The sequence below is a fragment of the Dyadobacter fermentans DSM 18053 genome (genome assembly GCF_000023125.1).
In the GTDB taxonomy this organism is placed as follows: domain Bacteria; phylum Bacteroidota; class Bacteroidia; order Cytophagales; family Spirosomataceae; genus Dyadobacter; species Dyadobacter fermentans.
Window position 1 is genome coordinate 2,422,206 of the sequence record NC_013037.1, and the last position, 115,343, is coordinate 2,537,548.

The following is a 115,343-nucleotide window of genomic DNA, read 5'->3' on the forward strand; positions in this document are numbered from 1 at the left end:
TATTGATATGCTGTTTAATGCGATCAAGGCATTGCCTTAGTTCGAAAGCGGCATTTTAGAGCAGGACTGAAACCTCTTCCTCCACATCCCGGCTGGCAGCGCGGTGACGGACCACGACATTGCCCGCTTGCAGGATGACCAGACCGCCGAAGGCGCAAAAGGCCATCATGCCCACCATCGGCATGGCGGTATTGTTGTGCAGAAAGCTGACTATGGCAGAAATCACCGCTCCTGCACCCATACGCCAACTGCCCATCAGCGCGGACGCGCTGCCGGTATGCTTGCGGAATGGCGCGAGAGAAAGCGCCGAGGCATTCGGGCCTGTGAGTCCCTGTCCGGTGAGGAACACGAACATCGTCCCGATGAGGGAATAGAGGCCAAACCAATTGTTATAAACGCCCAGAATGAGGACGACGCCTACCACACTTTGGTAGATCAGCGTGAAGCGGATGATTTGTTCACTGCTGTATTTTTTAAGCAAAAAGTGGTTCAGCTGCGTCGAACCGATCATGGCAACGGCCAGGAAAGCGAAAATCCAGCCATACTGCTGCTCGGAAACCTTGTAGATGTTCATAAAAACATCGGATGAACCCGAAATGTAGGCGAATGGGGCAGCCGTTGCCAAGCCGCCCGCCAGGGTATAAATGAGGAATTGCGGCTGCGAGATCACGGTAAGATACCCGCCCAAAACCGCCTCGGGCCGGAGCGAAACCGAACTATCGGCATCACGACCGGTGGGTAAAAAGAAATAAATGGCAAGGATAATCAGACTTACGATACCGGCCAGGATCACAAAAATCCAGTACCAGGCGATAGAAGCGGTAACATAGCCGCCGATTGTGGGGGCGATCATCGGCGAAACGGCGATCACCAGCGTAATAAGGGAAAACACCTCGGCGCGCTTATCGGCCGGAAAAAGGTCGCTCACGAGCGCCTGCGAAGCTACGAGTCCAACACACCCGCCCATGGCCTGGAAGAACCGCATGGCGATCAGCGCATCGACGGACGAAGTCATCGCACATCCGAACGAGGCAATCACGTAAAGGGCCAGTCCCACATAGAGCGGCTTCTTCCTGCCGAAGCGATCCAGCAGTGGCCCGTACAGCACTTGTCCGATACAAATACCAATGAGATAGCTTGTTAGCGAAAGTTGTACTTTGTCGATAGTGGTTTGAAGATCCGACGCGATCCTCGGGAAGCCCGGAAGATACATGTCGATCGAGAAAGGGCTGACGGTCGCCAGCGATCCGAGGATCAGGATAATAAAGAAATATTGCTTACGGCTCATGGACTTACGTTCACTCATAAGCTTTTAACGGCTCCCCCCGCCCTTTAAGTTCCTGCATACCGATAAGTACAAAACTTTCATCAATCTGCAATAAAAGGCGTTGGCTAGGGAGTGTGTAGGGAATTGGTGTTTTGGATATAATTAAGATTGGATTGTTGCTATTTACATCCACACTCCTGCACCCATTAAAAACAACAAAGCCCGGCATAAAGCCAGGCTTCGTCACATTGATGGCAGATAACCGCCTATTCTCCTTTTCGTTCCAACCGCACTACCGGGGCTGCGTCGTTTGCATCGTCTTGGGCCGGGGTGTTGGCGACGGTTACGACCTGAACTTTGTCATTGGCTTTGGTGGCGCTCGTTTCGTGGGTACCTACACCGATGTGCGGCGCGATCACGAGCGAGACGATCGACATGAGCTTGATGAGGATGTTCATCGAAGGGCCCGAAGTGTCTTTGAATGGATCACCGACCGTGTCACCGGTTACCGCAGCTTTGTGCGGCTCGGATTTCTTATAGTAGGTTTCGCCATTGATGAGCACGCCCTTTTCAAACGATTTTTTAGCATTATCCCAGGCGCCGCCGGCGTTGTTTTGGAATATTCCCATCAACACACCCGAAACCGTCACGCCTGCGAGCGTACCGCCAAGTACTTCCGGGCCAAACAGGAAGCCTACCAGCACGGGCACGATCAGCGCGATCAAGCCGGGTGCGACCATTTCCTTGATGGACGCCTGGGTAGAAATGGCGACGCATTTATCGTACTCGGGCTTGGTGCGGCCTTCCATAATGCCGGGCAATTCGCGAAACTGGCGGCGCACTTCTTCCACCATTTTCATGGCAGCGCGACCCACCGCCGCAATGGCGAGGGACGAAAATATGAACGGTATCATCGCACCGACAAACAGCCCTGAAAGTACATTCGCTTTGTAAATATCAATGGAATTAATGCCTGCTACGCCGCAGAATGCCGCGAAAAGCGCCAGTGACGTCAAAGCCGCGGAAGCGATCGCAAAGCCTTTTCCGGTTGCCGCGGTGGTGTTTCCAACGGCATCGAGGATATCGGTACGGCCGCGTACTTCTTCCGGCAAATGCGCCATTTCGGCGATACCACCCGCGTTGTCGGCGATCGGGCCGAAGGCGTCGATAGCAAGCTGCATGGCTGTGGTGGCCATCATCCCGGCTGCGGCGATCGCTACGCCGTACAAACCGGCCATTTCATAGCTGAGGAAAATACCCGCCGCCAACACAAGCGTCGGGATTACGGTCGATTCCATACCTACCGAAAGCCCTCCGATGATGTTCGTTGCGTGGCCGGTAGATGATTGATTTACAATTGATTGCACCGGACGCTTACCCATTGCTGTATAAAACTCGGTGACCATAGACATGATCGCACCGACAACAGATCCCAGCAGGATCGCCCAGTATACATCCATGGCCGTGAAATCGACCCCGCGGATATTGAGGTTACCTTCCGGCAACATCCACAATGTAAGCGGGTAACTTACCACCAGGACCAGGATGATCGACCCCCAGTTACCGCGGTTCAATGCACCCTGGACATCTCCCTGATCATTGCTTACACGCACGAGAAGCATTCCGAGAATGGAAGAAATCAATCCCACACCGGCAATAACCATCGGGAGCAATATCGGCGCGATGCCTCCGAAATTATCAGTTCCATCGGCGATAATCTCGCGGCCAAGCACCATCGTGGCCAGAATGGTGGCTACGTACGAACCGAAAAGGTCGGCGCCCATACCGGCTACGTCGCCCACGTTATCGCCCACGTTATCGGCGATGGTGGCGGGGTTGCGCGGATCGTCTTCGGGGATACCGGCCTCCACTTTACCAACGAGGTCGGCGCCGACGTCGGCGGCTTTGGTATAAATCCCCCCTCCTACACGCGCAAAAAGCGCGATCGACTCGGCTCCGAGCGAGAAGCCCGCGAGGACTTCCAGCACCCGCTCCATGGGAAGGCCGTTCACATCGGTGCTATCGCCTACAAACGTAGAATACAGGATAATGAACAAACCGCCCAATCCCAGCACTGCAAGGCTCGCCACGCCGATACCCATCACCGAGCCGCCGGTAAACGACACTTCGAGCGCTTTGGTAAGGCTTGTACGCGCCGCCTGCGTTGTGCGGACGTTCGATTTGGTGGCGATATTCATGCCGATATAACCCGCGAAAGCGGAGATAAACGCCCCTACCAGGAACGATATGCCGATAAATGCGCTGGAATTTTCAACCAGTGTGCCGGAATAACCCAGTAACACACTCACAATCAAACCAAAAACAATGAGTACACGCCATTCGGCTTTCAGAAAGGCCAGGGCACCGTCCGCAATGGCGTCCGCTATGATTTTCATTTCGGGAGTTCCTGCATCCTGCCGGACAACCCAGCCTCTTTTGAAGAACATAACCAGCAAGCCAACAAGGCCTAACGCCGGCACTAAATAGGTAATGATACTCATGTTCTGATCAATGATTTGGTTAAATGGTTATAATTCTCGTAAATATAGAGAAAGGCACCTCATTACAAAATCACGAAACCCTTATTTTTGATCAATTCGTATAGATTTTATAAAAATTCGGGGAGATTTTAAACCAAACTAAAATCAGAAAAGAGTTAACAAACTGGCTCTCAAGGACTAATGCCGCAGCCGCTCCGCCGCACAAGGAAGGCGATTTAATAGAATAATAAAATGAATTATTTGGGAGATTCAATGAATAGAGCCACCAAAAACGGCAGACTCACCGCTTCGGGCGAAGCAGTGTCAGCAGCATCAAGCTAACGACAAACCCTGCCGCGCCCACCGCTGCAGCAAGGAGTGTGCCACCTAAAAAATATTGTACAAAGTTGACATGAATGGATTCCAACGTGAGGTTTTCAAAGGAGGTGATCTCCGCCCCGTTGCGGTAAAACAGCCCGCCGAACTTGTAGCTGGCGTAAATGATGAAAGGAATGGCGGGCGGGATGCTGATGTGCGCCGCCGTCAGGAAAAGCACCTTGTTCATCCTGAAAACGATCGACATCGGGATACCGACCATCAACTGGAAGCCCCAGATCGGCACGATGCCCATAAAAAAGCCGAAACCAACCGACCGCGCTTTGCTGAGATTACTCTCACCAGGCTTTACCGCTTCTTCACGAATGATCTTCCAGAGGCCTTTTTTTCGAATATACCGAAACAGCCGCCTCGGAAGGTAATAAACCAGCGTGAGCGTCACGAGCCAGGTGTTGAGGATGCTGATGCGTGTGAAATCCCGGAACGGCCGGAAGTGCGTCACACGCTCATTTTTGTCGTAAATCACCTGGATGTTGATCGGTACGATGGGCACGTCTTTCCAGGCCATTTTCACGATAACTTCGATTTCCGTCTCGAATTTCGTCGTGAAAAGCGACATTCTTTTCAAAGGGCCGAGCGGGTAAAGCCGGAAGCCCGTTTGGGTATCTGGCAAGGTAAGCCCGGTTTCGAATTTGAACCAGAAATTGGAGAATTTGTTGCCGAAAGAGCTTTTTCCCGGCACGCCTTCCTGCTCCATATTCCGCGATCCCATGAGCAATGCACCCGGATTTTGAATGGCGGCGTCGATGAAAAGCGGAATGTCCGACGGCAAATGCTGCCCGTCAGAGTCAATGGTAATGGCGTTCTCAAAACCCAAGCGAATGGCCTCGGCGAATGCTTTTCGCAGCGAAAAACCCTTGCCTTTATTCACTGCATTGTCCAGGACACGGATTCGTGCGCCATATCCGGCCAGAATGGAAGCGGTATCGTCCGTGGACCCGTCGTTCACCACAATCACCTCCTGCCCGCTCGCGTAGCGCAGCACGCCGTCGATCACCCTCCGCAATGTGTTGCGGTTATTGTAGGTAGGAATGATCACGCAGCATTGAATGTCCGGGAGGGTCATTTGGGTTCTCGAATGTTGTATTTAAATGAGTGAAAGGAAACTGGCCCGGGCTTTGAAATAGGTTTTTTCTCCCTGTCTGCCGGTCGCGGCCACGTCCAGCAGTTCTTCGCCCTTAATTTGAAGCTGTATCGTCAGCTCCGGCGTTTCGGCGGGATTGAGCACTTCCAGAAACTTGCAAGTACTCATTTCTTTCAATGCAAATGGCTTTTCCAATGCTTTGGAGAGGACCGCTTTTACCATTTCGAGCTGCACGACGCCCGGCAGCACGGGCGCGCCCGGAAAATGGCCGTGAAATACAGGATGCGCGGCATCGATCAGCAATGTTCCAATGATCTGGTTTGGAGCCTGTTCCAGGTTTGTAATCGTGTAAAGATCGGTCAAAGGCATCGTCAAAGGTCTTTAAACAGGTTTTCGGAAATGGGCTGATTGAACTTTTCCTGCTGGAATTTCATCACGCTCTTGTCGCCGCCTTTCTCGAAAAACGCGAGCTCCTTTAACCGAAGCGAACTTTTGGAAAAATTCATCGCAATTTTGGAATAAATGTTCTTCAAACGGCGGTTCACGGGCGTGAGCACGATCTGGTACTGGTCTCCATCTTCCAGCACAGCCGACGAAAAACCCTTATTTTGCTGAAAATCACCATTCACGAGCCCGATCATCAGCTCCTTGATCTGCGCCGCCATGCGACCGGCCTGGCCTACGTTTTTTTCCTTGTTTCCCTCCTGCACGCGCAACTTATCGCCGTTGATGAGGATAATGTATTTCGAAGGCGTCCGCTGCTCCCAGCGCATTTTGTTCTTTTGCTGGTAATAGAACAGCCCCGACGATTTTTCCGGCTCTTTCAGCACGGCCAATTGTTTCTCTTCGGTGAACGATGCCTGAATGGACGTCGTTGCCTGCGACGTTTTCCGCAACTCGGCCAGCACCTTCTCCGGATGAGCCACCGGCTTAAACGACTGAGCCTGCGCACAATGCGCCGCCATCAAAACGGCTATTATGCCAAATATGCTAATGCTTTTCATATGGTTCTTTCCCGATCAGCCGGGGAAGCGGTTCTATTTTAATGCCCATTTCGCGACAATGCCCGATGATGTCCGGCAGCGTATCCGCCGTAAGCGGCAGGTGATCATGCAACAGAACGATGTCTTTGGCCTTTAATTTTGAAATAATCTTCCGGATGAGCTGATACTTGTTTTTGGCACGCGTATCCATGCTCCTGAGCGACCAGCCGATGGATTGCATTTGCAGATCCTTCAAAACAGCCGCATACCGCGGGTTGGTTACACCGAACGGCGGCCTGAAAAACAGCGGTACATGTCCCGTGATGTCGCGGATGGCGTCGTTGCAGCGCTGAATGTCCGTCTGGAGCTTCTGTGTCGAAAACAGGGCTATGAGGTAATGATGGCTGTACGAATGGTTGGCAATCGTGTGCCCTTCCTCCACGATCCGCCGGAGCAGCTCGGGATGGCTCACGGCCTTCCTGCCGATCACGAAGAATGTGGCTTTGAGATTGTTTTCGAGCAATGTATCGAGAATGCGCGGCGTCGAATCGGGGTCGGGGCCGTCGTCGAAGGTGAGCGAAATGGCCCTTATTTTTCCCCGGTTAATGGATTTCAGAAAGTAATTCGCCTGAATTTGTGCTGAGCCATAGGCAGTAACACTCACAAAAAGCAATGCGATCGCCGCCAGCACTATCCACAGGTAATCGGTTTCCCAAAAAATGATGGAACTGAGCGCCGCCGCGGTAATGCAGAAGATTATGAGAAGGTTATGCTTCAACGGCTTTCAGCAGGATTAGTCCCAAATTGCTTTTTCTTAATGTATTACAAATAAACACATTTCTCACCTCACTATTCGCGCTAAGCATATCCACTGCATAATGCAATGCAAATGCCGAGGCCGTAGGATAAATGCCCGCTAGCGCCAGGTAATTGGCATGCCGCGATGCGCTCGCCACAGGCACGCCCGTATGAAGTACCAGATCAATGTCGCTGATCTGCAACCCGTTCCGGTCCAGAAATGCATCGATTTCCTCCTGCCCGTATTCCGCTCCGCCGCTGGTGTAAACATCCGCCAGTTCCGCAGCGGCATTACCCGCATTTTCCTGGGAAAGTATAAAAAACGACGCGCCGGAAGTGAGCGGAATGGACTTTTCGATCGTTAGTGAGGCATCGTCTCCGGCTTCCTGCCGGACATCCAGCCAGGCATCCAGCCGGAGTTCCAGGCGCTCCGTTATTTCATCCAGAATATCAATATGCTCATCCGCAGCGCCCACGAGCACATTACGGTCGCCTTCGCGCAGGAGCATGGAGGCGTCGAGCAATGCGTGCTCGAACGACAGCGTGTTCTGCGTGTGCGTCATGTTGTAGCCGTGGTTGCCGAGGCTCAGCGAAATTTGCCCCGCCATGGTGTTGTGTGTCGATTGGATGAACGAAGTCGGCGGGAGCAACCCTTCGACAGTCAGAGAAGTGTTCAGGAATTTTTCGGTGTCCTGCAAACAGCCCAGCCCCGTCCCTACCACGATCGCGTCCGGCTGTTCGATGCCCGCCTGGGCCACGCAATCCTTCGCACACGCCACCGACATCCGCAGGATCTTGCTCATCCGGCGCAGCAATCCGGCGTCGATATAAGCCTTATAATCGGGGCTGATCAATGCGGAAGATGCCTCAACGGGCTGCAATGCTGCGGAAAAGCCTGCATTGCCAAACGTAGGCTGATTCGAGATCGTGGACGCCGCCGATATGTACAATGCCGGTTTACTCATATTTCGTCAAAACCAATGATGAATTATTCCCTCCAAAACCAAATGAATTGGAAAGTACCGCATTCACTTGCACGCCTGTTTCCAGCTGCGTCACGGGCACCAGGCCCGTTTCGGCAATGGCCGTTTGGTAATTGAGGTTCGGGAAAAGCAGGTTATGGCGGATCGCCAGCACCGAAAACACCGCCTCAATGGCCCCGGCAGCCGCCAGCGTGTGGCCGGTAAATGCCTTCGTGGAGCTGAATGGCGGAATGCGGTCGCCGAAAACGTTTTGTAACGCTACCGACTCGGAATGGTCATTATTCTTCGTGCCCGTCCCATGCGCATTCACGTACGACACATCGCTTAACCCGATTCCCGCGCGGCGGATGGCATTTTCGATGGCCAGCGTAGCGCCTTTGCCATCGGGCGACGAGGCGGTTTGGTGGTATGCGTCGGCGGCATTCGCCCAGCCGCTTACGTTGCAGATAGGCTGATTACCAGTCAGTTCAAGGCTTTTCTCTCCTTCCAGCAGCAAAAACGCCGCTCCTTCTCCGAGGTTCAGTCCGGCGCGCGATTCGTCGAAGGGCCGGCACCATTGGTCGTCGTAGATCATCAGCGAGCGGAAACCGTCGATGGTGAAGCCGCTCAATGCGTCGGAACCACCTACGAGCACACGGTCGAGCGTGCCTTGCAGGATCAGCCGTGCGCCGAGCATGATGGCATTTACACCTGAGGAACAGGCGGTTGAAAGTGTATTAATGTATCCCGAAATGCCCAGCTCTTTGGCAATGCGCTCCGTCGTGCTCCCGCTGTCGTGTGTGGTGAGCAGCCGGTAGTCGGGCATGTTTTGCGATAAATAATCTTTGTAAAAAACCTCACTGCGGTCCATTCCGCCCACGGATGTAGCCGAAATGATGCCGGTGCGGATCACGCCGGAGCGTTTGTTATCGCCCCACGCCTCGCGGGCGGCCTGCAAGCCGAGCAATGAGGTCCGCGAAACGTATTCGGTCCCCACGCCTAATGCGGCACGCAGCTCGTCGTTGGAAGCTTTCACTTCGCCCGCCAGCGGTGCCCTGGTACCCTGCAAATATTGCAGCGGACCGATGCCCGTCCTGCCCTCGCGCAATGCACTCAGGTTTTCCTCCACCGACATGCCAATGGCCGACACAACGCCGATCCCGGTAATGCTAACGCCCATTCGGTGAGGTGATTAAGCGGCTTTTCTTTTAAGGATATACTCCGCCATTGTGTTAATGGACTTAAACGCCTCCTTGCCCTCTTCGGGGTTGGTAAGCTGGATGCCGTGGTATTTTTCGAGCAGCACGATCAGTTCGAGCGCGTCGATCGAATCCAGTCCGAGGCCCTGGTCGTTGAACAGCAGTGCGTCGTCGGCGATGTCGGCCACCGTCAGATCTTCCAGGTTGAGCTGTTCGATAATCTGTTTTTTAAGATCTTCTTTTAAACTATCCATATTGCTGATTAATTGTGCGTCTGTTAATATGCCGCAACCGCGCCGGTTTGCGACAGGTGAAGGAGGTTTTCACTGTTAAATTCCGTTCCACTGGTTCGCTCTTCCACCATAAAAAGGAAAACATCTGTGCCGGCCGCCGTCACTTCCAGCCATCCGCCCAGTAGCGCGCGGCTGCCCGAAGCGCGCAATATCCGGCTGTAATCCAGGTAAAAACCGGGAGCGAATTTAGGCAAAACGGCAAACATATTTTCGCCATACCATTTGTTGAGAATGGCGATTTCGCCCAGCACGATATTGGGCAATGTATATACGAAAAGGGACGGGCTCGGCGATCCGCCCTGCTCATAAGAATGCAAAAAACGACGGTCGGTTTCCGCACTCGACGATGCATTGGCGAACACAAGGGCAATCTCATCGTCGGCGTAAGCTTCTGTAATGCCGGGATTGGCCCGCTTGATGAGCTCCGAAGCCAGGTAACCGGCCTGCGAAAGCACATCCATTTTATAAAATTTGGGGTAGGCCAATTCCTGCTGCTTGTAAATCTGCTTGAACCAGCTGTCCTCCGACGCGGCATCGCGCCGGGCGATCACCTCGCCGTTCACCAGGACTTCGTCGGCCCGCAGGTTGCAATATGCTGTGATTACTCTCATAAGTTCCTGATCATCAACGAAGCATTGCCCCCACCGAACCCCGAAGCGGTTTTGAGGATCGTCCGCAGCGTTCGCGGTTCGTTTTCCTGAATGATATTCAAAGGCATGGACGTGCCCGCATCGCGGTAACCCAAACTTTTGATCAGCATGCCATTCCGCATCATCTGCATGCAAACGGCCGTTTCGATCACGCCTGCGGCGCCGAGCGTATGGCCGAAATAGCCTTTCAAACTATTCAGCGGCTTGTCCTGCAAGGAAAGCCGGTTGAATGCAATGGATTCCATTTCATCATTAAAAACCGTCCCCGTGCCATGTGCACAGATGAAATCGATGTCATTTGCGTCGGTTCCGTGTTTCTGCATCGTCCGCGCCACGCTGCGCACCAGGCCCTCGCCTGTGCGCGACGGTCCGGAGATATGGTTGGCGTCGTTTGCACTTGTGCCTGTGAGCAGCTGCAACGGGGTGTTTTTGAAAACCGATTGCGTAGCCGAAACCAGCGCAGCCCCACACCCTTCTCCGAGTGTAATGCCGTTTCGCGCGGCGTCAAACGGCGCGCAAGGCTTGTCGCTTACGGCAAACAGGGATTGAAAACCGTACAGCACAAAGTCCGAAGCCACATCGCAACCCATCACGATAACATGCTCATATTGACCGCCTTCAATCATATTCCCAGCCACATTCAGCGTGAGCACGCCCGAAATGCAGGCATTGGAAATCACCATCGGCAAATGCGCAAGACCGAACCGCTGCATTACCGCCGTGCAGGTGTCGCCAAACTGGTCTGAAAGATGGTCATCCAGCGCGCCCTTGGTGGAGCTGATCAGCACGATCGTGCGCTCGGAAGTGAGAATGGATGCGTCAATGCGTTGTTCGAGCGCCGCTAATGCCTTGATAACCAGCTGCTGGAAACGCAATGGCCCATTCAGGCCGGTTATTTTGGACAAATGAATGTCTTCCCCGTTAAAACCCGCCGAAGTCACGAGCGCAATCCCGCTTCGGTTTTCGTTCAGCGCCTGCCAGTTAGCCTCCGCGCTGTCGCCCAGCGGGCTCACGATGACCTCCGCACCAATGTAAATCATAGGTCGTACTGCGCTTTCCATTCCTTATAAAATTCCGGCGAGATCAGTTCCAGCTCGCGCGAATCGCGGTCGAGGAATACCTGCATTGTTTTGCCCGTAGCGCAAAGCTGGCCGGTGGTAACGTTAATCACCTGATATTCAAACTGGATCTTGGCCGATTTGGTCGGAATGTATTTTGTAATCACTTTAATAACCTGTCCGTAATAAACAGGCGCCTTATGGTCGATCTCCGACTTCACGATGGGCGTCACGAAACCTTTGGCGTGAATATCGAGGTATTCCAACCCGTACTTCTTTCCAAAAGCTTCTCTTCCGTCCTCGAAAAATTTCAGATAGTTGCCGTGCCACACCACTCCCATGGCATCGGTTTCGCTGAATCGGATATCAATATCTATTTCAGAAGAAATCATGAACTCTGTTATTTGGGGTTATTCGCTTACTACGATTTTCAACTCACAACCCAGCAATATACGCCCATCGAGCGAACTTTCGCCTTTTACAAGGTAAATATTTCCCAATTGGTGCAGGGGAGTGACAACCGTGCGGATCGTACCACCAACCGGAGGCAACTCAGTCACAAGCACTTTGCTTACCGCCCCGATAAAGCCGATTTTCGGCTCGCTGCCAGCCTTCCGGTCGAGGTAGCCGAACGACGCGGCGCAGGTTTGCGCGATGTGTTCGATCAGCCCCGTTTCCTGAAAAATGCCGTCCCGCACCAGCACATTGTCGCTTGTAACCGTAAAATCCGACTCAAACCGCTCCCGCGTGGCGCTGATAAGGTTATCGACCATCACAAATGGCGGACGATGCGGAATAAAATCGGTGATAGCGTCTTTCGCGACGATCATTATTGAAAGAAATTGAAATAGTTAAACCATTGTTCCGGGAATGCCCTCACCTTTCGTTCCAGCTCTTCCACATACAATTTCGCAATTTCCTCGGGCTTCATTTTGGCCTCGATCGGCTTGGTGGCGCTCAAATGATAGCTGTATTTCCCGTCCTTCGCAGCAAAAACAAAGGTCACCGGCGCATTGAATTTGGATGCGATCACAAACGGGCCGTACGGAAACCTGGCCTTGCGCCCCAGGAAATCCATTTCGATGTATTTGGCGCCTTCGAGGTAGCGGTCGGCGTGAATGGCCACAAACTCGTTGTTCACCAGCGCATTGCGAATTGAAATAACATGTGAAAGATCGTCCTTGATCGCGATCACCTTGAACCGCGAGCCGCCGGTGGACAGATCCATGTATTTTTTGATGTTTTCGACTTCGGCGTCGAGCATCACGATGTTGATCGTAGGCGTGATGCGGCCTTTGAGCAGATTACCGGCCGTTTCCCAGTTGCCTACGTGGGCGCTCAGCAAAATTCCGCCCCTGCCGGCATCGCGGATGTCGATCAGATATTGCTCATTTTCAAACACATGAGAAAATTCCCGGTCCTTGCCCAGCAGGAACGCCGCCCGGTCCACGAGTGTTTGCCCGAAAATATAGAAATTCCGGCGGGCCATTTTGCGGGCTTCCGGGCCGGTGATGTGAAGGGTGTTCTGGTAAAAATCGAGCAAAGCCTTTTTGGGCTTTGCCGCGAAAAGATAATAATAGTAAGTAACCACGCGCAGGAGCCCATATGCAAATCCGAGCCCCAAACTATTGATAAAAAACAGGAAAATCTTGTAACCCGTTAACGATCCCTTGGTCTTACCGTCCCAACGGCTCATTCTTACAATGCGAGTTTCTTACGGACAAGTTGATAGAAATCCCCGAACGTCACGATTTCCTTGAAATCCTCGCCGGTGAGTTTGATATTGAGATTTTCATCGATAAGCACAACCAGGTCGACGTAGTCGAGACTGTCCAGATCCAAGGTGTCTTTCAGACTGTTTTCAGGAAGAATCAAATCCCGGTCCACCTCAAATTCTTCAGATAGGAAATCTCTGGTCTCTTCAATTACTTCTTCCCAACTCATTTTAACGTCGTTAGCATACATAGCTGCAAAATTAGTTTATTCTTGCCGATAGTTTAAAAATATTCCCAAATTTTCAAATTAATGACCTGCTCCACACAATAAAATCCACTGGAAATCATTGCGGTTGACGGATGGAATATTGAAGGTTGACAAAAATACAAAATTTCGCTTCCGGGCGAACCGCCGTTCACGAAGTAATGGTGGTGTTCCGGCTTCCCGGCGGTCAGATTTTCCGCACGATCAGCGTTGAATTCGTTCCGCCGAAGCCAAACGAATTGGAGAGGAATACATTGATGTTCTGCTCCTTAGTCTCAGGAATTATGTTGATTTTCGCAGAATCCTCGTCGGGGTTTTCGAAGTTGATATTCGGGGCGATGAACGAGTTCTGCATCATCAGCAGCGAGTAGACGATCTCGCTCGCGCCGGCCATCCAGCATTCGTGGCCGGTCATGGATTTGGTGGAGCTCACCGGCACGTCCCCCCCGAAGACTTCGAATATGGCCCTCGCCTCGCTGCCGTCACCCACCGGAGTAGATGTGGCGTGGGCATTAATGTAGTCGATTTCGCCGGTAGAAATGCCCGCCTGTTTCAATGCCATTTGCAGTGAACGCGTCTGGCCGTCGATGCTCGGGTTGGAGATATGGTCACCATTGGACGAGAATCCGTAGCCGATCAGCTCGCCGAGAATGGGTGCGCCGCGTTTAACGGCCGCTTCGTACGATTCGAGGATGACGGTGGCCGCGCCGCCGCTCGGGATCAGACCGTCGCGGTCGCGGTCGAATGGGCGCGATGCTTTTTCAGGCTCCGACTCGCGGACGGAGAATGTGCCGAGGCCATCGAAACTAGCCATCGCCGCCGAATTGATCTCCTGCGCGCCCCCGCACACCACGCGCTCCTGCAAGCCCTGGCTGATCATCAGGTAGCCCATTCCGATCGAATGCGAACCCGACGCACAAGCCGCGCTCAATGTGAAATTGATGCCTTTCAATTTAAAAATCGTCGAAAGGTTCATGTTCACGGTGCTGTTCATGTTCTGGAAAATAGCCCCGGAGCCAATCAGCGTCGTGTCGTGCTTTTCGCGCACCTTGTCCACGGCCTCCACCACCGACGCCGCCGTGCTGTCGTTTCCGTAAATAATGCCCGTCTCGGTTTGTTCCAGAAAGTCGATATCGAGGCCCGACTGCGCCAACGCCTCGTGCGTGGCCATGTAGGCGTACACGGCGGGCTGGTGCATTCCCACGCGCTGGCGGCGCGAGAGGTAATTTTTCAGATCGGGCTCCTGCACCATGCCGGTGAGTGCCGAGCGGAAGCCGAAATCCTTACGCACCTGATCGAACACGATACCACTTTTACCGGCATACAATGACTGCGTCACCTCGTCCAGGTTTTTGCCCAAACAAGAATAAATGCCGATACCCGTGATAACAACCCTCTGGCTCATCGATTATGCGTAAATTCCTCCGTTGATATTAATAACCTCGCCCGTAATGTAAGCGGCCTTATCGGAAACGAGGAAGCTCACCAGGTGCGCCACCTCTTCCGCTTTGCCAAAACGGTTCATCGGTATCATTTGTTTCAATTCGTCCTCGTTAAGATCTTTGGTCATATCGCTCGTGATGAAGCCCGGCGCCACGGCATTCACCGTTATTTTGCGCTTGGCAACCTCCTGCGCTAGCGATTTCGTAGCGGCGATAATGGCCCCTTTGGCGGCCGAATAATTCACCTGTCCGGCCACGCCTTTCATACCCGACACCGACGCTATGTTCACAATCCGTCCGGAACGCTTGCGCAGCATTTGCTGGATCGCATTCTGGGTAACGTTATACAAGCCCTTGGCGGAGATGTTCAGCACGTCGTCCCAATCCTTTTCAGGCATCCACATAAACAGCCCGTCGCGGGTAATGCCGGCATTATTCACCAAAACACCGATAAACTTGTCTTCGTTCTGCTCGCGCCAGCCATTCAAAGCCTCATCCACTTCCGCTTTATGCTGCACATTGAAATGCAGGAGCTCGCCGTCGCCGCCATTGGCCCGGATCTCTGCCAGCGTTTCCTCCGCTGCCGCCTGGTTGGACGAGTAATTGACCAATATGTATAAACCATGATCCTTGGCCAGCTGAACCGCAATGGCCCTGCCGAGTCCCCTGGATGCACCGGTTACCAATGCGCAATTCATAAGTGAAATGGGGTTTCTTTAATATATTCAAAAACAGCCGCGATGCTCTCGGACTGCGGCACGTCGTCGGTAACGAACTGGGCGCGCTGGCGAATCTGCCCGTACACCGACTTCGCATTCGGCGAAAGCTTTTCCTTTTCTTCCGGATGTAGCAGGTCTATCGCCTGGCAAATCGCCATGATGTGGATCGACATTACCTGAAACGCATTTTCAAGCACCTGCTTGGCGATCACCGCCGAGTTGGTACCCATGCTCACAATATCCTGGTTGTCGTTGTTATTGGGAATGCTATGAATGTAAACCGATGTCGATAATGCCTGGCTTTCGGCCGTGGTGGACGTGGCTGTAAACTGAACGCCCTGGAAACCGAAGTTCAGCCCCCATGTTCCTGCGTTGAGGAACGGCGGGAATTTACCATTCAATTTACTGTTCATCAGGAAGTTGAGCTGGCGTTCCATGAGCATGGTGAGTTTGGTCAGAACCAGTTTCACCTTGTCCATTTCCAGTGAGATATAGTCGCCGTGGAAGTTGCCGCCGTGGAAAACGTTATCATCTTCCGGCCGCACGATCGGGTTGTCGTTGGTTGAATTCAACTCATTTTCAACCACTTCCTGCGCATATTGGATTGTATCGAGCACCGGGCCGAGGATTTGCGGCACGCAGCGGATCGAGTAGTATTCCTGTATTTTTCTTTCAAATTCGGTCTTCTGCATGGCCGTATCGTCGCGGAAGAGCTCCTCCCGGCTGCGGATGAGGCCGCTGCCGGCTACAAAGTCACGCATGAGCTGCGCCACCGTTTGCTGGCCTTTGTGGTGTTTCACGGCATTGAGCTGCTTCGAAAACGAATCGTCGAATGACTCGATGGCCTCGTTGATCATCGACGACGCAGTAATGGCCCATTGCACGAGCCGTTTGGCGTAAATGAGGTTAATCGCCGCCATACCCGTCATGCAAGACGTGCCATTGATCAACCCGAGGCCGTCGCGGAGCTCCATTTTGAGCGGCTTAATGCCCTTTTCGGCCAACACCTCCGCGGTTTTGCGGCGCGCACCGTTTTCATACACATGCCCTTCGCCGATCAGGTTCAGGCCAAGGTGCGATAGCTGTACGAGGTCGCCGCTGGCGCCTACGCTGCCGTGCTCGAAGATTTCGGGAATTACACCATGATTTAAAAACGCCACCAACTGCTTGATCACGGCTGTGCTCACGCCCGAGTTGGCCTGCAAAAAAGAGTTCAGGCGCGCGAGCATCACGGCACGGGCGTAAATCTCGTTCAGTGGCTTCCCTACCCCGCTCGAATGGCTGCGGATCAGGTTGTATTGCAGGTTGTTGAGCTGGTCGGTTTCGATGCGGTATTGCGCCATGGGCCCAAAACCGGTATTGATACCGTATATGATTTTGTCTTTCGAGAAATTCGTTAAAAAAGCGAATGATTGGGATACTTGATGGAGGGCGTCTTCGGCTAAGATAAATTCCTTCTTTTCAAAAGCATACTGCTCGATCTGAGCTAATGAAATACGATTCATTTAGTGCTGGCGTAATTAAATATGGTGTAAAATAAATCTTTTTTCAGCGTTTTGGCAAACACGAACCGGTAAGCGGCAACAGGCACGGAAGTTGCCGGAGTGATACAATTCATTAATTTTGCCGGACATTCACGTTACGCTGTCAATGCTAGGAGATTTACTATTAAGGCTAAACAAATTCCTTTCCAATCACAAAGCCGCGTTTTTCCTTAGTCTGCTCGCCATTGTCGGTATCCTCCTGGCCGGGATTGCGCGGCTAAAAGTAACCGAAAGTATTTTCGCGACGCTACCGAAGGGTAAAAGCTTCGAAGAGTTCAATCGGTTGGTGGAAAGTAAAAACATTATCAACCAAATCGTTTTCTCCCTCGAAATCCCCGCCGAGACGGACACCGATGCCGCGCGAGAGATCGCCGAAAACTTCACCGACTCGCTGGGCCGCTACACCAACGGCTATGTACGCAACATCCAGGCCGAGCGCCCGAATGTGCAGGAAGATGTCTATCAATATGTATACAGCCACTTTCCGCTGCTCATCGAGCCTTCTTATTACACCCATATTCAATCCCGCATCGTCCCCGACTCGATCCGCGCGTCGGTGGCTTCCACCTATAACCAGCTCCTCACCCCCGGCGGCTCGTTTCTGAAACAATTTGTACTCAACGACCCGCTCGGCGTGACCGGCCGGTATTTCAAAGAACTGAACGCCGCCAACAACACCGGCGCCATGGTAATGGACGACGGCATCATGTTCACCGCCGACCGCAAGAGCGTCCTCATTTTCGCCTCCACCAGCTTCGATTCCGGCAGTTCCGAAAAAAACGTGGAGCTTTTCGAGCTCATGGAGGCATTCAAAACCAAATGGAACCGCCAGCACCGGTATAACAAGTTCTCTTATTTCGGCACATTCGAAATTGCGGCGCGGAATGCCATTCAGGTGAAGCAGGATTCGTATTTTACGTCGTTTCTGGCATTGGCGGGCATTCTGGCGCTGCTCATCGCCTATTACCGGAAGCTGCTCATACCTATTTACATTACATTGCCGGGCGTTTTCGGGGCGTTGTTCGCGCTGGGCATTGTGGGTTATGTCCGGCCGGAGATCTCGGGCATCTCGCTGGCCACCGGCGCGGTGATCTTCGGCATTCTGCTCGATTACGCATTCCACTTTTTCACACACCTCAGGCACACGCATTCCATTCCCGTTGCAATTAAGGAAGTAAGCGGACCGCTGCTCACCGGCAGTTTCACCACGGTGATGGCGTTCAGCGCGTTGCATTTCGCCAATTCCACCGTGTTACAGGACTTTGGCCTGTTCTCCTCGCTCGCATTGTTCGGTGCGGCGCTGTTTACGCTCACCGCATTGCCGGTCATCCTCTCCTCCACGCGTTTCGACATTCAAAAGATTCCCGGCGAACAGAGCTGGTTCCGCATTCCCACAATTCCCGACCAATGGCGCGGCGCCACATTGGCGGGCATTGCCGTGCTGACGGGCATATTCCTTTACTTTTCAGGCGGCACCGAGTTCGACGCCGGTTTCGAAAACCTCAGCATTCAGGACCCGGAACTGAGCGGCCGCGAGGAAGCACTTACGGGCATCAATCCCCGGAAACAAAAGCGCATTTACGTATTCGCATCCAACCCGCGCCGGGCCGTGGCGGAGCAGGTCAATCACGATGCATATCGAAAACTGACGGCATTACACAGCGAGGGCCGCATTGTCAGCTTCGTGTCATCCGGCTCCCTGCTGATCCCGCAGGACCTCAAACGCGAGCGGATGCGGCGCTGGCAGGATTTCTGGACGCCGGGCCGCACCGATTCCACATTCCGCGTGCTCAACCAGTCGGCGGCGCAGCACGGCTTCAACGCCTACGCATTCAATGATTTCAAAGGTTGGATTGCCGGCAGGAGCACTTCCAACATCTCGCTCGATACACTTTTTACGGAACTGGGCGTCGATAACCTGATCGATGTGAAAGCGTCGGGCACGACGTTCATTTCGACTGTGGTCGTGAATCAGGAAAAACTGAACGACGTCAAAAAGGAACTGAGGGCCATTCCGGGCGTCGAACTCTTCGATCGCGGTGAGCTGGCGGGCGAGCTGCTCACGATGGTCAAGGATGATTTCAACTACTTATTATTCATTTCGGCGGCCATTGTATTCTTTACATTACTGATCGTGTACGGCCGCATCGAGCTCACGCTGCTGTCGTTCCTGCCGATGGTGATCAGCTGGATCTGGATTTTGGGCATAGCGGCCATTCTCGGCATCAAATTCAACTTTGTGAATGTGATCGTGACGACCTTCATTTTCGGGTTGGGCGACGATTTCAGCATTTTTGTTACCGACGGGTTATTGAGTAAATACAAGTCCGGCAAAGACACATTGCGCTCCTACCAGGCCGCCATTGCATTATCGGCGACCACCACATTGATCGGCACCGGCGTGCTCATCTTCGCCGAACATCCGGCCATTCACTCGATTTCGCTCATCAGCGTGCTCGGGATTGTATGTATCCTGTTCATTTCGTTTGTTTTCCAGCCGGTATTCTTCGATTTTTTTGTCCAGAAACGCATTGCCCAAAAGAAAGCGCCGGTGACGATGCTGCCTTTCCTGATCAGCATTTCGAGCTTCAATTACTTCCTCTCGGGCTGTCTGTTCCTGCATTCCAAGCTCGTCACGATTTTGCTGCTCCCGATGACGCGGAAAAAGAAGCGGGCGGCGATCAACAACTCGCTTTCTTTTTACGCCAAAACCGTGATTTATTCGGGCCCGCATGTGAAAAAGAACTTTTCGGGGCTCGAAAACCTGGATATGAACCGGCCGGTGATTTTCATCGCCAACCACACGTCTTTCCTGGACATCCTGCTGGCGATCATGCTGCACCCCAAAATCGTGCTGATGGTAAAAGGCTGGGTGTATAAATCGCCGTTCTTTGGCCCTATTATCCGTTTTGCCGGCTATGTGTACAGCGAGGACGGCCCTGAGGAGAATATCGAAAAGGTGAAAGCCCTGGTGGCCGACGGCTACTCGGTGCTCATTTTCCCGGAGGGCACGCGCTCGGAGGACGGCAACATTGCGCGGTTCCACAAAGGCGCATTTTACCTCGCCGAGCAGCTCGGCCTAGACATTCAGCCGATATTGCTCCACGGCGCGCACGACGTACTGCCCAAAAATGACTTCCTCATTCGCCCGGGCGCGCTCAACGTGCGCGTACTGCCGCGTATCAGCTATGCGGACGAGTGCTGGGGCCCCACGCTGCGCGACAAAACGAAGGCCATTGCCGCATTCTATAAGCAGGAGTTTGCCGCATTTAAAAACGAAATGGAGGACACGGCCTATTTGAAACATAAAATCTTCACCAATTACGTGTTCAAAGGGCCAGTGCTGGAATGGTATTTCAAAGTAAAATGGCGGCTTGAAAGCAAGAACTTTACCTACTATAATGAGCTGATCGGCGACAGGAAGCGCATTCTGGACGTCGGTTGCGGGTACGGCTACCTGTCGTTTTTCCTACATTACAAAAACGAGGAGCGCGTGATCACGGGCATCGACTACGACGAGGAAAAAATCGAAATCGCCGAAAACAGCTATAACAAAACGGCCAACCTGCGGTTTGTTTACCAGGACATTATGGCGGCAGACCTCGGTTCGCAGGACGTCCTGTTTTTAAATGATGTGCTGCATTATTTATCCAGGGAAAAACAAGTTATTTTGCTCGAACGTTGTGCCGCAGCCTTGGCGCCGGGCGGGATCCTGTTTATCCGCGACGGCATCACCGACCTGACCACGAAACATCAGAACACACAAAAGACCGAAGCATTGTCGACAGGCCTGTTTGCATTCAACCGGAAGACCGACGAATTCCACTTCTTCGCATCGCAGGACATCCGCGATTACGCGACGAGGCACGGCTTTGGTTACGAAATGCAGGAGCATTCCAGCAATACTTCCAATGTGCTTTTCGTGTTGCGCAAACCCGCGTTCCCTCCTACCTCGCCGATTACTAACTAGGATTTTTTCATTCACCATATAAATGCAAACTTCCGCTGTGCAAAAGGAATATGATTTTGTGATTGTTGGGAGCGGACTGGGCGGTCTGGCTTGTGCCAACATCCTGGCAAAGGAAGGTTATAGTGTGGTGGTACTCGAAAAAAACCATCAGATCGGCGGACATTTGCAGGTTTACAGCCGCGACAAGACGATTTACGACACCGGCGTACATTATGTAGGCGGCCTCGACGAGGGCGAGAATCTCTACCAGTTTTTCAAATATTTCGGCATTCTCGATAAACTGAAACTCAAACGGCTCGACGACGACCGGTTCGATGTGATCCGCTTCGAGGACGGCTCCGAATATGCCTACGCGCAGGGAATGGAGCATTTTGAGCAAAAACTGATCTCCTATTTCCCCGATGAAGCAGCCGCTATCCGGGCCTACTGCCAAAAAGTGACGGATACCTGTGCGAAATTCCCGCTTTACAACCTGGAAACGGCAGGCGACAACTACCTGAACGACGAGAGCATCCTCACCCTGAACGCCTACGATTACATTGCATCCCTCACCGACAACATCCGTTTGCGGAATGTGCTCGCGGGAAACAACTTATTGTATGCGGGTGTGAAGGAGAAAACGCCGTTTTACGTGCACGCGCTCATTCTCAAAAGCTACCTCAACGGTGCCTACAAATTCGTGGACGGCGGCTCGCAGATCGCGATCCAGCTCAGCCGTGCGGTAAGGCAGCACGGCGGGGAGATTTACAAGCATAAAAAGGTAACCGGCGCGCATTACAACGAAAAGGGGCACATTACCGAAGTGGTGTGCGAGAATGGCGAGACTTTCCGCGGAAGGGAATTTATCTCCAATATCCACCCGTCGGTCACGATCGACGTTTTCGGCCCGGAACGGTTCCTGAGTGTGTACCGCGCCAGAGTGCAGGCGCTGGAAAACAGTGTTTCGACCTTCCTGGTGCATATTTCCTTCAAAGACAACACCTTCGAATACCTGAATTACAACATTTACCAGCACCATATCGACAACGTTTGGGAAGGTGTATCGTACGACCAGGCTACCTGGCCGCAGACCTATTTCATTTGCACGCCTTCGATCTCCAAGAAAGGCGAATACGCCGATTCGATGTCGATCATGTGTTACATGGATGCATCGGAAACGGCAGCCTGGGCCGATACATTCAGTACGGTGGCCGAGCCCGGGGCGCGGGATGCGGCTTACGCGCAGTTCAAAAAAGATAAGGAAGCGCTGGTGCTGGCCCGGATTGAGACGGTATTTCCCGGCATTTCGGCGAAAATCAAATCGGTGCACAGCGCATCGCCGCTGACCTTCCGGGATTACATCGGTAACGGAAACGGCACGATGTACGGCATCGTCAAAGATTCGACATCGCCCATGAAAACGCGGATCAACACGCGCACCAAAATCCCGAACCTGCACCTGACGGGCCAGAATATTTCCCTGCACGGGATATTAGGGGTGACCGTCAGCGCTTTTGTCACGTGCTTCTCATTTTTAGATAAAGAAAAACTCATTCAAAAAGTAAAAAACGCCTGATTATGCAAACTGTCGATGTGCTGGTTATCGGAGCCGGCCCTGCCGGAACTGTCGCTGCTTCTTACCTGAAAAAGCAGGGCTACGACGTCACGATCCTGGAAAAAGAAAAATTCCCGCGTTTCCAGATCGGTGAAAGCCTTTTGCCGTGTTGTATGGAACATTTAACGGAAGCCGGGCTGCGGGAGGCCATCGAGCCATTGAATTTTCAGAAAAAAACAGGTGCGGCATTCATGCGTGGCGAGAAGCGGTGCGAGTTCTTTTTTGAAGATCAGTTTACCAAAGGCTGGACATGGACCTGGCAGGTGAAGCGCGCCGACTTTGACAGCAAACTGGCGGAAGCAACGCGTGAAAAAGGCGTGGATGTGAATTTTGAATGCGAAGTGACCGCGGTGGAATGTGGCCCGGAGAAACAGATTGTGGATTACAAGGATGCCGAAGGCAATGCGCATCGCATTGAAGCGAAATTTATCATCGATTCGAGCGGTTATGGCCGCGTTCTGCCCCGGCTTTTCAACCTGAGCAAAGCTTCCGCATTCACGCCGCGCGGGGCGGTTTTCTCGCATTTGGAAGACAAAAACCGTTCGGAAGAGGCCAGCAACAACATTTTTGTGCATTCGTTCGACAATAACAAATCGTGGATCTGGGCAATCCCATTCTCCGACGGCTCCACGTCCGTGGGTATTGTGGGCGACAGGGAAAAGATCGAAGCGCTGGCCGAAAACAATGGCGAACAATACAAGGAGTTCATCCGCAATTTCGCCGACCTGAACGGCCGGTTCAAAGAGTCTGATTTCAAATTCGAGCCGCGGGCGATCCTCGGGTATTCAATCGGCGTAACGCAAATGTCGGGCGAAGGTTTCGTGCTTTCGGGCAACAGCACCGAGTTTCTCGACCCTATTTTCTCATCGGGCGTGACATTCGCCACGGCCTCGGGCCTGCTTTCCGCCAAAATGACCCACAAGCATTTACAAGGTGAAGCGGTGAATTGGAAAAAGGATTACGAAGAAGTAATCCAGCAGGGTATTAATGTGTTTAGAAGCTACGTTACCGGCTGGTATTCAGGCGACTTTCAGACCATAGTTTTTGCCAAACACATCGACGAGGACATTAAGCGGCAAATCTGCTCGGTATTAGCTGGCTACGTTTGGGATCAGAGCAACCCGTTCGTCAAAAAGCACGACACCATCCTGCCCACACTCGCGAAGGTGATCAAAATGAAGGAAAAGGCGGAGGAAACCGACCTGAGCTAGTCAGGCGCCCAGTAATATAAACCCGTGCTGCGAAGCTTTGTAATGATTGTAAATCAGGATATGCTTCGGAGTACGGGTATTTTTTTGCGCCCACACGCACACCTCCGGCACACGCTTGCCTGCAATCGCCTGCGCGCCCATCCAGGTCGCAAATGCGGAGGCGGTGGGGTAATCGCCGACCATATTTTTATAAGTATAGCAGTTACTACCTTCGAACAGCGTGTTTTGGAGGTTGAAATACCAATGGTCGCTGCGGTTATCGCCGCTGATTCCCAGGATGATCGCATCTACATCCGCCGGCATCAGATGGTTTCGCTGCAAAAAAGCGGTTGCAGCAGGCGCAAGCTCGTTTTCAGCCAGGTTATTACCTTGAAAAACATCCAGGATTTGTGCCTGCGCACCATCCGTCCGTTCCGCAGCGACAACGAACATTGCTGCGCCCTCACCGTTCGCCGAGCCGGGCGAATCGAGCGTGAACAGGTTTTCGGATGTAAAATTGCCGGTTTTGAATGAGCCTGCCAGCAGGTCTATATTATGGTTATAATCCGAAATCTCTTCAATACTTCCTACCAGGAACGACTTGCCGCGCTTTTCCTCCAACAATAGCATCGTATCCAGCAATGCAGCTTCGAATGCCAGGCCCTTGTGAACGTGCGTGGTGTTGTAGCCGGTCGTTTTGCTCATGAGCGCGAGGTTACCTGCCACCGCATTGGGCGTGCTTTGCACAAAGTTGGTCGGCGTGAGCGTGCCCTCGTTGTAGTCGACGATCTGATTGAGGAATTTCAGGCAATCTTCCAGGCCGCCGTTTGCGGTACCGAGGATAATGCCCTCAATGTCGGCATGCTGGATCAATGGAAGCCCTGCTCCCACGCCCATACGCACCGCCTTGCCCATTCTGCGGAGCAATCCGGCGGGAATGAGCTGACCGTAAGCGGGCTCGACGGCAATGTACCTGTCGCCCTCATGCACCTTGATGTCGCCTTCGAAAAAAGCATCGTCAAAAGTACGCTGGGGCGATATGCAGGCTGAATCGGTAATATACATTCGTGAAAATAACTCCTCGGTGGTTGTGATTATCGGGCGTCGGCCATGAACTGCCCGATTTCGCTGGCGTACGCGTCGGCATACCTTGTCTTTTCCGCTTCGGTCCAACCCAGTTCGTGCGCCATCAGATCAGCAACAACGGGCAGGGAGTTTAAGGTTTCGTCCCAGTCGGTAATTTCGAGGCGGATGCGGCGGGCGAGGAAGTCGCGGGGGGTCACCACCATCTCATTCCGGACGGTAAATACCACCTCCGCACGAATATAGGGATAAGCCGGGCTGAGTCTTTCGGCGAGCTGCGCATCCTCCTGCACAAGCGACGCCACCTGGTGCGCACGCGAGCCGTATTTCGACACCAGGTGCCGGGCAATGTCCGCGGCCAGTCCAAATTGCGCATTCAGGTCCTGCCAGCTGCCCGCGCCATAGTTTTCACCGCCGGCCAGAATGTAGTCGGCTGTCTTGCATTCACGGCTTTGGCCCAGCACTTTATCGGCCTCGTCGAGGGTATCTTTTGCCATGAGGCGGTAGGTTGTCCATTTGCCGCCCAGCAAACTGATAAGCCCCGATTGTTCATCGATTTCCACCTCATGGTCACGCACGAGGCTCTTGGTCGATTTCGTCGGATCGGTCGCCAGCAGCGGCCGCAATCCGCCGAAGCCCGCCCTGATCTGCGCCGGGTCGATGGGTTTGGCCAGGTAAGGATTCAATGTAGCGGCGAGGTATTCGCGTTCCTTGTGGTTGAGCGTCGGCTCGCGGGCAATCTCATCGCATTCGGTATCAGTGGTGCCGATCATCGTCGCACCTTCGAACGGTATCGCAAACACGACGCGGCCGTCCGAGGTTTTCGGGATCAGCATCGCGTATTCGCTGTTTAATGTACTGTAGGGCAATGATAAATGGACGCCTTTGCTGGGCCGCAGGCGCTCACTCAACGCGGCATTGGCCATCAGCCTGACGTGGTCTGAAAACGGGCCGGTGCAGTTGATCACCAGTTTCGCGCGGATGGTCAGCGCGTCGCCGTTGAGTGCGTCCGTCGCGTTCACGGCATTGAGTTTACCGTTTTCGTCTTTACCAAAACCGGTGACCTGCACATAATTCGCTACCGCAGCACCATTCTCCGAGGCCGATTGTGCCAATGCGAGGCAGTAGCGGGCATCATCCAGCTGTCCGTCATAGTAAAGCACACCGCTGTGCAGCTTTTGGCGGTCGAGCGTCGGAATTTTTTCCAGTACTTCTTTCTTATTGAGCCACTTGCTTTTCGGGAGTGTGTCGTTGGTAGCGAACGTGTCGTACAGCGACAGTCCTATTTTAAAATACAAACCTTCGAACCACGAACTGACGGGCGTCATCAATGCGAGCGGCCGGGCGAGGTGCGGCGCATTTTTCAACACAATGTGCCGTTCTTCCAATCCGTGCCGAACCTGTTTGAGCTGTGCGAAATCGAGTTTCTTGAATGCCTGTTCGAGGTAGCGGACGCCCCCGTGAATGAGCTTGGTGGAGCGGGAGGAAGTTTCCGAAGCAAAGTCCTTTTTGTCGATCAACGCCACCTTATATCCCCTCAGAACCGCATCCAGGGCACACCCGGCCCCGCTGGCACCTGCTCCGATGATGACGATATCGAACATTTCATTTTGTAACCTGGCAAGTGATGTGGTGCGGTTCATTGGTACTTAAAGCAGATTCAGCGTAGTGGGACCAGGTGCAAAAGTACAAAGTTGCAATCGTAAAAACCCATATTATCAAATCAATATGCGCTGGCTATTTTGGTACAACAATTGCATCTTACCAGCAAGAAAGTTAACATTACCGTTACCTTTTTTGTACCAAGTCAAATCTGTTCATTAATCAAAACCAGAAAAACATGGGCTTAATTTCTTTTATCAAAGGTGTCGGAGAAAAAGTTTTCGGCAAGGATACCCCTGCGGCTGCCCCCACCCCGGAAGCGGAACCATTGCGCGCCAGCGCGCTGCTCGCGCACGTGAAGTCACTCGGGCTTGCTTATAACAACCTCACCGTAAGAACATCGGGCGACACCGTTACCCTCGACGGCGAGGTGGCCAAACAGGAAGACGCCGAAAAAATAGCATTGGCCGTCGGCAATGTGGAAGGCGTGGAAGTGGTGGACAACCGCCTGAAAGTAGCCACTCCCGAACCGGAAGCAACCTATCACACCGTTGTGAAAGGCGACACACTTTCCAAAATCGCCCAGACCGTCTACGGCGACATGATGAAATACCCCATCATTTTCGAGGCAAACAAACCCATGCTGAAAGACCCCGACCTGATTTATCCGGGGCAGGTGTTGCGGATTCCGGGGTTGAAATAGCTGTAAGCTATAAGCTATAAGCTGTATGCTGTATGCTGTATGCTGTAAGCTGTATGCTGTAAGCTGTATGCTGTAAGCTGTAAGCTGTATGCTGTAAGCAACGGGGTGTAACTGGGTACGTACAATGAGCATATAGCTTAAAGCTTATAGCCTAAAGCGTTTCCCATAAGCACAAAAAAAGGCAACCCGAAAGGTTGCCTTTTTTTGTGTTTATGGGAAACGACTAGTCTTCCGCTGCAACTACATTCAGGGTAACTTTGTGTTTCACTTCTTTGTGAAGGTCGATCAACGCGGAGTAAGTACCGATTGATTTTACGTCGTCCACAGTGATTTTCTTGCGGTCGATATCGAAGCCTTTTGCTTTCAGGCTGTCAGCCACTTGCGTGTTGGTTACACGTCCGAAGATACGACCGCTTTCACCTACCACAGTTTTGATATCGATAGTCAGGTCGCCGATCGCCGTTGCGATATCTTCTGCGTCCTTTTTCAGCTTTTCAGCTTTGTGCGCTGCCTGACGCACGTTTTCAGCAACGATTTTGCGGTTAGACTCGTTGGCGAGCAACGCAAAACCTTGCGGGATGAGGTAGTTACGACCGTAACCTGCTTTCACAGTCACGATATCGTTCTTGTAACCTACCCCAGCAATATCCGTTAAAAGTATGATTTCCATTATGATAGCTCTTTACTGTATTATTTCAATTGGTCAGCAACAAACGGCAACAGGGCCAGGTGACGCGCTCTTTTGATGGCCTGTGATACTTTGCGCTGATATTTCAGGCTGGTACCGGTAAGGCGGCGCGGAAGGATTTTACCTTGCTCGTTTACAAGTTTCAGGAGGAAATCCGGGTTCTTGTAATCGATGTATTTGATGCCTGCTTTTTTGAAACGGCAGTATTTTTTGCGGTTAATGTTTTTTTCAACCGGCTCGTTTACGAGTGACATAGCTTATGCGTTTTCGGTTTTTGACTCAGTTGCTTCTTCTTTCTTCTTGCCTACCAGACCCTTACGTTTTTTCTCGTTGTAAGCAATTGAATGCTTATCCAGGGCGATAGTCATAAAACGCAAAACGCGCTCGTCACGACGGAATTCGGTTTCCAAAACATCCACCACGTTTCCTTCGTTCGCAGTATATTCTACTACGTGATAGAAACCTGAGTTTTTCTTTTGGATGGGGTAGGCCAGCTTACGCAATCCCCAGTTTTCTTCATGTACAATCTGCGCACCGTTTGAGGTGATGATTGTCGTGAATTTTTCAACGGCGTCCTTTGCCTGGGCCTCAGACAAAATGGGAGTTAGAATGAACACCGTTTCATATTGCTTAGACATACGGTAATTGGTTATTGTATGATAAATTAAAAACCTCATTCTGACACAATGATCAAAATGAGGGTGCAAAAATAGGGCTTGAAATTTAAAATTCCAAGCCCTTTTATCTCTTAACCGAAACTTGCCGCAGGTTATTTCACCGTGAAATCACCTTCACCGATCTTGAAACCCTCGGCATACAGCTCGATCGAGTACTTGCCGTCTTTCATCGGAATGCCGCCGCGGCCGTAGAAAATATCCACCGACTGGCCTGTATTGGTGAAACTTACCGTTTGCTTCGAACTGTAAATCAGCTCTTTGCCATTGTAAACAAATGATCCCGAGCCCGTGGCCATATCCGACAGCACCGCACCGTCCGGATCGAGTATACGCAGGTAAATATCCTTCTCGTTCTGTTTCGCCACCGCGTTTTCGCCGAGCTTGAAGTTCACGCGCAGCTTGTCAATGCGTTTCGCGCGGTACTTGCCGCCTTCGCGTTCCTTGCCTTTGGATGAAACCGCGTTTACATTCACACTTTCAGCACGCAGCGCCGAGGCCAGCGTCACTTTCTCCGCAAGCTCCCTGTTTTGCACCGAATAGGTCGTTACCGAATCCGCCAGCAATTGTTTCTCCGATTCCAGGCCGGTCACTTTCTGGCTCAGCTCCTCGTTTTTCGAAGTAGCAATGCCCAGTTCTTGCCGCAAACGTGCGATTTCGCCGTCTTTTTCCGACAGCACCAATTCGTAATTCTTGATCTTCTGGTTGTAATTGGCCGCCGAATAAGTGTTTGCGTTTCTCAGCTCCTTTTTATCCTTTTCAAGTTGCGCTTTCAACGCCACCAGCGAGTCCACGCTGCCGCCCAGCTTCTGGATTTCGGCGATTTTGATGTCTAATTCTGTGGAGATGGAATCCAGTTTCGTTTTGATGGACAGAACCTCTTCGGTCTTGGCTGTAATGATCTCGTCCTTGGCGAGGTTTTCCTGCTTTTCGTGGTATATAAAGTAAACAAGCACCAAATTAAGCAACAGCAAAACGGCCAATGCGGCCCATAGTAGCGTTTTTCTGTCTTGCTTTTGTTCCTGGTTGTAGTCCATACAGAAGGTAAAATTTTGAATTTAGTTGGTAAAAGAAGTATGTTTTTTTCAATTTTGAAATACGCCAACCGCGATTTATAGCGTTCGGTCAATAAATTCTTGGATTAACCTCCTAATTATCAATTTTTTAGTCTCATCGCATGCCGTCCATAGCCGACAATCTGGCCCAGATCGAACAAGCATTACGTAAGGAAACACGTCTCGTAGCGGTTACAAAAACCAAGCCAACCACATTGCTGATGGAGGCCTACGAGGCCGGGGCGAGGCTTTTCGGGGAAAACAAGGTGCAGGAGATGGTGGCTAAATACGAGGAACTGCCCAAGGACATCGAGTGGCACATGATTGGGCATTTGCAGACCAACAAGGTCAAATACATGGCGCCGTTTGTAAGCCTGGTGCATTCGGTGGATAGTTTCAAACTGCTTAAAGAAATCAATAAGGAAGCGCGCAAGAACGACCGCATTATCGACTGCCTTCTGCAAATCTATATTGCCCGCGAGGAAACCAAATTCGGCCTTTCGGAAGACGAAGCCCTTGCGCTCATCACCTCCCCGGAGCTTGCCACGCTGGCAAATGTTCGCATCGCAGGGCTGATGGGCATGGCTTCCAATACCGACGACCAGGAAGCAGTGAGAAGTGAGTTCCGCGGGCTGAAAAGCACTTTCGAAGCGTTCAAAAACCATGAAAACGCACAGGTAACGATGCGCGAACTTTCCATGGGGATGAGCGGCGACTACCTCATCGCGATGGAAGAAGGCAGCACGCTGGTACGCGTGGGAAGCGCCATTTTCGGCTCACGATAGCACTGTACGCGCATTGTCGGCACTCTTTTCGAGCACCGATCGCACTTGTTCCTGCACAAATTCGAACGGGAGCTGCGCACACGGCAAGCCCGCCTTGCGCACCAGCAACGCATTCTCCTGCCGGCCATATTTGCCCGAATACGGATTGTAATTCAGGAAGTTATTGAGCGCTCCCATCAATATAATGCCGAATGTGCCGGTGGCATTGCCCAAATGCGAAGGCCCGCTGTCCAGCCCGATGAAAAACGACGCCCGGCGGATCACTTCTGCCGTTTCGAGGATACTCAGCTGGCCGCACAAGTTGCGGTATGCGGGTGTTTTTACATTTAAATTACTCTCCAAACCGATTTCAACGAGCTGGTAATCATACTTTTCCGCCAACCAATGCACCAGCTGGTTCCAGCGATCGGCCGGCCAGTCTTTGGGCTCGTAATTCGAGCGGCAATGCATGACAATGTATTTTCCGGGTAAATCAAGGCCGTCGACTTTCGCTTGATGCGACGGCTGCAAATACAATCGCGGCTGATCGTCGGCCGGAAACGCCGTTTTCGGGGGAATCAGCCCGCCTGTCTGCGCGAAAACTTCCAGCAGATTCCCATAATCGAAGTAGTTGAACACATTAATATCCCGCTCTAACGCAACGGGATTTTCGGTAAAAACCTGGCATTTGGGACAATGATTGTTGTTCCTGAATTGCAGTTCAAACACCTTATCGAACACTTTGCCTTCCAGCAGAACCCGCCGTTCGGTAACGCAAATCTCCCTGAAAACCTCATCCACATTCGGGTTATGGCTCACCAGCTCGGCAAAGCCGGGTTTCGCGAACCATACGATATGCGCATCGGGATGCTGCTGGCGCACATAACGCGAGATCGGCTCGGCGGCCACGATATCCCCGAAATGCTCCGTACGAATGATCGCGATCAGCTCCTGCCCCTTTTTCAGTCCACGTTTTACGCCCTGGAAATGCGCCCTGGCCTGGCGGCCTTTTAAATGCGCCGTGGCAATGTGTGTGTATTTATGGTAGCGGTGCGTCCACAGCTGAATGAAGCGTTCTATCGTCATTGGTCGAGTTTTTCCACGATGAGCGGCATTCCGAAATGCCTTTCCAAAGCGCGCAAGTTAATAAAATTGACATAAAGAGTTGGTCGCGCCTGCGGCCGGGACTAACTTTACCACGGCGATTTGCCCTGATTCTACTGAACGGCAGGGCACGCTCTTTACAATTTAATCCATACTTAACACAGGTTCACGATATGAAATTCATGATACAGGCCGGCGGTATCCTGGGCGCCCTCGCCGTTTCGCTCGGCGCATTCGGTGCACACGCATTAAAAGGAATGCTGGAAGCTTCGGGCCGCACCGAAACATTTGAAACGGCTGTAAAATACCAGTTCTACCACGCCCTCGCGATGGTACTCGTAGGCATCCTCATGCAGCGCGCCGGCGAAGACGCGGTACGCATGCTCGGCTGGGCAGGCAACGCATTCGCCATCGGTGTAATCATTTTTTCGGGATCCCTATACGCGATCTGCTTCACCGGCATTACCAAATTCGGCGCGACGGCACCGATCGGTGGAGTGGCATTGATAGTTGGCTGGGTGTTGCTGATTTTGGCGGCGGGGAAATTTTAATGAGTGAATGTGTGAATGGGGAAATTTTGAATGATTGAATGATTGAATGATTGAATGATGAATTTTGAATTTTGAATTTTGAATTTTGAATGAGTGAACAATAATTGACGGCGTCGCCGGAGAGATGATTGAATGAGGAGGAAACGGAAATGAATAGCCATAGCGCGCGAAATGATTGAGTGAATAGCACGAGATGAAGCTGAGCTTCTGGCGAATAGGCCGTTGGCCGTAGAAGGATTTTTGATCCTTAGAAAATCGCGTAGCGATGTAATATTGGTAGAAACCAAAGCGTAAGACGTTCTCAAAATCCCGTCAGGGATGCAACAGCAAAGCATTGGCGCGGTTGTTACATGCCCAAGGGCATTTTAGGGCTTTTCGTATGATACTTTCGCTACCATATTACATGCCTGACGGCATTTAGGCTCACCCGATTCTTCTTTGATATTCACTCATCATCGCTTCGGTGCCCCCGGTCACTCATTCCCCGTTCCACGGCGACACATTCACTCATTCACTCATTCACTCATTCAATCATTCAATCATTCAATCATTCAAAATTACCCCCGCGACAGCGTGAACGGCCTTTGCGCGTCGATTTTTAGGAAAATGAACAGGAGTACTGAAAATGACCATAGCGATGAGCCTCCGTAGCTGAAAAACGGTAACGGGATGCCGATCACGGGCATGAGACCGATGGTCATGCCGACATTGACCAGGAAGTGGAAGAAAATTATCCCCGCCACACAGTAGCCGTACACGCGGGCGAAGCGGCTGCGCTGTCGCTCGGCGAGCACTACCAGGCGGGATATCAATGCTACAAAAAGGAAAACTACCACGGCGGTTCCGATGAAGCCGTGCTCCTCTCCTACCGTACAAAATATAAAGTCGGTGCTTTGCTCGGGTACAAAATCGAATTTGGTTTGGGTTCCCTGTAAAAAGCCCTTGCCGGCCACGCCGCCGGAACCGATCGCGATCTTGGACTGGATTACGTTCCAGCCGATGCCCCGCGGGTCGGAATCGGGGTCGAGAAGGACCATAATCCGGCCGCGCTGGTGTTTTTGAAGTACATTATTCATAAAGAAATCCACCCCGAACACGATCCCGATCATCCCGACTGCAATGATAATCGTGGCCCAAAGCCCGCCGCGGCGACGCGTCATGACCGGCATGAGCCATATCACCAGCCCCGCGATCACGATGATTGCCCCGGCGATATACCATTTTACAAAAAGCAATGTGATAATCAGCAATGCAGCGCCGATCATGCCGATGGCCGGAATAATGCCGGGCATTCCCTCGCGGTAAAGGACGATCGCAAAGGAGGCAAATACAAGCATAGAACCCGTTTCATTCGACAGAAGGATCAGAAATGCAGGCAGCGCGATGATCCCCATGATCGGGTAGTAATCTTTCAGTTTACGCGTCAGACTGATCGCCGGGTCGCTCAGGTATTTGGAAATAGCCAGGCTTATGGCCAGTTTCGAAAATTCGGCCGGTTGAAGCGAAAAACTGCCCAGTTTGATCCACGAACGCGATCCGTTGATATTAGACCCCGCAAAAAGCACGACCACCAGCAGGAATATCACGACGGCATAAATCACAAACGAGAACGTTTCATAAAATTTATAGTCGATCACCAGGATACAGATGATCAGCAATGCGGCCGTTCCGATCCACATCAACTGCTTTCCTGCATTATTCGAAAGATCGAACATGCTCGTGTGCGCCTCCGGATTGTACACCGCCGCGTAGATGTTCAGCCAGCCAATGGCCAGACAAGCGATGTAAATCAACACCACCATCCAGTCGACGTTCTTGGTAATCGGCTTGCTTTCAGCCATTTCAATATCTGTATTTAATGATTTCGATTAAAGTGCCTTGCGCTGGGTGTCTTTGGGGAGCGCCACTGTTACGGGCTTCCTCATCGCTCCGGGGTTAGCAGGGTGCGGTGTTCCCGGCAGTCGGTTTGAAGGATCGTTCGGGTCGCCCGATTTCGGCTTCACCGTCTCGGTTTTTTTCTTGGATGCGTCCTCGGGCTTCTTCTGCGTCGGCAGCACCACCTTGCTCATCAGGTCGAGCTTCATCATCCGCTCTTCCAGCGCCTTGTTGGTCACCTTGCGCGAGAGGTATTTTTCGATGATAAGGTTGGCAATGGGCGCCGCCGCCGAGCCACCCGCACCGGCATTCTCTACGAACACGGCAATGGCGATTTTGGGATCGTCCACCGGCGCGAATGCGATAAAGATCGAGTGGTCGTCCCCCCGCTTGTTTTGCGAAGTACCCGTTTTACCCGCGATCGAAATGCCTTCCACGCGTGAGCGCCGGGCCGTACCCGCCTCCACCGCCCCGATCATCCCTTCGATCACCGGCTCGAAATTGTGCGGTTCCACGCCCGTTTCATGCCTTTCGAGGAATTCGGGCTTCACGGCTTTCTTATCGCCGATACCGTGGATCACGTGCGGCGTGTAATAATACCCGCGGTTGGCGATGATGGCCGCCACATTCGCCATTTTCAGCGGTGTGATCAGCAACTCGCCCTCGCCGATGCTGAGCGAGTAAATGTTGGAGAATTTCCAGCGGTATTCGCCGTAAAAACGGTCGTAGTACTTCTTATTGGGCAAATTCCCCTTGTATTCACTCGGCAAATCGATCCCGAGCCGCTGCCCGATCCCGAATTTGGCGATATCGTCGTGCCAGGCATCGAGCCCCACAGCGGAGGCTTTGAAGGTGTTTTTGATATTGTTTTTGTAAATCAACCGCCGGAATACATTGTAAAAATAAGGGTTGCATGAATGCGCCACACCGAGCGCCACTGTACTCGTGGCGGGGTGATTGTGACATCCCACAGGGCAATTGGCATGCGTAAAACCGCTTCCGGGCGTGATCACACCTTCCTGTAAGCCAATAAGCGCCTGGATCAGTTTAAATGTCGAACCCGGACGGTAGCTAGCCATAACCGGCCGGTTAAACAGCGGTTTATATGGATTGCGCGCCAATGCCGCGAAGTTTTTCGAAAAATAGCGGCTGGCGAGAATGTTCGGGTCGTATGTGGGCGCCGAAACCATCGAGATAATCTGCCCCGTCGCAGGCTCGATCGCCACCACGCTGCCTACCTTGTTGACCATCAGGCTATCTGCATATTGCTGCACTTCCAGGTCAAGCCCGGTGTGCAGGTTTTCGCCGGCCACGGCCATCGTGTCCAGTTCGCCGTTTTTCCAGGGGCCCTTGTACACCCCGTTCACATTCTGCATCACGAACTTGGTGCCGCGTTTTCCCCGCAGCTCATTCTCGTAAATGCGCTCGACACCGCTCTGACCAATGTAGTCTCCCTGCCGGTAATAAGGCTCCTCCTGTTTTTCGAGCTGCCCTTTCGTGATCTCGCTCACGTAGCCGAGCGTGTTCGCGAGCGTAGGTGCCGTGTAAGTGCGCAGGGAGCTTTTGGCAAATTCGAAGCCCGAATAATCGACCATAATGTCCTGGATGGACGCGAAATCTTCCTTCGAAAGCTGCCTCAAAAACAGCGACGGCTTCACCCGGCTGTAAGCGCTCGCGGCGGTCATCAAACTGTCGAAATCGCGACGCTGAATGCCCAGCACCTGACAAAAACGCAGCGTATCGTCCACGCGCACCTTATAGGGCGTCACGAGAAGGTCATAAACGGGGGTATTATATACGATGAGCTTTCCGTAGCGGTCGTAGATCTGACCGCGGAATGGGATTTCGGTAACACGCTTGATGGAATTGCTCGACGACTCGATGGAATAACTTTCATCCAGCACCTGGAGATAGAAAAGTCGCAGCAAGTATATTATCCCAACTAAAGCAAAAAAACCAATGATAACAAATCGACGACTTTCGAGCATTCTGCACTAAAAATTCCGGTTCTCAATTTTCACACGAAGTTCGCAATAGCAAAAGATTAATCAAAGGAGGTTTTGGGTTAATCAATAATAAAATCTTCATTTTTAGGACATTTCGCGCAACTTATTCACCCTTAGCCACAACCATCACAATGTCCTCCTTGTCGATCAGCACGAGGCCGTCCGGCAGGCCTTTCGGTTTCCGCACGAATTTCTTCGGCGTCACGATCACCGGGCACAGCGAGTCGTTCTTCCGCTTCGAGTAAAACGCCGCCAGTTCCGCAGCACGCTCGATCACCGGCACCGGGAATTTGCGGCCGGGCTGGTTCTTCACGACGATATGCGAGCCCGTTACGTCCTTGGCGTGCAGCCACAGGTCTTCCTTATGCGCCTGTTTCGTCAGCAGGTCACTGTTTTTCGCATTACGCCCGATCAGGATTGTGTAGCCCATAAAATCCACGCGCTTGAAAAGTTCATCGATCGCCGGACCGGCATTCCCTTGTTCCAGCTTGTGCGTTTTGATGTAAGCCCGCAAATCGCGCAGCATTTCAATGCTTTCAGTGTGCGTCAAATGCTCCTGCAACCGCTTTCGGTCGGCTTCGCGTGCTGTTAGACTGTCGTTCAGCCGGTCGATTTCGATCTTTTCGTTTTTGGCCTTCCGGTAATAACCCTCCGCATTCTTTTGCGCTGAGAGGTCTTTTTTCAGCTTGATAGTAATGGGCTGGTCGCGGTAGAAGTCGTAGAGTTCCGCTTTCTCTGCCCGCTCGGGTATCAGGTGCAGGTTGGCCATGATGATATTGGCCAGCTCGTCGTTTTTCGTCGCATTTTCCAGGTCTACCAGTTTTTGAAAGGTATTTTCCAGATAATTATCGGTCTGCTGAATGCGCTTGCGCAGCAGCCGCACGATATCCGCCTTCTCTTTATCGAGCCCACTCAGCCGGATGTAGGCCAGGTAAAATGCATTCAACGCCTCAATGGGATCGTGCAGCACCTGCACCACCTCGCCGGTTTCAAACAATGTCAGCGCAGGAATATTTTCTATTTTGGTAATGTAAAAAACACCGGATTCAAATTCCTGCAAAGCGGCCTGCACAATCGCCCAGCGCCGCGCAAGATCTTCCTCTCCCGCCAGCTGTTCGGAAAGGTATTTGTTGGCCACCTTTCCAAATGTTGGGAAAAGCGCTTCAAAACGCCCATTATTAGTCAAAAATGCCTCCCACGACTGATCGATGTCCCGGTTCAGCGAAGCCACCGTAAGGCTGCGGTCGGTGGAAAGTTTGTTGTTAAAAAGCTGCGTCACCGCGCCCTCCGCATTCAGCGCGATGAAATTGGAGCGGTTTCCGAATAGTTTAAAAATCAAATCCCTCCCACTCCCGAAATGCACCTGAATAGCCCGCTCGTTTTTGCAAACTCTCACAAAATCCACCGCATCACCCTCAAAATCATTGAACAGGTTTACGCTATTCCGCCGCGCCCGGTCGAAGCGTTCGGGGAAACTGAGGCAGGAGAAACTGTTGGTAAGCGTGGCTTTGATGAAGAAGGGTTTTAGCAAATGCGGCCCTTCCTGCTGCTCCGGCTCGTCGCGCTCCATTTCCGCATTTTTTTCGGCAAAAACGATGATCAACTCATCCTTTTGCTGGCTGAATGCTTCTACAAAGATCTTCCCGGCAATTTCAGCATGCAGCCGCGGGGCGAGTTGTTTGATGAAATGGTAATTCTGATGCACTTTTAATTGGATTGTATTCGGGCAAATGTAGGGAGGAATGGAGGAAGGAGGAAATTTGTGCGCCATTTGCTCATCTAAGACTACTATTGGAGAGCTTTTTGCAAAATCGAGAACAAAGAATTGCGAAAAGGTTGTTAAGTTGTATCACATTATTGAGCTATAAAATGGAACAGGCGACCAAACTCAACTCCATGCAATTGTTTATGATCAGATTATTTGAGAAACAATTGAATGCCAGGCAGGAAGAGGAAATCAAAAAACTGCTTACAGATTACTTTGCCAAGCAGATAGACGACGAAATGGATCAGATTTGGGAAGAAAAGGGACTGTCACAGGAACATCTGAACGAGGCACTGGAACAGCACAAGCGCACACATTACTAGAATATGAATGATACTAGTCATTGACACCAATTGTTTGCTAGTCAGTATCCCAAAACGCTCAGAGACGCGCTGGCTGTTCGACGCGCTGCGAGAAGGCCAATTTCAATTCGCCATTACAACCGAAATTCTGAGAGAATACGAAGAGGTGATTGGCGAATTTTACTCCTCCAACATCGCTACTAATATCGTGGAGTTGCTAACCACCGCTCGTAATGGCATTCTTGTTACGCCACATTATCGTTGGAATCTCATCCCGGATCAGGACGACAACAAATTTGTAGACTGTGCTATCAGCTGCCAGGCCGATTACATTATTACGCATGACAGGCATTTCAATATCCTCGCCGATATCCCTTTTCCCAAAGTCGCGGTTTTGAAAATGGTTGCGCTTAAAGCCATTCTTGGTATTTGATTATTGCGCACAAACGGCCGGTCACGTTATATAATGCGTGACCGGCCGGAGGCCTGCGAATAGTGAGTCCGAAACGGGAGCTTCGAACAAATGCCAAACAAGAGAAGCTTCCCTGATGGCGGGAAGCTTCTTCTGCAATACTACTACACTTAAAAACACTAGTGCACGGACGAAGCGTCGACTTTCGTTTTGCCGCTCCGCGTCCATAACACAAAGGGAACACAAATCAAGAACATCACGCCCAGGTAGAGGAACACATCCATGTATGACATTACCTGCGCTTGCTTGGATACCGTATAATCCAATATTTTGTAGCCGCTGTTCAGCGCGACATCCGGCGTCATGCCTTTCGCCATAAAGCTGTGCTGCAAGCCTTCCACCCGTTGCTGCACAATGGGGTTATTCACGTCCAGCTTACTCACCAGGTCGTTGCGGTGGGCCATGTTCTGGCGGGCAATGAATGTCGTGATTACCGCCACCCCGAACGAGCCGCCGAGCTGCCGCATCATCCCGGTGAATGCGGCTCCTTCACCGATTTCACGGCCTTTGAGGGTCGATAAGGCCAGAGTGGTAATGGGCACGAAAAGCAGTCCCAAACCGATTCCGCGGACGATCAGCATGTTGAAAAACGCGTCTTTGCCGGTGTCGGGCGTCAGGATCAGGTAGCCCCAGTAGCTGTAAATGAAGAAGAATATCATTCCGATCGCCACGAGATATTGCTGTTTTACCCCGCGTTGCAGTAGCTGTCCCACGATCGGCATCATCATCGCCGTCACAATCGCCGCGGGTACCATGAGCATCCCCGACTGCGTGGCCGTCCAGCCCAGCGTCGCCTGGGTGTACAGCGGGATCACGAATGTGGAGCCGTACAAGCCGAAGCCGAGAATGAAAGAGAGTATCGTTCCTACCCGCAGGTTACCGTTGGCAAGCACGCGGAGGTTCACGATCGGGTTTTTATAAGTCCATTCGCGCCAGATGAAGAAGAAAAATGAGAACACACTGGTTACCGTAAGGATCGTGATGATTTCGTCGTTGAACCAGTCTTCCTCCTGCCCTTTTTCAAGCACATATTGCAATGATCCTACGGCGACGGCCAGGAAGATAATGCCCCACCAGTCGATTTCATTGGCTGCTTTTTTGGCAGAGAATTTAGGGCTTCTTACAAATTCCAGGGTCAGCATAGCCGCGATGATACCCAGCGGGATATTGATATAAAAAATGTAAGGCCAGCTGTAATTATCAACAATATAGCCACCCAGCGGCGGGCCCAGCGTGGGGCCTACGATCACGCCCAAACCGTAAATGGCCTGCGCGATACCGCGTTTTTCCGGCGGGTAACTCTCCGTAATCAGCGTTTGGGCAGTTACGAGCAATGCGCCACCACCGAAACCTTGTATCAGCCTGAAAAACACCAGCTCCCAGATATTATCGGCATTACCGCAAAGAAATGAGGCCACTGTAAAGATGATGATGGAAGCGGCGAAATAATTGCGGCGGCCGAACTGCTGCGATAGCCAGCTCGTCATCGGCACGATGATCACGTTACCGATCGCGTAGGCGGTTATCACCCAGCTCACTTCCGACAACGTACCGCCCAGGTTTCCCCGCATGTCGTTGAGCGCCACGTTCACGATGGTGGTATCCACGATTTCCAGCAGCGCACACAATACAGCCGTGATGGTAATAATTACCCGGCGGTAGCCGTATTCGACCAGTGATTCCTGTAATTCCATTAGTTATTTGGTTTTTAGAATCGAAAATTCAGTACCGAACCTTAGTTCAGTTCCACATCGACGAACACGTTCATCCCTGGGCGCAGCTGCGCGATCTTTTCGTCGTCAGCCTTGGTAAATTCAATGCGGACCGGGAGGCGTTGTACCACTTTCACGAAGTTACCGCTCGCGTTATCCGGCGGCAGCAGCGCGAAACGTGCACCCGTGGCTGGCGAGAATGATGCTACCTGCGCTTCAAATTCGTGTTCAGGATAAGCGTCCACGTGGATTTTCACGTGCTGGCCGATTTTCATTTTCGTCAGTTGCGTTTCCTTGAAGTTTGCCGTTACCCAGGGCTTGTGGGTAGAAATAATGCTGAAAAGCGATTGTCCGGCTTGCAGGAACTGGCCCAGCTGCGCATTCACTTTCGATACGCGGCCGTCTGTCGGTGCGGTGATCACGGTGTACGACAGGTTCAGCTCCGCGTTCGCGATTTCGGCCTGGCGCGCCTTGATGTTCGCATTCGCCACGGCGGTTTGCACCGAGGTCGCTTTGGTTTGACGACCGGCTGCTTTCGCCTGACGTTCGGCGGCACCTTTTTGTGCTACCAAAACCGCCAATGCGCGTTCGGCTTTTTGTTTGGTCGCTTGCGCCTGTTCAAATTCCTGCTGCGTGATCGAATGGTCTTTGATCAGGTTTTCGTACCGTGCGAAATCCTGATTGGCCCGCCAAAGGTTCACTTTTGCCTCTTCGATCTGCGCGGCTACCACGGCAATGTTCGCTTCGTAGGTAATGCCGCTGGCTGCCGATGCATTGGTGGTTTCGTTTGCCACCGTCAGGCTGCCCTGCGATCCCAGCAATCCTGCTTTGGCCTGTTCCAGTTTAATGATCTGGTCGCGGTTATCGAGGACGATCAACGTATCGCCTTTTTTCACGGTTTGGTTATCCTTTACACGAATTTCGGTCACGTAGCCCGAAATCCGTGGTATTACCGGACTGATGTCCGAGTCGATCTGCGCGTCGTCGGTCTCTTCGTGGTGCAGGCCGTGGTTGTATTTAGTAAATCCCCAGGTGCCGCCGCCAATAATGAGCACGGCCAGGATAATGAGGAAGCGGTTGTTTTTCTTTTTCGGTGCTTCTTCGGTGGTGTTGTTAGTTTCCATTGTCAATGTTGAATGAGTGACCGGGTCGCCGGTGCGATGATTTAATGACTGAATGATTGACCGGGTCGCCGGTGCGATGACTGAATGCCTTAATTAATAACCCCAGCCGTCTGTTCGAGCTTCTTATATGCTACCACGGCATCGGCCTTGGCGGCTTCGTAGTCGATGCGGGATTGTACCTGGGCCACGTCGGCGTCGAGCAGTTCGGTGGTGGTTACCAGGCTGTTGTCGTATTTATTTTTGGTAATGCGGTAGTTTTCATCCGCCTGCTCCACAGCTTTGGCGTACACGTCGATCTTCCTTTTGCTCAATACATAGTTGTAATAAGCGGTATTGACTTCCAGGTGGATCTTGTCCAGAATGATCTGCTCGTTGGTTTTCAGCTGATAGGCTTTCGTGCGTGCCTCGGCGATTTTGGAATGCGATTTCCAGAGCGATGCCACATCATATCTGAATCCGATACCCGCATTCACCGCATTTGGGACGGTAACTACGCCCGGGATATTCAGGGCGACATATCCGGCTGATAGCGCCACGCTCGGGTAAAGGTCCGCTTTGGCCACTTTGATATCGCTGTCGGCGGCTTTCTGGCGAATGCCGTTGGCGGCAAAATCCTTGCGATGCGAAAGGGCCGTTTGCTCCCATTCGGCCGCATTGCCTTCTGCTTTTAGGGTGGTAAAACTTGCAGAGTCGGCTTCGATAACCGTTTCTTCGGGAAGCCCCAGCAGCAGATTCATATTGATGGTGGTGATTTTCAGGTCGTTTTGCGCATTAAGTAATGCCAGCTCTACATTCGACTCCTGCAATTTGGCCTTCATCAGGTCGTTGCGGGCTAGCATTCCATTCTTTTCGCGGTTGGTAAACTCCTGTACGCGCTCCCGCTCGCTGACGAGGTTCTCCGTGACGAGGTCAACGGCTTTCTGCGCTTTGTAGAGGTTGCCATAAGCTGCAACGGTGTTCTGGATCACGGCTTCGCGGTTCGCATCGGCATCGAGCTTCACCGCCTGCTCCACATATTTCGCCGATTCGAGGCCGTATTTGAAACGAAAGCCCGAAAAGAGCGGCAATGAGGCGCTCGCCATGCCGTACATCGCCTGGTGGACGTTCGGCAAACCGCCCGAATTGCCCGTGCTGTCGTTGCCTTCCCGGCTGATTTTCAGGTTTACATTCGGTGAATTTACCCGCAGGTAAGAACCCGAAACGCTCAAACTCGGCAACTGGTTTTCCTTGATCTGACGGATGCCCAACCCGGCCAGATCGACGTTACTTTGGCTCAATTTCAATTGTTTGCTGTTTTGGAGGCTCATCGAAATGGCCTCTTCCAGTCTGATCGTGCGTGCGCTCTGGGCGTACGAATGACCCGTCACGGCAAACCAGACAATCCCGGTTGCCAGACAAACCATTCTGCTAATTCTGGACGTGGTGTTCATTGGTTATTGTTGATTTGAATAAGTTCTTAAGGTGTTGGCTCAGCTCAGTCCGCAAATGCTGGTGAAACGCTTCGTCGGAAAGCTGTTCGAGGCCATTGATGATCCTGTAAAAATCCTGGGTGGCAATGGCGTAATTAACGGTGCCGTAAAGCGTGGTGGTGACCAGGCTTACATTGATATCCTTCCGGAAATCGCCGGCGTCCTGTCCTTCGCGGATCATCCGCGCGATCAGTTCCACATTCCGCATTTTCAGTCCGCGGATGTACTCCGAAATAACCGGCGTGCGCTCCGACGACAGCTGCTCGCGCATCATAATGTTATGAAAGCACTGATTGCCCATCAGCCGGTCGATCACACTGTCGATGAAGACATTGAATTTTTGCAGCGCGGAAAGCTCGCTGGCCATCATCAGGGTTTCGAGGCGGTTGCTGGATTCGGTCATGCGAAACTGGAAAAGCGCTTCGATCAGCTTCTCCTTCGAACCGAAATAGTAGGATATCATCGAGACATTCACATCCGCTTCCTGGGCGATATCCCGCACCGAGGTACCGGCGAAACCTTTCTGTGAGAACAGCCGCTCCGCCACTTCTATGATCTGTATTTGTTTCGCGTTATATTCCATTTGAGAGCTCATCAACAGGGCTTTTTTAGTCATTGTTGCTGATGGCGATACAAAGGTAACCGTCCCTAAAACAAAAATCAAACGATCGTTTGATTTAATTAAACAAACGTTTGATTAGTAAAACCAAATGTTGGATTAATACCATTAAAATTTTTTAATACTGAGATTAAAAAATGTGCAACCCTTCTGCACACTTTTGTTGTCTTACTGAATAATTATCAACGGTTACAATTCACCCACCCTGTCAATGCCAGCACATCTCCCATTCAAATACCTGACAATCATCCTGTTGCTCCTGACGGTCGGAATTGCGCGCGCTCAGCAAGCGGCGCCGTCCTGCGGTACCAACGACTCACTGATGATCGCTTATCTGGAAAAAATTTCCAAAAGAACGGACCTCACCCAGGCGCGGATGCACGCCGGTGAGATGCTGGAATACCGCATTGCCGTGGATGTCGAATACAAAACTGCGGCGCAATACAACCATGACCAGGAGAAGATTAAAGAGGCTGTTTACAAAATGTTCCGGGAGGCTTCTGCCATTTTCGAGCGCGAAATGAATATCAAGCTGACCGTTTCGTTCATCCACATCTGGCAGGAACCGGAGCCCTACACCTTGGAATTTGACTACGACTATTTCACGAAAGTGCAGAATTACTGGCTCGAACATCGCAAGGAAGAACGGGACGCCGTCGTGGGGATGTCGATCCGTTCCGGCTGGTTTTACGGAGGTTACCGGATGGCCACATCCAACCTGCCGTCCCCCAATACCACGCTTTTGCCCGACCTGCTCGCCCACGAGCTGGGCCATACGCTCGGCTCTCCGCACACACACAGCTGTTCCTGGCCCGGCGGGGCGATCGACCATTGCGAGGAGCTGGAAGGTGCCAACGAAGCCTGTCCGTCGGGTAGCCGGGAAGTGGTTAACGGCACGATCATGTCGTATTGCCGATCCAAGCTTACATTCCACCCTTTTTGCCGCAATCTCATAAGAGAGTATGCCGAAGGGAAAGTCAATCCGTCATTTTCATTAAAACCATTTACTGAAAAGCCTGCGGCGCCCGGCCCACTGACCGTACTCACCAAGCCCGGCACCGCGAACGATTTCGCACCGTATTTTGAATGGTTTGCCTCCGAGCGCGCCGCTCAATTCCGGTTCCAGATCGCCACCGACGAAGCATTCACCCAAATCGTGGAGGATACGGTGGTAAACCAGGCATTTCACCGCTCACCGGGACAAAGCGACGGCAATTACTTCGCCCGCTTCCGCGCCGAGAACAGCCACGGCACCACCGAATGGTCGGCGCCGGCAGCATTCAGCATCAGCGGCTGGAAAAGCGCTTCACTGCCTCCGCAATTTATCAGCCTTTCCCGCACGAGCGCGGGGACCATTTCCGGCTCGTTCCGAAACCTGGAAGGTATTTCGTCGTACCAGCTGGAAGTACAACTCCCGTTTTCCTCCGAGGTGTATGAAATCACCCGGCAACCGGATAACCAGAACATCCAGCACTTTTCCATTCAGCTGCCGTTAAAAAAAGACCAGTACTACGCATTGAAATTCCGGGTGAACAGATTTGGCTCCTGGACCGAATGGTCGAACTGGAAAGAGTTGTACGCCACGGATTTCACGACAAACATCCTGCCCGATTCTACCCAGCCGCTGTCTACCCGGCCGTTGCTCGCGCTACGCCAGTGGGTGCCCGACCGCGGCCCCGAAGCCTATACCGGCGTATTCCAGGTAGCAACGGATGCTTCATTTGAAAACATCGTTTTTGAGCAGTCATTTTCGAATAATGAAGCCAATCATTCACTTTCTGACAAATCGGTGTTTGTACCGTCATTGGAAGAAAATACAACCTATTACGTTCGGTCGCGCATGCAGCTGGCCAATCTCGCACCGTCGGGCTGGGAGGTTTCACGCATGAATACGGGCTCGCACGACAATCGGTTCGCGTTCCTGGGAACTCCGGCCGAAGTGGTTCAAAGTACCGGCTACGCCACCGCGGACGTGCTATTTAACCGGTTTATGAAAGCGGGCGAGCACCTGTATGTGTTCAACTTCCAGGGCGGTTACCACCGTACCAGCGACCTGCAAACATGGAAAACCTATTTGCCATCGACCACCAAAGGGCAAAGCCCCATGTACGTAGGCGCATTTGGGGCCGCGCCCGACGGGCAGACACTCACGATCGACTTCATGAAGAACATTGCCGTACAAATGACCGACGACCAATATGAGAAAAGCTTTTCGGCCACGCCATTATATATGGGCTATCTCCAACCCATGGTGTATACCAAAAACGAAGGCTATTTTTTCAAAAGCTATGAGGAAGGTGTCATCCAGGTCCAGAATGGCGTGTGGACGAAGCATCAGAACCAGCCTCATGTGTTCCGGCCTGTGACCCTGGCCAGCGATAACCGCGACAGGGTGTGGAGCATGGGCGATGGCGGCTATATGGCTTATTATGAAAATGGCCAATGGACCTCTCAGCCGCAGTTTCCTTTCTGGGACGGCGTGAGCGGGATGGTATTTGATGAGAAGGACAATTGTTACGTGTACGGCTCCTTCGGCGTGTCCGTGCTCAACACGGCAACGGGTTCATGGGACGCGATCGAGGCGCTACGGCCATTTCCTATCCGGAAAATCGTTTTTGACGGCAGCGGAAACATGTGGCTTGCTTCCTACCGGAGAACCCGGTGGGACGCTCAGAAGATGGACAACTTTGCGCTTGTGAAATACGCGGACGGCAAGGCCAGCGCCTACTCCGACGGCCTTAACCTCCTCCACGAACCCTTCGATATTGAGTATTACAAAGACAAATTGCTCATTATGACCACCGGCGGCGAGATCCAATCCTTCGACGACCGGCAGATCCTCTCTTTCAATCCCAAGAGAACCTATTGCCCCGGCGAACCGCTGGACCTGAAACTGGCGACCAACTCCACTTTTGCTGCCGATAACAAAACAAGTGTAGAACTGCAACAAGTCACGACCGGCAAGACAGTCGCGTGGGAAATAACCAGCAATGCATCGCAAAAGCTCGTAGCCATGCTGCCCGACACGCTCACCGAGGGCCGGTATTCGCTGGCAATCCGCACGACTGCGCCCGAGATTACCACATACCGCAGCGACGAGTTTGAAGTATTACCTGCGAACACCTGCGGCGAGGCCAAAGGTGTGGTGCTGCTGCAAAACCGTCCCAACCCGTTTGGAGCGTCGGGAACAATTTCCTTTTACCTACCGCAGTCGGAAGAGGTGCGGCTGGAATTATTTAACCTGATGGGTCAGCGAATGGAAGAGTTGAAAAACGGGGTGTTGCCGCAGGGCTGGCACACGGTGGATGTAAACGGGACATCGCTGGCGGCGGGCTTGTACGTTTACCGCCTGAAAGCCGGCAAAATCACCCGGTCGCTCAAAATGATCCGTAAATAATTAGCGTATGCGGTTGGGGTTTTCACTTACAAATGCACCCCAGCCGCCCTTTTTAGCTTTTTTAGAACCGCCGGTCGCCACAGAGGCCGGCGAATTGGCATGGTACTGATGGCAAATCGCGATTGCGATGCCGTCGGTGGCATCCATGAACTCGCGGCTGAGCTCCATTTTCAGGATTTTTTCGAGCATGTAGGCCACCTGCTCTTTGGAAGCATTGCCGCTGCCGGTGACCGATTGCTTCACCTTTTTAGGAGAATACTCGACGATCGGGATGTTGCGCGCCAGTGCGGCCGCCATCGCTACGCCCTGGGCGCGCCCGAGTTTGAGCATCGACTGCGCATTTTTGCCATAAAAGGGATCTTCGATCGCCATTTCGTCGGGCAGGTAATCCTCGATCAGCTGGGTGAGGCGTTCAAAGATTTTCTTCAACTTCAACTCGTGCGTACTATATTTGCTCAGATGAATCACCCCGTACTGCACCAGCGAAATTTGCTGTCCTTTGACCGAAATAACCCCATAACCCATCACTTGCGTGCCTGGGTCCACACCAATAATGACCTTTTCCGAAACCTCCGTTTTTAGCATGGTGCAAGATAAGGAACTCTCGCCTCCAAAGCCAAAAAGCGGCCAGGCAAACCTGCTCTGGGCGATCAAGCTCGTGGTGACGGCCCTGATCGTGAGCTACATTTACCGCACATTCCGAAATGAACAGAAAGGCATTACCGACATCGGAAGCGTGTTCGCCACGATATGGTCGGCGGAAAACGTGCCCGTGCTGCTTGGGATGACCCTGCTGATGCCCCTCAACTGGGCGCTCGAAAGCCTGAAATGGCAGTCGCTGACGCGCAAAATAGTCCCTATCACTTTCCTCGAAGCATTTAGGGGAACACTCACCGGCCTGGCCGTGGGTGTAGCGGTGCCTGCTCAGCTCGGCGACACGCTCGGGCGCGTGGCAGCGCTCAAATCCGACCGCCGGCTCGAAGCAATCGGCGCGGCATTGGTTTCCAACGGCATTCAGTTTTATGTTTCCGTTCTTGCGGGCGCGGCTGGCTGGCTCTACCTGGAAAAAGGGTTGGACATTTCCGAAACGGCTAAAATGGCGATCCGCATTACACTTGTGGCGGTGCTGCTGCTCGGCCCTGCCGCTTTTGCTTACCGCAAACCGCTCACCCGCTGGCGCCCTCGAAGGAGTATTTTCCGCAAAATGCAGCAGTATATCGTCGTGGCCGGCACCTACACGGCCCGGGAGGTTTCCGTGGCTACCTTATATGGCGCTATTCGCTATCTGGTTTTCCTGACCCAGTTCCTGCTCGCATTGTCGCTATTCGACTTTGCCGTTTCCGCCGCGGGACTGGCGGCTTGCGTTTCGCTGATTTTTCTTGCCAAAACGCTCATTCCGGCTGTAAATGTGCTGGGTGATCTTGGTTTGCGGGAATTCACGGCGCTGGTCGTGTTTGCATCCTACCAGCTGCCGCCCGAGCAGATCATCGCCGCTACGTTTCTCATCTGGATTCTGAATGTGCTCGGGCCTATTCTCGTAGGCATATTCCTGATCTGGAAATATAAATGGAAGAAAATCAAGGTTTAGATGGGCAGCTTTGGACTAATCTCATGGGTTGAGGCGGTCATTTGGCTGCTGCTTGGAAGCTATGCGGTTTTTACGCTGGCGCTCACATTGCTTTGGTCAAGGATCAGGAAACCGGCCGCAACGACCACTCTTCCGTCCGACTTTTTTGTGACGGTGATCATTCCCGTCAGAAACGAAGCGGACAACATTGTGGCGCTCCTGCAAGACCTCGACCGGCAGACTTTACCCCACCGAAATTTCGAAGTGCTGGTGATGGACGATAGCTCTACGGACGGCACGGCAGGCATTGTGCGCGAGTTTGCAGCGCATTCCAGGGCTGAAATATCGCTCATTCCCCTACCCGACGTCCGCACTTCGGCGCCAAAAAAAAGGGCCATCGAAACTGCCATGCAGCACGCCCGGGGAAAGCTCATCGTCACCACCGACGGCGACTGCCGGGCGCATCCCGGCTGGCTGCAGGCCATTGCCGCATGCTACGCCCAAACCGGCGCAAAGCTGATCAGCTCGCCCGTCACATTCACGCAAGAAACCTCACTGACCGATCATTTACAGACCGTCGAATTCGCCAGCCTTATCGGCAGCGGCGCGGCATCTATGTCGGCCGGCTACCCATCGATGTGCAATGGTGCCAATCTCGCCTATGAAAAAGCCGCGTTTGTAGAGGCAGACGGTTACGACGGCGTACGCCACATCGCATCGGGCGACGATGAGTTCCTGATGCACAAAATTGCCGGCGCGCATCCCGGTTCCGTACACTTCCTGCGCGATCCGGCCGCTATTATCCGTACCGCGCCGCACCGCAACTGGCAGAGTTTTTACCGCCAGCGCAAACGATGGGCGAGCAAATGGAAGCATTATCAGAGCAAAACACCGCTCGTGCTGGCGGTATACATATTTTCCGCGAATTTCTCCCTGCTACTCGCAGGTGCGCTCGCGCTCGCGGGCATGGTCCCGGCCGGTAGCTTTTGGGGAATGCTTGCATTGAAATGTATCCCCGAATGGTTCTTCCTCGGCTCGGTGCTCGCATTTCTTCAAAAGCGGAACTCGCTGGCGTACATCCCGGTTACCCAATGCATTTATCCGCTTTATGTTTGCTTTTTCGGGCTGGCGGCGCAGAAGGGGGAATACGAGTGGAAAGGCCGGAAACTTGTTTAGCAGGCATAAAAAAAAGCTGCCAGCAAATTGCCGGCAGCTTTAAGTTTCACATAACGCTATATAAGATCAATTCATTCTACTTTTTGAGCACTTTTGAAGTGTATTTTCCTTCTTCATTCACCACGTTCACAATATACATTCCCTGTGCGAAAGCCCTCACGTTCACTTTAATCTCCGTTTCGTTGGCTCCGGGTAAGATTTGGTATACCGGCTTTCCTGCAAGCGTAAATATTTCAAGTTTTTTCACCGGTGAGTAACTTCTTACGTTCATTTCGTCCTGGGTCGGGTTCGGGAAGAAGTCCACGGCCAACCGGGCGTCGCAAGTTCCCGCCAGTACGCTGCGGATTGCGCTGTATTCAAACGTTTCGTCAGTATCGACCTGTTTAAGACGATAATAATAGGCCTTTGCAGGTACAGATTCTGATGAAAATGGTGTATCGTTGAAAATATAAGCGGATTTGGTGGCATCGTAATCGATCCGGGCAACTGCACTGTAAGTCCGGGCATCTGTTGAGCGTTCGACCTCGAAATGTGAGAAATCTTTGGCTTCTGTTACCTTCCATTTCAGTTCCGCATTGCAATTTACATTTTGTACGTTAAAAAATGCTAATGTTAAAGGCAAAGGTGTTGCAGGAGGCGGTGTTGTGTAACACGTTGAGGTTGATGCAGGATAGTCGATCGAGATTACTGTCGACGGGTCCACCGTGATGCGGATCGTGGCGCCGCCGTGGCGAAGTGAACCGTAACGGTCGTCCTCCACTTCCACCCATTTGTTACCGTCCAGCTTGAAGCCCGGCCACGCGGTTCCGGTTCCGTTGACGTCCACCGCTGCTCCCGGGAACAGGATGCTTCCCGTCAATGGCAGGTCGCTGTCTTCCTGGATCACTTTTCCTTCTGAATTAATCCATTCAATTTTCGCCGATGCACCGTTGGCATCGTAGTTCGGTGTAATGTTGTAATCCAGCCACGGCGCATTTTTGAGACATTTGGATGAAGCAGCCGCTTCGATCTTCTTCTCAACAGGCTCGGGGATCGATGGCAGGAATGGCCAGAAGTGAACCTCGTCGCTTTTGTGCACGAAGCTTTTTGCGATGATCTGCCCATTGATATTACCATTGTTTTCTTTCACAACATCCGCCTGCGGCGCGAAAATGGTTCCGCTGATCTGCGCGTTACCGCCGAGTGTGATGCCTTTGGTCGCATCCGGGAAGTTGTAGATCACGTACGAGCCCTGAGAGTCGTTCAAACCGCCGAAGCCGGGGAAGTTGATTTTGTTGTTTCCCGTAACGCCGCAGAATGTAGGGAAGTCTACGATGTTGATAATCAGACCGAAATTTCCGGACGGGCTGGTTTGCCCAAGCTGCGCGCCCGACGGGATTCCTTCAAAGTTCGCATTGCCGATCTTGTGCCAAACGGCAGCCGAAACGGTCAGGACGTTGATTTTATTAGGATCAACTATGATTTTGGGGTTATTGCCGATTACACTGGGGTCGAGGTACGGGCCCATAGCCGCCGCGTCCACGATCCGGCCATTCTGGTCACGGATGGGCAGGTTGTCCGCCATGTCCTTCAACTGATTGGAACGCTTGATGAATGTAAGGAAAGCTCCGTCGATATCGATCTGGTTTTCGCCGATTCCGAAGACATTTTCGCACACGGGATTACTTCCCTCGCCTACTGTCGGCGACCATGAATGGATGTTTGCGTTGATCATGATGTTCGGCGACGCGGAGTAATCGTTGGGGTTCTGGTTAATGCGGATCGTCGAAGCTGCATTGTTGTTATCGCGGTACCAAACGGTCATTGCATTGCTGCCGCTATCGAACATTCCGCAGTTTCCGATTTTCACATAGTTACCGCCGTTTACCTGAAGTGTGCCGCTGTTGAGCTTGGCACCGCCGCGAACGGCCAGGCCGATGGAAGCATTTTTAACAAAAAATACGCCGTGATTGCTGTTGAAACTGATCTGATACTGATTCGTGGTCACATTTCCGCCCACAGCAATCGGACCTTCGGTTTCGCTGGATTGCAGCACGGCATCGCCTTTAACGAATATATTGAACCGCTTTGCAGCAGCAGTAGGGCTCTGCGCCGATGATGGGTATGAGCTTAAAAAGAGGAGGGCCAGGAGGCTTACGAGGAGAGGTTTGATTGACATTGTTGAGTCTTTTGATTTCTGACTCGACGAAATTAGACGACCCTTTTCGATCAATTATTCTTTTTGTGACCACCCGGGGGTACTTTGGGGTAATGCAAGGGTTTTGAGGGGTGACAAGTTTGCCAAAAATTGCACTAATCGAAGAGTACCCATAGTGCTCGACAAAATAGTGTGAGTGATTTGAAGACAATTCCAGCATCGGGCTATGCATACTATTTCTACAAATTGCGCTCAAAAATGCCCAGTACTTCTAGAATTCCGTATTCAGCATTTGGTAAAATGTTCGAAATAAGCATTCTAACCCTATTTTAACGATTATAACATTTCTAATATGCCCTAACTGCTAAAAATGCAAAAGGCCGGGGATATAACCCGGCCTGTCTAATTATTTGTAAGCGTTTCCTCTATTACTTATAGGTGGACTTTTTCTTCAATTCGCGAATTTCGTTTTGCATTTCCTGCAACATCCGCATGAGCTGCTGCATATCGGTCTGTGGCTCCGGAAGCGCCTTGCTGTGGAAGCTGTAATATTCCCACAACTCAATCACTTCGCCGATGGGCACGGTGTAGGCAAAATATTGCTTGTTGAACGATTGCAAAAGCATCGTTCCGGCTTCCTGGTTAATGGTAACCTGCTTGAAAACGAAGTCCTGGTCGCCTTTCAGGATCACAATGCAGGGCGTTTCAGGCTTCACGGTTGTCCAGTCCTGAACGTACCGGGTGATGATGTCCGCGCCTTCGGGCACCGGCAGCATGGAATCGCCCACAGTCGGGAACATGCGGAAAGTGCCGTTTTTGGGTACGGTAGGCAAGTTGAAGCGCGGTAATGTGGCCAGGAACTCAGGGTCGGCATAACCGGAGCGGTACCCCGCCCGCGCCTGCACGGGCACGTATTCGATGTTCTCTTTGTCCTCCTTATCCACCGTAATCGCCAGGACGCGGATCTGGTCGCCTTTCATGAACAGCTCACTTCCTTCTTCGAGGTCTTTCAGCTTCTGGTCCGACAGCTTGCTCAGTTCTATTTTAAGAAGGCTGTCGATACTCATCCGGAAATACTCGGAGAAGTTGATCAGATCATCGACCGTCGGGTTGGCCGTCCGGCCGCTTTCGATCGCATTGAGCTTTACCCTGCTGATCCCGAGCTTTTCCGCCAGCGCTTCCTGGCTAAGTTTCTGACGCAAACGGAGGAACTTGATATTGACCGACCAGAAAATGTCCTGCGCACCCATGAGTTGATATTTTTAAAATCAGACATAAGATATTATCAATACCAAAAGTAGCAGCAATTTTTATTTTTCCTACAAAAAAGTGAAAGAATAATTTTGTTTAACTATTTTTGAAAAACGTTAAACAAAAAAAATGTCCACCTATTCCATCCGGGATCTCGAACGTATCACCAGCACCAGAGCGCACACGATCCGCATCTGGGAGCAGCGTTACGGCCTCCTGGAACCGGAAAGGACCGAGACCAACATCCGCTACTATAACGACGACCATGTTAAGAAGCTCCTGAATGTGTGCACGTTGCTGGGCAGGGGAATGAAGATTTCGCATATCAGCCAGCTTACCAATGCGGAGATACGGGAGGAAATAGACCGCATTATCGCGGAGTCGCCGGAGACGACGGAGCATATCGAAGCTTGGATAAACGAGGCTGTGATCGCCATTGCGGCCTATGATGCGGTGACTTTCCATCGGTTATTTGCCGATGCCGTAGGGCGGCTCGGGCTGATCGCTACTTATGAAAAAATCCTTTACCCGCTGCTCATCCGGACGGGGCTCATGTGGACCAAGGATGCATTGCTGCCCGCGCAGGAACACTTTTTGTCTAACCTGATTCGGCAAAAGCTCTTTACTGCGATCGATACATTGCCCGTGCCCGAGCACAGCGACCAGCAATGGCTGCTGTTCCTTCATGAGGGCGAGGAGCATGAAATCGGACTTCTTTTTGCGTATTACCTTATTATCAGGGCCGGAAAAGCGGCCGTTTACCTTGGGGCGCGCCTGCCCTACCCCGACCTCCTGGCCGCAGCCGGTAGCATCAGGCCGACACACATTTATACATTTTTCGTAAGCAATCAACTTGAAAACCAGGCAGGAAACCTGCTCGGCCAGCTTATCCGCGACTTTCCCGACTCCCGGATCTGCTTTTCAGGTTATATGGGGCATGGGGAGATTGAACCCAGTGTCAGCAGAATACAGTCGATAGAACAACTGTTTGAAACCATCGGAACCAATGAGCCACACACTACATGATCATCACGGAGGCAAAAAGGCGGTAGGCGTCATCGGGGCCGGCTTTGCGGGAATGGCCGCCAGCGCCATTCTGGCGTACCAAGGGCATCAGGTAACCGTTTTTGAGAAAAACGACACGATCGGCGGACGCGCACGCACCTTTTCGGATCAGGGATTTACATTCGATATGGGGCCAAGCTGGTACTGGATGCCCGACGTGTACGAGCGTTTTTTCGGGCAATTCGGGCACAGCGTGTCAGACTGGTACCAGCTCCGCCAGCTCGACCCGGGCTTTGCGGTGGTGTTTCCGGGTGGCGAGGTGATGGACATTCCCGCCGACTTCGAAGCGCTTTGCGCGCGGTTCGAAGAAATTGAAACGGGCGCGGCGGATAAACTCCGCCGGTTTATCGCCGACGGGGAATTCAAATATGAAACGGGCATGCACGACATGGTGTACAAGCCCGGACATTCCATCACCGAATTCATGAGCCTGAGGCTCTTCGGCCAGGCGCTGCGTTTGCAGGTTTTCAGCTCGTTCAGCAAGCACGCGCGGCGGTTCTTTAAAGATCCCAGGTTACTGGCACTGATCGAATTTCCGGTGCTTTTTTTGGGCGCAATGCCGAAGGACACGCCTGCGCTTTACAGCCTGATGAACTACTCGGGGCTCAAACAGGGAACATTTTATCCCATGGGCGGATTTGGAAAAGTGGCCGATACGTTCCGCGACATTGCCAGGCAAGCCGGCGTGGAGTTCCGAACTGCCGAAACGGTTGAGAAACTGGAAACCTCCAACGGCAAAATCCACCATATTCACACCACCAGCGCATCGGTAGCAGCCGACGCCATTATCGGCAGCGCGGATTACCGGCATATTGAAGATGCGCTGCTGGCACCGGCAGACAGGCATTATAATGAAACCTACTGGCAAAGCCGGACATTCGCCCCCTCCTGCCTGCTTTTTTATCTCGGTGTAAACAAGCGCATTCCAAAACTGCGGCATCATAACCTCTTTTTCGACCAGGATTTCGGCCTGCATGCCGAAGAAATATATAAGGACAAAAAATGGCCTACGGCGCCGCTTTTCTATGTCTGCTGCCCGTCGGTCACAGATCCATCGGTAGCGCCCGAAGGTTGCGAAAACCTGTTCATCCTGATGCCCATCGCCACCGGCCTGCCCGATCCAGAGCCCATCCGCGAACATTACTACCAGATCCTGATGGACCGCCTTGAAAAGTTTGCCGGCGAAACCATCCGGGACCATATCGTATACCGAAAAAGCTATTGCGTTTCGGATTTTAAGAATGATTACAACGCTTACCAGGGCAACGCCTACGGCCTTGCCAATACCCTGCGCCAGACGGCCGTTTTCAAACCCAAGCTGAGAAGCCCGAAAGTCAGTAACCTGTTTTTCGCCGGACAGCTCACCGTTCCGGGCCCCGGCGTGCCCCCCGCAATCATCTCCGGCAGCATTGCCGCCCATGAAGTCCTCAAATACCTAAACAACTAGCTTATGAAAGCCCTTTTTGATGAATTATCGGCGTCGTGCAGCAAAAAAACCACGCAATTGTACAGCACCTCATTTTCGCTGGGTATTTATTTCCTGAAACCCTCGTTTCACAAGGCCATTTACGGCATTTATGGGTTTGTGCGGCTGGCCGACGAAATTGTGGACAGCTTTCATGGCTACGAGCAGGCGGTAATGATGGCACGCATCCGCAGGGAAACGCACGAAGCGATACGCGAGCGGATCAGCATTAACCCGATTTTGAACAGCTTCCAGCACGTGGTGCACACCTACCAGATCGAATGGCAGCTAATCGATACATTTCTGAAAAGCATGGAGATGGATCTGCTTCAAAAGGAACACACGCAGGACTCATACCAGGAATATGTGCTGGGCTCGGCCGAGGTGGTGGGATTGATGTGCCTGCGTGTATTTACAGAAAACGACCGGGCGCTCTACGATTCGCTGAAACCCTACGCCATGAAACTGGGCGCCGCTTTCCAGAAAGTAAACTTCCTCCGCGACCTGAAAGCCGATTACCAGACGCTCGGCCGCACTTATTTTCCGGGAGTGAATTTCAACCATTTCTCCTATGCCGACAAAGTGCAGATCCAGCAGGAGATCGAGGCGGATTTCGAGGACGCGCTCACGGGTATCCGCGGCCTGCCTTCGAGCTCGCGCAGAGGCGTTTACCTGGCCTATTACTATTATAAAAAGCTGTTTATGAGGATCAAGGAAACGCCACCGGAAAAAGTGATGAATGCGCGGATCAGGATTCCGGATATCGACAAGTTCGGACTGATGTTTCGGTCGCTGCTGAGGCACCAGTTTGATCTTTTATGACGTTTTTGTGTTGTGTGGAAAGAATAATCCCGCAATACAAAACCTGAAACCCACCATTCTATGAACGACCAAGTTGTGCTGGTAACGGAAAACGACGAGGCCATTGGCCTGATGCCCAAGCTCGAAGCCCACGAGAAAGGGGTGCTTCACCGTGCATTTTCGGTATTTATTTTTAATTCAAACAGCGAAATGCTGCTGCAACGCCGGGCATTCGGCAAATACCATTCGGAAGGCCTTTGGTCCAACACCTGTTGCAGCCACCCGCTCCCGGGCGAGGCCGTGCACGATGGTGCCGTACGCCGCCTGCGCGAGGAAATGGGCATTCACGCCGACCTCGAATTCCTTTACACCTTCCAATACCGCGCCGACCTGGAAAACGGCCTGACGGAGAACGAGCTGGACCACGTTTTTTACGGTGTTTCGGACGCCGTCCCGGCCATCGACCCGGCAGAAGCCAGCGAATACAAATACCTGACGATGGACGAAATACAGGCCGACATCGCGCAAAACCCGCATAGCTACACCGAATGGTTCAAGATATGCATGCCGGTGATCGCCCGCAGGATGAAAGTCTGACTTTTAAACCAACCCCAAAACCGCATGATGCCGCATTGGACACTCAACGTACTGATTACCCTGGCCGCGTTCGTTGCCATGGAATGTGTGGCATGGCTGGCCCATAAGTATCTGATGCACGGCTTCCTGTGGTTCTTGCACCACGACCATCACCAGCGCGACGACGGCGATTTTTTCGAGAAGAACGATTACTTTTTCGTCATCTTCGCCACGCCCGGCATTGCGTTTCTCTGGCTGGGGTTGAATGCGGGGTTCAATTACCTTTTCTGGATCGGGTTGGGCATTACGATTTACGGCTTCGCGTATTTTCTCGTCCACGATATTTTCATCCACCAGCGCTTCAAAAGGTTCCGCAACACTGAGTCCGTTTACCTGAAAGCCATTCGCAGGGCGCATAAAATGCACCACAAGCACTTAGGCAAGCACGGTGGCGAATGCTTCGGAATGTTGTGGGTCCCGCTCAAATATTTTCGTGAAGCCCAAAAAGCGACCGCCAAATGAACTCCCTTTATCTGCTGGTGGACCTGGGCGCGATTTCGGTGCCGCTACTGGCCTCGTTTCATCCGAAAATCCGGCTCGACCGGCATTGGAAAGCATTATGGCCGGCGATCGTGCTGGCCGCCGTGCCGTTCATTATATGGGACAGCTATTTTACTAAAATCGGCGTATGGGGCTTCACGCCGCAGTACCTCATGGGCGTAAGCCTTTTCGGCCTGCCGATTGAGGAAATCCTGTTTTTCATTTGTATTCCGTATGCCTGCATGTTCACGTACTTCTGTTTCCGGCTGTGGAAAGGCCCGGAGCTGCGTGTGCGGGCGGAGCAGACGGTGACGTGGATTTTCCTCGGCCTCTGCATTGTATTGGGTTTGCTCGGAGCGGGCCGCTACTACACGTCGTCGACTATGATGTGGCTGGCGCTCTTCCTGATTTACCTGAAATGGCAGGCAAAACCGCGCTGGCTGGGCTTGTTCTATTACTCGCACCAGTTTTTGCTCATTCCTTTCTTCATTGTGAATGGCATTCTCACCGGCACCGGGCTCGATAAGCCGATCGTGTGGTACAACAATGCCGAAAACCTGGGCGTGCGCATTTTCACGATTCCGATCGAGGATGTTTTCTACGGCATGTTGCTGCTGCTGCTGAATGCGCTGCTGTTTGAGTATTTTCTCCAAAAATCCGAAAAAGCGCAACTTCCCTCAGAACGTATGCCCATGCGTGAGGGAAACCAGCTGTGACGTGAGCCAGGGTGTTTTGTCAAGCAATTTCAATGCGAAATCCGTAGTGCGGCTTTTCCCAAACAGCTTTTGAAGATGATATCCTGCTCGCACCCGCGTTCCGAATGCGGCATTCCACGCGCTGTGGTAATGCTCTGATGCCTTATCGTGCGTTTGCTTTCCGTCAAAAAACAGGTACAACTGCTCTGCCAACAATTTGGAAGCGCGCATGCCCATGCTCATCCCATTGCCGCAAAGCGGGGTGATGGAGCCGGCCGCGTCGCCGAGCAAAAATATGCCGTTTGAATGCGTTTGCTTTTTGCTGAACTGGACATTGCTGATCACGAGCGGCTGTGCGTTCACAAACTCGGAATGCGTGAAATAGTGCTTCAAAAAGGGGCTTTTAAATAAAACAGCCTCTTCCATTTGCTTCACGTCCTTGCCATTCGCGATGAGATTGCGAGCGGTGGTGAGATAGCACAGGCAGTACCAATCCTGGTCGACCTTCGAAATGCCGCAGTAGCCGCCGGTAAAGTTGTGGAGCTCGATGCGATCCGTAGGAAAATCGGTTTTGATGTGGTATTTAACGCCGATATAATTCTGACTATCAATCTTTAATGCATCATTTTCATGCAGCCGGATGAATTGCGGCCCGTACTTGCCGTAACTTCCGCAAACGACCTGAGCTTGAAAATCTCCGGCGGAGGTCCGGACCTGGAAACCATCGTCCGCATTACCCTGAACGTCAATCACCCGGCATTCCTGCATCACGCTTACGCCTTTGCGGACGGCAAGTTCAAAAAGTGCGTGATCGAGCGTGAAGCGGCTGATGCCGAATCCGCCCATTCCAAGCCGGTGGTTAAGCACAAATCCCCGTTCGGAACTGATGCCCAGCCGGCTGATTTTCGGCAGCTCCATTTCAGCAAGGGGCAATCCCAGACTTTCCAAAAACGGCCAGCTCTCCATTGAAATATACTCCCCGCAAACCTTGTGAAACGGAAAGCGGTTCTTTTCAAACAACACCACCGAAATGCCGCGATCGGCCAGCTGGATCGCCAGGCACAATCCCGCCAGCCCGCCGCCGACGATCGCACATTCGAAATGTTCAGCCCGCGTTTCCATACACGATCACTTCATGCCTGAATGCCCATCGGTTACGTACCGAAAACCGTTCTGCTCCGGCGCTTTTGAGTATTTGCAGCCATTCTTTCTTTTTAAAACCTCTCAAAACGGACAATGGCGCATCGTTTTTGACAAGGTAGGAACTGGAAAACAGCCGCGTCAGAAATTTGATCGAATAATGCGCCAATGCATTCCTTTCCAAATCGTTGATCACGAGAATAGCGCGGTTTTTAATGGTAAAACGGACGAGCTCTATCAATTCACTATCCGAAAGATGGTGGCAGAAAAGGCACGCGTGGATTACATCGACCTGCTGTACATGCAGGTAGGTGTTGCGGTAATCGTCGCAAATGAGTGCGACTTCACTGTTCTTTAGATTTTCCTCGGCGTAGGCAATGCAATCGGGTTTGAGGTCCACGCCGTACAGATCGAGCGCGAAGCCCGCCTTCCTGTTCCACGCAGCAATGCGTTTGAGCGTATCACCGCCGCCGCAGCCAATATCGACCAGCGTAAACCGCCTGCCTTTTTGCAGCACGCGTTTCAATGCATTGAATGAAACGGCATATCCACCGAGCCAATGGTTGATGAAATCCAGCTCGCGGAGATTTTGAAAAAGATCCGCCGCCGGAATGTCGTCCGCATCGAGCAGCTCCTTTTGCCCGCTCCTATGCCCGAACATACCGTAATTGCATGGTTTCGATGCTGAGCCCCGGGCCAAATGCGGCCGCAAAGATGCGGTCGTTCAGGTGCTCTGGCTTCGTTTTTTCCAGGACATTTTTCAGGACAAACAGCACGGTTGGCGAGGACATATTTCCAAAATTCCGCAACACATCGTACGTTGGGGAGAGCATGCATCTGTCCAGTTCCAATGCCGCCGCAAAGTCATCCACAATGCGTTTTCCGCCGGGATGCACTGCCCAATGGCCATAATCGTCCGACCTCGACCCGACCGATTTCAGCATGGGCCGGATATTTTCCCGGATCAGATCAGGCACGTACGACGACAAATTCATGATAAAACCCGTCTCCGACAGCTGCCAGGCCATATCCGAGTAGCCATTGTGCAGCACCATTGAATTGAAACTATCGACTTTCACCGCGTGCAGATAGTGATCGTCCGGCTGGGACGACACGAGCAATGCCGCCGCGCCATCGCCGAAAAGCATATTGGAAAGCAGATAATCATCATTATAGCGCTTCTGAAAATGGATCGTGCACAGCTCCGTACACACGACCAGCACTTTGGCATTTGCATTGCTTTTGCAGATGGCATCCGCATTTTTCAATGCCAGAATCGCCGCATTGCAGCCCATAAAGTTGACGCTGCTGCGTTGTATCGAAGGATTCAACTTCAATTCCCGCATCAGTTCCACATCCAGGCCCGGCGCAAAAAGCCCGGTACAGGTCACGGTAATCAAATGCGTGATGTCTTTTTTAATCATATCAAAATCCCGGATCTGCTCAATCGCCTTTCTGGAAAGCGCCGTGGCGTGCTGCTGGTAAAGCTGCATGCGCTGAGAAAGGGTGGGCTCGGGCAATAATGCGGCATTCCGGTTGAAAAACGTGTATTGATCGGGATTTTTATCGAAGTCGGGAATTACCGAGTAACGTTTTTCGATCCCCGTTTTGCTGGCTACGATCTTGATTTTTCGGCGGGTACTCAGGTCGTCGGTCGAACGCAGGTAGAAATCGGTAAGCGTTTCCTGTGCATAACCATATTCGGGAACGGCTGTTTCAATAGAGGATAGATAACTCAATGGAATTCTGTTGATAATTATTAAAACGATGAAACAACTATTCATGCAAATCGCCGCCACCCAGTTCATCCGCATGGTATTACGGAAATTGGCCTGTGCGCGATCCTTCCAAACCAGCGAAAACCAGACCCCGAACCAAATCACAATGGGGATGAAGAACACCTGGACAATGTAAAAAATCATTCCAAGGTCCCTGGTCGTAAAGTACAAATAATAAAACACATTGCAGAGCACAAACATGGCCGTCGTGAACACGAACGTGCCGATATGGCCCAATTTGTAGCTCAACGTAACGATGCCGTCGCGCAGGTCCTGCTCGTGCTGGTACACCTGCGTGAGCGGGTACGCGCCTGCGATCTGGAGCGAGCAGCCCAGCAACACGAAAATATTGGCCGTATCAAGCCGCAATGCGCCGCCCGATATGCCGGCGATCGACATATAGTAGGTGAATGCGCCCTGAAAAAACACGACCGTCAGAAATCCGATCACCGGGTATTTTTTCAGCCTGATCAGCCGCGAACTGTACGCCCGCGAAGCCCCGATGTACAGCACCAGGCAGAGCGCGAACAACGTATTTACGAATACGAGCGCCAGAATGGTTGCGGCAGCATCCAGAAAAAGTGTAAGGTAAAAAAGCCGAATGGTAGGAAGCGGTGGTTTTTCAAGGCCGCCAATGCTTTCCTCATCGCGGTCGATGTAGCTGTTGTAGCCGTTGCTGGCGGGATACACGAGCAAATGGATGATCAGGAAACTCCACAAAGCCTGCCGGTGCACAACCGTCTCGGCCTGACTGTAAGCGAACAAAAACAGCGGCGCCAGGAAAAACGAGAACGGAATCCGGAGCAGTTTAATGGTGTTGCGATCTATCAATGCGGGCATGAGGCAAGATATGCAAAAAACCGACATCACCGCTGGCGACCGCCACCCGCCCGGAGACTATTAGCCAACCGCCCCACCCTCCCGCACCGTAATTCGCAGCTGATGCGTGTTGAACACCTGCGAGTTAGGCGCAACACTCTTCGTGAGGAACACGCTACCGCCGATCACGCTGTTTTCGCCGATGACCGTATCCCCGCCGAGAATGGTCGTGCGCGCATAAATGATCACATTATCGCCTACCGTCGGGTGGCGTTTGGTGTTAAAAAGCTCCTTCGCAACCTGCAATGCGCCGAGGGTGACGCCCTGGTAAATGCTCACATTCTGACCGATCACCGAAGTGGCGCCGATCACAATGCCCGTTCCATGGTCGATCATAAACGGCACGCCGATGGTTGCCTCAGGGTGGATATCGACGCCCGTTTTGCCATGCGCATACTCCGTGAGAATGCGCGGGAGCACGGGTATTTGCAGGATACTCAGGTAATTGGCAATGCGGTACACGGCAATGGCGTAAAAGCCCGGATACGAAACGATCACCTCGTTCACGCTCGTGGCCGCGGGGTCATACTCGTAAATTTTGCTGGCGTCGAGGCGGAGGTTTTTGTAAATCGTTTCGAGCTCGTCGTAAAAAGAGGCCACTTTTTGTTCGATGGCGATCTTTTTCGGGTCGAGATAGCTGAGCAGGATGTTTTCCAGATCGATCTGATTTTTCTTCAAAATACCTTCATACGAGGTCTTTTTGGGCAAATGATTGCTTGGGAAGAGAAAGTGGATCAGGCTGTCGAGCCAGGCGGTGGCATCATGCCAGGAGGGAGTCGCCTCCCACTCGGCATGATGCGTTTTTTTTAGAAGATCAATGAGTGATGACATGCGTGAATGCGGAATCTTATGCTCTGCGGCCCCTGCCGCTTGCTGCGAGCCGGTGCAGCGTGCCTATCAGTACGTCAATTTCCTCACAGGTGTTGTAAAATGCCAGCGAAGGACGCACCGTCGTTTCAAGGCCGAACCTCCTGAGAATGGGCTGCGCACAATGGTGGCCTGAGCGCACGGCGATGCCTTCCTTATTCAGCGCCGCACCGACTTCCTCGGTTTTATACCCATCCAAAACGAATGACAAAACCGATGCTTTGTGCTTCGCCGTGCCGATCAGCCGCAGGCCCGGAACGTGTTTGATCAGGCCTGTTGCATATTCGAGCAGGAAACTCTCGTAATTATAAATGTTTTCGATGCCAAGCCGGTTCACATAATCCAATGCGGCACCCAGCCCCACGGCGTCGGCAATATTGCCGGTACCCGCCTCGAATCGGGAAGGTGCGTTGTGGTATCGGATGTGCTCAAATGTGACGTCCACGATCATATTGCCCCCACCCTGCCACGGCTGTGTGGCATTGAGAATGTCTTCCTTTCCATATAATGCACCGATTCCCGTTGGCCCGAATACCTTGTGCCCCGAGAATACAAACCAGTCGCAATCCAGCATGGTAACGTCCGTCCGCATGTGCGACACCGACTGCGCGCCGTCGAGGAGCACTTTCGCACCGGCCGCATGGGCCATGCGGATGATGTCCGACGAGGGCGTCACCGTTCCCAATGCATTGGAAACCTGAGTGAACGATACGAGTTTGGTTTTGGAGTTCAGCAAGCCTGCGTATGCATCGAGCAGGATCTGGCCGTCGTCGTCGACGGGGATCACGCGCAGTACCAGGCCTTTTTTGTCCGCCAATTGCTTCCAGGGAACAATGTTGGCGTGGTGTTCGAGGTGGCTTACGATGATTTCGTCCCCCGCATGGAGGTTCTGGTCGCCCCAGGTTTTGGCCACGAGGTTAATGGCTTCGGTGGTTCCCCTCGTAAACACGATCTCGTTCACCGAGCGTGCATTCACAAATGCCCTCACCTTCTCGCGCGCGGCCTCGTAGGCGTCCGTGGCGCGGGCGGCGAGCTCGTGCGCGGCGCGGTGGATGTTGGAATTCTCGTGCTCGTAAAAATAGCTGATCCGGTCGATCACCTGTTTCGGCTTCTGGGTAGTTGCCGCATTATCGAACCAGATAAGCGGTTTGTCATTCACCCGTTCCCTGAACACCGGAAAGTCGGCCCGGACGCGGTTTACGTCAAACGGAATGCGCCCGATCGGGCTTTGAACGGCACGCCCCAGCTGGTCACGGTCGCTGCCAACATGTATATTACCCAGCGAAAACGGTGAAAAACTATGCGGCAAAAAATTGGAAGCACCCGGAATATGCGGCTTTTCGGCAAAGGTTTCATTCAAAAAATAGTAAGAGGGCAACGCATCGCCCGGCGACACCCCTACTCCCGCAGCCGATGGCGGCACCTTGCCATCCGTGAAATGCGGGTCGGGCAGGCTGGTCTGCGGTTCATTCAGATCAAAGTTCTGATGTCCGTGCGAAGGGCCGCGATCAAAACGCTGATATCCCGACGAATGCGATTCCCAGCCATGAAAACGCTGATGCCCCGACGAATGCGATTGCCCGCGATCGAACTCCTGCTGAATGATACCCAGCATTTTTTGCGCCCTCGGATGGTCTTCCAAATGCGGCGAGAATGCGGGCGACGGCATTTCGCCCGGCATAGCTTTGAAAAGCTCGTTGGCGAGCCGTTCCAAAGCGCCGGCATCGGGCGAATTGACCGAAGAACCGTCTGGGAAACCATTTGGGATGCCGTCTGGCAGCCCTTCCGGAAATCCTTCAATATTTGTACTCATGGTAGTTACCGATTTCTACATCTTCCAAAATCGCAATCGCATCGTCGACCAGCACGGCCAGTGAGCAGTAAAGCGACACCAGGTACGAGGCAATAGCCTTGTCGTTGATGCCCATAAACCGCACCGAAAGTCCCGGCGACTGCTCGCCCGGCAGGCCTGGTTGGTATAACCCCACTACGCCCTGGCGGCTTTCGCCGGTACGCAGCAGCAGGATTTTCGTCTTGCCGTTTTCAATGGGCACTTTATCGGAGGGAATCAGTGGAATGCCTCGCCATGTAATGAATTGTGAACCGAAAAGCGAGATGGTCGGTGGCGGAACACCCTTGCGCGTACACTCGCGACCGAACGCGGCGATCGCCTGCGGATGCAAAAGGAAGAAACCGGGTTCCTTCCACACTTTCGTCAAAAGATCATCCAGATCGTCCGGCGTCGGCGGGCCAAGGCGGGTCGAAATTTTCTGTTTGGCGGATATGCTGGAAAGTAATCCATATTCGGCATTATTGATCAGCTCGCTTTCCTGGCGCTCCTTAATACTTTCAATGGTCAGGCGAAGCTGCTCGCTGATCTGGTTATACGGCTTGCTGTACAAATCCGACACGCGGGTATGGACGTCAAGCACGGTCTGCACGGCGGTAAGGTTGTACTCGCGCGGATTTTCGACGTAATCGATAAATGTATGCGGCAGTTCGCGTTCATCGCGGCGGGAGCAATCTACTTCGGCGGTACTTCCTTCTTTCACTTTGTTGAGGCGGTACACGCCGGACTCTACGGGAATCCAGTTCAGCAAATGCGTAAGCCAGCGCGGTGTGATCGCCTCGAACTGAGGGACCGTCCGGGTCGCGATCGCCAATTGCCGTGCTGCCACGTCACCGAGTGCAGTTTGATTTTGGTTTAACTTGGCCATTCTGTATTTGATTATTATTGAAAAACGAGCTGGATGGCGCCATCGGGCATTTCGCTGGCGCGGCCCGATTAACGATCACAAACATACGTGAACTATAAATCAGGCATTTAAAGAACCACACAATCTGCCACCAGCCTTTTTCGCATCCGTTCCCCAAGACCGCAGGTCTCCGTAGCTTATACCTAGATACTGTTTTCATTTACCAAACACCAGGAATAATATTTTCCATTTAAACCATATAGCCAATTAAAATTCGGCATATTTATCTATCGTTTTAATAGAATTCGTGGATTGACCGATCTGGCAGCTTACCACTAAAAATATTGTATATAAATTCGATAGACTAAATATTATATCATCTTTTTTGTTAGATTTGGACTTCTCATTCTATCATTTCACTATGCAAGCGGGCAATCTGATCGATATTTATAAGAACGAAACCATCGCGACAGAGGCATTCAGGGATTTCAGGTTACGGCGTGGGATCATTTGCAAGAAATGCAGCGGCACGCATCACTACTGGCTCGCGCCGAAGCAGCAGTTTCAATGCAAGCAATGCCGGTTCCGCACCACGCTGCAAAGCGGCACGGTGCTTGAAGGAAGTAAGCTGCCGATCTCCTATTTCTTCATTGCCGTGTACATGATCCTTAAAAAGGGCAATGCATTCACGATCCAGGACTTCCAGGAAGAAACCGGCCATAAATACTACGAGCCGCTCTACGACTTCATCCGAAAAGTACGCGCCTATCTAAACGCCAACGACCCAAACACCGTCCTGATTGATCTGGTGGAGCTGTTCAATCATCATTTGATCAACCGGAAGTTTCAGGAGCGGGTTGTGCAGGATTAATAGTTCAAATCGAATTGCTCTGTTGAACGAAACACGCGGCCATCTTTCGCTTTCACGTAGGCTCCGTAAATCAAAAAATGGGTATTACTCGGAAACCCAAGCTTTATCGTTTGCTGAATATCCCCTTCCTTCATTGGCTGGGTAAATACTACATTCTTACCATTGCCGAGCGGATTCTGCGCCGTTGGGCTTTCCAGAAAAGCATATGTCACACCATATTCTTCAATTGGAATGTTCCCAATGCGCTCGATGTGGATGCTAAAACTTTCGATCACTCCGCCCAACGGGTGTAAAGTTGCTGGAAGAATGTTAAATTCTGGTACAACAGGCTCAGCAACAGGCTCTTTCTTCCTATCGCAGCCGGAAAGGATCAGCACAGATGTCAGCAGGATGAGGATCGGGAATTTGATTGTCATGGCGATACTCGTTTGTGAAACTTTCCACAAATCACAATGAAAAATCCAATCAAATCCTTACCCCTTGTGCGAACGGCAATCGCCAAATTATCAAACGCGAAGCATTACCGATACACTTCCTTCAAATCCTTCTCGAAAAGCGTGTAAGGATCGTGATAAAACTTTACGAAGTCGGCAGCGCTGATCTGCCCGGGGAAGGGGGCGTAAAAATGGGTGGGGCTTTTGGAATCGTTGCGCCAGACGAGCACGTAGGCGAGTTGCAGTTTTTCGGTTTTCAATGTTTTAAGCAATGTCTCGGTCCACCAGGTCGGGTTAGGAATGCTTTCGAGGCCGGTTTCAGTGAATGCGGCGAGTTTGCCGGCTTTCTGGGCATATTCCGATACAATTTTGAGCTTCTTCGAGCCGGCTTCGAGGTTGTATTTCCCGTCGCGGCCGAAATCACCGTAGTTGTCCATTCCCACCATATCCACCCATTCGTTGCCCGGGTAGCGTTCGAGAAATTCATATTCCGAAGTGAACTTATTATCGGGCGAAAACGCGTAAATGAGGTTGTGAACGCCCATTTGATCGCGGAGATAGGATACGGTAAACCGCCAGACGGCGATAAAGTCTTCGCGTTTGGTGTGCCCCTTGCCCCACCAGAACCAGTCGCCATCAAATTCGTGAAACGGTCTGAAAATCATGGGTGCCAGCGTCCCGTCCTTTCCTTTTACGGAGTGGGCAAAATCGGCTATCGTTTTCAGTATCAGCTTGTACTTTTCGTGATGCGATCCGCCGGGTTTGATCAGCGACATGGCGGGTTTTGATACACCATCTTTCCAATAAAAACCGCCTTCGGAGGCTGGATTGGCAAAATGCCAGGCCACCGTCGTGATCCCTCCTCGATTATAGGTATCCACCACATTTTTCCGCAATGCAGCCGCCGTTTTGGCGATCTCCTCCGCCGGACGGCCCGAAAGGCCCATCAAATCGACGCCTATCACAGCCGGATGCGAGCCCGTAACCGACTTCACGTCCGACCGTTCCGCATCGCCCGACCATCCGTGCCCGTATTCGATAGCGTGCTGGTGGCCAAACAGAATGTATTGTTCAGAAAGCTTTTTGAGGTTCCTGTAGAGCGCTGCGGTTTCCGGCGTTGCTTTGGTATCTATTTGCGCAATGGCAGTGCCGGTGCATAATACAGTACTCAACAGACTCATTATTAGTCGGTTCATGCGTGTGTTAATTAGGATTTGGAATAGTACAAAGATGAGAAATGACCACGTTCCGTAGGATCAGCAGTTATTTTCCGGTTATGTCGAAGAAAATTCGAGAAATCCGGCATTGCGACGAACTTTTAGGTACAACACATTGTATTGACTGAACTATATTCAAAATATAAGTACTATTTTTGAATATAATTCTATCCTAATCCTATTTCACAGAATAATGAACGGATCAGATATCGTTCTCGACAAGACCGACCTGAGCATTCTGCGCCTTATGCAGGAGAATGGCCGCATCACCAACGCCGACCTCGCGCGCGAGCTTGAAATGGCTCCCTCAGCGGTGTTGGAACGCGTCAAAAAACTGGAACAGAAGCAGGTGATCGTGAAATATACCACGCGGATCAGTCCGGTAGCATTGGGGCAGACGCTACTGGCATTCATTGCCATGAAATCGTCGGAAGGGATGGGCAGCAACAACACCGCGAAGGAGCTGGCCAAAATTCCGGAAGTACAAGAGGTTCACCACATTGCGGGCGAAGATTGCTATATGGTAAAAGTCCGCACGGCCGATTCTGCATCACTGATGGAGCTGATGCGCAACAAGTTCAGCCGGATACAAAACATCACATCCACACGGACCACGATCGTCCTCGAAACGGTCAAGGAAGAGCAACAAATCGTTATACCTGAAAAATGAAATAGCCATGCAAACGTCTACAAAAACTCCTTCAACATTCATGGTGGTACTGGCATTCGCCACCGTTTACATCGTTTGGGGATCAACCTACTTCTTCATTCAGAGGGCATTGGAGGGTTTTCCGCCATTCTTCCTGGGTGCATTCCGCTTCATCATCGCCGGCCTGCTGATGCTCGGATGGAGCCTTTTGCAAGGCGAACAGGTATTTTCCTGGAAAGTAATGAAGCCCGCCCTCATAACGGGTTTGCTGCTGCTTTTTGTGGGTAACGGCGTGGTGATCTGGGTGGAACAATTCCTGCCTAGCGCGATGGTGGCGATCATGGTGTCGTCGGCGCCGCTGTGGTTTGTGCTTTTGGATAAGCCGAAATGGTCGGAGAACCTGAGCAACAAATCGACAATTCTCGGCCTGGTGGTCGGTTTTGCCGGCGTGATCTTGCTCTTTTATGAGAAAATAATGGCCACAATGTCGTCGCTGAACAGCGGCCGCGATCTTTTTGCGATGGCGCTGGTCGTGCTGGGCTCGATGGCCTGGGCGGGCGGTTCGCTGTACTCAAAATATAATTCTGTTTCCAAATCGGCCACCGTCAATTCGACATGGCAAATGCTGGCGGCCGGCATTGCGTTCATCCCCGGAACGTTGCTAACGGGTGAATACACGTCGGTTGACCTCACCGCAATCCCGCTGAATGCATGGCTGGCAACGACCTACCTGATCGTATTCGGTTCCATTGCGGGTTTCAGCGCTTATGTGTGGCTTTTGAAAGTCCAGCCTGCCACCAAGGTGAGCACCTATGCCTACGTAAATCCCGTGGTGGCGGTGTTGCTAGGCATTTTCTTCGCCCACGAAACGATTACCATGATGCAAATCGCGGGGTTGGTAGTGATTTTGGGTAGTGTTCTGTTAATTAATTTGCATCAATACAGAAAACCTAAACAAGTAACTGCTACCTGCTGATATGAAATGGATTACCCGCGAGCGGCCGAAAATCGACCGCCTCGCCTGTCCCTGGCTTATCCGACGCTTTATCGACCCGAAAGCGCAAATTATTTACGTGCCCGAAAACGAAGTCCTGACCCAGGCCGCCGCCCTGAACGCGACTCCGTTCGATATCCCGGGTGTCGAGTTCACGCATTATGACGATCAATGCACGTTCGATTATTTCATCAAAAAATACGAACTGAAAGATCCAGCCCTGCAGGTAATGGCACCGGTAGTGCGGGGCGCCGATACGGACGACCATGCGTTGGCGCGACAATCCTCGGGCTTATGGGCTATTTCAGCCGGGCTGGCTCACAACACGCAGGATGACCAGGAGTTACTCGAAAAGGGAATGCTTATTTACGACGCGCTGTACAGCTGGGCGACGCATTTACGTGAGGAAAAACACACGCAAAGCCCGACCGAGCATTTGCTTTTGCAGATTTATAAAACATATATCAGCAACAAGAACGAGAAGAAATCGAAGGTGCCGGCATGGACCAAAGACCTCAAAAACCTCATTCAGGATCACATCGACACCAATCTTAACTTCAACCTCAAGATCGCTTCCGAAGAACTGGATGTGAACCCAGCCTATTTATCGAGGGAATTTTCGCGTTATTTTGATAATCTTTCATTCGGAGAATACATCCGGAAACTGCGGATCGAAAAGTCCATTCAACTGCTCGAATCGTCGGAAGATTCGCTGGCGGAGATCGCTTACCTCACGGGTTTCTCGGATCAGAGCCATTTCAACCGCGTTTTCAAAGCGCATATGGGCCAAACCCCCTCGGAATACAGAAAATTCATCCGAAAAAGTAAAGGAAATACAAAACGTTAAATCCGTTCTATCCTGCCCGGTAATTGGTTTTTAGAATTGTATTGCGGTTTTGACCCGCATTCATTTTAAAACCAAAGTCTATGTTCCGTTTTTCAACCGGAAAGCTCTTTTTTACGCTTCTTACGCTTGTTTCACCGGCCTGCACCATCGCCCGCGCGCAGCAACAGGCACAGCAATCCGCCCCGTCAACCGCTCCCGCGCATTCATATCCGCGCATGGCTGGTTACGTAGGCATTCTGCACCCGATCGTCACATTCAGCAGCGAGGGTACAGTTACCAATTTTGATACCTATTATATCGTCGGGATGCCGACAGGCATTAATATCTGGAAAAGTCCGAAAATCGGCTTCTCGGCGGAGTTTGTGCCGCTGGTAAGGGCTGAAAACGGGAGCAGCAGGATGGCCAACTTCCTTTTCCACCCAGGCATATTAGTGACATTAGCACCCGGGCTTACCTTCGCTGGCCGCGCCGCATTCGAGACGGCCGGGAGGTATGGCTTCACACCGGTTTTGAATAAAATCGTGAAGAAAAACAAGAATAGTGGCTATTTCGTCGCGGTGCCGGTGCCATTCCGCTTCGGGAACGGCCACCCGGCGTCGGTTACGGTAGGATTTCAGTTTGGGATCACCTTCTGATCGCGGGCATCAACACATGGAAGCATCCATAATTCTCTCGACTTCTGAAATGTCGCGGTTACGGCGGATCAGGGTCATGATTTTCTCAAAATCGATCAGTTGCGACGCCTCGAACGCGATCACGCCCACGAAACTTTTGCCTTTGCTGATAAAATTGAGATGCCTGATCTTCGCCCCGTTTACGGATTCTACACTCGACGTAATTTTGTGCAGATTCCCGGCATTCCGGTAAATAATCCGGAGAAAAAAGGTTTTGCTCATTGTTGTCCTGATGTTTAAAGTGGTTTGTTGAGAATATCGGCCGTAAACTTTCACGGCTCTACTTACCTTACGCCTGCGGGAGCCAATTGGTGCCGGCAGGCTGTATTAAATTTTGTTAAAATTGGAATTGCCTGGCTCCCCCGGAACTATCCAAAGCCCAGCTGGCAATGTTTTTCCAGGCCTTTCCCGCCGCGACCAGCGGATCGGATTCGTAAATCCGCACAATGGCCGCCACAACACGGTCCAGCTCTTCGAAAGTATTGAACTTGCTGAATGAAAAGCGGACATTCTCCTTGTCGGCCTCACACGCAAGCGCGCGGATCACGTGCGACGTGCCCCTGCCCGAACACGCGCTCCCGCCGGAAACGGCAATGCCGATCTGGTCCAAACCAGCTACCAGGCTGCCTGTGCTCAAACAGGGAAACGACACGCTCAGCACGTTGGCAACGCTGTTTTCGAGCGACTTACTTTCACCATTATAACAAATACCCTCAATGCCGCTGATTGCCAGCTTCGATACCAGGTATTGTTTCAGTTTACAGATCTTCGTCTGATTCTCATCCAGATTGCGGTAAGCCACTTCAAGTGCCTTCGCGAGGCCCACAATGCCTGTTACGTTTTCGGTGCCGCCGCGCTGGCCGCTTTCCTGCCCTCCGCCATAAATAAGCGGTTTCAGGTGGTGTTTTTTATTGATGTATATAAATCCTGCACCTTTCGGCCCATGAAACTTGTGCGCCGAACCTACCAGGAAATCAATGTCCTGCAAATCGAACCGCACTTTGCCCATGGTTTGGGTGGTATCGGTAAAAAAGACCGCATTGTATCGCCGCGCAAGCACGCCGATCGCCTGAATGTCCGTCAGATTACCTATTTCATTGTTCCCATGCATGAGCGCGATGAGCGTCCGCGGGTTTGCGCGCAGGAGGTTTTCGAGATGATAGAGGTCCACATTGCCGCGTTCGTCGAGTTTTACAAAACTGGTTTCGATATCCCCTTCCTTTTCGTGGCGTTTCAATGTCGCCAATACCGCCTTATGTTCAATCCGGCTCGTGAGCACGTGGTTCAGGTCATAGGCCTGGATCGCGCCCGACAATGCGAGATTGATGCCCTCCGTGGCTCCGGCGGTGAAATAGATTTCGTCCGGCGAAGCTCCGAGCAGACCGGCAACGGTGCGGCGCGCCTGGTCAATGGCCTCTTTCACGCGGCGCCCGGCGCCATGCGCCGACGACGGGTTGGCATAATTTGTAGTCAGGAAAGGCAGAATCGCCTCGATCACGTCCGGGTCCAGCGCGGTTGTAGCCGCATTATCCAGATAAATTTCCATGTGCGTCTGGTTTGTTGTTGATCAAAGTTGGCGGTCATGCACAGCTTCGCCAGGCCCTGAAACAGCCGGATCTGCAATGCATTACCAGTTTACATCCGTGGTTGGATTCTTAGATTTATCAATAGAATTAGGTTGGGGCACCTTGACGAGTCACAGGTTGCCAGAAGATCACAGAGCCTAACCTCTCCCTTCGTTCTTAATAAATCTATAAATTCGATAGACAAAGATTGATAAAAGATTTCATGAATGCAAATAGCGGTTGCATTTTTTTCTCGTCTCTACCATCATGAGCCGTTGTGATGAAAGCCAAATCTTTACGTTTTCCTCTTTCCGTTTACAACATATTTACCGTCCACTCATCCTAAGCAGCACCCAGCTCATTCTTTACCTGTCCGGCCGTTGTCTGATTATAATTTAAACCCGGAATTAAAGCCATCACTACATTTATTCAAATACACACTTCGCTTATGGGAAGAATCTATTATCGCTCAAACTTCGCCTGGGCCGCCGGTCTGGCCCTCGCTGCTTCGCTCTACTTTGCATTGTACGTTCTGCCGGCCCTGCAAGGCGGTCCAGCTTCTGCACTAAAAGGAAAGGCAGCCGGCCAACCGGCAAACGCCGCCGAAAACCAGTCGCTTTTTGAACAGGTCGCGTTGGCCGAGTACAACATCACAGTCGACAAAAAAACGGGTATTCTGCAAAGCCCCAACCGCACGCAGAACATCAGAAGCTACTTCAAGCCCGGCCTGCTTTCGCTTCGTAACCGCATCAACCAGCGCCACCCGTTCGAAATCTCGCTGGCCACCGAAGGGATTTTCGCCGACGGCAAGCTCCTGCACGAGCCCGCCGAACAGGCAGCCAGCATTATCGACAAAAACCGGTTGCTGCTGAAACACGGCGGGTTTACCGAAGAATTTATCAATAATTCTGAAGGGATCCGTCAGAACTTCATCGTTGAAAACGCACCCGCCAACACGCGTCAAATCGAGGTAAAATTGAAGGCGAGCGGAGTATCGGCCGTCAAAACCTCCGATGCCGGCCTGGACCTTTATTATGGAGAAGACAATACACCAGACCAGCGGCTCACCTACACCGACCTGAAATGCTGGGACGCCACCGGCAAAGCGCTTTCCTCTTCCATGCATTTGGAGGGACTGGAAATCACATTGAACGTTGCTACGGAAAATGCGGTATTTCCGGTCACCATCGATCCCATTATTGCACACGGCAATCCTGCCAATGCAAATACGCAGCTTTTCGGCGCGTCAGCACGTGATAATATGGGTTTCTCGGTTCAAACGGCGGGCGATCTGAACGGCGACGGTTTCAGCGATATCGTCCTCGGCGTTGTGGGTTATGACAATGGCATTAAAGACCAGGGCGCTGCATTCGTGTGTTACGGCTCTGCATCCGGCGTCGTGACCTCTACATTTGAGAAGCTGGAAGGAAAAGTTTCCGAAATCCTCTTCGGCTACGCAGTATCGACAGCCGGCGACATCAATGGCGACGGTTTCAGCGACATTATTGTAGGCGCACCCAATTATGAAAACGGGCAGTCTTTCGAGGGTGCAGTGTTCGTGTACTACGGTTCGGGATCCGGCGTAGGCACCGATCCGTCCGATACCCTGGAAAGTGGTGTAATGAACGCCCGGATGGGTGAAAGCGTGGCACTCGCCGGCGATGTGGATGAGGACGGTTTCAGCGATGTGATCGTGGGGTTACCGGGCTATACCAACGGCGAAATCCGCGAAGGTGCAGCTTACATTTACCGTGGCTCGGCCAATGGATTACTACCACAACCGCAGGTGATCGAAAGTAACCAGGCCCATGCCGCCCTTGGCACTTCGGTCGCCGGCGCAGGGGACGTCAACGGCGACGGTTACAGCGACGTTATCGCCGGAGCACCGCTCTACGACAATAACGAAACCAATGAAGGCGCAGCATTCGTGCATACCGGCGGCGCGTTGGGAATCAACCTCAATCCTATTACAACACTGGAAAGCAACCAGCAGGATGCACGGCTTGGAACTTCGGTGGCTTCGGCCGGTGATTACAACGCCGACGGACTCAGCGACGTAGTGGTAGGAAGCCCGATGTTCGACAATGGCGAACAGGACGAGGGCGTCGCTTTTGCCTACCAGGGGATTGCCAACGGCGGTGTGAGCGGGATGCCCAAAGATACGCTTGAGGGTGATCAGGCACTCGCACGTTTCGGCACCTCAGTATCATGTGCAGGCGATGTGAACGGCGACGGATTTTCTGACGTCATTGCGGGCGCACCCGACTATGCCAATGCATTGTCGAAAGAAGGTGCCGCATTCATTTTTCATGGTGCCTCCATCGGTTTCGGTCTTCGGTCTGCTATACTCGAATCGGATCAGGCGGAGGCGCAAATGGGCATATCGGTAGCGAGCGCCGGGGATGTTAACGGTGACGGTTACAGCGATGTAATCACAGGTGCAAATCTTTACGACGTTGGCACAGGCATTGACAACGGCTCCGCTTTCGTGTTCCACGGCTCGGCATCCAGCATTGCACTCACTCCGAACGTAATGCTCGGCACAAGCCAGGAAGGTGCACAATTTGGCTACTCGGTAACGGGTGCAGGCGACCTGAATGGCGATGGTTTCAATGACATCGCAGTTGGCGCGCCGCATTACGACAACGGCTCCGGAGAAGAGGGCTCAGTCTTTATTTTCTACGGCAAGCCGTCGGGAGTACCGGCCGTGGCCGACCAGAAACTCGATATCGGGCAATTGAATGCAGGTTTCGGCACGTCGGTATCAGCAGCCGGCGATATAAATGGGGACGGTTATGGAGACCTGATCGTAGGAGTACCATATTACGACGCTTCAACGACAGACAATGGTGCGGCTTTCATCTATCACGGTAGCCCGGGTGGCGTTTCCATCATCTGGAACATGGTTTTGGAAGGAACGCAAACGAACGAGTTCTTCGGATTCTCGGTGGCAGGCGCAGGCGACGTGAACGGGGACGGTATCCGCGACGTGATCATCGGAGCTCCGTCGTATGACAAATTAGGCAGCAGTAATTGCGGCGCCGCATTCGTCCACACCGGGAGTACGCTGGGCATTACCAATTTTTACACCAAACTCGAAGGCACCCAGGCGGAATCACAGCTCGGCTTTTCTGTTGCCTCGGCAGGTGATGTGAATGGCGATGGCTACAACGACGTGGTCGCCGGTGCAGTGAAACAATCCAACGGCGAGGCCATTGAGGGTGCGGCATTCGTATTCTACGGAGACAACGATGGAGTCGACAACCAGAAATGGTACATGGTTGAATCCAACGACGCGGGTGCGATGATGGGCTTCTCGGTATCCAGCGCAGGTGATGTGAATGCCGACGGGTTCAGCGACATTGTTGTGGGCGCTCCGCTTTTCCATAACAAACCAGGTTCAAGTGAAGGTGCAGCCTTTATCTACTACGGGTCTAATCAAGGCACTCAAACAGTCGGAAACCTGCGGCTCAAAGGCTTGCAACCCGACGCACATTTTGGCGCAGCGGTTTCCGGCGCAGGTGACCTGAACGGTGACGGTTACAGCGACGTAGTGGTAGGCGCGCCCGATCACGATAACGGCAAAAACAATGAAGGGGCCGCATTCGTATTCGACGGCACTCCTGGCGGATTGAGCCCTTCTAACCCGGCAATGGTTGAAAGCAACTTTGCCGATGCACGTATGGGCGTATCGGTGTCAGGCGCCGGGGATGTCAATGGAGATGGTTATAGTGACGTCGTGATCGGACTGATCAATTATAATCTCGAAACGAGCGGCATATTCAATAACTCGATCGATGGCGGCGCGGCATTCGTGTACCATGGAAACCTGGGAGCGAAAGGATTGAAAAATAACCTGCGCGTTTACAATTCCGACCTTGTCTCGAATATCAGCTATTTGCAGATCAAAAAAGACGACTTCGGTTTCGGGCTACATGTAAGGTCTTTCCTGGGATCTGGCAAGGTACGTCTGGTGTGGGAGGCCCGAAAAGAAGGCACCGCGTTTTATGGCAACGGGAATATCAGCAACAGCACCAATTTCTCGGGTCAGCAGTCGCAATACGCAGACCTTGCGGGAGGCGGCAGCGAGCTGAAAACGTTTATCACCAAACCGGGATTTGATACAAAGATCCGCGCCCGGGCGAGATTCAACCTTGTGAAAGCGCTTACAGGACAAGTTTACGGTCCGTGGAGATTCCTGCCTGCGTACACGCAGTCGTCCTACACGATTTTGAAAGATCCTCAACTTCCCGTCACGCTGGTGGCATTCAAGGCGAAAGCTGCCGAAGGAAATGTCTCGCTGGAATGGTCGACCTCGGAGGAAATCAACAGCGATCGCTTCGAAATCCAGCGCAGCACCGACGGCCAAAGCTGGATGGAAATTGGTAACCTGAAATCACATGAGAATGCACACAAGCTCAATGCATACTCGTTTCTGGACACCATGGCCTGTGCTTCCGCCAAACGCTACTACCGCCTGAAAATGATTGACCTCGACGGCACATTCGCATTCAGCCACATCGAATCGGTTACCCTGGCGAAAGGGATTGATACCAAAATTTACCCCAACCCAACCGCCGATGTACTGAACCTGCGCAGCGAACAGAAAGTCACAGAAGTACAGGTGTTCAATGCAGAAGGCAAAGCAATGCTGGTCGTCCGCGACGCGAAAGGCGTGAGCCAGGTGGATATCCGCAAACTGCCAAGCGGTATTTATCTCGTAAAGATCAATGGCGAATCGTTCCAGATTTTGAAACGTTAACACCGGCAGAAAAGCAAAAGCACCTTCCCGTCAATGGTAAGGTGCTTTTGCTTTTACACCATTACTTACCTTCCGGATGTTGTGCTTCGGGATAACCCTTTTTCAACAACAGGGCCAATTCGTTTACCGTAATCACAAAACTGTTGTCTTTGGCGAGGTTGGTGAATTCGCCAGGATCTTTTTGGTGATCATACAGTTCAACACCCGCATTGCCACCGTCCCATTCGGTGTAGCGGAAACGCTCAGTGCGCACACTGCGGCCGAAAATCTGCCCTCTCCGCACCTGGGTGTAAGCTGGCTTGTCCCAAATCGCAGCGGGATTTTTCAATAACGGCGTAAGACTTTTGCCTTGCAGGTTTTGTTTCGGATCAAGCCCGCACAACTCCGCCAAAGTTGGAAAAATATCAACCAACTCCACCGTGCGGCCGGATGCCTTTCCTTTCGTGCCGCCAGGAACAGAGATGATCAACGGCACGCGCGCCGAGTTTTCAAAAAGGCTTTGCTTCATCCATTGACCGTGCTGCCCCACATTGTAGCCATGGTCACTCCAAAGGACAATAATGGTGTTTTCGGCCAGTTTCAGTTTATCCAGCGCGTCGATCAGCTTACCTACCTGCGCATCCATGAATGTGATCGTAGCATAATAGGCCCGCAGAGCTTCACGGCGTTTGGCCTCATCGAGTCCCCAATGCGGTGGCTTGGTGAATAATGCCGCCTCCGGGACATCGTCGAGGTCGTTTGGTATTTCTTTTGGTAACGGCACTTTATCCACCGGGTACATATCGAAATACTTTTGCGGCGCAACATAAGGTGTATGCGGCCTGAAAAAACCGACTGCCAGAAAAAATGGCTCATTTTTCTTTTCGGTCATGATTTTAATGGCCTCGCTGGCGATCAACCCGTCGGTTTGCTCGTCGTCGGTGCCCTCGGTGGCACGCCACGCCAACGCGCTTCCAAGCCCACGATCGGGCGTGAGGTTCTTGATTAACGGTTCCTCCGTTTTGTCACGGCCTTTCGGATTCACCCTGTAACTCCACGACTCGGGATCATCCAGCCCATCGGTTCCGATCTGGCTGGGAACGCCGTAATGGAATATCTTCCCTACCCGCGCGCTGTAATAATTGTTGTTCTTGAAGAGCTGCGGCAATGTAACAATGTCGGGCAGGTTTTTACGGAAATGCGTTTGCAGCTCGTAGATTTTGGTCATATCCGGCCGCTGGCCGGTCAGCAGCGATGAGCGGCTGGGACTGCATAACGGAAATTGCGTATACGCCTTATCGAAACGGACACCGCGCTTGGCGAGCCTGTCGATGTTTGGCGATTTCACGAAGGTGTTACCATATGTTCCCAGGTCGTTGTTGAGGTCGTCGACTGCGATGAACAAGACATTGAACTTCTTCTTTTGTGCCAATGCAGGAAACGTCCCGATCCACACGGCGAGCAGGATGGTGCCGAGAAAGGCGTAGTGTTTTGTCAGTTTTATCATTGTCTTTGGATTAAATACTATTTCCCATTGCCTGCCGCTCCCGGCTCCTGCTTGGCTTTGTTGTAATCATAAAACCATTTGAAAGTCTTGTCATACTCCTCAGCACCAACCCGCTTGTACCATGCTTCGTACTTCGCTACCAGCTTCTTCGCAACATCGGGTTGTTTGTCAAACTGGTCGTTCAGTTCTGTGCGATCCTGCTCCACATCGTACAACTGCCATTTCTCCGTTTTTTCCGCCACAAGTTTCCATTTGCCATCGCGGATCGCGCGGTTACCTTCGTGTTCCCAGAAAATCGGGTTCTTGCGGTTGATAGGCTTTCCGGTGAAAGCGGGTTTCAGGCTCGCACCTTCCATCGGCTGAATCGGCTGCCCGGCATAAGTGGTGGGATAGCCCGCATTTCCAAGATCCACGAGCGTTGCCATAATATCAATGATATGAGCCGGTTGGCGCTCAAACTTGCCATTTCGAGAAGTAGGAATGCCCGCAGGCCACGACACGATGCCCGGCGACGAAATCCCGCCTTCGTGCGTGTGGTGTTTGTATGCCCAAAACGGCGTACATGCAGCCTCCGCCCAGCCCTGGCCCAGAAATACGGTCGATTTGGCATTCCCCGGCTTGTCGCCTTGGTAACGCCCCTCGATGCCTGGCTCCGCATTGCCGCCGTTGTCGGATACGAACAGAATGACGGTATTATCAAACACACCTCGCTTTTTCAAGCCATCCACCAGGTCACCAATGCTTTTGTCGAGACGCGAGATCACGGCAGCATAAATGGCCATGATGTCGTCATATCGCTTCTTTTCATCGTCGCTAAGGCTATCCCAACGCTTCACATTGGGGTTGATCGGCGGCAACTTCCAGGACGGGTCGATCAGTCCCAGTTTAATTTGCTTTTCATATCGCTCCTGACGGAGTTTTTCCCAGCCTTTCAGGTATTTGCCACGAAACTTTACAATGTCCTCTTCGGGTGCCTGCAACGGAAAATGAGGTGCATTGTGGGCCAGATAGAGCATAAACGGCTTCTTTTCAGCCAGCGCCTCGTCGATAAAACGCAAGCCGTAGTTCGTCCAAAGATCGGTCGAATACCAGTCTTTGGGTAATGCGGTCGAGTCGTTCGTAACTTCTTGTCCGTTGAGGAAAAGCTTCGCATTGTTACCCCCGGCATAGTAAAAACCTCCCGCAGGCGCGTGCAGCGACCGATCGAAGCCTCGGTTGGAGGGGTACACGCCGTGCTGGTGACCGACGTGCCATTTGCCGCTCATCGCCGTGAAATAGCCCGCGCCTTTCATCACTTCGGCGATCGTCACGCTGTTATGATTGAGCTGCCCCCGGTATGCGGGATGGTCAGCGCCCTTGTCGTCCATCATGTGGCCGATCCCCGCCTGGTGGCTGTAAACGCCGGTGAGCAGGGCCGCCCGCGTGGGGCAGCAGCGGGCGGTGTTGTAAAAATTGGTAAACCGAACGCCGCTCTGTGCCAGCTTGTCGAGGTTTGGGGTCGGGATTTCACCTCCGTAACAGCCCAGGTCTGCATAGCCGAGGTCATCGGCCAATATCACGATCACGTTCGGCTTTTTTTGGGAAAATGCTGCCGGCGCCAGGCAAGCGAACGCCATTAGCAACACACTGGTCATGTATTGTTTTAGCATATTAATTATCGGTATGTGGTGGTGTATCAAATGCTTTGAAACAAAAAGCGGGCACAATATCAATCGTGCCCGCTGGCGTGCAAACCTTACTTTACAGCCTGAAATCTTTCCAGTTTCTCCTTTTCGTCGGCCAGTCTTTTGGCGTCGGCTTTCAGGTAGCCGAACTGGTGAAGGTCTTTATCGGCGTTGGCCGCCACCCAAAGCAGGAACTTTTTAGCCTCCGGATTTGAATTATTCTTGGCAATTGAAAAATGAATGTTCTCAACCGGCACATTTTTGACTTTCTCCGCTTCCAGCGTCGCGATCACCTGGTCGAGGTTTTCCAGGGCCTTCTCTTCTTTGGAAACGCGCCCATTACCATCCAGGTCCACGGGAATGATCGTGAGGCCTTCCAGCGGCTTGCGGCTTTGGAGGTCGTAGGCGAGGCCGGGCGTGGTGTAGGTGATTCCGGTTTCGTCTTTCAAAAGTGCCTTGATCAAATGCTCGTCGGCACCAGCGATGGATTTGCCCTTGATATTCTGCTGCTCGTAACCGAAATACCTGGCGAAAGTGAGCGGCGCGCCGGCCTTTTGCAGGCGTGTGTAAATCGTGTATTCGGTAGTCAGCGACTTGTCTTTCTGCGCGTAAATATCATGGAAGAAAATCTGTTTGTAGGTCTTTTCATTCAGACCTTTGTCGGCATATTCTTTCGCAAAAGCCGATTTTGCATTCGCTACCGGCAGCAGCGCATACTTTCCGATCGAAATGTACTCGCGCGTGTCCTTCACCTCCTTGTCCTGGTAATAGGCTTCGATAAGCAGGTCATATTTGGCCGGATCGGTGATCGTACGTGTCTCGATCACGATCTGCGCCTTTGGATTGGCAGCGGTGTATTCTTTGATCCATTTCTCGACCAGTGGATAAGCAAAACGCACACCGGTAACGACCACCTTGTTCTCGCCGGACTCCTGCGCCGATGCATTGGAAAATGCGGCAAGCGCAAGGCCAGCTGCCATGAAGATAGACTTAAAGTTTTTCATAATGAAAATGTTTGGAACTGCGGACGGCTCCGGCCACAGCATATTGATAAAATGTAATAGGGTGAAAATCAGTATGAGGCAATTGTGATTACCTTCGAAGACCTATCAACAACAGCAACAGGGCGCGACTGCAAAAGGATAATGGGAAGGGCCCACCATAGGCATAACATTGATGCGCGAAGCATAACGATCCATCGATTTCATATTCGAAAAGATTGTGAAATTGATCCGTTTGCTGGTGGCTAACAAACAAAATCTACTTATTTGATAGACAAAGTAAATTTAAAGAAATCGAATTCGCAAGCACTACGCTCAATTTCGTTGAAATCGAGGTTAATTCACCCGCTTCGTCAGCGCATCCAACTCTTTATCAGTAGGCGTAGCCGAAGGCACCCCTTCGGCAGGAACATCCATTTTAGCGGACCAGGCGATGGCATTTAGTACCAGTTTGCGGAAGTTGTCGTTTTGCCAGTTCTTGTGCATGTGGCCGCCGGTGAACCCGAAGCCGCGACCGCCGTCGGGGCGCTCAAAGGCCCAGGCGAGGGTTTGCATTTCTTTGCGGGTAATGACGGCTTCGCGAACGGCCGGGTTGTTGGAATGCGTGCCGTCGGGCTGTTTCAGGGTCGATTCGGGCGGCAGGGCTTTCAAAATGGGTGTGACGCCTTTCATATCCGCGGGGAAGCGCATGTGGTAGTACCATTCATCGACGATGCTGAAAGGTTTCAGTCCGCGGGCGACCGGGTGATCGGGAAAGCTGGCAAAACTGGCCTCCCACACAGGATTTACCGACCAGTTGGTTTCAAAATACCCTCCTATCCATTTCAAAAACTGCTTGCTGCCCGCCCGGGCGTCGACTTCGAGGGAAAAATGCAGGTTCACAATCCCGATGCCTCTTGCCACGAGCTGTTCCATTTTGGCCTCATGCACGAGCTCCAAGTGGTCGGTACCGCCGCCATCCAGGTAAAAGATAACGGCATCCGCATCGTCCAGCACCGATTCGTCCTCCGGCCAGCCGTTGCGTACGATCACCGCTGTTGCGCCGGGCAGGCTATCGTTGAGTGCTTTGGCCAGCAATGTACTGCCGCCGTTGTGCTCGTGCTCGCCTTTTCCGTGGCTGTCGGGACCGGTGATGAATACGATCTTTTTAGATTTTTGGTCCCTGTTGCCGGCATTTTTTACCGGGTTTTGCGCCATTAATGCCGTACAAAACAGCATCAGCGCGAATATGAAGGTGTATTTCCTGTCCATCGCATCTTCAAGTTTGGTAACGGCTTCGGGCAGGAAGCCTGCGTGAATTTGCTTTGGACAATATAAAAATCAGGCCATCGGTTACTTCATAGCCAGACTAATCAGCTCCGCCGTGTTTCTCACATTGGCCTTTTTCATGATGCTTGCGCGCTGGTTGGCGACGGTATTGGAGCTGATATCGAATTTCTCGGCGATATCCTTGCTGCTCATGCCCTCGGTGAGGCATTTAAGGATTTGCTGTTCGCGCGGTGTGATGATTTTCCAGATGGATTTCTCCTGCACTTCCTCCTGCGCAGCACGGGTATCGGGCACGCGTGCAAGTTGTTTGAGCAGGTTTTTGATGATCACCGACGACGCGTAAGGGGGAAAATACAAGTCGCCTTTGGCAATGGCGCGGATTGCCCGGAGCATTTCCTCCCGGCTCGTGTCTTTTTCGAGGTAGCCCGAAGCGCCGTTCAGGGCCGAGGACAACACATAGTCCGTGTTGTTATGCATGCTGAACACCAGGATTTTAGCAGACGGGAACACGGGCACAATCTGCCTGATCACTTCAAGGCCCGGCATGCGGGGCATGGTGAGGTCGAGCAGGATTACATCTGGTTTTACTTTCTCAACCATATCCCAAACCTCGTCGCCGTCCGAAGCTTCGCCGGCAATGATCAGGTCCTCTTCGTCTTCGAGCAGGGTGATAATGCCCTGCCTCACTACCGAATGATCGTCTACAACTAAAATCCGAATGGGCATAAGTACTTCTTAATCAGTAACAAGTCATTATAAATCAACCTGAACGACCAGTCTCGTGCCGCTGTGCACCTTTGAAACAATTTCGATTTCGCCGTTGAGCAGCTGGGTGCGCGTGCGGATGTTCTCCATGCCGTTGCGGGTGAGGAACTGGCCTTCTGACTTTAAGTTACTAATTAAAAATCCTTTTCCGTCATCGGCGATTTCCAAAACGATGCGATTCTTATTTTGTTCCAATTTTATCTTGATCCGATCTGCATTCGCATGTTTGACGGCGTTGTTCAATGCTTCCTGGGCAATCCGGTACAGCCCGATCTCCATCGGTCGCGACATAAAAATGCGCTCGCCGGTTTCACCTTCAAACTCGACGCGGATACCCGACAGGTCGGCGGCTTGCTGACAAAGCAGTTTCAATGCCGACGCCAGCCCAAAGTCGCTCAGCACGGAAGGCATCAGGTTGAACGAAATCTGCCGGGTTGTCTGAATGATATCCTGAATGAGCGTCACCAGCTGTTCGAAGCGTTTCTGGTGCTTTTCATCGTGAAATTGTACGGCTTTTAGTTTTTCTGCGTGTAGTTTGAGTCCCGTCAGCATTTGGCCAATGCCATCATGCAGTTCCAATGCAAACCGTTTCCGCTCCTCCTCCTGCCCTTCTATCAGCGCTCCTGCCCTGATGCGGTCTTCGGCGAGTTGCAGTTCATATTTCTCCTCTTCCAGCCGCAACAGCTCTTTTTGCGTTTCAACCAGCTGGCTATTAGCTTCTTTTAACTTTTGATTGGAAAGCTGCAATGCATCCTCCGACTCCGTAAGCATCCGCACCACGCGGCGCGTCGTGTTCACCACCGGCCTGAAAATCAGCAAACCTTCGGCCACGAGCACGAGTATCGTCATCAGATCCAGAATCCACTCGATCCGTTCCAGGTTTTCCAGCCTTTCGAAACTCTCCTTATCGAACTGGAACACGATCCGGTCCATTTGGGAAAGAAATTGCGGCTCGGCGGCGAGTACTTCCGCGAGGGCATTCTGCTTGTCCGAAACGGCCACGCTGTCGCGGTCGATCACGAGCAGGTTGTTGTGAATGCGGTCAAAAACGGGGGTCAGCTCTTGGAACATCGTATCCAGCGGCTGGCTTTTCCAGGTTACAAAACCATTTTCGATCGGAAGCCGCCTCGATACCAGGTCTTCGTGGCTATCCTTCCACAATGCCAGCAACGCATTGAACTGCACCGAGTCACGGTGGTCTATTCCATTCACTTTCAATATCGCGAGCTTGGTGAGCCGCTGGCTGAGCATCCGCTGCCGCCCGGCGACATTCACTATGCGACTGTCGTGGTTGAGGTTCCGGATGGTGCGCCTGACGAGAAACAAGCCGCTCACCGTGAGCAACGCCACCACAAACAATGCCACCACATAAAACCGCGTGAGATTGCCGGCTACGCGTTTGTCAAGTCTTTCCATTTTCTGAAAGCCGGCATTAATCCGCGCCTGCAACGATCACAATCCGACGTAAACGCGGTTTTCTTTCACCATCACCGGGAAAGTGTTGATCCGGTATTCGTCGTCGTTGAGGCACTGTCCGGTTTGCAATGAAAACGTTTTTTTATGAAAAGGACAAGCCACTTTGGGTTCTTCGCCCTGGCTGCCGATCATCCCGCGCGACAGTGCCATTTGCTGGCGGTGCGGGCATTGGTTATCGGTAGCATACCATTCTCCCCTTCTCGAAAAATTGTAAATGGCGATTTGCTTGCCGCTGATAAACGCACAGCCGCCGCCGTCCTCAGGGATATCGTCGACGTAGCATGCCATGTGCCAGGTTACTGCATTGATTGTGTCAGTGATCGTTTCCATATCAATTTTGAATGATTGAATGATTGAATGAGTGAATGGTTTGTTATGCCCATTCGGTGGCCCGCTTTTGCTCGCGCATGTCCGCGAACGTAATGCTGGGGTCTTTCATAGGCGTGTTCACAAAGTGCGTGAAGCGTTTGCGGAGCTCGGGGCTTTCCACCACCTCGCGCCATTCGCATTTATAGACGTCGATCAGGTTTTGCATATCGCGTTCGAGTTCTCCTGCGATGCCCAGCACGTCGTCCACGACCACCGCTTTGAGGTAATTCATGCCTCCTTCCATTTTGTTGAGCCATGTAGCGGTCCGGGTAAGCGGGTCGGCGGTTTTGATATAAAACATCAAAAAGCGGTCGATGAGGCGGAGACAGGTTTCTTTATCCACGTCCGTTGCGAGCAGTTGGGCGTGCTGCGGTTTGGAGCCTCCATTGCCGCACACAAACAGGTTCCAGCCTTTTTCGGTAGCGATAATGCCAAAATCCTTGCTTTGCGCCTCGGCACATTCACGCACGCAGCCCGAAACCGCAGATTTCAGTTTATGCGGTGAGCGCAGGCCTTTGTAACGGTCCTCCACTTCAATCGCAAACGACACCGAATCCTGCACGCCGAAACGGCACCAGGTGGAGCCAACGCAGCTTTTTACGGTTCTTAAAGATTTACCATAAGCATGGCCGCTTTCGAAACCGGCGTCGATCAACTCTTCCCAAATGTCCGGCAAGTCGCCCAGGTGCGCGCCGAAAAGGTCGATACGCTGGCCGCCGGTGATTTTGGTGTACAAATTATATTTCTGCGCCACCTGACCGATCACGATCAGTTTCTCAGGCGTAATTTCACCGCCAGGAATCCGCGGCACAACGGAATATGTGCCGCCTTTCTGAATATTTGCCAGGTAGCGGTCGTTCGAATCCTGCGCCACGGCGCGGTCTTTTGCCAGGATATTTTCATTCCAGAGGCTGGCCAGCAACGAGACCACCAGCGGCTTGCACACTTCGCAGCCATCGCCTTTGCCGTGATGGTCGAGCACGGCGCCGTAGGTTTTCAGGCCATTCATTTTTACCAAATCGAGCAGCTCCTGGCGCGAATAGTCGAAATGCTCGCAAATGACATTCCGTACGTATACGCCCTTTTCCTTCATCACCCCCGAAATCAGGTCTTTCACCATCGGGATACAGCCGCCGCAGCCGGTACCGGCCTTGCAGCATTTTTTCAATGCATCCACGGTATGATGTCCGTTTTCACCTACCTCGTGGCAGATCATGCCTTTGGTAACGGCCTCGCACGAGCATATGAGCGCGTCGTCGGGGAGGCTCATTACGCCTGCGCCCGCTTCCTCGCCCCCGCGGGAGCCCAGGATCAGGTCTTCGGAATCGGGCGGGAGAATGGTTTTGTTCTTGCAGGTTTGCAGGAGCATGTTGTACTGCTCGGCCTCGCCTACGAGGATACCGCCTAGCAAAGTTTTGCCGTCGGAGCTTACATTAATGCGCTTGTAAATGCCCTTAGCCTTATTTTCATAACGGATCGTGCGGCAAGCCGGCTCTTCTACAAACGGGTCTCCGAAGCTCGCCACGTCGGTGCCGATGAGTTTCAGCTTGGTCGACATGTCGTAGGGAAGAAATTCCTTTTCTCCGCCGGTCAGCATGGTCGCCACCACGTCGGCCATTTCATAGCCCGGCGCGATGAGGCCGTAGATCATATGGTGCGCCAATGCACATTCCCCGATCGCGAAAATGAATGGATCGGAGGTTTGGAGCTGGTTGTTGACGATGATGCCGCCGCGTGGGTGCGTTTCGAGGCCTGCGATTTTGGCCACTTCGTCGCGCGGGCGGATACCCGCGGAAATCACGAGCATATCCACGTCCAGGAAGCTATTGTCGGCAAACTGCATGCCTTCAATGCGGTCGTCGCCTTTGATTTCCTGCGTGCTTTTGGATAAATGTATTTGTAAACCAAGAGATTCCAATTGGCTTTGCAGCATGCGCGAACCGGCATCGTCAATCTGCCTCGGCATCAGTCGCGGAGCAAATTCCACCACATGCGCTTCTTCCAAACCGAGGTCCAGCAATGCTTTGGCCGCTTCCAGGCCCAGCAAACCGCCGCCGAGCACGGCACCCTTTCTCGCCTTTTTGGCATAAGACTGGATCAGTTCCAGATCTTCGATGGTACGATACACAAACACCCCATCCTTCTCGACGCCCGGAATAGACGGAACGAATGCCCCAGAGCCGGCTGCCATGATGAGGTAGTCATAATATACTATATGTCCATGGTGTGAACGCACCAGTTTCTCCTCCCGGTCGATGTCCACCACGGGATCGGACAAAAACAGCCGTATCCCGTTTTCTGCATACCAGTCTACTCCGGCCATGGAAAGGTCATCTGCCGACTTCCCTGCAAAAAACTCGCTCAAATGTACTCTGTCGTAGGCAGCACGGGGCTCTTCGCCGAATACCGTGATGGAAAATTCCTGTCCTTCTTTTTTTCGCGAGAGGAGCTTTTCACAGAATTTGTAGCCCACCATACCATTACCAACTACGACGATCCGGGTGTTTGAAACAGCTTTCATAGTAAATAATAACTATTGATTTGTGAAAACGTGATTATTTTATTGTATTATTTCAATATTATGTGCGTGTTATCACTTTTTCGATAAGTCAAATATAAATCGTGTTTTTTGTAATTCCTAACTTTTAATTCGCATTTATAGCCAAAAACAAACATAATTTTTGGTAAAATGATTGTTTTATAAAATTTGGCTAGTAAATTTGAGCCTATAATAACCATAGTTACAAAATACTATATATAGTACATTTCTAATATTCACCCTATTATATATAAGAGATGGAAGCGAAACTGACACTGGTAGGAGCCGGCCCCGGCGACAGCGAACTGATCACACTGAAAGGCATACGTGCATTGCAAACTGCGGATGTGGTCCTGTACGACGAACTCGCCAACGCGGCTTTCCTGGAATTTGCCCCAGCCCACGCACTCAAAATGTATGTCGGCAAAAAAGTGCGTAAGCCTTCCTTCTCGCAGGATGAGATCAACGGCCTCATCGTGCGTCTCGCCCGCAAGCGTGGCCATGTGGTACGGCTCAAAGGCGGCGATCCGTTTGTATTCGGTCGCGGTCATGAGGAAATGGAATACGCGCAGGACCACGGCATTCCGTGCTCCATCGTGCAGGGCATTACCAGCAGCACGGCCGTTCCTGCCTCAATGGGCATTCCGGTAACGCGCCGCGGGGTAAGCGAGAGCTTCTGGGTGATCACCGGAACGACACAAAACGGCGAGCTTTCAGACGATCTCCGACTGGCAGCCCAGTCGAAAGCAACGGTAATCGTTTTAATGGGTTTGAATAAACTGGAAGAGATTTGTGCGCTATACAAACACTTCGGACGCGGCCATTTGCCGATGGCGGTGATCCAGAACGGCACCCGGTCGGACGAGAAAAGTGTGGTGGGACAGGTTTGGGAAATGCCGCGGCTTGTACGCGAAAGCGGCATTGGCACACCGGCGATTATGGTGATGGGCGAAGTAGTGGCCCTCAGCCCCGCTTACGCATTGGAATACCTGCAAAACATGCAGATGGCATTTTGATCCCGCTTGCTTTCACTCCAACCTAAACATAATCACAATGAAAAGAGCTCTCCTTTTGCTGGGTATGATCGGGACCGGCCTGCTGGCACCGATGCGAACAATGGCGCAGTTCAGCCTTTCGGGTCAGTTACGGACCCGGACGGAGTTGCTTGACGGACAGGGCACGATGCTTTCCAAGGGGGAAAAGCCGGCCTTTTTCACTTCCCAGCGTACCCGTCTGAATGCAGGCTACAAGGGTTACCGGACGCAGTTTTTCGTGGCTGTGCAGGATGTGCGCGTGTGGGGGCAGGACGCTTCTACCAACAACCGCATCACCAACTCGGCCCTCAATGGGCTCATGCTGCACGAAGCCTGGGGGGAAATCAGCCTGCTGGATACCAACCAGACCAAGCTCGGAAAAGAGTTCGCATTGAAGATCGGGCGGCAGGAATTTGTTTACGACGACAGCCGCGTGCTCGGCAATCTCGACTGGCTGCAACAGGCCCGGCGGCATGATGCGGCTTTGATCAAGTACGGTTTTAATGGTTTTACTGCGCATCTGGGCGTTGCGTATAACCAAAACCGTGAGTTCAAAACCGGCACTTTGTACGACGGTGTGCCCATAGGTTATCCGGCCGGCACGAACGGGATCGGGACGATGTACAAGTCATTGCAGTTTTTGTATTTGGGTAAAAAATTAAAGAGTGGAAATGCTTCGTTCTTGGCTGTAAAGGATGATTTTCAAAAATATACATTGGATACGGCGGGTGTAAAAAAGCTGGCTGACGGTGTGCGGAGCCGGGTGACGTTTGGGCCCTATCTGCAAACTAAAATCGGCAAAAACTGGACATTGACCGCCAATGCGTTTTACCAGGCAGGGAAAGACAAAGACGGTGCGTCGCTGAGCGCCTATATGTATTCTGTCCGGGGGATGTATGCGATGAACCGGGTATTTTCCATTGGTCCCGGCTTCGACTACACCTCCGGCACAGTGTCCGGCTCCTCGAAAAACCACACGTTCGACCCGCTTTACGGCACGCCGCACAAGTTTTGGGGACAAATGGATTACTTCTATGCGGCTAATGCGTTCGGCAAGGGCGGACTTTCGGACCTTTACATTAATACCACGATCAAAGCCTCCGAAAAGCTTTCCTTCAACACCGATCTGCACCATTTTTCCAGCGCAGCCACCGTGCGCGTTGCTGATAATCAGAAGCTCTCATCCGGCTTCGGCGAAGAACTCGACATTATCGCGAATTACAACCTGACGAAAAGCATCAGCTTCCAGGGCGGCTACTGCGCCTTTTTCTCGACCAACAGTCTGGCACAGGTGAAGGGCGTGAAAAATCCGCAGAAAATGTCCAACTGGGCCTACCTGATGATCAATATCAAACCTGAATTCCTGAAATAAGTCTGTCACAACCATCACTTTCAAACTCTTATTACTATGGAAACGACCAATAAGCCGCTTGAAAAACTCAACATATTCAGCTTCAAGGGCGTGCAAATGCGCACTTTCCACCTGACCTGGATGGCGTTCTTCCTCTGTTTCTTCGGATGGTTCGGACTGGCCCCGCTCATGACGGTCATTAAAGCGGATCTAGGCCTCACCAAGCCGCAAATCGGTAACATTATCATCGCCTCCGTAGCCGCCACGGTCATCGCCCGCATCGCCATCGGCAAGCTGTGCGACTCCTGGGGCCCGCGTAAAACTTACACTGCATTGCTCGGTTTCGGCGCCATTCCGGTGATGACAGTCGGCCTGGTGGACTCCTATGAAGGCTTTTTGCTCTTCCGCCTTGCCATCGGCGTGATCGGCGCTTCATTTGTGGTGACGCAATACCATACTTCGGTCATGTTCGATAAGAAAATTGTCGGAACGGCCAATGCGGTGGCTGGCGGCTGGGGTAACCTCGGCGGCGGGATCACGAACATGGTCATGCCATTGGTTTTCGCAGCATTCGTGGGCGCAGGTTACCTGCCCGAATCGGCCTGGCGGATCGCGATGGTCATTCCGGGTGTAGCGTTGCTGATCTTTGCATTTGTATATTATTTCTTCACCAAAGACACCCCGGCTGGCAACTTCGAAGACCTGGCGATCACTAACCCGAAAGCTGCCAAAACAAAAGGCACATTAGGCATCGCCATGCGCGATCCGCGCACCTGGGCCTTATTCCTCGCCTATGGAGCATGTTTTGGGATTGAAATCACTTTTGATAATGTGGCTGCATTGTACTTTTTCGACAACTTTAACACCTCGTTGGAAACGGCGGGTATCCTGGCTGGTGCATTCGGATTTATGAACATTTTCGCACGGGCCATCGGCGGAATCGTGGCGGATAAGGTTGGTAACAAATGGGGAATGCTGGGCAAAGGACGCCTGCTCGCCCTCCTGCTCGTGCTCGAAGGGATCGGCATCGCATTGTTCGCGCAGAGCGGCAGCATTGTTGGCGCGGTGATTACCATGCTTTGCTTCGCAATGTTCTTGAAAATGGCCAACGGCGCTACTTATGCGATTGTGCCTTTTATTAATCAAAAAGCGATCGGCTCGGTGAGCGGCATCGTAGGCGCAGGCGGTAATGTGGGCGCGGTGCTGGCAGGATTCCTGTTCAAATCCAGCGCAATTTCCTACTCGGAAGCATTTATGTACATTGGGGTAGCCATCGCCTGCATCGCCGCAATCGTCGCATTGATCAACTTTGAAAAGGAACAGACGGTGACAGCGGAAACAGGCCAATTGGAGCCGGTAGAAGCATAATGCCGCCCGCAGGCTAATTGAACGGGAATGAATGAAAAAGTATCGAGAGAGATCGTCCCGACGTCAGTTGATTCAAATCATCAGAAACGGAGAAAAATCCGATCCCGATAGAGCCACCAAGGCCCGCAGATTGAAATCAATGGAAATGGATTCAGGATCATTCGCAAAAGAATGCCACAGCGTGGCAGCCCGTTTATAGCAACGAGAAATACCAAAGCGTCGCCAGACTCCGGAGGAGTCGCCTGACGAAAGGCTATTAAACCGCCAGGGTGGCCCCGCCCAGGTGGCCCCGCCCAGGTGGCCCCGCCTAGGTGGCCCCGCCTAGGTGGCCCCGCCTAGGTGGCCCCGCCGGGGCCGAAACGATTGCGAAGAAATGGATTTTGCTATAAACAGGATGGCCCTCCGGGCCAAAAACGATTGCCAAAAAATGATTTGCTATAAACAGGATGCCCCTCCGGGCCGCCGCCCCATTCACTCATTCAACATTCACTCATCGCACCGGCGACCCGGTCACTCATTAAAATGAAGCCATCCCCAACATCCTATAAATCGACCTGCTGTTACTGCGGCGTGGGCTGCGGGGTCGTGGTGACGAAAGAAAGTAACGGCCAGCTCAGCCTGGAAGGCGATAAGGAGCATCCGTCGAACAAAGGAATGCTGTGTTCCAAAGGCATGAACCTGCATTACACGGTGATGGACCAGTCGGACCGGCTGCTGTATCCGCAGGTGCGGCTCAACCGCTCGATGCCTTTGCAGCGCGCGACCTGGGACGAGGCGCTGGAACGCACAGCGGCTGTTTTTAAGACATTAATCAAAAAATTCGGGCCCGATTCGGTGGCATTTTATGTCTCCGGGCAATGCCTCACCGAGGAGTATTACCTGGTCAACAAGCTGATCAAGGGCTTCATCGGGTCCAACAATATCGACACCAACTCCCGCCTGTGTATGAGCTCGGCGGTGGTGGGTTACAAGCTGTCACTGGGCGAGGATAGCGTTCCCGTTTGCTACGACGACATCGAAGCGGCCGATGTCATGTATGTAACCGGCGCTAACCCGGCCTGGTGCCATCCCATTATCTGGCGGCGCGTGGAAGCGCATAAAACGGCGAATCCGGCTACCAAAATTATCTGCGTGGACCCGCGTGTAACCGACACCGCCCGCTCGGCCGACCTGCATTTGCAGATCCGCCCGGGCACCGACATTGTCCTCAACAACGCGATCGGTCGTTTGCTGATCGAAAATGATTACCTCGATGAGCGGTTTATTGCAGACCACACCGATGGTTTCGAATTATTCCGGCTACAAGTAATGCAGCGCACTTTGGCGGAAGCGGCCGACATTTGTGGTGTCCCTTCCGCCGACATTGCCTTAGCCGCCGAATGGATCGGCCGTTCGAAAGGCTTTCTCTCCTTTTGGACCATGGGATTGAACCAATCGGTAATCGGGGTAAACAAAAACCTTTCGCTCATCAACCTGCATTTGATTACCGGTAAAATCGGCAAACCGGGTAATGGGCCGTTCTCGTTGACCGGCCAGCCGAATGCCATGGGCGGTCGGGAAACGGGTGGCCTTGCCAACATTCTCCCGGGCCACCGCGAGGTGGTGAATGCCGCCCACCGCGAGGAAATGGAACAATTCTGGAACACGCCCGTCCGCATTGCCGACAAGCCCGGCCTTACCGCTACCGAAATGTTCGAAGCATTGGCCGATGACAAACTGAAAGCGATCTGGATCATCAACACCAACCCGCTGGTGAGCATGCCCGACATGAATGCCGTGGAAAGCGCATTGAAAAAATCGCGTTTTGTGGTGGTGCAGGACGTTTCTAACCGCGCCGACACCGTGCATTTCGCCGACGTGGTACTGCCCGCGGCGGCCTGGCTGGAAAAAGACGGCAGCATGACCAACGCCGAACGCCGCATTACCTATCTTCCCAAAGTGCTCGACGCGCCGGGAGAAGCCCTGCCCGATTCGGAAATCCTCTGGCGTTTTGCCCAGAAAATGGGCTTTGAAAAAGCATTTAATTACAAAACCAATGCCGATGTGTATGCTGAATATGTGAAGGTTACCAAAGGAACGACCATTGACGTAACCGGCGTAAGCCATCAATTACTGAAAGAAAAACGCAGCGTCCAATGGCCGCTTTCGTCGCTGGATGCCGAGCGTTCCGCAGAAGTGCGCCAGCCTGGCACCAAACGCCTTTTTACCGACCATCAGTTTTATACCAAAAATAAAAGAGCGCAAATCCATGCCGTACCGGATGAAAACACATCCGAACCGACGGATAACCAGTTCCCATTGGTTTTAACGAGTGGAAGAATCCGCGACCAGTGGCATACCATGACCAAAACGGGCCGTGTCGCGAAATTGAACAAGCATATTCCCCAGCCTTTCCTGCAAATTCACCCCGTCGACGCGCAGGAACGCGGCATTCAGGAAGGCAGTCTGGTGACGGTGAGCAGCCGTCGCGGGGAAGTGCGTGTGAAGGCGCAGATTACCACGGATGTCCGCAAAGGGCTGTGCTTTTTGCCCATGCATTGGGGAAAAATATTGGGTAGCAACCTCGTGCGCGCCAACAACCTCACTAGCCCGCTGGTTGACCCGAAATCCAAAGAACCGGATTTCAAGTTTTCGGCTGTGCAGGTAGCATTGTATCAAAAACCAGTTGAAAAAATCATCATTATCGGCGCAGGATCGGCTGGTTTGGGCTTTATCAATGCCTACCGCCAGCTCAATGCGAACGATGAGATCCATGTTTTTTCCAAAGAAATATATCCGTTTTATAACCGGGTAATGCTGCCCGATTACATCAGCGGCTCGCAAACCTGGGAACAGCTCGTGAAGCTGCGCGAGGACCAGTTTGCCGAAAACCGCATTACCGTGCATAAGGGCGTAAGTATCATGCACATCGACCGGAAACACAAAACCGTGATCGATAGCAACGGATTTGAACACCATTACGACAAGCTGATCCTCGGCATGGGCAGCAAGGCGTTCATGCCGAAAGGCGTGCCCAACCTGCCCGGCATTTTCAATATGCGCTCGCGGCTCGATGCGGACTCGTTGCTGCCGTTTTTGAAACAGCCCGACCCGCACGCGGTGATCGTCGGCGGGGGAATTCTGGGGCTGGAATTAGCGGCATCATTCCGCGAAATGGACGTAAAAGTGACCGTGATCCAGCGCAGCGGCCGTTTTATGGAGCGCCAGCTTGACCCGCTCGCGAGCGAACTGCTTTACCAGGAGCTGCTCGACCGGGGAATCGAATGTTATTTCAATGATGAGGTGGCTACCTTCTCGGGTTCGGACACCGTGGAAGGGATCAGGCTGAAATCGGGACGGAAGATTGATTGTCAGGTGGTTGTACTGGCTATCGGCACCGTCCCGACCATCGACCTCGCCAGAAACACCGGCCTTGAATGCAAGCGCGGCGTGGTAGTGAACGATTACATGCAAACTTCCGACCCGGATGTTTACTCGGCCGGTGAAATCGCCGAATGGAACGGACAAATGTGGGGCATTACCCTCGCCGCCGAACAGCAAGCCGAAGTGATCGCCAACTACCTCGCGGGCGACATTTCGCAACCGTACAAAGGAAGCACCTCGATGAACATCCTGAAAATGGACGGTCTGCACTTGTGCAGCATCGGCATGACCGACGCCCCGGCCAACGATCCGGCCTATGAGCAAATCGTATTCATCGATAAATCAAAGCGTTATTACAAAAAATGCATCGTGCACCGCGACAAGCTCGTAGGTGCGATCCTGATAGGCGATAAAAACGAATTCCTGGAATTCCGCGACCTCATCTCGGGCGGCGTCGAACTTTCGGAAAAACGCCTGCAACTCCTCCGCGCGAGCCAGAAAGCCGAGCCGATGATGGGAAAACTCGTATGCTCCTGCAACAATGTCGGACAAGGAAACCTGGAAAATGCCATTGCCGGCGGCTGCGGCGATTTCCAGAAGCTCTGCCAGACGACGGGCGCCGGGACGGGCTGCGGCTCATGCCGGCCGGAGGTGCGGTCTATTTTGGAAAAGGCGTTGGAAAATAGTTTGGTAGCATTGTAGTTCGGGCAGGAGGCCCCGCCGGGGCCGCACGTCGGGACAGATGCTTGTTGCTATAAACAGAATGCCCCTCCGGGGCGCAAACGCCTGGCCGCAGAGCGGCAGCCCGTTTATAGCACAGCCACTGAATACATAATAGTTGCCGTAAACAGAATGCCCCTCCGGGGCGCAAACGCCTGGCCGCAGAGCGGCATCCTGTTTATAGAACGACCTGATATCACATAATCGCAGACTCCGGAGGAGTCACCTTATCATAAACCTCGTTTCGACCATGCGCGACTACTATCATATCAAAATCAACCTGCCGGGGGGCATTGCTTCGCCGGGCTATCTGAAAGACATTCTTTCGGCGGCGTGGAATGCGAATGTACGCAATGTACGGTTCGGGTCGCGACAGCAGCTGCTTATGACTGTGCATTACGAGGATATGCGGTTTTTGGAGAGTGATTTTAAAAAGCTGGGCATTTTCTACGAGGTCAATACCGATCGTCGGCCTAATATCGTGAGTTCGTACTGCGGCGAGGAGGTTTTCCGGACCGGGCAATGGCTCAATGCGAGCGAGTACCATTCCGTGCTCGATAGTTTTGATTTCGAAGCCAGCTGGAAGCCCGGATTGAAGATCAATATCTCCGATTCGAACCAGAGTTTTACGCCGTTTTTTACCGGTAACCTCAATTTCATTTCCTCTCCCGAGCCGCATTTCTGGTATTTGTATGTGCGTTTGAAGCAAACCAACACGGTTTTCAAGTGGGATGGGCTTGTTTACACCAACGAAATCGGGCGGCTGTCGAGGGTGATGGACGAATGCATGCTGGACGAGCAAATAAATGAGGAAAACGCGTTGAAAGCCGCCGTGAACGAGCGAATCCGTTATGTTTCCCAACCGGCCCAGCAGGATCTCGAACTGCCTTCGTTTTCGCTGCCCTATTACGAAGGGTTCAATCGCTATGAATCGCGCACCTGGCTGGGATTGTATCGACGCGATGAGGAGTTTTCGATCGATTTTTTGCTGGACGTGTGCACATTATGCCTGAACACCCGCGTCGGGGAAATTTGCGCTACGCCCTGGAAATCGCTGGTTATCAAAGGCATTGAGGATCAATACCGTGAGTCTTGGAGTAATATTCTGGGTAAACATAATATCAATGTCCGCCACGCCGCCAACGAACTGGCCTGGCAAACGGAGGACCACAATGGCGACGGTGCCGAACTGAAAAACGAACTGATCCGGCATTTTTCCAAAAACGACACCCGGACTTTCGGGCTTTGCTTCGGCATTCAAACCCGCCCGAAATCGGAAGTTTTCGGCTCGGTGCTGATCCGGAAACGGCCCTTGCTGCGGATCGGCCAGCTGCCGGTATTCAGCGTTTATGACCTTTATTATACCGAAAACTTCAACCCCAACAGCCGCACGCAAGTGCTGTTTGAAAAGGGCTTATTCAAAATACATTTGCCTGCGCAGCTGGAACGTCTTTGCAGGCGGTTTAACAATCAGCGATCGAGGGATACTCTGAAAACTATGCTGTCCGAGCCCGATGAAGCCAAAACGGCCGTCAGACCGGTGAAGACCGCGCACCAATGCCCCGATTGCATGACTATTTATGATCCCGAGTTTGGCGACATCCTCGGCGATATCCCACCCGGGACCGCCTTCGAAGACCTTCCGGCCGCCTACTGCTGCCCTACCTGCGACGCCGCCAAGGCAGATTTCGTACCCGTTGAACTTACCCGCTTCACTCACCTCGAACCAGCCTGACCATGAACACCATAACCGCCATCGAAACCCGCTTTTTCGCATTCGAAAGCGATTTTGTAGATAGCCTGCGCTGCATCCCGATGATCGTGCGGTACAAGCTCGACACCTGCCGCGTGAAACTGCAACTCGCCGATTGGGCCAGACTCAATTACCACGAAAAGGACGAACTGGCAGAACTACCCTGCCATTCGCAAGAGGAGATTGACGCCTACGCCGATTTTGTGCATGCATTGGTTTGGAAATATACCAGCACAGTGCCCAGCCTGCTCAAAACGCTCGACGCCGCGTGGGTGCATACGCAGGTACCCGCGGAAGTGCGCGAAAAGGCCCAGGAATGGAACTGCCCCGTCATTTCGGCGCACCAGTGGATGCAGCTCGATGTGCTCGAACGGTTTGCATTAGTAAAACTCAGCCGCTCAGGCCACGAGGGCCGGAATTTCCCCAGGGCGCTGGCAGAGTTTGGGCTGGCGGCGGCTTGTTAGATTTGCAAAGAGGCCTACTTTTGCGCTATACGACTTTTGCTCAACAATTTACGCAATTCACCCTGCACATTACCCGACGACGGCCGCACAGCATGGGTCGCTACCATGCGGCCCTGCGCGTCGATCAGCAAGTAGCGCGGAATGCCCCACACATGATAAAGATTCCAGACAGATTCGGGAGCGTCGGCGCTGGTAAGCATGTGATGGCCGGCGGGAACTCTGCCAGCTGCCACCATTTTCTTCCATGCCAGGGTATCCCTGTCGATGGAGACATACAGAAAAGCGACCCGATCATCTTCTTTAAACTCCGAGTGCACCTTTTTTGACTCAGGAAATTCGCCCACGCATGGCCCACACCAAGTCGCCCAAATGTCGACGTACACAATTTTCCCGCGCAAATCCGAAAGCGCGAGCTTCTTACCATCAGGCGTCGTGCCGGTAAAATCCGGCGCGGGCTTCCCGGGGCCCAGCTTTTCCCAACGGCTGACATCCTCGCGAATCACCTTTTTGAGCTCTTCCGAAGCAACTTCCTTTTCGATGGTGTTAGCCAGTGTTATCATGTTGGGCGAAAGTCCGTTCAATCTGATCTGGACGTCCGCACTTTTCACCCTGATGAAATCCTCGATTGGTTTCGGATATTCATTGGCCTTGATTTTCTTTTCGACCATCATTGGAAAAATGGATTCGAGGCTATCACTGTCCATTTGATCGTTCTCTTCGTATACGGCATTGTTGATACGATGCTGAAAAAACTGCGAGGCAACCAGTGAATAGTCGAACATACCGGATTGCAACGCAACGGTATCGATCGGCAGATGCTCAACTACTCTTCTCACCTGCGCCGGGATTTCCGATGTATCTTTTCCGATCGCAAAATTGTATTGATAAGAAACAACATGCATACCGGTTTGATGCGTCAGAAGAGCCAGTCGCTCCGCCGAAACCTGCGTATCGGATTTCAGTTTTGAGAATAAATGATCGTAACTTTTTTGCAGTGAATCCTTGGCCGCCAGAAAGTCTTCCGAATTGAGTTGGAAGTAGTAAGTGCCGTTCCATTTCTCGAATTCGCTCCTGATTTGCTGGGTTTCATTCAAAGCCTGATTAACCGCTGCACCATCGCCTCTGAACTGTACTGCTAACCTCGCTCCCGCCGCGGATGGGGCAATTTCGATCTCATCGCCAGGGTAAATCAAAATGCCCGCTGCCAATTCCTTTCCATTGATATGTGCAAATACCGGCGCTTCAACTTCCACCTCAACCACCCCTTTCCCGGCACTATCCAGCAGCACTTTGCCCAACTCAATGGTTGAAACATCCACCATATTAACCCGACCGATTGAAACAGTATCACCGGCCAATTTGGGATAATCAATCGTTACCTTAACCGAATTATTTTTCTTGTACTCACAGCCGGTGAATAGAAAAACAATGCCGAAACACACAAGATAAATGTAAAGAGGATAGCGCATCTGACTTGAAATTTGATAGAAACAAACAATCAAAATCTATTTACGCTAACCTACCTTATTTTGTGGAATAATTTATTGAATTTTTAATACTAGCGAACAACGAACTTGCGGGATATTATTTCGCTTCCGAATACGGCTTTGATGATATAAGTTCCGGCATTCAATTTACCTAGCGGGTAACTTTGAGCTATGGTTTCTGCATTGGATGACATTTCGCGTAAAGTCTGGCCATTCACGTTACTGAGGATTAATTTGCATTTACCTATGCCCTTCCCGATTTCAACCCAAATCTCTTCCCCGGAAGAAGGGTTTGGCTTTATGCGAATTTTATCATTGGCATAACTATCCAATTTTATACTTACAATTCTTGAATATTGCGTTTTCCCATCCCGGTCGACTTCTTTGAGCCGGTAATAAATGTTGCTGTTATAAAAATTGTCGTTTACATTTTCATCATCATAGTGGTACGCATTTACCTTTCGGGAATCACCCAATGCGTCGACTTTACCGATAGGCTCAAAAGTACGACCGTCCTGCGAGCGCTCGACCAAAAAATAACCTGCATTGATTTCTTCCGTCGTCTCCCATTCCAGCGTCACCCTACCGTCATGGAATGAACCTGAAAAATGGCTCAATTTGACTGGTAACGGGTTGGTGACAATGACCTCCGTCGTATCACTAAGACAGGAATATTCGTCCTTGACAACATATTCCGTCGTCACTGCCGGGCTTACCGTAACTTCCCGGGATGTATCCCCGGTGCTCCACAAGTAGGAGCCGATATAGGAGGAGGCAATTGTAATGCTTTCCCCTTTCTCGATCTCGACCGACGTTTTCTTATTCACATCCTTAACAATCGTAAACTGATCACGCACGATGCCGTCGGAAGCTATCCACTTGGCGTCCAGCCTGTTCCCTTCCACCTGCAATAAAACCGCTCCTCCGTAACTTGCATTGGCGAATGGCAATGCATTGTGCGGATAGCCTGCCTTGGTAGCCCCAAGCTGCCCCGCCGAGCCTGCAACTACATATACGGTGCCTTCATTGTCGGATGATTTCTTGATGTATGGGCAGGATTCGGATGAGCCGTCGTAACGCCCGGAAGACTGGCTGAGGTTGTAAATGGCCGGATTAAATGAATTTTCGAGACCATAATGCCCGTGCATTAATTTCGAGCGCTCGTAGTCGTGGCTGTGCCCGCAAAGAATGAGGTCTACGCCGTTTCTTTCCAAAATCCGGATAAAATTCTTCCGCATGTTAATCAGCTCCAATTCAATATCCGAATCATGGGAGCCTTTCGTATACGGCGGATGATGCCAGTAGGCGATTACCCAATCCTTGTTCGTATTTGCTGCCAGATCCGCCTTGACCCATTGCACCTGCGTGCCCAAAGTATCATACAGCCGCGTATTGCCACTTTCCATTCCGTACGAGTCCAGCGAAAGGAAATGGGTGTTCCCATAATCAAACGAGTAAAACGATTCGGTCCCGGAAGGGACGCCACCCGCTTCCCCGGCGCTGGGAACGGTAAATATGTTATAATAAGGCACCGCGTGATCGACCTGTCTGGATGCATTATTGGCATAATCGTGATTTCCCGGCGTCGGATACAATGGTGTTTGCTTTAACAGCCGGTCTTTGTAAATATTGAAAAATCCGCTCTGGTACTCCGCTTCGGTGCCGGTCATGTAGGCATTGTCGCCGAGCAATAGCCAGGCATCCATATATTCATTCCCCAGGAAATCGAGCAGCTTATCACGCGTATTGATCTGATTAACAGAATTATTTCCGCAATCGCCCATCACGCCGATGGTGTATTTGCCTGTTTGCGCTGGTAATGGGGCCGTTTCAAAAAAGTTGCCGGCATCACCTTGCAACACTCCCTGCGCAGAGCCGATGGAATAATAGTACCGCTTTTTGGGTTGGAGCCCGGTCAATTTTACCTCGTGCTCGGTGACGGACGAGGTACTGTCAACACTTTGGAATAATGTCGCTGGCGATTCCCCGAAAAGAACCCGGCTGTCGGTTGGCTCATTGGTACGCCAGCGAATAATAATACTCGTCGACGTAGCCGATTGAAGGTACGGACCTCGCAAAAGACCTGGGATTATATGCGCCAGCAGACAAGCGGATAATAGTACAGTGTGCATAACGAAAGCGAATGTATAAATCAAAATCTATATCAATTTCACTCTTTCAGGAACTTGAACAGCACCTCTCCCTTCTGGGATACAATGGAATAAATGCCGGAATTTAAATGCCTTACATCGAACGTTTTCGTCCCGCCGGACGACTTCGTTTTGAGCAAAATACGATTCCCTTTAACGTCATAAAGCAACAGCTCATCAGGAATCGGATTTTTGTTGGAATGGGTTAATGTAAAAAAAATCGATTGCCGGATTAGGATGTACCGCCCAATCACTCTTTTCCTTTCCACATTTGGCCACCAAAATCCGGGTCTCCTGGGTTTTGCCATCCAGGTCGTACTCTTTCACCCGATAAAAATTACGCGAAGAAGACGCTTCGACATTAAAAGAATAATCGTTGGTAGCTTTTGAATTACCAAACGCACGGACAGTCCCCAAAACCTGCCATTGACGGGCGTCGTCACTTCCTTGTATTTCAAAATAATCGGCTCCCACCTCCTCGATCGTTTGCCAAGTGAGCCTTGCGCCATTGCCGCGGCATTGTACCTCAAAACTGCTGAAAACCACCGGCAATTGCCCCGACGATTTGGTGATCGTATTGTTGCGCGTGATCAGCCACACATCAGGATCGAAAACGACCTCCGTGGCCTCAAAACCCAGGTTTTCCGAAAAGAGCTGGCCGCTCACCGTGTGGTCGAGTACGACCAGTTTCTGCTGGTTAGTCTGGCTGTTGCGGAATAGCAGGGGCACGGGCAGCTGGAAAAAATTCACCGACGCATGCGACCGCGTTTGTTCGAGCCTCACCTGCACAGCGTTACCGATCGGATACCATTCCACCTGGTACGACGGGTAGCCCTGCCCGGTAAACCATTGGTCGAAAAAATAGGTCAGATCTTTGCCGCTGGCCGCTTCGAGGTGGCTTTTGAGATGAGCGGTGGTTGCGTAGCCGTAGGCCAGCGAGGGATCATTGATATAATTTTTCACCGCGGAGAAGAACGTGGCGTCGCTGAGAATCCAGCGCAGCATATAGAGCAGGTGCGAGCCTTTGAGGTAGCTCAGCCGGTTATTGAAAATGCGGCCCGCGTCGTTCACATCATTTACCCAAACCGAGCCGCCGGGCTGTGAAGTGATGGTGTTGACTTCGCTGGTGCGGGTGAATTTTGTGTTGAGTGGGTATTTAGCCTCATTATAAATGCTCGCCAGGTGCGTCGCGAAGCCTTCATTGAGCCAGATATCCTCCCAGCTGCCGCAGGTAATTTTATCTCCAAACCATTGATGTCCAAGCTCATGGGCGATCAGCGTTTCGGCCATACTGCCCATGAATGAGCAGGTTTGGTGTTCCATGCCGCCGCCCCAGCCGAATTGCACATGCGCGTATTTTTCATTCTTAAACGGATAATCGCCAAACAGGTTGCTGAACTGCACCATCGCATTGAGGGCATTTTGGGCGCCGTTCTGGAAATTAAACTGGCTCTCGGGGTAACAATAAGTCTTGAAAGGCACGCTCGTCCCGCCAATTACGACACTGTTATCCAGCACACTATAGTTCGTTACGGCAAATGCGACAAGGTAGCTGGCAATCGGATAGCGGTGCTTCCAGTGTGTGCGGGTGAGGTTGATGGAAAGAGCGGTTTCGGCCTGCAACAGTCCGTTGGAGGCTGCTTTGTACACAGCCGGATGCGTGAGAAAAATGTCGACGGAATCGGCCTTATCGTCGAGGCCGTTCTTGCAGGGCCACCAGTCGCGGCTGCCGAAGGGCTCGCTCAACGTCCACAGAACAGGCGTACTGGCCGGTCCGTGCACGGATGTTACAAACGCGCCATGATTACCGGGCGGAATACCCTCATACGCAATCGTGAGCGAATCTTTAACGCCTTGCGAAAGTGGGTTTTGGAGGGTGATCATGAGCGCATCGCCGACGTGCGAGAAAGCAACATCACTGCCGCGCTGCTTTACGGATGCCACCGTGAGCCCGCTTGCGAGGTCGAGTGTGATCACATTTCCTGCCGCATTCATCGTAAAATGCGGCGTCACTTTACCTTTGATATAGTACGACGCCGGATCGACTTCCCATTCGCAGCGGTAGTATTTTACATCAAAATTATTGGAAGCCTTTACGCGCATTGAACGTTCGCCAGCCAGGATCCCCGCCCGTTTGCTTTCAATGGCCGCGATTTCCTCCGTCGAAATGTCAGGCAGCGACTCCTGCGCCAGGACGGGTTTGGTAAAAAGAAAAAGGATCAGCAGGAAAAGTGCTCGCATCGGGTGTAGGTTTAGCGGAAGACATTCATTGTCAACACGCTAACTTAACCATTCGGCGATAAATCCATCAAAATTTCAAACAAAATGTGCAAGCGGCGGATTCAATCTATCGGCTGGGCAGATTATTGCAGAAATGGAGCAGCTGTTGCAGGTCGCTGGCATTCGCAAAATCCACGCGGTGCTCGCGCAGGTAGCGAACGACGTCCCGCTTCCCGCGGGCGAAAACGGTCATAAACGCCCGCCGCGATGCGCGGTGTGCGACCCGGTTGCGGTCGATGAGGAAATAGGTACTTTTTAACGTCCAGGCCTGCCCCGACGCATTGTTCTCCCACTGAAAATTTCCACCCTGATTGCTGATCAGCAGGCCGGATGCGGTATTACCCTCCGAAGCCGAAAAGTGCTGCCCGGAATGGCTGAGGCCATTTCCGCCTGGCTGCGGCTGCATTCGCACGGCCAACCGAACGGCTTCCGAAGTGATGAGCTCCATATCGGAATAGGTGTCCGTCAGGAAAAATTTCCGGCCGCCCATTTCTACATGGTCGATCAGGTGCTTGCCCGTGACAGCAGGGTGTCCGCCTGCGCATCCACAAACTGGACGCCGCCGTGCCGGAAATGGTAATTCAGCTTTGCCGGCCGTTTGGTACCATTCCGGAAATAAACGGTCCCCTGCACAAATTGCGGAAACAAGTAACCTGTCGGCTGCCGGATTTGAGGATTACAAGAGGCAGATTCTTTGGGCAGGTCACCAACGTGTGGTGCCACATCCAGCGGAGTCACAGTCGGCAGGAGCAGCGATGCAAGCAGGAGTAGTTTCATAGCAATTTCGGGAAAGGGTCATTTGTATTAACACACTTTCCAGAAAGATGTAATCTACTCATTTCCATACCCTTCCTTTATTCCACCAATGCAGAAAATTTTTCAGTTCAGCTTAAAACCTGATAGACACACCTACAATTTGGAGAGATTTTCTACAAAAAATTCGAGATTTGAACGGGCTTTCTGAAATTATTCGTAATAGTACTACTACAATTTTCGCTACAAACGTATATATTGCCGTTCAAACGGTTTGTCTGAGGCGCTCAACGTTAATTAATTATTAATACGGATTTACAGGCACAGTTTTAATGCCCTATACGTCCTACATCAACGAAAGCTATGATGGAAATGGGAACAATCAAGGCGGTGCATATCTATGTCCACCGCCGATTATATGTAACGGCGGAGTTGGAACTGAATCTGAAAGGCGTTAAATATACCTTCGGCGGACATGAAGTATTCACGTCCGGAATAAATGGCGGCGAATCTGCCGATCCGCCGCATCTGGGTAGGTTTCTGTTCCGATGTATGCAGGTTTGCCGCGTGAGCAACTGGGACGAATTGAAAAGTTCCAAAGTGCTTGTTGAGATCAACCAGGGGCGCGTTGTCGCGATTGGCGACGCATCAGGCAGCAATTGGTTCAATCCTACCAGGGAATTTGAAGAAATGGACCGGGAACGGTCACAGACAGAACCTGCATTCCGAGAAGGCACCAAAAATTAGGCGAATGCTGCGCTGCGACTAGCCATTCGCAGCCGGCTCTTCCAGCCTCACCTGAAATGATCCATCTTCGCATTTCTCCGGCAAAGCCAGTTCGAGGTGCTCTTTCTGATTCACCCGCAGGTAATTTTCAATGGCGAGCACGGCGTCGTTCTCCGACTCTGCTCCCGACACCACCAGAACCACTCCCGGTTCCAGTCGCCCGTCGTCTTCACGATTGGTAATACTTGGCATGATTGATCGTTGCGTTTAAAGTTCAGGTTTGATAAAAGCCGGACCTGTGAAAGTCCGGCTTGCTACCTATAATTGCTCAATATTATCTCGGAATGCTGGTACCGGTGCCTCCTGGCGTGGTACTGCTTGGGGTAGTGCTGCTTCCAGGCACAGTCGACGATGGAATAGTGGTGCTCTGCGGAACCTGGTTCGGGTTAGTGGTAGTACCCGGAACGGTGCTTCTCGGCACGTTATCGTTTGGGTTAGTACCTTGCTGCAAGCTGCCCGGAGTGGTTGTGCGCGGAACGGAGTTGGCATCCGAAGGACGGGTGGTCGAGCCAGGCGACGTTGTGCTGTTCGGCGTCGTCACGCTGCCCGGCACGGTGCTCGATGGCACTGTCGATGGCTGCGTGGTGGAATTTGGAACGGTGGTTGGCGATGGCTGCGTTACCGTGCTGCCTGGCCTTGTGGCACCCGGCAGATCCGACGGCTGCACCGCGGCACCCGGAACCGTTTTCGGCTGTGTGGTATTGCCCGGGTAGGTCGACGGCTGCGTGGTGGATGGCTGCGTACTTGACGGTGAAGTCGACGGTGTGCTCGACGGCGAAGTCGAAGGCGTGCTCGATGGCGTAGATGTTTGCGCGAAGGCAGCCGAGGCTCCCAATATACTTAATGCGATGATATTCAACTTGAAAGCTTTCATGATTTTGTATGTTTGGTTGATGAATATTTTCATTTATGTGGACTGTTTCAAAAAAGAATCATACCAGAAGCGGACATCACAGATTAATTTTCTCAAAACCCCTCCTATCGTCGACGGTTTGCGGATTGTCTCAAACACCCCCTCAAATAGACGTTTTTACACTCGATTAGTCAGCGATTTTTTGGTGAGTTTTGTATTAAACTAAATCCAGAAACCAATGGAAAAGCAATTGGAAACTACGGCTGGCCGCCTGGACGAAAGCCTGGCCGCGCACCGGGTCGTGTCGCAGGAAGAATGGACGAAATCGAGGAAGGAACTCCTCAAAAAGGAAAAAGAGCTCACCCGCCTGAACGACGAACTGAGTCGCCAGCGTCGCGCGCTGCCCTGGGTGAAAGTCGATAAGTCCTATATTTTCGAGGGAACGGAAGGAAAACTCTGGTTATCAGATCTTTTCTACGGCAAAAGCCAGCTGATCGTCTACCATTTCATGTTTGCCCCGGAGTGGGAAGAGGGTTGCCCGGGCTGCTCGTTCCTGGCCGACCATATCGACGGTGCCAACCTTCATTTGAAACACCACGACGTATCGGTGGTAGTGGTTTCGAGGGCCCCGCTCGAAAAGCTGCTCGCATTCAAAAAACGAATGGGCTGGAAGTTCGCCTGGGTATCGTCGCATGGCAGCGATTTCAATTACGATTATCATGTATCGTTCACGGACCAGCAGCTGAAAAACGGGACGATCTATTACAATTTCGAATATGCCAAACATGACGACGGCACGGAGTCACCCGGCACCAGCGTGTTTTACAAAGATGGGACAGGAAACATTTTCCACACTTATTCCAGCTACTCCCGCGGCGGCGACGTCCTCATCGGCACGCACAATTATCTCGATCTCACACCAAAAGGAAGAAATGAAGATGGAATCATGGACTGGATGCGCCATCACGACAAATATGAAGATTTCAAAGGCGATCAGGGGTGTTGCAGCCATTAGCAGCTGCCTGCCTCGCCTGTTCAGGTATGCAATGATCCGGTTTTTCGAAGCGCTCCTCAAATGGACGGGGACGCTTTAAGCCTGGTGGAAGACGCCAGGCTATTTTGATTTACTATTGAAAGGAACTTTTTTACTATATAAATGATAGTAATAAGCAAAAGGTTAGTAATATTCTTTCAGTTAGCGAATCTCATGCCATTCACACATCACAACGGCCCCAAACCCACTCCCGCACAATGCTATAATAAGCTCAATGCGGCGGGCGATGCATTATATGTAATCGGCGGTAAATGGAGGTTGCGGATCATCATCGCGCTCGCCGAAGGGCATAAGCGGTTCAATGAAATCCAGCGCGCCATCCACGGCATTTCGGCCAGGGTGCTTTCCAATGAGTTGAAAGAACTGGAAATCAATGGATTTCTTATACGAAAAGTCTACACCGACTTCCCGGTATCGATCGAGTATGAGCTGACGCCTTACAGCGATACGCTTTCGCCGGTGATCGAGTCGCTCATTAGCTGGGGTGAAATGCACCGCCAGACAATTATGCATTCCGAAAAGCCGGAAGCAATCGCTACTCCTGTTCTGGAAGAGATATTGTAACGTGCCACATGTCCCCGGAGTTGCTGACTTTTTCGGTGCCCCAAACGCCGGGACCGCCATCGGGGCGCAGGTAAACGCCGAACACGAGCGTGCTGATCTTCGAACCCTTCACAACCACGCTCCCGCACGCCGCGCCATTGTCGCAATTGCCCGAAATCGGCGTTTTTGAATGCAGGATCTGCGTTTTACCCATATCGATCTGCATTTCCTCGCTGCCCGAGAGCTTCGTTAACGCGAGCCCGGGCGTTTGCAATTCCAGTTCTGTGGCGAATCCAAGGCGTTTATCCCCGAAATTGGTCGTAGCACCCAAACCGATGAATGAAATAACCGGATCGGTTACCGGCCGGCTGAACTGCAAGCGCAGCTTACCATAATAGTAGCGGCTCGTATCCGACCTGGATGCATTGGCGGCCAGTAACGGTTTCGCGGAAAGAAAGACCTGCAAGCCCGCATTCATAAACAGATTGACACCCTTTCCGACGGGTCCCTGCGGATGCGCCGTGAAAATGGCACGGGCGGTATCTGCATAATAATAGTTGGTATTCACCACCGACACGCCCCGCACGTGCGTACTGCTCGCCCCCGACGCCGCACCGAAAGTCATTCCGGTAACATGCTGGGGAACATTGATGTAAGTTTGATCATCAAAACTGAACGTCACCGAAAGTGCAGATTTCAGCGGCTGGAAGTAAATCCCCTCATCGACGCTCCCATTTTTGTTGTAGAAGAAAGCTAGGGTCTGGGGAATGGAAGTAGGCCCTTTGATCACGGGCGGCTGGTAGCTGTTATTGACCCCGTCCTGAACAAATTCGTACGTATTCAGAACATTCGTGCCCTGCGCATTTGCCTGATTCACGGAGCCTGCAACGACAAGGCACGCCAATGCGGCCCCGATGGTTTGAAATGAAGATACTAGCATGTGTAAAAAATTAAAGACCGTTGAGAAAACTGCTGCCAATATAGACTTTACCCGGGAATGACTCCAGTGGTAAAGACATCCTTTTCGCATTTTAAAAGGATAGTTCAATTTAATCATTGCATGTTACTATTAATATTATTCAACGCGCATATTTTCAAACTAAGTGATTGACTATTAATTCAATGTAATGCCAACATTACTTTTTACGACTCCTCGCTGACAGCCGTCCGGATGATTGCCGAAACCGACGCCCTTTTAAAATTTTACACCACCACCTCAATCCAAAACTGATCCGGAAACGTATGTGGGTTACAAAAACCACATAACTCAATTCCGTTCTTATGAAATTACTCGACCTTCGCCTCAGGCCGGTGCTCGCAATCATCGCCCTTGTCCTTTCAATCTCCATCATCTCCTGCGAGGACCATCGCGTACCGCCAACCGGTCCTTCGCTTCCAGACAGGATCTTCTACGCGCTTTCCGACAACAACCAGCTCCACGAGATCAACATCCGCAGCACCGCGACCCCCATTCGGTCGTTTGCCGTGACGGGGCTGGTAGAAGGCGACATGCTGAAAGGCATCGACTTCCGTCCTGCAACCGGACAATTGTACGCGATCAGCTCGATGAATAACCTTTATCACATTAATGTAAAAACAGGCGATAAGGAAGGCGCGGCCACACGCATTGGAATGGCACCGATCGCCGCCACATTGAATGGCCAGGTCGGTTTCGACTTCAACCCGACCGTCGACCGCATCCGCGTCGTATCGACCACCGCTCAAAACCTGCGCCTGCACCCCGAAACGGGTGCTGTCCTCACGGGCGACTCGCAGCTGAACGGCTATCCTAATCCGATGATCGGCGCAGTGGCATATACCAACAGCCGCGCGGGTGTAACCGCCGCTCCCGCCGGTGCCGGCACGACGCTTTACGACATTGACGCTTCTACGGACATGCTGTACATCCAGAACCCGCCTAACCCGGGGACACTGGTGCCCGTGGGTCCGCTTGGCCTGAATATTCAGGAAGTGGGCGGTTTTGACATTTCACCGGATATGAACCCGTCCGACGTTTACCCGATCGCGTCGGTGAAGTTTGGGGATAAATGGGAGCTGGACTATGTAGACCTGACCACCGGAAAGCTGCAAAAACTCGGAGATTTCCCTGCTAATGTGAATATCATCGGAATAGCTATTCCATCGCTGCCGGTGGCCTACGCATTGACGGACAGCGGAATGCTGAAAATCTTCAATCCGCAAAACGGCACAGAATTCGGCACGAAAATGATCACTCCGATTCCGGGCGTGACGCTGCACGGCATCGACCTACGTCCCGTCAATGGCAGATTGTATGCAATTGGTAGCGACAGCAAAATTTACGGCATCGACCTCGGCACGGGCGCTGCTACGGAACTCGTAAGCCTCAAACTACCGGACAATACGCCTGTAATGCTGAGCGGAATGCACTTTGGTGTAGATTTCAACCCGGTCGCCGACCGCCTGCGTGTGGTGAGCGATAATGGCCAAAACCTGCGTATCGATGTCAGCAACGGCGTCACAACAGTTGATCAGCCGCTCAAAATCGGCATGTCCGGTCCGACGCCATTCGTTACGGCTGTTGCCTACACGAACAGCTCCGCGGGCGCTGCCACCACCACGCTCTTCGACATTGACAGCCAATCGAACACACTTTACGTACAATCGCCGCCAAACAACGGCGTACTGATCGACGCGAAACCCCTGAGCGCCGACGTGGCCCCACACATTGGGTTTGACATCGGCAATGTATCCGGCAAAGGCTATGCAATTTTCACCGTAGGTGCTAACACCAGCTTCTATACCGTGGATCTCGCCACCGGCGCCATCATGCATCAGTTCCCATACAGCGGACCGGTGAAAGGCCTTGCTGTTGGGTTTGGGTTGTAGTGACTTTCAGATGTGTAAAAAACAGCCGTCCTGTTCCTACGGACGGCTGTTTTTTTGCTTTGGGGCATGTTATCTTGGCTCGGTGAAGACCTCCTGCACATACATATTGGAAAGAATAAATTTCCCAGTGGTATACGTAATCGTGTCTACCGCCGCTTTCGCCAACTGATGCGTATTGATCCGCACGAATTTAGCCCCGAACTGTCCCTGGATTTCCTTCTTCTCAGGGTCATAGTATAAAATCTTAAAGTAGTTCCATGGACCTTCCAAGAGCCTGTACCTGTCCATTGTTATGTCGTCACGGGGAAAAGATACAAAGTATAAACTCATATTAACTGAATCCAGGGCGCATATCGAGTTTCTTTGATGACTGACTGAACTGTCGGTTGGGATATAGTTACCGGCCTGCGTGTGAAAATAATTCAGAAGTACGATCTGATATTCTTCCTCCGCATTCTGTTTGACCAACATCAGCGCCGCCACATTCTTGTCGCACCAATCCTGATCAACAAATCCACCCATCTCCACCGCGATTCCCGACGTAAAAGGAGCACCATTGATTTCACCAGTGATAAATTCGCTCGTAAACCATGGATCCATTGCTGGCGGCTTTTCGCAGGATAGCATCCCCGTGATCAGTATTAATAGAATATAGCCGCTTCCTCTCATGGCTTCAAATTTGGATTATACACAACCTTTTTCCGTTGAAAATGAGTTCCACCAAACTGGATGCGGGATTGGGTTTTAGAACAGCCTCCCCATGTTCCATTTGAACAGAATCGCTCTCTTTCTGTCCCTTTTGATAGCCTCCATTCGGATCGTCGTCCACCCAGATTTGCATCCAGTTCTCTACTACCTGTCCGTCCGAAGAGGTGATTTTCAATTTTATGTTAAACAGATGGTTGCCATTGTGGTACAATCCGACACTATGAAATTCGCCGGTCCCATTGCCGGAGTAGTTGATACCATCCGTAGATTCCTTCCATTGGTAGGTGTAGGGAGGTTTACCGCATCTTGCAATCAGCAACAGACGATTACTCCGAAATAATCCCATAAGCAGACTTGTTTTGATTTTTGACAAAAACAGATCGAGAATGCCCGCGATTAGCCGCGGCAGAAACGGAGTAGGTAGGTTATCCGGGCAGAGACCGCGTGCTTTTTACTATCGCGGCTCCGTGATAATTTCCTGGACGTGTATATTTCCAAAAATGAATTTACCATTGGTGTAAGTGAGGGTGTCCTCTGCTTCCGCCGCTTTTCTGGCACTCTTAATTCTTACAAACCTGGCGGAGAATTCCCCTCGTATTTCCCTTTTTTCGAGATTGTAGGCTATGATCCTCAGGCAACTTTCGGGACCTTCCACAAGTCGATAATAATCTGTGCCGTGATCGTCAACCAGATCGGACTTGAACTGCAAAGACGCCTGTACGCTATCCATGGTACATATACCATTGGAGATGTGAAGCTTAGAGCTGTCCGTCAACGCATGGTTTCCCGGCATGCAGTGTAAGTGGTGCAGAAACAAGCTTTGACACTTTCCCTTTGGCGTTTTCCAAAGCAAATTCAGCCAGATAACATCTTTGTCACATAAGTCCTGAATGATATTTGCGCCCATTTCCACTGTCATCTCCGACTTAAAGGGTAAGCCGTTCACCTCACCAGTAACAATTTCATTGACCATACGTGGCCCAAATGGTGGTTGCTTGTCACATGCCGCAAGGCTGTACGAAGCGAGCAGCAATGCATAGAGGTATATCTTCATGGCTTTTCTCAGGTGTGTACAAGATTTTTTTCCTTATAACCTGTCGATCATGATGAACTGTAACCACATACATCCCCGGCTCTAATCCTTCATCGGAAAGATTGAGGGTTAATACATTCCTTCCTGCATTACACTGAAAACGTTTGCCGGGTAAGCGTGTCCGGCCGGCCATATCCGCAACATTGAGTTCTAATTCCCTAACTGTCGGGGCATTAAAAATCAATTGTACCGAATGCGACGCCGGATTTGGCACAACAGTAAAGTCGTCTGATTGCATCGACAGCGAGTCACTCTCCTGTTGCCCCCTTCGATAGCCTTCATTCGGGTCATCGTCCACCCAGATTTGCATCCAGGTTTCGACCACCTGCGCGTCAGAAGATGTAATTTTTAGTTTCAGATAAAACTGATGATTCCCATTGTGGTAAAGCCCGACGTTATGAAACTCACCGGTTCCATTGCCGGAGTAGTTGATACCATCAGTCGATTCTTGCCACTGGTAAGTGTACGGAGGGCTACCGCATCGGGAAATGGCCTCGTACGTATAGATCTGATATTCATAACCGCTGTATGGCCCATTCACCCAGCCATTAAGCACGTTCGGCTCCGAGCGGAATGCCTTGACGATTGCTGCCTTATCATTCATCACTTTGGCATTGTTATGTGTAGCATCGCCCATAACCGATCCATTAAACGACTTGTTCGGATTCGAATAGTAAAGAATTTTGCTCCCCGGCGCGTTTCCTTTTGCTACAAGCGTATTGAAAATCGAGAACACAAAGCCCTTCGCGTAAGGCAACCCGAAATTATCGTCGTTGTGATTGCACCCAAACAAATGGCTAAGCTCATGCGCACCAATCACCGGAATGTTTGAGCCATTCAATGAGACAACTGCAAAGGCCCGCGCATTCACCGGGTGAAGATAAATTTCGGGACTCGGCACACCACCAAAATCCCCATAGCCTTGCCAACTGTACAAGAGAACCAGATCTGCCTTATGCTGAGTCCTGAGTGCTTGGGCGTTAGCATTGTTTGAAAGGTTAAGCGCTTCACTCGTAATTATTCCACCTAGTGGCTGGTACGTCGTCTGAACAACGCCCGCCAACTCCACAAGCGCGGTACCTGCCACCCCACTGTTGGAGACTGTCTGGTTAAATACATCTATGATATTATATGCATGATTCGTTGCCGACACCGGGCTGACATTGTTCGGATACAAAAACAGGACACGTATACCGCTGGTGCACGGCTGAACCTTGGCGTTGGCCTCCGGCTGTCTTGCATCTTCTGTTTGAGCGGGAGCCGGCCGGACCGGAGGAGCAGATCCAATACCGGACGCACAAAAATCATTCTTCCAGTCATCTGTTTCATGCGGCAGCAACAGTTGTCCGTCGCTGCCGAGATCGCAAATTTCATACGACCGCTCCGGGCCCTGAAGAATGCCGCCTTTCGTGCCGTTCCTTGATGTTAATATCACCGAAAGCAAACTTCCGCCCACAGTGCCATAAAGTTTGTAGTTCAGCGGATCAGAATATTCAACTCTCTTAACATCTAAATCATACCGTTCTCCACGACCTGGAACCGTTATCCGCACCCGGTTATCAGACACCACCTCTGCAATCGGCCTCATACGGACAATGACGCTTTGAGAACTAATGCGACCACTGTCAGTCAAGCCATCGTACAGCTGCTTTCCGTGTTCTGAAAGATTTAAATAATTTACACTTTCCTGCACGAAAAGGTCCTTACGAACATCTTGTGCGCAGGCAGGTACAAGCGAAGTGGCGACAAAGGCTGCACAGTGCAACCCAGCAGCTAGTGTGACGTGAAACGGTACCCGACCATACCTCCGAAATAATCCCATAAGCATACATGTTCTGATTTTTGAGAAAAACAGATCGAAAATGCCCGCGATTAGCCGCGGCAGGAACGGAGTAGGTAGGTCATCCGGGCAGAGACCGCTCGGATGTTTTTCGAATTAAATAGATATTTTTTTCAAATCAATTTGGGTTTACAGGGGAATGCTCAAGTAACATGAATGAGTTATCAAGCGAAGCTTTCGCGGCAGCTAGACCTTCTCCTGCAAGATTCTGGCCACGCTCTCGTGCAGAGGCGGGTGCAGATCGGTGAGCAGCCACCAGGTGTGTATTTTGGCGCCCGCGTCTACCAGTTTCTGAACGACTTCCAGGTGGTGCGGTCGTAAGCCCTCGTGGGCGGTGCCCCAGAGCGTTTGGTCGAGGACGGTGCCGCCGAATTCGTTGCGTGCTTCGAGCGGGGCTTTGTGGGCGATGAGCATGTCGGCCATTTCCAGATGCGCCAGGTATCCTGCCCAATGCAATGCAGTCCAGTCGCGATGGTCTTTGGAGGCGGGGCTTACGCCCTTTTCGAGCAGATAGCGAACGGTTTCCACGCGGTTGAGCATGGCCGCCCACACGAATGCGAGTGCGAGGTTGGCTTCGGGCGTCGGCGCTATTTTCAGCCATTCCACCTGCACCAGCGGCGCGTCGCTTCGGAGTTTGCCGGTATCGTCGAGGTAGCCGGCGAGTTGGGCCGTTTCGCCCATTGCAGCGGCTGTTACGACGTTATCGACACGAGCGCCGCGCTTTACCAGCACCTCGGCGCTGTCCGGGTAGTAGAAGTAAATCGCTGTGAGAAGCGGCGCGCCGTCGTTGCGCACACCGTTTACGGCTGCGCCATAATCCAGTAGTTTTTCCGCTAAGGCCGTTTGCACACCCGCTTGTGCCGGATGAGAACTCGAAACGAGCAGATCGAGCGTCGTGCCCCATTTATTGCCATATGTGTCGGCGAGGGCATCGGGTTCGGCTCCGGCTGAAAGCAGTATGTCGGCTACCTCCAATGCATTAGCCGGGGTAAGTTGCCGGAAATTTTCTACGCCGTTGGCGCCGGTGTAATGCAGCAGCGTCGCTTTGTGCCCGCGGGCCGAGCGTCCGTGTACGAGTGCGGGGTT

101 protein-coding genes and 1 riboswitch (2 of these 102 cut by a window edge) are annotated in these 115,343 nt (G+C 52.0%); of the genes, 34 read left to right on the forward strand and 67 right to left on the reverse strand.

What is annotated here, in order from left to right; translation table 11 throughout:
- Window positions 1-40, forward strand: the end of a protein-coding gene (locus tag DFER_RS09750) for a nucleoside hydrolase (protein WP_015811456.1). The gene continues 902 nt to the left of window position 1, outside the view; the window shows 40 of its 942 coding nt (coding positions 903-942); its start codon lies off the left edge, out of view; it ends in the stop codon at window positions 38-40.
- 15 nt (window positions 41-55) lie between these two features.
- Here DFER_RS09750 and DFER_RS09755 read toward each other — a convergent pair whose 3' ends face one another.
- From DFER_RS09755 to flxA, 18 genes are all read right to left on the reverse strand, one after another.
- Window positions 56-1,288, reverse strand: a complete 1,233-nt coding sequence (locus DFER_RS09755) for a multidrug effflux MFS transporter (protein WP_041734909.1) — start codon at window positions 1,286-1,288, stop codon at window positions 56-58.
- A gap of 245 nt (window positions 1,289-1,533) precedes the next feature.
- Window positions 1,534-3,768, reverse strand: a complete 2,235-nt coding sequence (locus DFER_RS09760; protein WP_015811458.1) for a sodium-translocating pyrophosphatase — start codon at window positions 3,766-3,768, stop codon at window positions 1,534-1,536.
- A gap of 280 nt (window positions 3,769-4,048) precedes the next feature.
- Entirely contained in the window at window positions 4,049-5,209 is a 1,161-nt protein-coding gene (locus tag DFER_RS09765) for a DUF2062 domain-containing protein (protein ID WP_015811459.1), read from the reverse strand.
- A gap of 21 nt (window positions 5,210-5,230) precedes the next feature.
- The gene (locus DFER_RS09770; protein ID WP_015811460.1) at window positions 5,231-5,596 is read right to left on the reverse strand and encodes an ApeI family dehydratase; all 366 of its coding nucleotides are present in this window, start codon (window positions 5,594-5,596) and stop codon (window positions 5,231-5,233) included.
- 2 nt (window positions 5,597-5,598) lie between these two features.
- The gene (gene lolA2, locus DFER_RS09775) at window positions 5,599-6,231 is read right to left on the reverse strand and encodes a flexirubin biosynthesis/transport protein LolA2 (protein ID WP_015811461.1); all 633 of its coding nucleotides are present in this window, start codon (window positions 6,229-6,231) and stop codon (window positions 5,599-5,601) included.
- On the reverse strand, window positions 6,218-6,988 hold the full coding sequence (locus DFER_RS09780) for a polysaccharide deacetylase family protein (RefSeq protein WP_015811462.1): 771 nt from the start codon (window positions 6,986-6,988) through the stop codon (window positions 6,218-6,220). Before DFER_RS09780 ends, lolA2 begins: the two co-directional genes overlap by 14 nt.
- On the reverse strand, window positions 6,978-7,973 hold the full coding sequence (locus tag DFER_RS09785) for a beta-ketoacyl synthase chain length factor (RefSeq protein ID WP_015811463.1): 996 nt from the start codon (window positions 7,971-7,973) through the stop codon (window positions 6,978-6,980). The genes DFER_RS09780 and DFER_RS09785 overlap by 11 nt, the downstream gene beginning before the upstream one ends.
- Complete coding sequence (locus DFER_RS09790; RefSeq protein WP_015811464.1) at window positions 7,966-9,150, reverse strand: beta-ketoacyl-[acyl-carrier-protein] synthase family protein; 1,185 nt, start codon at window positions 9,148-9,150, stop codon at window positions 7,966-7,968. The genes DFER_RS09785 and DFER_RS09790 overlap by 8 nt, the downstream gene beginning before the upstream one ends.
- Before the next feature lie 12 nt (window positions 9,151-9,162).
- Window positions 9,163-9,423, reverse strand: coding sequence for a phosphopantetheine-binding protein (locus DFER_RS09795; protein WP_015811465.1), 261 nt, complete (start codon window positions 9,421-9,423; stop codon window positions 9,163-9,165).
- 23 nt (window positions 9,424-9,446) lie between these two features.
- On the reverse strand, window positions 9,447-10,073 hold the full coding sequence (locus tag DFER_RS09800; protein ID WP_015811466.1) for a hypothetical protein: 627 nt from the start codon (window positions 10,071-10,073) through the stop codon (window positions 9,447-9,449).
- Window positions 10,070-11,152: a beta-ketoacyl synthase N-terminal-like domain-containing protein gene (locus DFER_RS09805; RefSeq protein ID WP_015811467.1), complete on the reverse strand. Its 1,083-nt coding sequence runs from the start codon at window positions 11,150-11,152 to the stop codon at window positions 10,070-10,072. The genes DFER_RS09800 and DFER_RS09805 overlap by 4 nt, the downstream gene beginning before the upstream one ends.
- Window positions 11,149-11,562, reverse strand: a complete 414-nt coding sequence (locus DFER_RS09810) for an acyl-CoA thioesterase (protein WP_015811468.1) — start codon at window positions 11,560-11,562, stop codon at window positions 11,149-11,151. The genes DFER_RS09805 and DFER_RS09810 overlap by 4 nt, the downstream gene beginning before the upstream one ends.
- 18 nt (window positions 11,563-11,580) lie before the next feature.
- Window positions 11,581-12,000, reverse strand: a complete 420-nt coding sequence (locus tag DFER_RS09815) for a hotdog family protein (RefSeq protein WP_015811469.1) — start codon at window positions 11,998-12,000, stop codon at window positions 11,581-11,583.
- The gene (locus tag DFER_RS09820) at window positions 12,000-12,866 is read right to left on the reverse strand and encodes a lysophospholipid acyltransferase family protein (RefSeq protein ID WP_015811470.1); all 867 of its coding nucleotides are present in this window, start codon (window positions 12,864-12,866) and stop codon (window positions 12,000-12,002) included. The genes DFER_RS09815 and DFER_RS09820 overlap by 1 nt, the downstream gene beginning before the upstream one ends.
- Before the next feature lie 2 nt (window positions 12,867-12,868).
- A complete protein-coding gene (locus DFER_RS09825; RefSeq protein WP_015811471.1) occupies window positions 12,869-13,135 on the reverse strand; it encodes a phosphopantetheine-binding protein in 267 nt (88 codons plus the stop codon).
- A 202-nt stretch (window positions 13,136-13,337) separates the two neighbouring features.
- Window positions 13,338-14,555 (reverse strand): beta-ketoacyl-[acyl-carrier-protein] synthase family protein, encoded by a 1,218-nt coding sequence (locus tag DFER_RS09830; protein ID WP_015811472.1) that lies wholly within the window; start codon window positions 14,553-14,555, stop codon window positions 13,338-13,340.
- Window positions 14,556-14,558: 3 nt separating this feature from the next.
- On the reverse strand, window positions 14,559-15,290 hold the full coding sequence (flxB, locus tag DFER_RS09835; protein ID WP_015811473.1) for a flexirubin biosynthesis SDR family reductase FlxB: 732 nt from the start codon (window positions 15,288-15,290) through the stop codon (window positions 14,559-14,561).
- A complete protein-coding gene (flxA, locus tag DFER_RS09840) occupies window positions 15,287-16,816 on the reverse strand; it encodes a flexirubin biosynthesis tyrosine ammonia-lyase FlxA (RefSeq protein WP_015811474.1) in 1,530 nt (509 codons plus the stop codon). The genes flxB and flxA overlap by 4 nt, the downstream gene beginning before the upstream one ends.
- Window positions 16,817-16,961: 145 nt before the next feature.
- Between flxA and DFER_RS09845 the strand changes: the two genes are divergently transcribed.
- From DFER_RS09845 to DFER_RS09855, 3 genes are read left to right on the forward strand one after another with little or no spacing between them, the layout of a single operon-like run.
- Window positions 16,962-20,825: a trifunctional MMPL family transporter/lysophospholipid acyltransferase/class I SAM-dependent methyltransferase gene (locus DFER_RS09845; protein ID WP_015811476.1), complete on the forward strand. Its 3,864-nt coding sequence runs from the start codon at window positions 16,962-16,964 to the stop codon at window positions 20,823-20,825.
- A 22-nt stretch (window positions 20,826-20,847) separates the two neighbouring features.
- A complete protein-coding gene (locus DFER_RS09850) occupies window positions 20,848-22,380 on the forward strand; it encodes a phytoene desaturase family protein (RefSeq protein WP_015811477.1) in 1,533 nt (510 codons plus the stop codon).
- A gap of 2 nt (window positions 22,381-22,382) precedes the next feature.
- Window positions 22,383-23,630, forward strand: a complete 1,248-nt coding sequence (locus DFER_RS09855) for an NAD(P)/FAD-dependent oxidoreductase (RefSeq protein ID WP_015811478.1) — start codon at window positions 22,383-22,385, stop codon at window positions 23,628-23,630.
- Here the strand turns inward: DFER_RS09855 and DFER_RS09860 are convergent, their stop codons facing one another.
- Window positions 23,631-24,674 carry a beta-ketoacyl synthase chain length factor gene (locus tag DFER_RS09860; RefSeq protein WP_015811479.1) on the reverse strand — a complete coding sequence of 348 codons (1,044 nt, stop codon included), beginning with the start codon at window positions 24,672-24,674 and terminating at the stop codon, window positions 23,631-23,633.
- Between the two features lie 29 nt (window positions 24,675-24,703).
- A complete protein-coding gene (locus DFER_RS09865) occupies window positions 24,704-26,335 on the reverse strand; it encodes a glycerol-3-phosphate dehydrogenase/oxidase (protein WP_015811480.1) in 1,632 nt (543 codons plus the stop codon).
- Between the two features lie 197 nt (window positions 26,336-26,532).
- On the opposite strand from DFER_RS09865, the gene lysM reads away from it, so the two are divergent.
- Complete coding sequence (gene lysM, locus DFER_RS09870) at window positions 26,533-26,997, forward strand: peptidoglycan-binding protein LysM (protein ID WP_015811481.1); 465 nt, start codon at window positions 26,533-26,535, stop codon at window positions 26,995-26,997.
- 223 nt (window positions 26,998-27,220) lie between these two features.
- Here the strand turns inward: lysM and rplI are convergent, their stop codons facing one another.
- The 4 genes from rplI to DFER_RS09890 form a co-directional block, all read right to left on the reverse strand.
- Window positions 27,221-27,667 carry a 50S ribosomal protein L9 gene (gene rplI / locus DFER_RS09875; RefSeq protein ID WP_015811482.1) on the reverse strand — a complete coding sequence of 149 codons (447 nt, stop codon included), beginning with the start codon at window positions 27,665-27,667 and terminating at the stop codon, window positions 27,221-27,223.
- 20 nt (window positions 27,668-27,687) lie between these two features.
- Window positions 27,688-27,939, reverse strand: a complete 252-nt coding sequence (gene rpsR, locus DFER_RS09880; protein WP_015811483.1) for a 30S ribosomal protein S18 — start codon at window positions 27,937-27,939, stop codon at window positions 27,688-27,690.
- Between the two features lie 3 nt (window positions 27,940-27,942).
- Window positions 27,943-28,323, reverse strand: a complete 381-nt coding sequence (gene rpsF / locus DFER_RS09885; protein ID WP_015811484.1) for a 30S ribosomal protein S6 — start codon at window positions 28,321-28,323, stop codon at window positions 27,943-27,945.
- A gap of 131 nt (window positions 28,324-28,454) precedes the next feature.
- A complete protein-coding gene (locus DFER_RS09890; RefSeq protein WP_015811485.1) occupies window positions 28,455-29,396 on the reverse strand; it encodes a DUF8428 domain-containing protein in 942 nt (313 codons plus the stop codon).
- Between the two features lie 140 nt (window positions 29,397-29,536).
- Between DFER_RS09890 and DFER_RS09895 the strand changes: the two genes are divergently transcribed.
- Window positions 29,537-30,199 carry a YggS family pyridoxal phosphate-dependent enzyme gene (locus DFER_RS09895; RefSeq protein ID WP_015811486.1) on the forward strand — a complete coding sequence of 221 codons (663 nt, stop codon included), beginning with the start codon at window positions 29,537-29,539 and terminating at the stop codon, window positions 30,197-30,199.
- On the opposite strand, the gene DFER_RS09900 is transcribed toward DFER_RS09895, so the two are convergent.
- The gene (locus DFER_RS09900; protein WP_015811487.1) at window positions 30,191-31,264 is read right to left on the reverse strand and encodes an ADP-heptose--LPS heptosyltransferase; all 1,074 of its coding nucleotides are present in this window, start codon (window positions 31,262-31,264) and stop codon (window positions 30,191-30,193) included. The genes DFER_RS09895 and DFER_RS09900 overlap by 9 nt on opposite strands.
- 191 nt (window positions 31,265-31,455) lie before the next feature.
- Here DFER_RS09900 and DFER_RS09905 point away from each other — a divergent pair, with 191 nt between their 5' ends.
- A complete protein-coding gene (locus tag DFER_RS09905) occupies window positions 31,456-31,833 on the forward strand; it encodes a DUF423 domain-containing protein (RefSeq protein ID WP_015811488.1) in 378 nt (125 codons plus the stop codon).
- A 557-nt stretch (window positions 31,834-32,390) separates the two neighbouring features.
- Here DFER_RS09905 and rodA read toward each other — a convergent pair.
- The 3 genes from rodA to DFER_RS09920 form a co-directional block, all read right to left on the reverse strand.
- Complete coding sequence (rodA, locus tag DFER_RS09910; RefSeq protein WP_015811489.1) at window positions 32,391-33,674, reverse strand: rod shape-determining protein RodA; 1,284 nt, start codon at window positions 33,672-33,674, stop codon at window positions 32,391-32,393.
- A gap of 27 nt (window positions 33,675-33,701) precedes the next feature.
- Window positions 33,702-35,696, reverse strand: a complete 1,995-nt coding sequence (mrdA, locus tag DFER_RS09915) for a penicillin-binding protein 2 (RefSeq protein WP_015811490.1) — start codon at window positions 35,694-35,696, stop codon at window positions 33,702-33,704.
- 121 nt (window positions 35,697-35,817) lie between these two features.
- Window positions 35,818-37,485: an NFACT RNA binding domain-containing protein gene (locus DFER_RS09920; RefSeq protein ID WP_229206225.1), complete on the reverse strand. Its 1,668-nt coding sequence runs from the start codon at window positions 37,483-37,485 to the stop codon at window positions 35,818-35,820.
- A gap of 137 nt (window positions 37,486-37,622) precedes the next feature.
- Between DFER_RS09920 and DFER_RS09925 the strand changes: the two genes are divergently transcribed.
- Together DFER_RS09925 and DFER_RS09930 are read left to right on the forward strand one after the other, a co-directional pair.
- Window positions 37,623-37,802 carry a DUF8507 family protein gene (locus DFER_RS09925; RefSeq protein WP_143828707.1) on the forward strand — a complete coding sequence of 60 codons (180 nt, stop codon included), beginning with the start codon at window positions 37,623-37,625 and terminating at the stop codon, window positions 37,800-37,802.
- Between the two features lie 7 nt (window positions 37,803-37,809).
- Entirely contained in the window at window positions 37,810-38,214 is a 405-nt protein-coding gene (locus DFER_RS09930) for a putative toxin-antitoxin system toxin component, PIN family (RefSeq protein ID WP_015811493.1), read from the forward strand.
- 158 nt (window positions 38,215-38,372) lie between these two features.
- Here the strand turns inward: DFER_RS09930 and DFER_RS09935 are convergent, their stop codons facing one another.
- From DFER_RS09935 to DFER_RS09950, 4 genes are all read right to left on the reverse strand, one after another.
- Window positions 38,373-39,947, reverse strand: a complete 1,575-nt coding sequence (locus DFER_RS09935; RefSeq protein WP_015811494.1) for a DHA2 family efflux MFS transporter permease subunit — start codon at window positions 39,945-39,947, stop codon at window positions 38,373-38,375.
- A gap of 41 nt (window positions 39,948-39,988) precedes the next feature.
- Complete coding sequence (locus DFER_RS09940; protein ID WP_015811495.1) at window positions 39,989-41,089, reverse strand: HlyD family secretion protein; 1,101 nt, start codon at window positions 41,087-41,089, stop codon at window positions 39,989-39,991.
- 89 nt (window positions 41,090-41,178) lie between these two features.
- Window positions 41,179-42,519 carry a TolC family protein gene (locus DFER_RS09945; protein ID WP_229206226.1) on the reverse strand — a complete coding sequence of 447 codons (1,341 nt, stop codon included), beginning with the start codon at window positions 42,517-42,519 and terminating at the stop codon, window positions 41,179-41,181.
- The gene (locus DFER_RS09950) at window positions 42,497-43,174 is read right to left on the reverse strand and encodes a TetR/AcrR family transcriptional regulator (RefSeq protein WP_015811497.1); all 678 of its coding nucleotides are present in this window, start codon (window positions 43,172-43,174) and stop codon (window positions 42,497-42,499) included. Before DFER_RS09950 ends, DFER_RS09945 begins: the two co-directional genes overlap by 23 nt.
- A 214-nt stretch (window positions 43,175-43,388) precedes the next feature.
- Here DFER_RS09950 and DFER_RS09955 point away from each other — a divergent pair, with 214 nt between their 5' ends.
- Complete coding sequence (locus DFER_RS09955) at window positions 43,389-46,574, forward strand: zinc-dependent metalloprotease (protein WP_015811498.1); 3,186 nt, start codon at window positions 43,389-43,391, stop codon at window positions 46,572-46,574.
- Here DFER_RS09955 and ruvC read toward each other — a convergent pair whose 3' ends face one another.
- A complete protein-coding gene (ruvC, locus tag DFER_RS09960) occupies window positions 46,575-47,159 on the reverse strand; it encodes a crossover junction endodeoxyribonuclease RuvC (protein WP_041736285.1) in 585 nt (194 codons plus the stop codon).
- Between ruvC and DFER_RS09965 the strand changes: the two genes are divergently transcribed.
- Both DFER_RS09965 and DFER_RS09970 read left to right on the forward strand, forming a co-directional pair.
- Window positions 47,158-48,162 carry a lysylphosphatidylglycerol synthase transmembrane domain-containing protein gene (locus DFER_RS09965; RefSeq protein ID WP_143828708.1) on the forward strand — a complete coding sequence of 335 codons (1,005 nt, stop codon included), beginning with the start codon at window positions 47,158-47,160 and terminating at the stop codon, window positions 48,160-48,162. The genes ruvC and DFER_RS09965 overlap by 2 nt on opposite strands.
- The gene (locus DFER_RS09970) at window positions 48,163-49,317 is read left to right on the forward strand and encodes a glycosyltransferase (RefSeq protein WP_015811501.1); all 1,155 of its coding nucleotides are present in this window, start codon (window positions 48,163-48,165) and stop codon (window positions 49,315-49,317) included.
- Window positions 49,318-49,393: 76 nt separating this feature from the next.
- On the opposite strand, the gene DFER_RS09975 is transcribed toward DFER_RS09970, so the two are convergent.
- Both DFER_RS09975 and DFER_RS09980 read right to left on the reverse strand, forming a co-directional pair.
- Window positions 49,394-51,475: a choice-of-anchor A family protein gene (locus DFER_RS09975; protein ID WP_015811502.1), complete on the reverse strand. Its 2,082-nt coding sequence runs from the start codon at window positions 51,473-51,475 to the stop codon at window positions 49,394-49,396.
- 407 nt (window positions 51,476-51,882) lie between these two features.
- Window positions 51,883-52,704, reverse strand: coding sequence for an XRE family transcriptional regulator (locus DFER_RS09980; RefSeq protein ID WP_015811503.1), 822 nt, complete (start codon window positions 52,702-52,704; stop codon window positions 51,883-51,885).
- Window positions 52,705-52,834: 130 nt separating this feature from the next.
- Between DFER_RS09980 and DFER_RS09985 the strand changes: the two genes are divergently transcribed.
- Genes DFER_RS09985 through DFER_RS10010 form a run of 6 tightly spaced genes read left to right on the forward strand, consistent with a single transcriptional unit; the run spans window position 52,835 to window position 57,868 of the window.
- Window positions 52,835-53,731 (forward strand): MerR family transcriptional regulator, encoded by an 897-nt coding sequence (locus DFER_RS09985; protein WP_015811504.1) that lies wholly within the window; start codon window positions 52,835-52,837, stop codon window positions 53,729-53,731.
- On the forward strand, window positions 53,712-55,217 hold the full coding sequence (gene crtID / locus DFER_RS09990) for a bifunctional phytoene desaturase/3,4-desaturase (protein WP_015811505.1): 1,506 nt from the start codon (window positions 53,712-53,714) through the stop codon (window positions 55,215-55,217). Before DFER_RS09985 ends, crtID begins: the two co-directional genes overlap by 20 nt.
- Before the next feature lie 3 nt (window positions 55,218-55,220).
- Complete coding sequence (locus tag DFER_RS09995) at window positions 55,221-56,057, forward strand: phytoene/squalene synthase family protein (RefSeq protein WP_015811506.1); 837 nt, start codon at window positions 55,221-55,223, stop codon at window positions 56,055-56,057.
- 60 nt (window positions 56,058-56,117) lie between these two features.
- Window positions 56,118-56,633, forward strand: coding sequence for an isopentenyl-diphosphate Delta-isomerase (gene idi, locus DFER_RS10000; protein ID WP_015811507.1), 516 nt, complete (start codon window positions 56,118-56,120; stop codon window positions 56,631-56,633).
- Between the two features lie 24 nt (window positions 56,634-56,657).
- Entirely contained in the window at window positions 56,658-57,134 is a 477-nt protein-coding gene (locus DFER_RS10005; RefSeq protein WP_015811508.1) for a sterol desaturase family protein, read from the forward strand.
- Complete coding sequence (locus DFER_RS10010) at window positions 57,131-57,868, forward strand: lycopene cyclase domain-containing protein (protein ID WP_015811509.1); 738 nt, start codon at window positions 57,131-57,133, stop codon at window positions 57,866-57,868. The genes DFER_RS10005 and DFER_RS10010 overlap by 4 nt, the downstream gene beginning before the upstream one ends.
- On the opposite strand, the gene DFER_RS10015 is transcribed toward DFER_RS10010, so the two are convergent.
- The 6 genes from DFER_RS10015 to DFER_RS10040 are packed head-to-tail and all read right to left on the reverse strand — an operon-like array spanning window position 57,830 to window position 65,228.
- Window positions 57,830-58,969, reverse strand: a complete 1,140-nt coding sequence (locus tag DFER_RS10015) for an NAD(P)/FAD-dependent oxidoreductase (protein WP_015811510.1) — start codon at window positions 58,967-58,969, stop codon at window positions 57,830-57,832. The two genes, DFER_RS10010 and DFER_RS10015, sit on opposite strands and share 39 nt — an antisense overlap.
- Complete coding sequence (locus tag DFER_RS10020; protein WP_015811511.1) at window positions 58,953-59,648, reverse strand: methyltransferase domain-containing protein; 696 nt, start codon at window positions 59,646-59,648, stop codon at window positions 58,953-58,955. The genes DFER_RS10015 and DFER_RS10020 overlap by 17 nt, the downstream gene beginning before the upstream one ends.
- Window positions 59,635-61,605, reverse strand: a complete 1,971-nt coding sequence (locus tag DFER_RS10025) for a UbiA family prenyltransferase (protein WP_015811512.1) — start codon at window positions 61,603-61,605, stop codon at window positions 59,635-59,637. The genes DFER_RS10020 and DFER_RS10025 overlap by 14 nt, the downstream gene beginning before the upstream one ends.
- Before the next feature lie 60 nt (window positions 61,606-61,665).
- Window positions 61,666-62,475: a serine O-acetyltransferase gene (locus tag DFER_RS10030; RefSeq protein WP_015811513.1), complete on the reverse strand. Its 810-nt coding sequence runs from the start codon at window positions 62,473-62,475 to the stop codon at window positions 61,666-61,668.
- Window positions 62,476-62,491: 16 nt separating this feature from the next.
- Entirely contained in the window at window positions 62,492-64,324 is a 1,833-nt protein-coding gene (locus DFER_RS10035; protein WP_015811514.1) for a family 2A encapsulin nanocompartment cargo protein cysteine desulfurase, read from the reverse strand.
- On the reverse strand, window positions 64,308-65,228 hold the full coding sequence (locus DFER_RS10040) for a family 2A encapsulin nanocompartment shell protein (protein ID WP_015811515.1): 921 nt from the start codon (window positions 65,226-65,228) through the stop codon (window positions 64,308-64,310). The genes DFER_RS10035 and DFER_RS10040 overlap by 17 nt, the downstream gene beginning before the upstream one ends.
- Window positions 65,229-65,628: 400 nt before the next feature.
- Between DFER_RS10040 and DFER_RS10045 the strand changes: the two genes are divergently transcribed.
- A complete protein-coding gene (locus DFER_RS10045) occupies window positions 65,629-66,078 on the forward strand; it encodes a transposase (protein ID WP_015811516.1) in 450 nt (149 codons plus the stop codon).
- On the opposite strand, the gene DFER_RS10050 is transcribed toward DFER_RS10045, so the two are convergent.
- Entirely contained in the window at window positions 66,075-66,494 is a 420-nt protein-coding gene (locus tag DFER_RS10050; protein ID WP_015811517.1) for a hypothetical protein, read from the reverse strand. The two genes, DFER_RS10045 and DFER_RS10050, sit on opposite strands and share 4 nt — an antisense overlap.
- Before the next feature lie 104 nt (window positions 66,495-66,598).
- Window positions 66,599-67,693: a glycoside hydrolase family 26 protein gene (locus tag DFER_RS10055; protein WP_015811518.1), complete on the reverse strand. Its 1,095-nt coding sequence runs from the start codon at window positions 67,691-67,693 to the stop codon at window positions 66,599-66,601.
- Window positions 67,694-67,922: 229 nt separating this feature from the next.
- Between DFER_RS10055 and DFER_RS10060 the strand changes: the two genes are divergently transcribed.
- From DFER_RS10060 to DFER_RS10075, 4 genes are all read left to right on the forward strand, one after another.
- Window positions 67,923-68,399 (forward strand): Lrp/AsnC family transcriptional regulator, encoded by a 477-nt coding sequence (locus DFER_RS10060; RefSeq protein ID WP_015811519.1) that lies wholly within the window; start codon window positions 67,923-67,925, stop codon window positions 68,397-68,399.
- Window positions 68,400-68,406: 7 nt separating this feature from the next.
- Window positions 68,407-69,354, forward strand: coding sequence for an EamA family transporter (locus DFER_RS10065; protein WP_015811520.1), 948 nt, complete (start codon window positions 68,407-68,409; stop codon window positions 69,352-69,354).
- 1 nt (window position 69,355) lies between these two features.
- Window positions 69,356-70,219 carry a chromate resistance protein ChrB domain-containing protein gene (locus tag DFER_RS10070; protein ID WP_015811521.1) on the forward strand — a complete coding sequence of 288 codons (864 nt, stop codon included), beginning with the start codon at window positions 69,356-69,358 and terminating at the stop codon, window positions 70,217-70,219.
- A gap of 80 nt (window positions 70,220-70,299) precedes the next feature.
- Complete coding sequence (locus tag DFER_RS10075) at window positions 70,300-70,854, forward strand: hypothetical protein (protein ID WP_015811522.1); 555 nt, start codon at window positions 70,300-70,302, stop codon at window positions 70,852-70,854.
- A 9-nt stretch (window positions 70,855-70,863) separates the two neighbouring features.
- Here the strand turns inward: DFER_RS10075 and DFER_RS10080 are convergent, their stop codons facing one another.
- A complete protein-coding gene (locus DFER_RS10080; RefSeq protein WP_015811523.1) occupies window positions 70,864-71,115 on the reverse strand; it encodes a hypothetical protein in 252 nt (83 codons plus the stop codon).
- A gap of 115 nt (window positions 71,116-71,230) precedes the next feature.
- Entirely contained in the window at window positions 71,231-72,439 is a 1,209-nt protein-coding gene (locus DFER_RS10085; protein ID WP_015811524.1) for a cysteine desulfurase family protein, read from the reverse strand.
- A 112-nt stretch (window positions 72,440-72,551) separates the two neighbouring features.
- Window positions 72,552-72,645: riboswitch (SAM riboswitch) on the reverse strand.
- A 261-nt stretch (window positions 72,646-72,906) separates the two neighbouring features.
- Between DFER_RS10085 and DFER_RS10090 the strand changes: the two genes are divergently transcribed.
- Complete coding sequence (locus DFER_RS10090; RefSeq protein ID WP_015811525.1) at window positions 72,907-77,220, forward strand: FG-GAP-like repeat-containing protein; 4,314 nt, start codon at window positions 72,907-72,909, stop codon at window positions 77,218-77,220.
- A gap of 61 nt (window positions 77,221-77,281) precedes the next feature.
- Here the strand turns inward: DFER_RS10090 and DFER_RS10095 are convergent, their stop codons facing one another.
- The 8 genes from DFER_RS10095 to nirB all read right to left on the reverse strand — a co-directional run bounded on the left by DFER_RS10095 (window position 77,282) and on the right by nirB (window position 87,771).
- The gene (locus DFER_RS10095; RefSeq protein WP_015811526.1) at window positions 77,282-78,706 is read right to left on the reverse strand and encodes a sulfatase; all 1,425 of its coding nucleotides are present in this window, start codon (window positions 78,704-78,706) and stop codon (window positions 77,282-77,284) included.
- A 17-nt stretch (window positions 78,707-78,723) separates the two neighbouring features.
- Window positions 78,724-80,355 (reverse strand): arylsulfatase, encoded by a 1,632-nt coding sequence (locus DFER_RS10100; protein WP_015811527.1) that lies wholly within the window; start codon window positions 80,353-80,355, stop codon window positions 78,724-78,726.
- 86 nt (window positions 80,356-80,441) lie between these two features.
- Complete coding sequence (locus tag DFER_RS10105) at window positions 80,442-81,374, reverse strand: hypothetical protein (protein ID WP_041736295.1); 933 nt, start codon at window positions 81,372-81,374, stop codon at window positions 80,442-80,444.
- A gap of 333 nt (window positions 81,375-81,707) precedes the next feature.
- The gene (locus DFER_RS10110) at window positions 81,708-82,622 is read right to left on the reverse strand and encodes a ThuA domain-containing protein (protein ID WP_015811529.1); all 915 of its coding nucleotides are present in this window, start codon (window positions 82,620-82,622) and stop codon (window positions 81,708-81,710) included.
- Window positions 82,623-82,703: 81 nt separating this feature from the next.
- Window positions 82,704-83,366 carry a response regulator transcription factor gene (locus DFER_RS10115; protein WP_015811530.1) on the reverse strand — a complete coding sequence of 221 codons (663 nt, stop codon included), beginning with the start codon at window positions 83,364-83,366 and terminating at the stop codon, window positions 82,704-82,706.
- Window positions 83,367-83,393: 27 nt separating this feature from the next.
- Window positions 83,394-84,821, reverse strand: coding sequence for an ATP-binding protein (locus tag DFER_RS10120; protein WP_015811531.1), 1,428 nt, complete (start codon window positions 84,819-84,821; stop codon window positions 83,394-83,396).
- A 36-nt stretch (window positions 84,822-84,857) separates the two neighbouring features.
- Entirely contained in the window at window positions 84,858-85,211 is a 354-nt protein-coding gene (gene nirD / locus DFER_RS10125; protein ID WP_015811532.1) for a nitrite reductase small subunit NirD, read from the reverse strand.
- A 43-nt stretch (window positions 85,212-85,254) separates the two neighbouring features.
- Complete coding sequence (gene nirB / locus DFER_RS10130; RefSeq protein ID WP_041734917.1) at window positions 85,255-87,771, reverse strand: nitrite reductase large subunit NirB; 2,517 nt, start codon at window positions 87,769-87,771, stop codon at window positions 85,255-85,257.
- A 275-nt stretch (window positions 87,772-88,046) separates the two neighbouring features.
- Between nirB and cobA the strand changes: the two genes are divergently transcribed.
- The 6 genes from cobA (at window position 88,047) to DFER_RS10160 (ending at window position 97,842) form a co-directional block, all read left to right on the forward strand.
- Complete coding sequence (gene cobA, locus DFER_RS10135) at window positions 88,047-88,805, forward strand: uroporphyrinogen-III C-methyltransferase (protein ID WP_015811534.1); 759 nt, start codon at window positions 88,047-88,049, stop codon at window positions 88,803-88,805.
- A 37-nt stretch (window positions 88,806-88,842) separates the two neighbouring features.
- Window positions 88,843-90,195 (forward strand): alginate export family protein, encoded by a 1,353-nt coding sequence (locus DFER_RS10140; RefSeq protein ID WP_015811535.1) that lies wholly within the window; start codon window positions 88,843-88,845, stop codon window positions 90,193-90,195.
- A gap of 36 nt (window positions 90,196-90,231) precedes the next feature.
- Window positions 90,232-91,542 carry a NarK family nitrate/nitrite MFS transporter gene (locus tag DFER_RS10145; RefSeq protein WP_015811536.1) on the forward strand — a complete coding sequence of 437 codons (1,311 nt, stop codon included), beginning with the start codon at window positions 90,232-90,234 and terminating at the stop codon, window positions 91,540-91,542.
- 522 nt (window positions 91,543-92,064) lie between these two features.
- Window positions 92,065-95,607: a nitrate reductase gene (locus tag DFER_RS10150; protein WP_015811537.1), complete on the forward strand. Its 3,543-nt coding sequence runs from the start codon at window positions 92,065-92,067 to the stop codon at window positions 95,605-95,607.
- Window positions 95,608-95,875: 268 nt separating this feature from the next.
- Window positions 95,876-97,360, forward strand: coding sequence for a rubredoxin (locus DFER_RS10155; RefSeq protein WP_015811538.1), 1,485 nt, complete (start codon window positions 95,876-95,878; stop codon window positions 97,358-97,360).
- A 2-nt stretch (window positions 97,361-97,362) separates the two neighbouring features.
- Entirely contained in the window at window positions 97,363-97,842 is a 480-nt protein-coding gene (locus DFER_RS10160; RefSeq protein WP_015811539.1) for a nitrate reductase associated protein, read from the forward strand.
- Between the two features lie 14 nt (window positions 97,843-97,856).
- Here DFER_RS10160 and DFER_RS10165 read toward each other — a convergent pair whose 3' ends face one another.
- The 6 genes from DFER_RS10165 to DFER_RS10185 form a co-directional block, all read right to left on the reverse strand.
- Window positions 97,857-99,311 (reverse strand): TlpA family protein disulfide reductase, encoded by a 1,455-nt coding sequence (locus DFER_RS10165; protein WP_015811540.1) that lies wholly within the window; start codon window positions 99,309-99,311, stop codon window positions 97,857-97,859.
- A gap of 89 nt (window positions 99,312-99,400) precedes the next feature.
- Window positions 99,401-101,461, reverse strand: coding sequence for a metallophosphoesterase (locus DFER_RS10170; protein ID WP_015811541.1), 2,061 nt, complete (start codon window positions 101,459-101,461; stop codon window positions 99,401-99,403).
- A 38-nt stretch (window positions 101,462-101,499) separates the two neighbouring features.
- Window positions 101,500-101,748 carry a T9SS type A sorting domain-containing protein gene (locus DFER_RS30890; protein ID WP_374754555.1) on the reverse strand — a complete coding sequence of 83 codons (249 nt, stop codon included), beginning with the start codon at window positions 101,746-101,748 and terminating at the stop codon, window positions 101,500-101,502.
- Entirely contained in the window at window positions 101,657-103,720 is a 2,064-nt protein-coding gene (locus DFER_RS10175) for a M1 family metallopeptidase (RefSeq protein ID WP_015811542.1), read from the reverse strand. Before DFER_RS10175 ends, DFER_RS30890 begins: the two co-directional genes overlap by 92 nt.
- A gap of 106 nt (window positions 103,721-103,826) precedes the next feature.
- Window positions 103,827-104,249 (reverse strand): hypothetical protein, encoded by a 423-nt coding sequence (locus DFER_RS10180; protein ID WP_015811543.1) that lies wholly within the window; start codon window positions 104,247-104,249, stop codon window positions 103,827-103,829.
- Window positions 104,250-104,263: 14 nt separating this feature from the next.
- A complete protein-coding gene (locus tag DFER_RS10185) occupies window positions 104,264-104,536 on the reverse strand; it encodes a hypothetical protein (RefSeq protein WP_015811544.1) in 273 nt (90 codons plus the stop codon).
- A 348-nt stretch (window positions 104,537-104,884) separates the two neighbouring features.
- Here DFER_RS10185 and DFER_RS10190 point away from each other — a divergent pair, with 348 nt between their 5' ends.
- On the forward strand, window positions 104,885-105,259 hold the full coding sequence (locus tag DFER_RS10190) for a hypothetical protein (RefSeq protein WP_229206227.1): 375 nt from the start codon (window positions 104,885-104,887) through the stop codon (window positions 105,257-105,259).
- An 18-nt stretch (window positions 105,260-105,277) separates the two neighbouring features.
- On the opposite strand, the gene DFER_RS10195 is transcribed toward DFER_RS10190, so the two are convergent.
- Window positions 105,278-105,490 (reverse strand): hypothetical protein, encoded by a 213-nt coding sequence (locus DFER_RS10195; RefSeq protein ID WP_015811546.1) that lies wholly within the window; start codon window positions 105,488-105,490, stop codon window positions 105,278-105,280.
- 82 nt (window positions 105,491-105,572) lie between these two features.
- Window positions 105,573-106,172 (reverse strand): hypothetical protein, encoded by a 600-nt coding sequence (locus tag DFER_RS30085; protein WP_187293455.1) that lies wholly within the window; start codon window positions 106,170-106,172, stop codon window positions 105,573-105,575.
- Window positions 106,173-106,389: 217 nt separating this feature from the next.
- On the opposite strand from DFER_RS30085, the gene DFER_RS10210 reads away from it, so the two are divergent.
- Both DFER_RS10210 and DFER_RS10215 read left to right on the forward strand, forming a co-directional pair.
- On the forward strand, window positions 106,390-107,166 hold the full coding sequence (locus tag DFER_RS10210; protein ID WP_015811549.1) for a DUF899 domain-containing protein: 777 nt from the start codon (window positions 106,390-106,392) through the stop codon (window positions 107,164-107,166).
- A gap of 192 nt (window positions 107,167-107,358) precedes the next feature.
- Window positions 107,359-107,769 (forward strand): winged helix-turn-helix transcriptional regulator, encoded by a 411-nt coding sequence (locus tag DFER_RS10215; RefSeq protein ID WP_015811550.1) that lies wholly within the window; start codon window positions 107,359-107,361, stop codon window positions 107,767-107,769.
- Here the strand turns inward: DFER_RS10215 and DFER_RS10220 are convergent.
- A complete protein-coding gene (locus DFER_RS10220) occupies window positions 107,741-108,688 on the reverse strand; it encodes a hypothetical protein (protein ID WP_015811551.1) in 948 nt (315 codons plus the stop codon). The genes DFER_RS10215 and DFER_RS10220 overlap by 29 nt on opposite strands.
- Window positions 108,689-109,029: 341 nt before the next feature.
- On the opposite strand from DFER_RS10220, the gene DFER_RS10225 reads away from it, so the two are divergent.
- A complete protein-coding gene (locus tag DFER_RS10225; RefSeq protein ID WP_015811552.1) occupies window positions 109,030-110,616 on the forward strand; it encodes a DUF4394 domain-containing protein in 1,587 nt (528 codons plus the stop codon).
- Between the two features lie 69 nt (window positions 110,617-110,685).
- On the opposite strand, the gene DFER_RS10230 is transcribed toward DFER_RS10225, so the two are convergent.
- The 5 genes from DFER_RS10230 to DFER_RS10250 all read right to left on the reverse strand — a co-directional run.
- Window positions 110,686-111,285, reverse strand: a complete 600-nt coding sequence (locus DFER_RS10230; RefSeq protein WP_015811553.1) for a hypothetical protein — start codon at window positions 111,283-111,285, stop codon at window positions 110,686-110,688.
- A 4-nt stretch (window positions 111,286-111,289) separates the two neighbouring features.
- Window positions 111,290-111,643: a hypothetical protein gene (locus DFER_RS10235; RefSeq protein ID WP_143828709.1), complete on the reverse strand. Its 354-nt coding sequence runs from the start codon at window positions 111,641-111,643 to the stop codon at window positions 111,290-111,292.
- A 135-nt stretch (window positions 111,644-111,778) separates the two neighbouring features.
- Complete coding sequence (locus DFER_RS10240; RefSeq protein WP_143828710.1) at window positions 111,779-112,378, reverse strand: hypothetical protein; 600 nt, start codon at window positions 112,376-112,378, stop codon at window positions 111,779-111,781.
- Window positions 112,323-114,245: a T9SS type A sorting domain-containing protein gene (locus DFER_RS10245; RefSeq protein ID WP_041734923.1), complete on the reverse strand. Its 1,923-nt coding sequence runs from the start codon at window positions 114,243-114,245 to the stop codon at window positions 112,323-112,325. The genes DFER_RS10240 and DFER_RS10245 overlap by 56 nt, the downstream gene beginning before the upstream one ends.
- A 198-nt stretch (window positions 114,246-114,443) precedes the next feature.
- Window positions 114,444-115,343 carry the 3' portion of an ankyrin repeat domain-containing protein gene (locus DFER_RS10250; protein WP_015811557.1) on the reverse strand. The gene runs 357 nt beyond the window's last position, so 900 of the gene's 1,257 nt are visible here — the last part of the coding sequence; the start codon falls outside the window, past its right edge — the gene reads right to left on this strand; it ends in the stop codon at window positions 114,444-114,446.

What these genes read in the sequence shown, in the direction of transcription:
- nirD (WP_015811532.1), bottom strand. Translation starts at nt 85,211, where the DNA reads ATGGAAACGATCACTGACACAATCAATGCAGTAACCTGGCACATGGCA.
- DFER_RS10040 (WP_015811515.1), bottom strand. Translation starts at nt 65,228, where the DNA reads ATGGCCAAGTTAAACCAAAATCAAACTGCACTCGGTGACGTGGCAGCA.
- DFER_RS09865 (WP_015811480.1), bottom strand. Translation starts at nt 26,335, where the DNA reads ATGAACCGCACCACATCACTTGCCAGGTTACAAAATGAAATGTTCGAT.
- DFER_RS09995 (WP_015811506.1), top strand. Translation starts at nt 55,221, where the DNA reads ATGAAAGCCCTTTTTGATGAATTATCGGCGTCGTGCAGCAAAAAAACC.
- DFER_RS10060 (WP_015811519.1), top strand. Translation starts at nt 67,923, where the DNA reads ATGAACGGATCAGATATCGTTCTCGACAAGACCGACCTGAGCATTCTG.
- DFER_RS10085 (WP_015811524.1), bottom strand. Translation starts at nt 72,439, where the DNA reads ATGGAAATTTATCTGGATAATGCGGCTACAACCGCGCTGGACCCGGAC.
- DFER_RS09850 (WP_015811477.1), top strand. Translation starts at nt 20,848, where the DNA reads ATGCAAACTTCCGCTGTGCAAAAGGAATATGATTTTGTGATTGTTGGG.
- DFER_RS09760 (WP_015811458.1), bottom strand. Translation starts at nt 3,768, where the DNA reads ATGAGTATCATTACCTATTTAGTGCCGGCGTTAGGCCTTGTTGGCTTG.
- DFER_RS09925 (WP_143828707.1), top strand. Translation starts at nt 37,623, where the DNA reads ATGATCAGATTATTTGAGAAACAATTGAATGCCAGGCAGGAAGAGGAA.
- DFER_RS10050 (WP_015811517.1), bottom strand. Translation starts at nt 66,494, where the DNA reads ATGACAATCAAATTCCCGATCCTCATCCTGCTGACATCTGTGCTGATC.
- DFER_RS10005 (WP_015811508.1), top strand. Translation starts at nt 56,658, where the DNA reads ATGATGCCGCATTGGACACTCAACGTACTGATTACCCTGGCCGCGTTC.
- rodA (WP_015811489.1), bottom strand. Translation starts at nt 33,674, where the DNA reads ATGGCTGAAAGCAAGCCGATTACCAAGAACGTCGACTGGATGGTGGTG.
- mrdA (WP_015811490.1), bottom strand. Translation starts at nt 35,696, where the DNA reads ATGCTCGAAAGTCGTCGATTTGTTATCATTGGTTTTTTTGCTTTAGTT.
- DFER_RS09935 (WP_015811494.1), bottom strand. Translation starts at nt 39,947, where the DNA reads ATGGAATTACAGGAATCACTGGTCGAATACGGCTACCGCCGGGTAATT.
- DFER_RS10045 (WP_015811516.1), top strand. Translation starts at nt 65,629, where the DNA reads ATGCAAGCGGGCAATCTGATCGATATTTATAAGAACGAAACCATCGCG.
- DFER_RS09930 (WP_015811493.1), top strand. Translation starts at nt 37,810, where the DNA reads ATGATACTAGTCATTGACACCAATTGTTTGCTAGTCAGTATCCCAAAA.
- DFER_RS09845 (WP_015811476.1), top strand. Translation starts at nt 16,962, where the DNA reads ATGCTAGGAGATTTACTATTAAGGCTAAACAAATTCCTTTCCAATCAC.
- DFER_RS09815 (WP_015811469.1), bottom strand. Translation starts at nt 12,000, where the DNA reads ATGATCGTCGCGAAAGACGCTATCACCGATTTTATTCCGCATCGTCCG.
- rpsF (WP_015811484.1), bottom strand. Translation starts at nt 28,323, where the DNA reads ATGTCTAAGCAATATGAAACGGTGTTCATTCTAACTCCCATTTTGTCT.
- DFER_RS09860 (WP_015811479.1), bottom strand. Translation starts at nt 24,674, where the DNA reads ATGTATATTACCGATTCAGCCTGCATATCGCCCCAGCGTACTTTTGAC.
- DFER_RS10175 (WP_015811542.1), bottom strand. Translation starts at nt 103,720, where the DNA reads ATGCGAGCACTTTTCCTGCTGATCCTTTTTCTTTTTACCAAACCCGTC.
- DFER_RS09955 (WP_015811498.1), top strand. Translation starts at nt 43,389, where the DNA reads ATGCCAGCACATCTCCCATTCAAATACCTGACAATCATCCTGTTGCTC.
- DFER_RS10180 (WP_015811543.1), bottom strand. Translation starts at nt 104,249, where the DNA reads ATGGGCGGCCGGAAATTTTTCCTGACGGACACCTATTCCGATATGGAG.
- DFER_RS09785 (WP_015811463.1), bottom strand. Translation starts at nt 7,973, where the DNA reads ATGAGTAAACCGGCATTGTACATATCGGCGGCGTCCACGATCTCGAAT.
- nirB (WP_041734917.1), bottom strand. Translation starts at nt 87,771, where the DNA reads ATGAAAGCTGTTTCAAACACCCGGATCGTCGTAGTTGGTAATGGTATG.
- DFER_RS10070 (WP_015811521.1), top strand. Translation starts at nt 69,356, where the DNA reads ATGAAATGGATTACCCGCGAGCGGCCGAAAATCGACCGCCTCGCCTGT.
- DFER_RS10220 (WP_015811551.1), bottom strand. Translation starts at nt 108,688, where the DNA reads ATGCTAGTATCTTCATTTCAAACCATCGGGGCCGCATTGGCGTGCCTT.
- DFER_RS10105 (WP_041736295.1), bottom strand. Translation starts at nt 81,374, where the DNA reads ATGAAAAACTTTAAGTCTATCTTCATGGCAGCTGGCCTTGCGCTTGCC.
- DFER_RS10075 (WP_015811522.1), top strand. Translation starts at nt 70,300, where the DNA reads ATGTTCCGTTTTTCAACCGGAAAGCTCTTTTTTACGCTTCTTACGCTT.
- DFER_RS10155 (WP_015811538.1), top strand. Translation starts at nt 95,876, where the DNA reads ATGCGCGACTACTATCATATCAAAATCAACCTGCCGGGGGGCATTGCT.
- DFER_RS09820 (WP_015811470.1), bottom strand. Translation starts at nt 12,866, where the DNA reads ATGAGCCGTTGGGACGGTAAGACCAAGGGATCGTTAACGGGTTACAAG.
- DFER_RS09765 (WP_015811459.1), bottom strand. Translation starts at nt 5,209, where the DNA reads ATGACCCTCCCGGACATTCAATGCTGCGTGATCATTCCTACCTACAAT.
- DFER_RS10115 (WP_015811530.1), bottom strand. Translation starts at nt 83,366, where the DNA reads ATGCCCATTCGGATTTTAGTTGTAGACGATCATTCGGTAGTGAGGCAG.
- DFER_RS10140 (WP_015811535.1), top strand. Translation starts at nt 88,843, where the DNA reads ATGAAAAGAGCTCTCCTTTTGCTGGGTATGATCGGGACCGGCCTGCTG.
- DFER_RS09950 (WP_015811497.1), bottom strand. Translation starts at nt 43,174, where the DNA reads ATGACTAAAAAAGCCCTGTTGATGAGCTCTCAAATGGAATATAACGCG.
- DFER_RS10010 (WP_015811509.1), top strand. Translation starts at nt 57,131, where the DNA reads ATGAACTCCCTTTATCTGCTGGTGGACCTGGGCGCGATTTCGGTGCCG.
- DFER_RS09830 (WP_015811472.1), bottom strand. Translation starts at nt 14,555, where the DNA reads ATGAGCCAGAGGGTTGTTATCACGGGTATCGGCATTTATTCTTGTTTG.
- DFER_RS09790 (WP_015811464.1), bottom strand. Translation starts at nt 9,150, where the DNA reads ATGGGCGTTAGCATTACCGGGATCGGCGTTGTGTCGGCCATTGGCATG.
- DFER_RS10145 (WP_015811536.1), top strand. Translation starts at nt 90,232, where the DNA reads ATGGAAACGACCAATAAGCCGCTTGAAAAACTCAACATATTCAGCTTC.
- DFER_RS10095 (WP_015811526.1), bottom strand. Translation starts at nt 78,706, where the DNA reads ATGATAAAACTGACAAAACACTACGCCTTTCTCGGCACCATCCTGCTC.
- DFER_RS10150 (WP_015811537.1), top strand. Translation starts at nt 92,065, where the DNA reads ATGAAGCCATCCCCAACATCCTATAAATCGACCTGCTGTTACTGCGGC.
- DFER_RS10055 (WP_015811518.1), bottom strand. Translation starts at nt 67,693, where the DNA reads ATGAGTCTGTTGAGTACTGTATTATGCACCGGCACTGCCATTGCGCAA.
- DFER_RS09770 (WP_015811460.1), bottom strand. Translation starts at nt 5,596, where the DNA reads ATGCCTTTGACCGATCTTTACACGATTACAAACCTGGAACAGGCTCCA.
- DFER_RS30085 (WP_187293455.1), bottom strand. Translation starts at nt 106,172, where the DNA reads ATGAAAGCTTTCAAGTTGAATATCATCGCATTAAGTATATTGGGAGCC.
- DFER_RS10245 (WP_041734923.1), bottom strand. Translation starts at nt 114,245, where the DNA reads ATGCTTATGGGATTATTTCGGAGGTATGGTCGGGTACCGTTTCACGTC.
- DFER_RS09985 (WP_015811504.1), top strand. Translation starts at nt 52,835, where the DNA reads ATGTCCACCTATTCCATCCGGGATCTCGAACGTATCACCAGCACCAGA.
- DFER_RS09890 (WP_015811485.1), bottom strand. Translation starts at nt 29,396, where the DNA reads ATGGACTACAACCAGGAACAAAAGCAAGACAGAAAAACGCTACTATGG.
- DFER_RS10080 (WP_015811523.1), bottom strand. Translation starts at nt 71,115, where the DNA reads ATGAGCAAAACCTTTTTTCTCCGGATTATTTACCGGAATGCCGGGAAT.
- DFER_RS10015 (WP_015811510.1), bottom strand. Translation starts at nt 58,969, where the DNA reads ATGGAAACGCGGGCTGAACATTTCGAATGTGCGATCGTCGGCGGCGGG.
- DFER_RS10210 (WP_015811549.1), top strand. Translation starts at nt 106,390, where the DNA reads ATGGAAAAGCAATTGGAAACTACGGCTGGCCGCCTGGACGAAAGCCTG.
- DFER_RS10170 (WP_015811541.1), bottom strand. Translation starts at nt 101,461, where the DNA reads ATGCACACTGTACTATTATCCGCTTGTCTGCTGGCGCATATAATCCCA.
- DFER_RS10185 (WP_015811544.1), bottom strand. Translation starts at nt 104,536, where the DNA reads ATGAAACTACTCCTGCTTGCATCGCTGCTCCTGCCGACTGTGACTCCG.
- DFER_RS10195 (WP_015811546.1), bottom strand. Translation starts at nt 105,490, where the DNA reads ATGCCAAGTATTACCAATCGTGAAGACGACGGGCGACTGGAACCGGGA.
- DFER_RS10020 (WP_015811511.1), bottom strand. Translation starts at nt 59,648, where the DNA reads ATGTTCGGGCATAGGAGCGGGCAAAAGGAGCTGCTCGATGCGGACGAC.
- DFER_RS10030 (WP_015811513.1), bottom strand. Translation starts at nt 62,475, where the DNA reads ATGTCATCACTCATTGATCTTCTAAAAAAAACGCATCATGCCGAGTGG.
- DFER_RS09810 (WP_015811468.1), bottom strand. Translation starts at nt 11,562, where the DNA reads ATGATTTCTTCTGAAATAGATATTGATATCCGATTCAGCGAAACCGAT.
- DFER_RS09895 (WP_015811486.1), top strand. Translation starts at nt 29,537, where the DNA reads ATGCCGTCCATAGCCGACAATCTGGCCCAGATCGAACAAGCATTACGT.
- ruvC (WP_041736285.1), bottom strand. Translation starts at nt 47,159, where the DNA reads ATGCTAAAAACGGAGGTTTCGGAAAAGGTCATTATTGGTGTGGACCCA.
- DFER_RS09855 (WP_015811478.1), top strand. Translation starts at nt 22,383, where the DNA reads ATGCAAACTGTCGATGTGCTGGTTATCGGAGCCGGCCCTGCCGGAACT.
- DFER_RS10035 (WP_015811514.1), bottom strand. Translation starts at nt 64,324, where the DNA reads ATGAGTACAAATATTGAAGGATTTCCGGAAGGGCTGCCAGACGGCATC.
- cobA (WP_015811534.1), top strand. Translation starts at nt 88,047, where the DNA reads ATGGAAGCGAAACTGACACTGGTAGGAGCCGGCCCCGGCGACAGCGAA.
- DFER_RS09900 (WP_015811487.1), bottom strand. Translation starts at nt 31,264, where the DNA reads ATGACGATAGAACGCTTCATTCAGCTGTGGACGCACCGCTACCATAAA.
- DFER_RS10110 (WP_015811529.1), bottom strand. Translation starts at nt 82,622, where the DNA reads ATGGACAGGAAATACACCTTCATATTCGCGCTGATGCTGTTTTGTACG.
- DFER_RS09800 (WP_015811466.1), bottom strand. Translation starts at nt 10,073, where the DNA reads ATGAGAGTAATCACAGCATATTGCAACCTGCGGGCCGACGAAGTCCTG.
- DFER_RS09940 (WP_015811495.1), bottom strand. Translation starts at nt 41,089, where the DNA reads ATGGAAACTAACAACACCACCGAAGAAGCACCGAAAAAGAAAAACAAC.
- DFER_RS09920 (WP_229206225.1), bottom strand. Translation starts at nt 37,485, where the DNA reads ATGGCGCACAAATTTCCTCCTTCCTCCATTCCTCCCTACATTTGCCCG.
- idi (WP_015811507.1), top strand. Translation starts at nt 56,118, where the DNA reads ATGAACGACCAAGTTGTGCTGGTAACGGAAAACGACGAGGCCATTGGC.
- DFER_RS10225 (WP_015811552.1), top strand. Translation starts at nt 109,030, where the DNA reads ATGAAATTACTCGACCTTCGCCTCAGGCCGGTGCTCGCAATCATCGCC.
- DFER_RS09980 (WP_015811503.1), bottom strand. Translation starts at nt 52,704, where the DNA reads ATGGGTGCGCAGGACATTTTCTGGTCGGTCAATATCAAGTTCCTCCGT.
- DFER_RS09970 (WP_015811501.1), top strand. Translation starts at nt 48,163, where the DNA reads ATGGGCAGCTTTGGACTAATCTCATGGGTTGAGGCGGTCATTTGGCTG.
- DFER_RS09825 (WP_015811471.1), bottom strand. Translation starts at nt 13,135, where the DNA reads ATGTATGCTAACGACGTTAAAATGAGTTGGGAAGAAGTAATTGAAGAG.
- rplI (WP_015811482.1), bottom strand. Translation starts at nt 27,667, where the DNA reads ATGGAAATCATACTTTTAACGGATATTGCTGGGGTAGGTTACAAGAAC.
- DFER_RS09755 (WP_041734909.1), bottom strand. Translation starts at nt 1,288, where the DNA reads ATGAGCCGTAAGCAATATTTCTTTATTATCCTGATCCTCGGATCGCTG.
- crtID (WP_015811505.1), top strand. Translation starts at nt 53,712, where the DNA reads ATGAGCCACACACTACATGATCATCACGGAGGCAAAAAGGCGGTAGGC.
- flxB (WP_015811473.1), bottom strand. Translation starts at nt 15,290, where the DNA reads ATGAATTGCGCATTGGTAACCGGTGCATCCAGGGGACTCGGCAGGGCC.
- DFER_RS09795 (WP_015811465.1), bottom strand. Translation starts at nt 9,423, where the DNA reads ATGGATAGTTTAAAAGAAGATCTTAAAAAACAGATTATCGAACAGCTC.
- DFER_RS10025 (WP_015811512.1), bottom strand. Translation starts at nt 61,605, where the DNA reads ATGCCCGCATTGATAGATCGCAACACCATTAAACTGCTCCGGATTCCG.
- DFER_RS10215 (WP_015811550.1), top strand. Translation starts at nt 107,359, where the DNA reads ATGCCATTCACACATCACAACGGCCCCAAACCCACTCCCGCACAATGC.
- lysM (WP_015811481.1), top strand. Translation starts at nt 26,533, where the DNA reads ATGGGCTTAATTTCTTTTATCAAAGGTGTCGGAGAAAAAGTTTTCGGC.
- DFER_RS09805 (WP_015811467.1), bottom strand. Translation starts at nt 11,152, where the DNA reads ATGATTTACATTGGTGCGGAGGTCATCGTGAGCCCGCTGGGCGACAGC.
- DFER_RS10120 (WP_015811531.1), bottom strand. Translation starts at nt 84,821, where the DNA reads ATGGAAAGACTTGACAAACGCGTAGCCGGCAATCTCACGCGGTTTTAT.
- DFER_RS10190 (WP_229206227.1), top strand. Translation starts at nt 104,885, where the DNA reads ATGGGAACAATCAAGGCGGTGCATATCTATGTCCACCGCCGATTATAT.
- DFER_RS10100 (WP_015811527.1), bottom strand. Translation starts at nt 80,355, where the DNA reads ATGCTAAAACAATACATGACCAGTGTGTTGCTAATGGCGTTCGCTTGC.
- DFER_RS09965 (WP_143828708.1), top strand. Translation starts at nt 47,158, where the DNA reads ATGGTGCAAGATAAGGAACTCTCGCCTCCAAAGCCAAAAAGCGGCCAG.
- DFER_RS10165 (WP_015811540.1), bottom strand. Translation starts at nt 99,311, where the DNA reads ATGCGCTATCCTCTTTACATTTATCTTGTGTGTTTCGGCATTGTTTTT.
- DFER_RS10230 (WP_015811553.1), bottom strand. Translation starts at nt 111,285, where the DNA reads ATGAGAGGAAGCGGCTATATTCTATTAATACTGATCACGGGGATGCTA.
- DFER_RS10160 (WP_015811539.1), top strand. Translation starts at nt 97,363, where the DNA reads ATGAACACCATAACCGCCATCGAAACCCGCTTTTTCGCATTCGAAAGC.
- flxA (WP_015811474.1), bottom strand. Translation starts at nt 16,816, where the DNA reads ATGAATCGTATTTCATTAGCTCAGATCGAGCAGTATGCTTTTGAAAAG.
- DFER_RS10240 (WP_143828710.1), bottom strand. Translation starts at nt 112,378, where the DNA reads ATGAAGATATACCTCTATGCATTGCTGCTCGCTTCGTACAGCCTTGCG.
- DFER_RS09975 (WP_015811502.1), bottom strand. Translation starts at nt 51,475, where the DNA reads ATGTCAATCAAACCTCTCCTCGTAAGCCTCCTGGCCCTCCTCTTTTTA.
- DFER_RS10090 (WP_015811525.1), top strand. Translation starts at nt 72,907, where the DNA reads ATGGGAAGAATCTATTATCGCTCAAACTTCGCCTGGGCCGCCGGTCTG.
- DFER_RS10065 (WP_015811520.1), top strand. Translation starts at nt 68,407, where the DNA reads ATGCAAACGTCTACAAAAACTCCTTCAACATTCATGGTGGTACTGGCA.
- rpsR (WP_015811483.1), bottom strand. Translation starts at nt 27,939, where the DNA reads ATGTCACTCGTAAACGAGCCGGTTGAAAAAAACATTAACCGCAAAAAA.
- DFER_RS09905 (WP_015811488.1), top strand. Translation starts at nt 31,456, where the DNA reads ATGAAATTCATGATACAGGCCGGCGGTATCCTGGGCGCCCTCGCCGTT.
- lolA2 (WP_015811461.1), bottom strand. Translation starts at nt 6,231, where the DNA reads ATGAAAAGCATTAGCATATTTGGCATAATAGCCGTTTTGATGGCGGCG.
- DFER_RS09945 (WP_229206226.1), bottom strand. Translation starts at nt 42,519, where the DNA reads ATGAACACCACGTCCAGAATTAGCAGAATGGTTTGTCTGGCAACCGGG.